Consider the following 110397-nt stretch of genomic DNA (forward strand, 5'->3'; position numbering starts at 1 on the left):
AGGTGCGCAGCAGCTTCATGCCAAGAACCTGCGTGTAGAAGTCGATGGAGCGTTGGAGACTGCCAACGCGCAGCATGGTGTGTAGGAGTCGCATGGTGATGAAGGTGGGAAGTGGCCGGACTGCCCATTGTCGCCAATCTTCGCTTCCTGTGCAGGCCGCTTGCGTAGGGATGCAAAGGCGATGGCGATGCATGCCGCGCAATGACCGATGAGGGACTTCGCGGGGTTGGATTTTCCCCGGGCTACTCTGTTGCCGCCAAAGCCTCCAGCATTTTTCCTTGCAGCAACTTCATGTCGCCATTTTTCAGGATGTAGCCATTCATGCCGGCGTTCAAGGCTGTCCTGACATCAAGCTCATCGGAGTTCCCGGAAAGTGCGAGGATAAAAATACCCTGATGCTCCCAATCACGCGAGCGAATCGCCTGGGTCGTCTGCACGCCGTTCAACCCGGGCATGTTCATGTCCATCAAGATCAAATCGACACGTGGGGTGCTGTCCAGGTGGGCCAGTACCTGGCGTCCCCCTTCGGCCTCCAGCACTGTCAAGCCCCAGCTTTTCAAGCGCTCCCCCACCATGATGCGGTTAAGTTCGTCGTCTTCGGCCAATATGACGGTTCTGCCCTCCAGCACATTGCCGGGGATGATGGGGCGGGCTGCCTGTCGAGGCGTTTCCGCAGCAGCGAGGGCCTTGCCCGTCCCGGTTTGCGGTATTGGGGGGAAGGTCAGCGTGAACTGCGTAAATTCACCGACCACGGAATCACAATGAATATCACCGCCAAAACTTTGCATGGTGCGTTTGCAATACGACAGCCCAAGGCCCGTCCCCTCGGCCTTTCCTGAGGTCATGAAGGACTCGAACAGGTGCGCCAACACCTCCTTGTCGATGCCCGGGCCCGTGTCTCTGACGGTCACCTTGTGATCGTCTACCGTCAGTACGATCGTTGCGCCGGACTTTTGGTCGAGGTAATAGAGCGCGTTCTTGATCAGGTTGAAGAGCACAAAAACATAGGGGGTTTCGTCTCCGTAAAAGGTGAAGTCCTTCACGACACGCACTGTGACACTGTCACGTAAGTTGCCACCATCACCGCGCAGGTGTCGATCGGAAAAACTGTATTCGTCCACCGCCTTCTGAGTTATTTTTGCGGCGGATAAATACTCAAATTTGCTTCGGTCCACCGCGCTGGACTTGAAGGATCCCAGGATCAGGTCAATCACCTGGTTACCCCTGTGTACAGCGATCTCCCCCATGTTGACAAACTGGCGCATGCGGGATGTGTGTTCGGCGGGGACCGCGATGCCGTTCGCGGGCAGCATTTCCCCGATACTCTCCAGGCTCATCTTGGCCTGTGCGAGCGGGTTGCGCATTTCATGGGCGATCGAGCCGGCAAGGGAGTTTGCGATGCGCAATTTTTCGGCATCTATCTGCTTTTCCGAAAGCTTGAATGCGGCGCCGCCGATAAGAATCAGCAGGTAGGCCGGAAGCTGGGCCACCATGTCCATGGGTATTGAGGGGTTGGGCGTGATGGCGACGTACAGCAACGCCGCGCTGCCGCAACCGATCACCAACATGGCAATCGTGTTGCGCCAGTCGGCGATCATGACAAGAAAACTGAGCGCGATAAAACAGTTGGAGATCGCGGGGATACCTCCGTGCCGCTTCAGCGAAAGAAATACATTGAAAAACGGCAGGCAATAGATCAATGCCCAATAGGAGTAGGAAAAGTAGTATTTTTTAAGTTTCTGTGGCCAGTGATTTTTCATGGCCAGCACGGTAAAGAGAATTACGACCAGCACCCGCATTCCCAGGTCATCGTAGGGGCGAGGATTGGGTTTCGTGAACCGTATCAGGTAAAACACCACATAGGTCAGGGCGCCTACGATGCCAATGTATTTGAGCAAGGGCCTGCCATGTGCGTGGTAAGCCTCATAGTGGCCAAAGAGTCTTTTTAACCAGCCCATATATATTTCAATTCTGTTGGCGCGGGAAAACCATCAACAGCAGCCTCTTCCGGTCTCTGGTGGAGGATGCTGCTGCAATATGAAATATTCCCGTGCATGACTTACTGACAGTCAGACGATTTGAGAATGTCCGGTACCTGTCCATGTATCAGGGTAAACGATTCGTCCGCCCCATCCACCCGTATATTGTTTGCGATGGGGGAAAACCCGAAACGCCTGTACAAGCGGCTCAGCACCGGCGTGCAGGAGGCAAAGAGGTCTTGCCCATCGGTATGCCGCGCAAGATACGAAACACCCAAAAATATGCATCGCTTCACAAGATCGGGGCCGCTTCTGTAATCGGGATTGAGCACAAGGCGCCCGATTTCCCAGCTGTTTCGGCAGGTCTCTGGCTCAATCAATTGTTTTTCCGCCAACAGCTTTTCAAGTGAGGTCAGCCCCCTGTGCATGGGAACCAGCCTCAAGGTGCCAATCACCACGCGTTGGAACTCAAATGCAAACACAAAGCCCAATTCGTCTCTTTTTTTTCTTGTTCAAAAAACCGCGCGTCACGGCATCCGGACGGCAGGTTGATGTGGCCGCGCAGGCTCTGGACTTTTTCCATCTTTAACGGAGTATCCAGATGGCAGAGCGTGATTTCCTCGACGAAGTTTCCCCGGGGAGGGGCCGAAATGAAGGGTGTTCCGCCGGTGAGGAAAATGGCGTCTGGAGCATCCATCGGCTGGCGCAGAACCTGGAAGGGGGTTGGCGCATGGTCGTTCAGGGAGGTAATCATTGCGTTGTATTTCCAGGTTGAGTGCTTGTCTTTGCCAAATGCTCTCATTCTTCTTTTGATGTTCGCGCAGTCTATGCGCCGTGCAAGGCTGAATCAAGCCTTACCCTGTCAGATATAACAGGGGCTTCCCCGCATATTCCGCTTGAATAGCGGGTCGAATCGAAAAAAGAACATAAATTGTCCGCATGCGGACAGTCGGCCGGGATCTTTGGTCCTGGTGCGAGCCCTTCTTTAAGGATATCTTTCGGTCAGGTCATCGAACCGGCTTTTTGGAGGGCCATGCCGGCCAAGTGGCGTAGTTGCGTGGGGGCTAGGGCCGCCGTCTTTCGAGCAACTCGAAGATCGCCATGCCGGCCAGCATGGCAAGCACAAACACGGTGGCCTTGGGTTCGCCCATGCCAAGGGCCACCAGGCCCGGGCCGGGGCAAAAACCGGCAAGCCCCCATCCCATCCCGAAGAGGGCGCTACCGGCCAGCAGCCTGCGATCCACAGGGCCCGCGGCCGGCAGTTTCATATCCGCGCCCAACAGGGAGCGGCTCCTTTTTTTAGCCAGCAGGAAAGCGAAGAGGCCCACGGCAATGGCGCCGGCCATGACAAAGGCCAGCGACGGGTCCCAGGGGCCGGCAAGATCCAGGAAGCCGAGGACCTTGGCGGGATTGGCCATGCCCGAGACGATCAGGCCCAGGCCGAACACCAGGCCCGCCAGCAGGGAGGACAGCAGCAGCATGGTCATTCTCCTAAAGTTTGAACAGATGGCGCACCAGAAACACCACGGTAAAACCGGTAGCCATGAAAGTCACCGTGGCCACCAGCGAACGCGGCGACAGCCTTGAAAGCCCGCACACGCCATGGCCGCTGGTGCAGCCCGCGCCATAGCGCGTGCCGACGCCCACCAGCAAGCCGGCGATGACCAGCAGGCCATAGCCGGCATCCACCTGTACGGGAGGCAAGGCCGAGAATGCGGCATAGGCCCATGGGGCGCCGACGAGCCCGGCGATAAAGGCCACGCGCCAGCCCATGTCGCTGCGCGCCGGCTTGAGCAGCCCGCCCAGAATTCCGCTGATGCCGGCGATGCGCCCGTTGAGCAGTACGAACATCGCGGCGGCCAGGCCTATGAGCAGGCCGCCCGCCAGTGCGGACCAGGGTGTGAAGGCGTTCCAGTCCAGGGTCATTGCTTGTTTCCTTCAGGGCAATACAGGCGGTAGAGCAACGCCAGGATTTCCAGCGTCCCGGGTTCGGCCACGCGGTAATAAATGTTCTTGCCGTCCCGGCGCGGGATGATCACGCCTTCATTGCGCAGCACACCGAGCTGCTGCGAGAGCGTGGGTTGGCGTATGCCCAGGTCCTGCTCGAGCTCGCTCACGCAGCGCTCGCCCTGCGAGAGCTGGCAGAGTAGCAGCAACCGGTCTTCATTGGCCAGCGCCTTGAGTGCACCCACGGCTTGTGCGGCCGCGTCGCGAAGCAGCCCGGGGTCCAAAACGGGAGGGGATGATTTCATGGCTGTGTGTTGGGGCTTCTTGATATTATATGAAAATATATAATGTAAAGGCGACCTCTTCGATGAAAGAAACCATCCATGCCAAGCCCGCTGAATCCCCAGGCATTTTTTGATCCCCTGACCGGGACCGTCACCTATGTCGTGGCGGACAGCGGCACAGGGCAGGCGGCCATCATCGACCCGGTGCTGGGGTATGACTTCAAATCGGGGCGCACCAGCACGGAGCTGGCCGACCAGGTGCTGGCCCATGTGGCGCGGCAGGGCCTTCAGGTCGAGTGGATCCTGGAAACCCACGCGCACGCTGACCACCTCTCGGGCGCGCACTACCTGAAGGCGCAGGCCGGCGGCAGGACCGCCATTGGCGAACATATATGCACCGTGCAGGCCACCTTCAAATCGATTTTTAACCTGGAGCATTCATTTGCGCCGGATGGCAACCAGTTCGACCACCTGCTCAGGGACGGCGAGATATTCAGGCTGGGCAATCTGGAGATGAGCGCCCTGCATGTACCCGGCCATACGCCCGCGGACATGGCCTACCTTGCGGGTGATGCCGTGTTTGTGGGCGACACGCTCTTCATGCCCGACGTAGGCACCGCCCGCGCGGATTTCCCGGGCGGCGACGCCCGCCAGTTGTACCGCTCTATCCGCAAGCTGCTATTACTGCCGGCAGAAACCCGGATCTTCGTCTGCCACGACTACCCGCCTGGAGAACGTGCGCCTCAGTGGGAAACCACTGTGGGTGAGCAGCGCCGCGCCAATATCCATGTGCATGACGGCATCTCCGAAGAGGCTTTTGTCGCCATGCGCGCGGCCCGGGATGCGACGCTGGGCATGCCCTCGTTGATTCTTCCTTCAATCCAGGTCAATATCCGCGCGGGTGGTTTGCCGCCGCCTGAATGCAACGGTGTCAGTTACCTCAAGATCCCCGTCAACGCCTTCGGCGCTTAGCTGGTCTTCTGCGCCGGTACCTCAAACACCAGGCAAGTTGTGGTCGCATGCGCATACAGCTTGCCGTCCGGCCCCACGATGCGGCCTTCTGCGGTGGCCAGCTGCCGGCCGCAGTGGATCACGGTGCCTATGGCGCGCAGCGGTCCGGTCTTGTGCGAGGCGGCGCGCACGATGTTGATGCTGAGCTCGGCCGTGGTGTAGGCCCGGCCCACCGGCATCATGGTGTGCACAGCGCAGCCCACGGCGGAGTCGAGCAGCGTGGCGTACCAGCCACCATGCACCGTGCCCAGCGGGTTGTAGTGCTTGAGCTGCGGTGTGCCCTGAAAGGTCGCTTTGCCGGGTTCGATTTCAATCAGCGCAAAGTCCAGTGTCTCGGCAATGTGGGGGTAGGGCAGCTCACCGGCCAACATGGCCTGCATCACTTCCATGCCGGTCTTGCCCATCACGTCTTCGGGCCGGGCCAGGCCCGGCTTGCCGCCGCCGCCGACCATGCGGGCGCGCACCGCGGCGCTTTGTTCCATCCACTGAGTCAATGTGTCTTGTGGGGTCATGGTATTTATAAATGTTGCATATACAATGATTGTAGCTACAATTAAATTATGAGCGAGAAAACCCGCCTGTCAACCCAGGCCGAACTCAAAGTGCAGGGCTGCACCAATGTCAAGCTGCGCCAGCTGATGCGCCGCGTCGCGCACCACTACGACCTTGAAATGACCAAGGCGGGCCTGAAGACAACGCAGTATTCCCTGCTGACTTATGTGCTGAAGCTGGGCCCCATGCGACCGGGCGAGCTGGCGCGTGGCATGAAGATGAGTGCCTCCACCCTCACGCGCAACCTCAAGCCGCTGATCGACGCCGGCTGGATTGAGCTCGCCGCAGGCACCGATGCGCGCAGCCGTACCGTGATGCTGACTGACGCGGGCCGTGCCAAGCGTGAGGAGGCCCGATCGCGGTGGAGGGCTGCGCAGGAGCAGCTTAACGCGCTGCTGGGCGCCGGGCGTGTGCTGGCCCTGCATAACCTGATCAACGAATCTTTAGAGCTTTTGTCCCCCATCGAATCTGGAGCTGATGATGAGTAATACCGAGCCTTCCAATTCCTCTGCGCCTTCCGCTTCTTCCACTGCACTGCCAGCGCGCCGCATCGCGATGTGGCTGGTGCTGCTGGCCGCCGGCGGCACTTTTGCCCTCACCATGGGTGTGCGCCAGACCATGGGCCTCTTCCTGTCGGCGCTGAATACGTCCACCGCGCTGGGCGTAGGCAGCATCAGCCTGGCCTTCGCTTTCGGTCAGCTTTGGTGGGGGCTCACACAGCCCTTTGCTGGCGCGGTGGCTGATCGTATCGGCACAGGCCGCGTGATCTTTTTGGGTGTCGTGCTGGTCGCAGTGGGCACCGTCATCACTCCGCTCATGACCAGCACGGCCGGCCTGATATTTGCCATCGGCATGCTCGCAGCAGGCGGCGCCGGCATGGCGGGCCCGTCGGTGCTCATGGCCGCCAGCACGCGCCTGGTGCCACCGGAAAAGCGGGGTCTCGCCACCGGCATCGTCAATGCGGGCGGCTCCTTTGGCCAGTTCGCGATGGCGCCTATTGCCATTGGCCTGACCGCCGCTGTCGGCTGGGCCAGTGCGATGCAGTGGCTGGGCGCGCTGGTGCTGCTGGCGGTGCCTGCGGTGCTGGTGCTGAAAGGCAATTCGAATGCGCTGGCAGCCCAGGCTGCGGCGGCCTCGGGCACGAAAGCGCTGAGCGCACGTCAAGCCATTAGCCAGGCCATCGCAACGCCTAGCTACCGTTACCTCGCGGCGGGTTTTCTGGTGTGCGGTTTTCACGTGGCGTTTCTGGCGACTCACCTCCCCGGCGTGATAGCGGCCTGCGGCTTGCCGCCCGAAATTGGCGGTTGGTCGCTTGCGATGATTGGCCTCTTCAACATCGTCGGCAGTCTGGCCATGGGTTGGGCCGTCGGCCGCTGGCGCATGAAGTCCTTGCTGGCGCTGCTCTATGCAACGCGTGGCCTCGCCGTACTCATCTTCCTGCTGGCGCCCAAGACCCCGGCCGTGATGCTGATCTTTGCCGCCGTCATGGGCGTGACCTTCCTTTCGACCGTTCCGCCCACCGTGGGCCTGGTCGCCAAGATGTTCGGTACGGCCAACATGGCCATGCTGTTCGGCGTGGTGATGTTGTCGCACCAGGTGGGTGGTTTCCTGGGTGCTTATCTGGGCGGCTATATATTCCAGGCAACCGGCAGCTACGACTGGGTCTGGTACATCGACATCGTGCTGGCCACAGGCGCCGCGTTGGTGAACCTGCCGATCCGCGAAGCGCTGCTGCCTCGGCAAATGGCCGCCAGGGCCGCAACCTGAGTGTCTGCCTAAGCGAAAGAAATGCATGAGCAATATTCCTGAAGCCGACATTCCGGAACCCCGTTATCTCGATGACCTCAAGGTGGGTGACCGCTTCGTCAGCAGCGAGCATGCACTCGACGAGGCTCAAATCACCTCTTTCGCCGCGCAGTTTGATCCGCAGCCATTTCACCTGGACCACGAAGCGGCCAAAGCCACACTCTTTGGCGGCTTGGCCGCGAGCGGCTGGCACACGGCGGCCGTCACCATGCGCCTGCTGGTGGGCGGTGGCCTGCCACTGGCCGGTGGCATCGTAGGCGCGGGCGGCGAAATCAGCTGGCCAAGGCCTACGCGTCCCGGCAATGTGCTGCATGTAAAAACGGAAGTGGTGAGCGTGACGCCCTCAGCCTCGCGGCCCGACCGGGGCCGGGTGGTAGTGCGCAGCCAGACGTTCAACCAGCACGGCGAGGTGCTGCAGCAATCCGTCTACAACCTGGTGGTTCCGCGCCGCCCAACCTGATCTCAGCGTGACGGCATATCAGCGCTGTGCCAGAATTCACGCAGGCAGACAACTTGCGGGAAACAACAGATGCTTATCAATTGCGTGGTCTACCAGAACGGCACCAAGCTTGCCGACATTCCCGTCACCGAGATCAGCGACTACATCTGCCGCCCTGATGCATTCGTCTGGGTGGCGTTGCAAGACGCCACGCCGGAAGAGCTTGAAGAAATGCAGCATGAGTTCGGCCTGCATGAACTGGCGGTCGAAGATGCCCGGCACGGCCACCAACGCCCGAAAATCGAGGAATACGGCGCTTCGCTGTTTTCGGTACTGCACCTGATTGAGCAGTCCAACGACAAGCCGGGCGAACTCCACGTCGGCGAGGTGGATGTGTTCACCGGGAAAAACTATGTACTCTCGGTGCGCAACCGCAGCCAGAAGGGGTTTCTGGGCGTGCGTGAACGCTGCGAGCGCGAACCGGAGTTGCTGCGCAACGGTTCGGGTTTTGTGCTGTACGCCCTGATGGACGCGGTGGTTGACCGCTACTTTCCCATCCTCGACGCACTCGAGACCGAGCTGGAGCTCATCGAGAAGGAAATCTTCACGCCCGGTGCTGCGCGAAAGAACATCGAACGGCTCTACGAACTCAAGGGCAGCGTGATGGTGCTCAAGCACGCAGTGGCGCCGCTGCTCGAAGGGGCCAGCAAACTCTATGGCGGCCGGGTTCCGCAAATTTGCAGCGGTGTGCAGGATTACTTTCGTGACGTGGTCGACCATTTGTCGCGCATCAACGCACTGATCGAAAACATGCGCGACACCATAGGCACTGCTATCCAGGTGAACCTGGCGATGGTGACCATCGAGGAAAGCGAGGTGACCAAGAAGCTCGCGGCCTGGGCCAGTATCTTTGCGGTCTGCACGGCGTTTGCCGGCATATGGGGCATGAACTTCGAAGCCATGCCCGAACTCAAATGGCGTTACGGCTATCTCATGGCCATCAGCATGATTGTGGTGGCGTGCTCGCTGCTGTACTGGCGTTTCAAGCGAGCGCGCTGGTTGTAGAGCCACTCAAAACCCCTCCTGGCGTTGTTGCGTCGCCTTGCCGTGCTTGGGCCTGTTAGTCCTGTGTTTRCAAATGCGAATGGGGTGAAAACGGCGCCAATCAAGGCGYGYGACGAATCCCAGACCGGGAGTCTGGGTGAGGAGYGCAACGCSGAGTGGCGCCGTTTTCACCCCATTCCCTCCGGGTTGCGMTCAAAAAGGCCTTGCGCGGCGTTGCAAAGCCTTGACGGGGCTCGCCCCGCCTGCATTTTGCGCCTTGCTCAAAGCCTTTTTGACTCGCAACGCATCTTGCAAACACAGGGCTCACAGGCCCTAAGCACTGTCTGCGGCGACGCGCCTAGCCGGGACCGCTACGCTGGGTTTTTGAGCGGCTCTAGGTCACGAAAGGCGCGGCGGGGTGAAAGCCTTGCGGGCGGCCAGCGCCGCCTTGCGGCTGGTGCATCCCTCGATGTGGTCGTTGACCAGACCCATAGCCTGCATGAAGGCATACATCGTGGTGGGGCCCACAAAACTCCAGCCGCGCTTTTTGAGGTCTTTGGACAAGGCGACGGAGGCGGGGGAAGTCGGCATGGCTTTGACGGCCTCATGTGTGATGCGCGCGGGCCGGCTCTTGGCCTCGGGCTCCAGCCGCCAGACAAAAGCGCCCAGTGAGCCAAATTCTTTGCGCAGTTCGATGACGCGCTTTGCATTGTTGATGGTCGAAGCAATCTTCCCCGCATGCCGCACGATGCCCGCGTCGTTGACCAGGCGTTTGATGTCGCGCGCGTCAAAGCGGGCCACCTGCTCGGCATCGAAGTTCGCGAACGCGCTGCGAAAGGATTCGCGTTTGTTCAGGATGGTCAGCCAGCTGAGGCCAGCCTGAAAGCCTTCGAGGCAGATTTTTTCAAAAAGCCGGCGTTCATCGTCCACCGGAAAGCCCCACTCGCTGTCGTGGTAGTTGCGGTAAAGGGGCGTTGCCTGGCACCAGGCGCAGCGCGCGGTGTGGGTGTCATCGATAAAAATGCCGGCAGCCGGCGAGGGTGCAACGTTGGGGCGCTTGGGAGGGGTGGCGGAAGGCATGGGCAATTTTAGGCAGATGCGGGCAGGGCGGTGCGCGTGAGGTGACTCATCTTTGGCAGCCCGGCAGTATCATGACGCACGCTCCCTCTCACCGATCCACAACTTCGGAACAACGCACCATGTCCATCCAGCTTTGGCTCGCTTTCGTCGCCGCAACCGTCGTCCTTCTCATCATCCCGGGCCCGACCATCCTGACGGTCATCAGCTACTCGATGGCGCACGGCAAGCGTGCCAACATTCCGTTGGTGGCCGCCGTGGCGTTGGGTGACTCGACGGCGCTGGTGGTCTCGTTGTTCGGCCTGGGCGCTTTGCTCGCGGCCTCGGCCTTCTGGTTCACGGCAGTCAAGTGGGCGGGCGGCCTGTATCTGCTTTATCTGGGCATCAAGCTCCTGCGCGCCGGAATTTCGCCCATGCAGACCGCAGCGCCCGAGGCGCCGGGCTCCTTGTGGAGGCTGTTCGGCAATACCTACCTGGTCACCGCACTCAACCCCAAGGGCATTGTGTTTTTTGTGGCTTTCTTGCCCCAGTTCATTAACCCCGGCGCCGACGTGACGCGACAGCTCTGGGTGCTGGCGGTGACCTTTGTGTTGATGGCCAGCCTGAACGCCACGCTGTACGCGGTGTTTGCCACTTCGGCCCGCACACTGCTGGCCTCGCCGCGCGCGCAGCGGCGTTTTAATTTCGCGGGCGGCTCGCTGCTGTCCACGGCGGGTGTCTGGGCCTTGCTGGCCAAGCGCCCGGCCTGAATTCAAACGGCCGGCCTGCCGAGTGCCTGCTGCATCACCGCCGCGCCCTGGGTCATCATCACGTCGATGTATTCCCCCGGCGCATCGGGCAGCACGTCGGTGATCCAGACAAAGCGGGTGCGGTTTTCGCCCTCGGTAAACAGCTGCGCCGAAGCCATGTGATGGGTGGCCTTGCCGCCGACCACGGTGTAGCTGAGGCGGTGCATCCCTTCATGGATGCCCACCAGCACTTCGTGCGCAACCATGCCGTTGGCAAAGGTTACGGTGCGGCCGCCTTCGCCGGGCTTGCAGTCGACCACGAAGCCCGGCGCAAGGCGCCGGTGCACAGCGTTGAAATCGCGCAGCGCGTCCCAGACGCTGTCTATGCCGGCGTCGACGGTGAATTCCTTGTAGATCGTGGCCATGGTGACCCCAGTCTGGCTGGCGTCGGAGTGACGCCTTGTCATCGCAGCTTAGCAATCAAACCGGGCGAAGTCAGCCCTGATTAAGCACCGGTTAAAAACGCTTTTCGCGCAGCCTCAGCGCATTGCTGATCACCGACACCGAACTCAGGCTCATCGCCAGGGCCGCGATCATGGGCGACAGCAGCCAGCCGGTGAAGGGAAAGAGCAGCCCCGCGGCCAGCGGTACACCGAGGGAGTTGTAGACGAAGGCAAAACCGAGGTTCTGCTTCATGTTGGCGATCGTCGCTTCCGAGATTTTCCGGGCCTGTGCGATGCCGCGCAAATCACCCTTGACCAGCGTGATCTGGGCGCTGTTCATGGCCACGTCGGTGCCTGTGCCCATGGCAATGCCCACGTTGGCCTGCGCCAGGGCCGGGGCGTCATTGATGCCGTCGCCGGCCATGGCAACGATATGGCCTTCATCCTGCAGGCGCTTGACCAGTGCCAGTTTGTCGGCCGGCAGCACGCCGCCGTGCACTTCGTCAATGCCCAGGCGCCCGGCGATGGCTTTGGCGGTGGTCAGGCCGTCGCCTGTGGCCATGATCACGCGCAGGCCGGCGGCTTTGAGCGCTGCCAGCGCTTCGGGCGTGCTGGCTTTCACCGGATCGGCCACGGCGAGCAGGCCCGCAAGCCGGCCGTCGACCGCCAGGTGCATCACGCTGGCGCCCTCGGCCCGCAGGGCCTCCGCCTGGGCCAGCAGCGAATCCACCGAAACACCAACTTGCGCCATCAACGCCGTATTGCCTAGCGCGAGCAGCCGACCAGCCACATGCCCGCTGACGCCGATGCCGCTGGCGGACTCGAAGTTCTCTGGCGTGTCCAGCGTCAGGCCGCGAGCGCGCGCTGCGGCTACTATGGCCTCGGCCAATGGGTGTTCGCTGCCCTGATCCAGGCTGGCGGCCAGCCCCAGCACTTCGTCGGCACTGAAGCCGGTGGCGGGAATCGCGCGGTCGAACGCCGGCTTGCCGGCCGTCAGCGTGCCGGTCTTGTCGACGATCAGTACGTCGACGGTGCGCAGGTGTTCAATCGCCGCCGCATCGCGGAAAAGAATGCCCTGGCCGGCCGCCTTGCCGGTGGCGACCATGATGGACATCGGCGTGGCCAGGCCCAGTGCACAGGGGCAGGCGATGATCAGCACTGCTACCGCGTTGATCAGGCCGTAAACCCAGCTCGGCTGCGGGCCGAAAAATCCCCATCCCAGAAAGGTCAGTACGGCCACGGCCACCACGGCCATGACAAACCATCCGGCCACCTGGTCGGCCATGCGCTGCAGGGGTGCCTTCGAGCGTTGGGCCAGCGCGACCATCTGAACGATTTGCGACAGCATGGTTTGCGCGCCGACGCGCTCGGAGCGCATCACCAGGGCGCCGCTGGTGTTGAGCGTGGCGCCTATCAGCTTGTCGCCCGGACGCTTGCTCACGGGCAGGGGTTCTCCGGTCAGCATGGATTCATCGACGGCGCTGCCGCCCTCGGTAACGATGCCGTCGACGGGCACTTTTTCGCCGGGGCGCACGCGCAGGTTGTCTCCCACGTGCACGTGGGTTAGCGGCACGTCTTCCTCGGTGCCGTCGGCCTTGATGCGCCGCGCGGTTTTGGGCGCCAGTCCCAACAATGACTTGATCGCGGCGGAAGTTTGCGAGCGCGCCTTCAGTTCCATCACCTGGCCGAGCAGCGTCAGTGAAATGATCACGGCCGCCGCCTCAAAGTAAACCGCTACACGGCCCATGGAAATAAACGACTCCGGAAACACACCGGGCGCGAGGGTGGCGACCACGCTGTAGGCAAAGGCCGCGCCTGTTCCCAGGCTGATGAGGGTCCACATGTTCGGGCTGCGGTGGACGACTGATTGCGCGCCACGCACAAAGAAGGGCCAGCCTGCCCACAATACGACCGGCAGGCTCAGCACCAGTTCTATCCAGCTCTGGACAGTCATGTCGAACCAGCCGAGCTGGTGGCCGAACATGGCCAGCACCGTCACCACCATGCTCAACGGCAGCGTCCACCAGAAGCGGCGGGTGAAGGAGACGAGTTCCGGGTTTTCGTCCTCGTCAAGGCTGGGCATGACGGGCTCCAGTGTCATGCCGCAGATTGGGCAGTTGCCCGGATGGTCCTGCCGGATTTCCGGGTGCATGGGGCAGGTGTAAAGAGTTCCGCCGGCCTGGCCCGCATCAGGCCCGCGCGCCGCTTCGGGCGCAGGCTCTGCTTTGAGCGCACCGACATAGGCCGCCGGATCTGCGGAGAATTTGGCCTGGCAGCCGGCGCTGCAGAAGTAATAAGGCCTTCCCTCGTGCTCAAGATGGTGTGCGGATGCCGTGGTGACGTCCATCCCGCAGACCGGGTCTTTCAGTTCGTCCGGGGCGGTGGGCGGCAGGTGAGCGTTTGCCTGTGCGGTTCCCGGTGCGGCGTGGGAGGTGTGGTTCATGGAGGGCTTCCTTTGGTGTTCTGCAGACCTGGACCAGGCCCATGAACAAGGGTAGACCTTCCCCCTGTGGGAAGGTCAAGCCCCTCTGGATTGGAGGAGAGTTTCCCCTGGAAGGCTCTGGTGATCTTCAGCGCCTTCCGCGGTGGATTGCATGATCCACATCAACTGAAAGGGGAAAACCGGCACGCTTTCGCGTGCATGCCAGGCTACACCGGCACGGTGTAGTTCAGCGTCATGCGCCCACCATCGACCACGACGATTTCGCCTGTGATATAGCTGGCGGCGTCGCTGGCGAGGTAGGCTACCGTGTCGGCGATCTCCGAGGGCTCGCCCAGGCGCTTCATGGGGGTGCGGCTCATGATCTTGGCCTTGGCTTCGTCGCTGGTGAGCACGGCCCTGGCGGCCAGTTCGGTGGCGATGGTGCCGGGGGCAACCGCGTTGACGCGCACGCCCTGGCTGGCCAGCGACAGCGCCATCACGCGCGTGAGCTGGTTAATGCCGCCTTTGCTGACGTTGTAGCTGGCAATGGTGGGAATGGCGAGCACGCCGTTGACTGAGCTCATGTTGATGATGCTGCCCTTGCCGGCGGCCGCCATCACGCGCGCCACGGCCTGCCCGACCAGGAAAGATCCCTTGAGGTTGATGCGCAGTACGGCGTCGAAGTCGGCTTCCGTCACGTCCAGAAACTCTGCGGCCTTGAAGATGCCGGCATTGTTGACCAGCACGTCGATGCGGCCGTGCGCGGCCACGGTTTGTTCAACCAGCGCATCGACTTGCACTTTGTCGCCCACGTCGCAATGAACATACAGGCCGCCGAGTTCTGTGGCCAGCGCCGTGCCGCGCGCGTCGTCTATATCGGCGATGACGACCTGCGCTTGCTCACGCGAAAAACGCCGCACGCAGGCCTCGCCGATGCCTTGGGCACCGCCGGTGACGATGCAGACGCGGCCCGCCAGCCCGAACGATACCAGGGACGTTTCTGTAGGTGAAATCATGCTCATGCCCTTATGGTACCAGCGCAAGCAGCTATAAATTCCATAGCAGATTCGGAGACCTGGGCGGCGGAAGAACCTGGTTTGTAGAGTGCCGATCCGATGCCGAAACCGTTGGCACCCGCGGCCAGGTAGGGCGCCATATTGGCAGGCGTGATGCCGCCGACCGGCAGTACTGCGGCTTGCGCGGGCAGCACCGCACGAAGGGCTTTCACGACTGCCGGGGTAATCATTTCGGCCGGGAAAATCTTCAGCCCTGTCGCGCCCGCTTCGAGCGCAGCAAATGCCTCGCTGGCAGTCATGATGCCGGGCAGGCACACCAGGCCGAGGCGGACAGCTTCGCGCACCACCGCCGGGTTGAAATTGGGCGAAACGATGAGCTGGCCACCCGCGGCGTGGACGTCACGTACGGCTTCAGGAGTCAGCACCGTGCCCGCACCGACCAAAGCCTGCGGAAAGGTGCTGGCCATGGCGGCAATGCTGTCCAGCGGCTGGGGTGAGTTGAGCGGAATTTCGATCAACGTCCAGCCCGTGGCAACGAGTGCCTGGCCGACAGGCAGGGCCTCCGCCGGCGTCAGTCCGCGCAGGATGGCCACCAGGGGGAGGGCGCCGAGGGCCTGGGAAAATTTTTGGTGAGCGTTGTTCATGGTGTTCTGCAGGTTGAGGCGCAATACTGCGCCGGTCAGGCCAGGGTATCGGCGATGGCGCGCAGGCCGCGCCAGGTGGCGCCCGCGCCCACGCGCTTCACGGGCACATTGATCTGGACCAGTGCCTGTTCGTAGCGCGCCGTGAGCGCCTCGGCGCCCATCACCACTACAGGCTCGCCGCGTGGCAGTGCCTGGGATTTGAGTTCTTCGCCGATGACCAGGCCCGACAGGTAGCTGGGCAGGGCCTCGGTTGTCATTCGCTGGAACAGCGACAGGGTGCGTGTGCTGAAGGCGGTGTTCAGCAGGCCGGGGCCGGCCAGCGCATGGGCCACGCCCTGATCGAAGGCGGCGGCGTCCAGCGCGGGTTCGTCGTCGGGCAGCATGCGTGCGAGGATGGATTGGCGGCGCAGCAGCGCATAGAACTCGCCGGTCATCCAGGTCGAAAAATCAGTGACTTGCCGGTTTTCGACGGTGACCCATTTGCTGTGTGTGCCGGGTAGCACCAGCCGGGCGTTCGTCAGACCCAGCAGCTGCAAGGCGCCAAAGATCTGCGTTTCCTCGCCGCGCATGACGTCGGGCACACCGCCCTTGTCTATGCTCAGGCCGGGCACGATGGCGATGCGGCCGGGCTCCACCCATTCCAGTGCGGCGGCGATCGCGTCAAAGCCGGCGGGGCAGGCGCAGTAGGGCGCTTCGCGCCAGCCCTGTTTGCTGCCGGCCATGCCGGAGATCAGGCACAGCGTGCCTGACGTCATCCAGTCGGCAAAGCAGCTTGCAAAAACCTCCGGAAAGGTACCGGGAGCGACGGTCAGGATGCCACGTGCGAAGGAACGCTCGTCCAGGGCTGTGCCGGCGCCGTCGATCAACGCGCCGCGCAATGAAGAGCTGCCCCAGTCGACTGCCAGAAGGCGGCTCACAGCAGGGCCCTGACCTGTTCGGGACGCGGCAGCGGAGCGACCGCGCCGTAGCCCTGCACCGTGAGGGCGGCCGCTGCATTGGCATAACGGGCCGCATCAAAGACGTTATCGCCCGCCGCAATGCGCGCCAGCAGGTTGCCGCAAAAGCAGTCGCCTGCGCCGGTGGCATCCACCAGCTTCACGTTGTGCACGGGCACGCGCTCGCGCCGCGTGCCGTCGCTGACCAGCGCGCCGTCGCCGCCGAGCTTGAGCACCACGGTTTTGGCGCCCAGGGCATGGCCCCAGTCCGTCACCGCGTCGGGGTCTGTCATGCCGTTGAGGGTGGTGATGTCTTCCAGGCTTGGCAGGAAAATGTCGCACAGTGAAACGGCGTGGCGGGTGCAGGCAAGCGCCCGGTCCAGCGGCCAGAGCTTGAGCCGCAGGTTGGAGTCAAACGACACGAGGGTACCGGCCTCTTTGGCCAGTTTCATCGCGGCAAACGCTGTGTCGCAGGCACTGGCGGAAATCGCCAGCGAGATGCCTGACACATGCAGGACCTTGGCTTCACGCACGGCCTGTGCGGCGCCGCCTTGGTGCAGCCAGGCAGGGGTCATGCGGCTGGCCGCGGAGCCCGCACGCAGGTAGCTGAACTCATGTCCATTTTTGCCGTGTGTGACGAAGTAAAGGCCGGTGCTGGCTTCCGGATCTTGCTGGACTGCGGTCGTCGAAACGTTTTCTGTGGCCCACAAGGTCATCAGTGATTGGCCGAAAGTGTCACCGCCCAAACGGGTTAAATAAGCTGCGATGGCGCCCGCGCGCGCGGCGGCAATCACGGCATTGCTGGTGTCCCCGCCAAAGCCTTGCAGGTAGTTGGGTTGGCCAGCCTGGGTCTGGTTGAACTCCACCATGGCTTCGCCGAGCGCGACGACATCGAATTTTCTGGCTTGCATAGAACTTTCTGGCATCCTTTGCTGTCCCGAAAAGGTAGCAGCATGCGCGCCTCAAGGCCTTGATTGGCGCGCGGGCGCGGTGGGTCGTAACGCGGAAATTTCCAGAAGAAAATACCCGCGTTTGAAGCCTCCATGTTACCCGCGGCCCGGTCGCGGCGCCGTACCCGCGCTGTACCCCGAAAGGGATGGCCGTACAAGCAGCGTCTGCTGATTCTCAGTGATTGTCGCGCGGCACGAAAGAGCCACGCTTGCCCACCAGAAAATCCAGGTCCACACCTTCGTCGGCCTGTAGCACGTGGTCGATGTACAGCTTCCAGTACCCCGAAGACAGCGGTGGCTCGGGTGCTTTCCAAGTGGTCATGCGCCTGGCAAGCTCTTCGTCGCTGACATGCAGGTGCAGCCTGCGGTTGGGCACATCGAGTTCGATGATGTCGCCGTTTTGCACCAGGGCCAGCGGTCCGCCTGCTGCGGCTTCAGGGGCTGTGTGCAATATCACGGTGCCATACGCTGTTCCGCTCATGCGGGCGTCGCTGATGCGGACCATGTCGGTGATGCCTTTGCGCAGCACCTTGGGCGGCAGCGGCATGTTGCCGACTTCGGCCATGCCGGGGTAGCCCTTGGGCCCGCAGTTTTTCAGCACCATCACGCAGTTCTCGTCGATGTCCAGGTTTTCATCGTCGATGCGTGCGTGGAAATCTTCAATGGTTTCGAACACCACGGCACGGCCCTTGTGCACCATGAGTGCAGGCGTGGCCGCGCTGGGCTTGATGACCGCGCCGCGCGGCGACAGGTTGCCGCGCAGCACGGCGATGCCGGCCTTGTCCTTGAAGGGCGTGGAGAGCGGCATGATGACATCGGTGTTGTAGTTTTCCGCATCAGCAATGTTCTCGCCGATGGTTTTGCCGTTGGCCGTGATGGCGCTGGTGTGCAGGTGCTGCGCGATTTCCTTCATCACGACAGGCAGGCCGCCGGCGTAACAGAAGTCTTCCATCAGGTATTTGCCGGAGGGCTGCAGGTTGACCAGGCAGGGCAGTTCGCTGGCCAGGCGGTCAAAGTCATCGACCGTCAGCTTCACGCCGATTCGCCCGGCGATGGCGATCAGGTGAATGACGGCGTTGGTCGATCCACCGATCGCGGCCAGTGTCTTGATGGCGTTTTCAAATGCTTCGCGCGTGAGGATTTTCGACAGCGTGAGGTCTTCGTGCACCATTTCGACGGCACGGCGCCCGGCCATGCGGGCCAGTACATTGCGCCTGCCATCCACCGCCGGGTATGCGGCGTTGCCGGGCAGGCCTATGCCCAGCGCCTCGACCATGCTGGCCATCGTTGATGCCGTGCCCATGGTCATGCAGTGGCCGTGGCTGCGGTGCATGCAGCTTTCGGCCTCAAAAAACTCGGCAAGTTTGAGCGTGCCGGCCCTTACCTGCTCGCTCATGCTCCAGACGCCGGTGCCGGAGCCCAACTCCTGACCACGCCATTTGCCACTGAGCATGGGCCCACCGCTGACACCCACCGTAGGCAGGTCGACGCTGGATGCTCCCATGACCAGTGAGGGAGTGGTCTTGTCGCAACCCATCAGCAGCACGACGCCGTCGATCGGATTGCCGCGAATGCTTTCTTCCACGTCCATGCTGGCCAGGTTGCGGTAGAGCATGGCGGTGGGGCGCAACAGCGTCTCGCCCAGCGACATCACCGGAAACTCGAGCGGAAAGCCGCCTGCCTCATAGACACCGATCTTGACCTGCTCTGCAATGGTGCGGAAATGCGAGTTGCAGGGAGTCAGTTCGCTGAAGGTGTTGCAGATGCCGATGACCGGACGGCCGTCAAACTGGTCATGTGGCACGCCCTTGCCCTTGACCCAGCTGCGGTAAGCAAAACCGTCGCGGTCTTGCCTGCCGAACCATTGCTGGCTGCGGAGTTCGTGGGGCAATTTTTTCTTGGCTGAATCGCTCATTCGGGAAAGTCCTTAATTTTCAAACATATTATCGTCATACCATTGATTCTAAATCTTAGTGAAAACCATGACCGCAGGAGTTCGCCCCTTGTCTGCCCCGCCATCCGGCCCTTCCGTCCGTCCGCATATCCTTGCTGTTGCCAAGCTCCCGCCCTTTCTGATGGAGCCGCTTCAGGCGTCCTTTGAGGTGCACGACAGGCTGCATGAAAGCGACCCGGCGGCCTTTGCCAAAGTTGCATCCCTCATACGCGGCGTTGCCGGTGGCGGCGAATCCAGGGTGCCGCGCGCATTGATGGACCAGTTGCCCGCACTCGAGATCATTTCCATCATGGGTGTGGGTTATGACGGCGTCGACGTCACCAGCGCACTGGAACGCCGTATCCCGGTGACGCACACCCCTGGGGTACTGAATGACGAGGTCGCCGACCTGGCCCTGGGTCTCATGCTGTCAGTGGCACGGCGCATACCGCTGGCCGACCGTTATGTGCGGGCCGGGCGCTGGGCGAAAGAAGGACCCATGCCGCTTGCACGCAAAGTCTCGGGTGCTCGCCTGGGAATTGTCGGGTTGGGGCGGATAGGTCAGGCTATCGCCAGCCGGGCTGAAGCCTTTGGCATGTCGATTGCCTACACCGGCCGCAGCGCCAAGCCTGAACTTGCTTACAGCTTTTACCCGACGGCACAGGCACTGGCTGCCGCGGTGGACTTCCTGGTGGTCATTACGCCGGGCGGAGTCGGCACCCGCCATCTGATCAATGCAGATGTACTGAAAGCGCTGGGCCCTGCGGGTTATTTGATCAATGTGGCGCGTGGGTCTGTTGTGGATGAGGCCGCTCTCGTGGGTGCATTAAAGAATGGCGTCATCGCCGGCGCGGGCCTCGATGTATTCGAGCAGGAGCCGCATCCCCTGGAGGCGTTGTGGTCCATGGACAATGTTGTGCTGACCCCGCACATGGCCAGTGCCACTGTGCAGACGCGCCACGCGATGGCCAATCTGGCGGTCAGCAATCTGCAGGCGCACTTTGAAGGGCAACCCCTCCTCACCCCTGTACCGGAATGGCATTGAAAGGGGTGCCAACGAGCCTTGGTGCTTCGGGTTTTCCATAGAAAACACTTCGGTTAAACATCATATGATAACAATGCGTCAAGGAACGCAGGCGCCGTTTTGCCAGCTAAACAATTAACCCGCAGAGGAGACAAGCCAAATGAGACTCAAGACAATCCTTGCCACCGCGATGGTCGCGGCAGGCCTGGTGACAGCCGGGCAGGCTGTGGCCCAGGAAAAGCTCACCGTCTGGTGGGTCAAGGGCTTTTACAAGGCCGAAGATGACGCACTTTTCGCTGCCATCAAGAAGTACGAAGACAAGCACAAAGGCGTCAAGATCGAGCTGTCGCAGTACCCGGTGCAGGACATGATCCCGAAAACCGTCGCGGCCCTTGATTCCGGCAGTCCGCCCGATGTGGCTTATGCCGACGTCTATGACTTCCAGGTTGCAGGCAAGTGGGCCTTTGACGGCAAGCTCGAAGACATCAGCAGCGTGATCAACCCCATGCGTGCGCGTTTTGCGCCCAACACGGTTGAAACCGCCTTTCTCTATAACGACGTCGCCAAGAACCGGGCCTATTACGCCTTTCCGATGAAGCAGCAGACCATGCACATCGAGTACTGGGTGGACATGCTCAATGAAGCCGGCTTCAAGGAGTCCGACATTCCTACCGGCTGGAAGGACTACTGGTCATTCTGGTGCGACAAGGTGCAGCCGGCTTATCGCCAGAAGAGCGGCAATCGCACCTTTGGTATCGGCCAACCGCTGGGCGTGGATTCGAGCGATTCCTTTTATTCGTTCCTGACTTTCATGGACGCCTACAACGTGAGTCTGGTCAGCGACAGCGGCAAGTTGCTGGTTGATGACCCGAAAGTCCGTGCCGGCCTGATCAGTGCGTTGACTGACTACACGCAGCCGTACGCCAAGGGCTGCACGCCACCGTCGTCCACCAGCTGGAAAGACCCGGATAACAATGTCGCTTTCCACAACAAGACCACCATCCTGACCCACAACGCCACGATCTCGATCGCCGCGAAATGGCTGGACGACATGAACAACGCGTCGCTCAAGCCCGAAGAGCGCGAGACCGCGAAGAAGAACTACACCGAGCGCATCCGCACGGCTGGCTTCCCAAACAAGCCCGACGGCAGCAAGATGGTTTACCGCGCCGCCGTCAAGGTGGGTGTGGTGTTCAACCAGGCCAAGAACAAGGCCCGCGCCAAGGAGTTCGTGTCCTTCCTGATGCAAGAGGAAAACCTGACGCCTTACGTGGAGGGCTCGCTGGGCCGCTGGTTCCCTGTGACCAAGACTGCGCAGCAGCGTCCGTTCTGGAAGGCCGATGCGCACCGCCAGTCGGTCTACAACCAGTTCATGAACGGCACGGTCAATTTTGAGTTCACCAAGAACTACAAGTTCACCATCCTGAACAATGAGAACGTCTGGGCCAAGGCGGCCAACCGCGTCATCAATGAAAAAGTGCCGGTGGACAAGGCTGTTGATGAAATGATTGCCCGCATCAAAACCGTGGCCAACTGACCTTTCGTTGACTGAAGAAAGCCGCGCTGCCCGGACTGGATCGCCCAGACGGGTGGCGCGCGTACCAAAAGCATGAGCACTGCAATCATCGACCAGGCCGGCCCCTCTTTGCGCGCAGAGCGCGGAGCCATGACTTCATGGGAGAAGTGGGGGCTGGTTCTTGTTATTCCCTATCTGCTGATATTTCTGGTTTTCGTTATTTACCCGGTAGGGTATGGCTTGTGGCTCGCACGCCATCCCGAGAGTTATGTCCGGCTTTTTGCCGACCCGATATTCTTCCGCTCGCTGGTCAATACCGTGGTGTTTATCGTCGTGGCGGTCAACGTCAAGATGGTGGTCGCGTTATTCCTGTCGGGTTTTTTCCTGAACACGCGCTGGTGGGTCAAGGGCTTGTCGGTCGTATTTATCCTGCCTTGGGCGGTGCCGTCGATTCCGACCATTCTGTCCATGCGCTTCATGCTCAACCCTGAGTGGGGTGTCATCAATACGCTCATTTACAAGATGACCGGCGTTGACGGGCCCAACTGGCTTAATGATCCGACGCTGGCGCTGTGTTTTTCGATGCTGGCCCACATCTGGAAGTCGTTGCCGTTCTGGACACTGATTCTGCTTGCCGGCCGTATGGCCATCCCGGCCGAGCAGTATGAAGCAGCGTCGGTAGACGGTGCCACCATCTGGCAGAAGTTCCGGTTCATCACCTGGCCGTCGATGCGCTCGCTCTACCTGACGTCGACCATCCTGTCGATGATCTGGACGCTGGGCGACTTCAACAGCGTTTACCTGCTCACGGGCGGCGGGCCCGCCGATCTGACCCATGTGCTGGCTACGCTCGGCATCCGCTATTTGCGCCTGGACCAGGTGGATCTGTCGCTGGCGTCCATTGTCGTGGCCCTTCCCCTCGTCTTGCCGCTGGTGTATTTCATGATGAAAAGGTTGTCCAAATGAGCCGCATCACACTTCGCAAGGTGAGTCGCGAGGCCAGACTGCTGTTGATCGGTATCCCGGTGCTGCTGTGGACGCTGATTCCGATCTACCACATGGTGCTGTTTGCAATTTCGCCAAGAAACGAAGCCACGACGGGGCGGCTCTGGCCTAAAAATCCCACATTGAGCAATTTCGAGACGGTGTTCTGGCAAAAGCATTTCTACCTCGACCACTTCTGGGTGCAACTGGGCAACTCGCTGGTGATCGCGCTGTCTGTGGGCGTGTTGACGCTGGTGGTTTCCACCACCGCAGCCTTTGCCATCAGCCGCCTCAAAGTGCGCGGAGGCCGCACGGTGATGAACATGGCGCTCTTCACCTACTTCATTCCCGCCGCTTTCCTGGCCGTTCCCATGTACAAGACCATGGGTAACTACGGCATGCTCAACCACCAGTGGTCGCTGATTCTGGCCATGGTGACCATCGCCTCGCCGTATTGCATCTGGGTGCTCAAGCAGGCCTCCGACAAACTGCCTTACGAACTTGACGAAGCGGCCAAGATGGACGGCGCTACGGCGATGCAGTTGTTTCGGCTGGTTTACCTGCCACTCATGGTGCCGTCGCTGGTGGCGGTTGGCACCTATGCGCTGCTGCTGGCCTGGAACGAGTATCTCTACGCCTTCCTGCTGCTGTCCAGGGACACCAGCGTGACGCTGGCGGTGGCGTTGGGCAATTTCCTGGCGGCCGACGATTCGCCCTGGGAACTGCTGATGGCCACCGGCCTGATTTACGCGCTGCCTCCGGCGGCTATCTATTACACATTCAAGCGCTACATGGTGTCCGGCCTGACGGCCGGCGCCGTGAAAAGCTAAACATGACCCCCACGCTTGTCACTTTGTGTACTGCGCGAGGCCTTGCAGGCCGCGGCTCGCGGGACGCTTCGCCTCTGTCGCCCGTCCAAGCCTGCGCAGGCAGGCTTGGAGCCGCGGGCTCCAGCCCCTCGGGGGTCGTAGCCGGCTTGGGGCGGCCCGGCGCTGGCTGGGACTCGGTCTTTATCAGGAAATAACGGGAATCTCATGGCATCTGTATCGTTTCGCAATATCGAGAAGGCCTTCGGCAAGGTCAAGATCATTCACGGCATCAGCTTCGACATCTCCGACGGCGAATTCGTCGTACTGGTGGGTCCGTCGGGCTGCGGCAAGTCCACGCTGCTGCGCATGCTGGCCGGGCTCGAGGAAATCAGCGGCGGTGAAATGTCGATTGACGGCAAGGTCATCAACGAGCTGGATTCCAAGGATCGCGATATCGCCATGGTGTTCCAGAGCTACGCCCTGTACCCGCACATGACGGTGCGCGACAACATGGCTTTCAGTCTGAAGCTGCGCAAGGCTGATGCCGAACTCACCAACAAGCGCGTCGGTGACGCCGCCCGTATCCTGAACCTGGACCCGCTGCTGGATCGCTTCCCGCGCGAACTGTCGGGCGGGCAGCGCCAGCGCGTGGCCATGGGCCGGGCCATCGTGCGCGACCCCAAGGTCTTCCTGTTCGATGAGCCGCTTTCTAACCTGGATGCCAAGCTGCGTGTGGCCATGCGTGCCGAGATCAAGGCCCTGCACCAGCGTCTGAAGACCACTACGGTTTACGTCACGCACGACCAGATCGAGGCCATGACCATGGCCGACCGCATCGTGGTGATGCATGACGGCATCATCGAGCAAATCGGCACGCCGCTCGAGCTGTTCGACCGCCCCGGTAATTTGTTCGTTGCGCAATTTATTGGTTCCCCGTCCATGAATGTGTTCAAGGGCGTTTTGCGCCAATCGGGCGGACAAGCCTGGGTGGAGGCGCAGGGACACCAGTGGCCCATTGGCACGATTTCGCAGGCGCGCGACGGCCAGCCGGTGCACTATGGTGTACGGCCCGGTGACATCTCGTTGTCGACAAGCGGGCAGGGCATTCCTGCAAAGGTGATTGTGGTGGAGCCTACCGGTGCTGAAACTGAACTTTTGCTCAATGTCGGTGGCGCCAACGTCATATTGGTGATGCATGGCCGAACAGCGGTGCGGCCAGACGATATCGTTCATCTCGAAATCGCGAACGGCAAGAGCCATGTCTTTGACGACGCTAGCGGTGCCCGTCTGGATTGAGGCGCAATGGCTGCAGGCATGTTCAGTCTTGATGGTCGACTGGCGCTGGTGACGGGGTCTTCCGGCGGCATTGGTTTTGCGCTGGCACGTGGTTTGGGTCAGGCCGGCGCCGCCGTGGTGCTTAACGGCCGCGACGGCCTCAAGCTGGAGCGAGCTGCAAACACGCTGCGAAGCGAAGGATTGATTATCCACACGCGCGTATTTGACGTGACCCAGGCATCGGCCGCGCAGGCCGCAGTAGATGACATTGAATCGTCAATAGGCCCTGTCCATATTCTGGTGAACAACGCCGGCATGCAGCGACGCATGGCCCTGCAGGATTTTCCGGCTGAAGATTGGCATGAGTTGATGCGCACCAACGTCGACAGTGTTTTTTTTGTCGGGCAGGCTGTAGCCCGAAAAATGATTGAGCGCCGCAGCGGCAAGATCATCAATATCTGTTCGGTGCAGAGCGAGCTCGGGCGGCCCAACATCGCGCCCTATATGGCCAGCAAGGGTGCGGTCAAGATGCTGACCAAAGGCATGGCGATTGACTGGGGGCCCTATGGCATCCAGGTCAATGGCTTGGGCCCCGGCTACTTCAAGACCGAATTGACGGAAAAGCTGGTGGCCGACGAGCAGTTCAGCGCCTGGCTTACCGCGCGAACGCCCAGCAGGCGTTGGGGAGAAGTGGCGGAACTGGCCGGCGCGGCCGTGTTCCTGGCCAGCGATGCCTCCAGCTTTGTCAATGGCCATGTTTTGTATGTCGACGGCGGGGTGACGGCGACGCTGTGAAGCCGCCGCCTGCCCGCCCAACCAGGGAGAAACATCATGCGTGGACTTGTCTGTCATGCACCCCTAGACCTGCGTCTTGACGCGCTGGATACCGAACACCTGGGTCCGAAGCAGTTGCGGGTACGGGTGGCGTTCGGCGGCATCTGCGGCTCCGACCTGCACTACTTCCAGCACGGCGGCTTCGGCACGGTGCGTATCAAGGAGCCCATGGTGCTGGGCCATGAGGTATCGGGCGTGGTCGAGGCCGTGGGCAGCGAGGTCAACGGCCTGCGCGCCGGCCAGCGCATCGCAATTTCACCGTCCCGGCCTTGCGGTGTTTGCCGCTTCTGCCAGCAAGGCCTGCACAACCATTGCATGGACATGCGCTTTTACGGCAGCGCAATGCGCTTTCCGCACATCCAGGGCGCTTTCCGCGAAACCCTGGTCATAGAGGCCGCCCAGGCGCATCCGGTGGCTGATGACCTTCCCTTGTCCGAGGCCGCGCTGGCCGAGCCCCTGTCGGTGGGCTTGCACGCCATTTCGAGGGCCGGCTCGGTGTTCGGCAAGCAGGTGCTGGTCACCGGCTGCGGACCCATAGGCGCCTTGCTGATCGCCGGCCTGCGCCGCGCGGGCGCGGCCCGCATCGTCGCAGCCGACATTGCCGAGCTTCCCCTTGCCTGTGCCAAAAAAATGGGCGCTGACCAGACCATCAACCTGGCCCAGGAACCCGACGCCCTGGCGGCCTTCGCCGCCGGCAAGGGGCAGTTCGATGTGATGTTCGAGGCCTCGGGCAATGAGAAAGCCCTGGTCGCCGGCCTGGATGTGGTGGCGCCGCGCGGCGTCATCGTGACGGTGGGTCTGGGTGGCAATATCTCCCTGCCGCTCAACACCCTTGTCGCCAAGGAGCTGGAGTTGCGCGGCACCTTCCGCTTCCATCCTGAATTCGCCGTGGCGGTGGCCTTCCTGAATCAGCGGCTCATCGACGGGCGGCCCGTCATCACTGACATCGTCGCCTTCGACCAGGCCACGCATGCCTTTACACTCGCCGGCGACAAGCGCCAATCCATGAAAGTGCAAATCGCCTTCGGCGGCGAAACTTCATGAGGCGCCTGCTTTTCACATCCATTCACCGGAGTCCCTTGTGACCGTTTTCCCCAAAGTCATTCTTTACACCGATACCGACGGTCGGGCCAAATTCCGGGATGAGACGATCCCGCTTGGCGAAGGCTCGCCGCAGGCCATGCTGTCCACGTTGTTTGCTTCGGGCGGTTACCAGTTGCGCCACAGCCCGCCGGGGTTTCGCAGCCAGTTCCATTGCACGCCGAACCCGCAGTGGGTGTTCATCCTGGGTGGCGAGATGGAAATCGGCCTGCAGGGCGGCGTTTCCCGCATCTTCAAGCCGGGCCAGCATTTCTACTCGGCCGACGTGTTGCCGACCGGCGCCACCTTTGACCCGGCCCTGCACGGCCACTGGAGTCGCCAGGTCGGGCCGGACCCGCTGGTCACGCTGTTTGTGCGGGGTTAAGGCAACACCATGGCCACCATGAAAAACGTCCACGGCAACACGGTTGACCACATCGGGGAAGCCATTGTCGCGGGGCGTTATGCCGCAGGCATGTCTATGCCACCGGAGCCTATTCTTTGTGAAGAGCTTGGCGTGAGCCGCACGGTGGTGCGCGAAGCGGTCAAGTCGCTGATCGCCAAGGGCCTTGTCACCACCGGGCCCAAAGTGGGTACCCGCGTGCTGACCGAGGAGCACTGGAATTGGTTCGATCCCGACGTCATCGCCTGGAAGGCCAAGGCCGGCATCACACCCGAATTTTTGCGTGACCTGCTTGAGTTGCGGCGCCTGGTGGAGCCTGCTGCCGTACGCATGGCAGCCGAGCGGGCAACAGCCGCAGAAGTCGCTGAAATCGAGGATGCCTATGCAGGCATGAAGCGTGCCATTGAAGGCGGCGGCGACTATGTCACCTATGATCTGCGCTTTCATCAGGGACTACTGCGGGCCGCCCATAACCGCATGCTCGTCCAGATGAGCAAAGCCTTGAGTGCGCTGCTGCGTACCAGCTTTGAGATTTCCACGAGCCGCAAGGACGGGCCCAAGCTTTCACTCCCGCTGCATCGTGCCGTGCTGGACGCCGTGATTGCACGCAACCCGGCAAAAGCTGAAAAAGCGATTCTGGTGTTGATTGACGGTGCGCGCGAGGATATCGAACTGGTGCTCGGCTCGCGGCGCCGTTTGCCCAAGCTGAGCGACCCGGCCAAGCAACTGAAAGCTGCCTGAACAGACCCTAGCGTTGCTGCATCTCGCCCGACAGCACCACGTGTTGGCCCCGGCGAACGGCCACTTCTTCAACCAGCGTACGTGCGACGCTTTCCGCTGAAACGGACTGGTAGTTGGCAGGGATCACCCTGCTTAGGAGCCGGCTCAGGCCGAGTGCGATTTTTTCACCGGCGCGCGGCGCCTGGCCCAAAGACTCGCGCTCACCCGCCAGGAATGAGGGCCGCACCACCACCAGAGTGGAAAAGCCCAGTAGTGCGAGTGCTTCTTCCGCTTCGCCTTTAACGCGCGTGTAGAAGAGGGCGGAGTGCGAATCAGCGCCCATGGCACTGACCACACCCAGCCGTGTAGCGCCGGCAATTCGGCCAGCGCGGGCTACGGCCAGCACGGCGTCGAAATCCACGGCCCTGAAAGCTGCCTGGCTGCCGGCCGTTTTGATCGTGGTGCCCAGTGCAATGAAGACATCATCGACTGGCGGCGCCGTGAAGTCCGCGAATGAATCGGTCAGGTGCACGGCCAGCCGTGCGTCGTGCTGCGCAGGCGCACGGCGGCCTACACAGTGAACCGCCGAATAGCGCTTATCGGCCAGTAAACGAGCCAGGACCGCCTGGCCGACGAGGCCCGTTGCCCCGGCCACCAGCGCCACCCGAACCGCCGCCACCGCCGGAGCGGTTGCCGCCCCGGTAGTTGCCGCGGTTGCCGCCTGTGGGCTGGCCGGAGGATGGGAAGCCGGAGGAGGCGTGGCTGGCAGGTTGCTGGTTGTCGAAGTCATTGCGTGGCTCCCTTGACTCGTTGCGGGGCGCGCGCGGCTGCTGGTCGTCGCGATGGCGCGGCGCCTGGGCCTGCCGTGGCGGCTGACCGTTCTGCGAATAACCGGAAGCCTGGCGCGGCTGGCCGGGGTTGGGGGTGCGCGGGCCGCGGCCGCCGCCATTTCCTCCGCCATTGCCACCGCCGGCGGGGCCGCGTCCACGGGCGCCGCCGTTGCCGCCCCCGTTGCCACCGCCTGCGCCGCGCGCGGGCTGTGCCCCCTTGGTATCGCGGATGCGCTGCATCATTTCAGTACGGGCTGCTTTGGCGGCAGCCTGCATCACGTCGCGGCTAGGCGGCTTGCCCAAGCCGCCCCAAATGGTCTGGCGACCCATGGCCAGCGGCTCGGCGCGTTCACCGGGTTCCGCTTCAAAGCCGGGGACGATGACTTTTTCGATGTTCTGCTTGGTGAAGCGCTCGATGTCCTGCATGAAGCCTTCTTCATCCAGGCAGACCAGGCTGACGGCTTCGCCGCTGTTGCCGGCGCGGCCAGTACGGCCGATGCGGTGCACGTAGTCTTCGCTGACATTCGGGATTTCGTAGTTCACGACGTGCGGCAGCTCGTCGATGTCAATGCCGCGGGCGGCGATGTCAGTGGCCACCAAGGCGCGAATCGTTCCGCTCTTGAAATCGGCCAGGGCCTGGGTGCGGGCGGTCTGGCTCTTGTTGCCGTGCAGCGCCATCGCGGGGATGCCGTTTTTGGTCAAGTGCTCGGCCACGTTGTTGGCGCCAAACTTGGTGCGGGTGAACACCAGCACCTGGCTCCAGTTGTGCTCGTTGATGATGTGGGTAAGCAGCGCTTTTTTCTTGGCTCGCCCGACGGGATGGATGGTCTGCGTGATGCGCTGCACCGTGGTGTTGCGCGGCGTGACCTGGATGGATTCGGGGTTCTTCAGCAGGCCGTTGGCCAGTTCACGGATTTCGTCGCTGAAGGTCGCGCTGAACAACAGCGATTGTTTCTGCTTGGGCACCAGGGCCAACACTTTTTTGATGTCGTGGATAAAGCCCATGTCCAGCATGCGGTCGGCTTCGTCGAGCACCAGGATCTGTACCTGGCTCAGGTCCAGCGTGCCCTGGCTCGCATGGTCCAGCAGGCGGCCGGGAGTGGCGACCAGGATATCGACGCCGCGGCGCAGTTTTTCAATCTGGGCGCCCATGCCGACGCCGCCGAACATCACCATGGAGGTGAGGTCGGTGTATTTTCCGTAGGTGCGGACGCTTTCTTCGACCTGGGCCGCGAGTTCGCGGGTGGGGGTCATGATCAGGGCGCGTACGGCGTTGACGCCGCGGCGGTTGGTCAGGCGCGCTTCGGTGGACAAGCGCTGCAGCAAGGGCAGCGTAAAGGCAGCGGTCTTGCCGGTGCCGGTCTGGGCGCCGCCCAGCAGGTCGACGCCCTTGAGCACGGCGGGGATCGCCTGGGCCTGGATGGGGGTGGGGGTGTCGTAGCCCTGCTCGAGCACGGCCTTCAGAATGGCCGGAGCCAGATTCAATTCTTCAAATGTCATGATGTTGCGCCTGTGTGGCGCTTTAGATCGGCCTGTTGGGCGCCTTGTTGAAAGGCAAACCCGCCAGTCAAAGGCAGATGGGGTCAGAAAGTGGGCCCTAAACATTACGTTTTACATCGTAAGCAGCCACTTGAAGCGGTACCCGGATGTGCCCAAATGTTGAAGGCAACTGGAGCCAGCAACGCCTGTATTGTCGCACAGCAACGATAATGGAGGCATTCACGCATAAAACACGCTTTGCCAAAAGGCGTTTGCGCCCAGGCGCGGCGTGTCGTTCCAGCCCGCAAGAAAGCCTGCTGACAGCCTGTAGAAATAGCATGTACAGGCGGCAAGCAGCCCGTTTTCCTGCATTGTTTTTCATTTTTACCAAAGTTAATCCTGATGGCTCAGTACGTATTTACTATGAACAAGGTCGGCAAAATCGTGCCGCCCAAGCGCCATATCCTTAAAGAGGTGTCGCTCAGTTTCTTCCCGGGCGCCAAGATCGGCGTGCTGGGCACCAACGGTTCCGGCAAGTCCACGCTGCTCAAGATCATGGCCGGCCTGGACACGGAAATCGAGGGCGAAGCCACTCCCATGCCGGGGCTGAACATCGGCTACCTGCCGCAGGAACCCAAGCTGGACCCCGAGCACACGGTGCGCGAAAGCGTGGAAGCCGGTATGGGCGCGGTATTCGCCGCCAAGGCCCAGCTCGAAGCTGTGTACACCGCCTACGGGGAGCCTGATGCCGACTTCGATGCGCTGGCCGCCGAGCAGGCCCGCCTGGAAGCCATCATCGCCACTGCCGGCACCGATTCCGAGCACCAGCTTGAAATCGCCGCCGACGCGCTGCGCCTGCCGCCCTGGGACGCCAAGATCGGCGTGCTCTCGGGCGGCGAAAAACGCCGCGTGGCCCTGTGCAGCCTGCTGCTGTCCCGGCCCGACATGCTGCTGCTTGACGAACCCACCAATCACCTGGACGCCGAATCGGTGGACTGGCTGGAGCAGTTCCTGCAGCGCTTTTCAGGCACTGTGGTGGCCATTACCCACGACCGCTACTTCCTGGACAACGCCGCCGAGTGGATCCTGGAGCTGGACCGCGGCCACGGAATCCCCTGGAAGGGCAACTACAGCAGCTGGCTGGACCAGAAGGGCGAGCGCCTGGCACAGGAGCAAAAGGGTGAGGAAGCCCGGGCCAAGGCCCTGAAGAAGGAACTCGAATGGTCACGCCAGAACCCCAAGGCGCGCCAGGCCAAGAGCAAGTCGCGCCTGGCCCGTTTTGAGGAACTCTCCGACTTCGAATACCAGCAGCGCAACGAAACCCAGGAAATCTTCATCCCTGTGGCCGAGCGCCTGGGCAATGAAGTCATCGAATTCAAGAATGTCAGCAAATCCTTCGGCGACCGCCTGCTGATCGACAACCTCAGCTTCCAGGTGCCCGCAGGCGCCATCGTCGGCATCATCGGCCCCAACGGCGCAGGCAAGTCCACGTTGTTCAAGCTGATCGCCGGCAAGGAAACGCCCGACAGCGGTGAAGTCGCCATCGGCAAGACCGCGCGCATGGCTTTCGTCGACCAGCACCGCGATGATTTGGCCAATGAAAAAACTGTCTGGGAAGACATTTCGGGCGGCCTGGACATGCTGACCGTCGGCAAGTTCACCATGCCCAGTCGCGCCTATGCAGGCCGCTTCAACTTCAACGGTGCCGACCAGCAAAAACGCGTCGGCATGCTGTCGGGCGGAGAGCGCGGGCGCCTGCACCTGGCCAAGACCCTGATCGCGGGCGGCAACGTGCTGATGCTTGATGAACCCTCGAACGATTTGGACGTGGAAACCCTGCGCGCGCTCGAAGACGCGTTGCTGGAATTCGCCGGCTCCGTGCTGGTGATCAGCCATGACCGCTGGTTCCTGGACCGCATCGCCACCCACATCCTGGCCGCCGAAGGCGACAGCCAGTGGACCTTCTTCAACGGCAACTACCAGGAGTACGAAGCCGACAAGAAGAAGCGCTTGGGTGAAGAGGGCGCCAAACCGAAGCGTGTGCGGTTCAAGGCACTGCATTGAGCCCCCACGCTTTTCACTTCGTGTAATGCGCTGCCCCCCGAGGGGGCCGCTGCGCCTGCGGTCTGGCAAAGCCAGTCCCGCGGCCCTGGCTTGATTGAATCGGAGCCCCCACGGCCTTTGCGTGAGGCCCCTTGGAGATAGCGATGACCGACGATGAAGTCCTGACCCAAACCCGGCATTGGCTTGAAAAAGCCGTGATCGGGCTCAACCTGTGCCCGTTCGCCAAGGCGGTCTACGTCAAGAACCAGGTTCGCCTGGTGGTAAGCCATGCGAAACATGCGGACGGCCTGCTCGAGGAATTGGATCGCGAACTGGATCTGCTGGCGGCGACGCCGGCCGAAGAGGTCGACACCACATTGCTGATCCACCCCACGCTGTTTGACGACTTCCTGGACTTCAACGATTTCCTGGAAATCGCCGAAGGCGTGGTGGATGAGCATGGCCTCGAAGGCGTGATCCAGCTGGCCAGCTTTCACCCGCAGTTCCAGTTCGATGGCACCGAGCCCGGCGATATTGGCAACTACACGAACCGCGCGCCCTTTGCCATCCTGCATTTGCTGCGCGAGGAAAGCGTGGCACGGGCCGTGGAGGCGTTTCCCGAGGCTGAGGCCATCTTTGAGCAGAACATCGCGACACTCGAAGAGCTGGGCCACACGGGCTGGAAGGCACTGGGCCTTTAGCGCCACGGGCGCCAGCTCTACCTGGGCAGATGCTGCTTGAGCACCGCGTGCAGTTGCGCGAAGTTAAAGGGCTTGGTCACGTAGCCGCTGGCACCCAGGCGCAAGGCTTCCTCCAGCCGCTCTGACTCCGCACTGGCCGACAAGAACACAAAGGGCACCTGCTTGAGGGCGGGTTCCGATTGCAGCGCGGCCAGAACTTCCATGCCGTTCATCAGCGGCATCATCACGTCGCAAAAAATCAGGTCCGGCTGCTGCTCCCTGGCCACTTGCAGGCCGGCATGGCCGTCTGCCGCTGCCAGGCCTTCGTGGCCCTCCAGCCGGACAAAGCGCAGCAGGTTGTCCCGGATATGGGATTCATCTTCAATCACCAGAATGCGCGCCATTTTTCTTTCGCATTGAAGGCCCCGCATTTCATCGTGGGCGGAGCTGATTTCCCTGAACCACCCGGCAGGCTCTGTCGCAGTGCCGGGCTGGTATCCATCTTATAGCCTTACCCCGGTTTCCCCAATCTGCCCGGTGCGCGGGCTGGTTTGGCCCGGTTCCGCGCCTCAAATCGTGACGGTAAAGCGCGTACCCTGGCCCACGACGCTGGTTACGCTTATGTGGCCGCCGTGCAGGTCGACCGAATTTTTGACGATGGCCAGCCCCAGGCCCGTGCCCTGGATTTCGCCGACGTTGCTGGCCCGGTGGAACCACTCGAAGAGGTGGGGAAGCTCTTCGGCCGGAATGCCTATGCCTTGGTCCGCCACCTCAAAGGCCACACGTCCCTCCGACGGAAACACGCGAAAAGAGACTTTTCCGCCTTGCGGCGAATACTTGATGGCGTTGGACAGAAGGTTGCCGAAGATATGGCGCAGCAGCTTTTCATCAAAAAGCCCGATGTCCGGCCGGGCCCCGAATTCCAGGGCCAGTTCACAGCCCGCCTCTGAATACTGGATGCGCGCATCTTCCACCAGGTTCTGGCAAAGCAGTTGCAGATTGATCTCTGCCGGCTGGAACGCCAGCATTTGGGCCTCCACCTTGCCCAGCAGCAGCACGCGGTCCAGCATCTGGGTCATGCGTTGTACGCCGGTTTCTATGGTGGCGATGACGTCGGCTTTTTCGAGTTCGGGCAGGCGGTCGCCGTAGTGCTTGAGGAGTTCGGCGGACGACAGGATAAAGGCCAGCGGCGTGCGGAATTCATGCGACGCCACCGAGATGAAGCGCGACTTCATGTCATTGAGCTCGGTTTGCCGCTGCAGGGTCTGGCGCTGCGTCAGTTCGGCCTGCAAGCGGGCCGTCGCATCTACCACGAAGATCAGGGTCGCCTCGCGTTTGCCCCATTCGATCTGCACGGCGGAGAGCTCCAGCGAACGAACTTCGCCGGCCTGGGTGATCACGCGAAAACCGTACATCGAGTCGACTTCGTCGCCCCGCAGGCGACGCTCGTGGCGCTCGCGCATCACCGGCAGGTCGTCGGGGTGGACGGTCGCGGTGTAGGGCTGGGACAGCAGGTACTCCCGCGGGTGGCCCACGATGCGCTCCAGGCTGGGGTTGGCAAATACCATGCGGCCGTCCTGCACCACCACCACGCCGACACCGACGTTTTCAATCACCGTGCGGTAGCGCTCTTCCGATTTACGCAATTCATCCAGCGCCTGATAGCGTTCAATCGCACTGCTGACGTGGTTGGCGACAAAGGACAGGATGTCGGCATCGGTGTCGCTGTAGGCCACGCCCGGCTCATATCCCTGCACCGCGAGCACGCCGCCTATGGTGCCGCGTATGTGCATGGGCACGCCCAGCCAGGAACTGAAAGTCATGTCGCCACTGCCTTCCGTCACATCACCGGCGGCTTCCAGTACCTTGAGGCGCATGGCGTCAATAATTTGCGGCTTGCCGGTACTCAGGACGAATTCGGTCAGACCCCTGCGATACGGCACATTGCTCAGTTGCAGCGCATCGCCATCGCGCTCGTCCACGTAGTAGGGAAAATCCTTTCGGTGTTTCTGCGCGTCGTACAGGCACACATAGCAATTTTTGGCATACAGCAGCTCTCCCAGCAAGCCGTGAACCGACTGCAGGAAATCGTAGAAAGAGAGATCTGCTGCTGCACGCTCGGCAATGCGGTAAAAAACCCGTTGCAGGGCTTCGGCTTTTTTTTGCTCCAGTGCTTCGGCCTGAAGTTCGCGGGTTCGCTGTTCCAGCCACAGGTTGGCGGATGTCTCCTGCTTCTGCTTTTCAAGCTGCAGATTCCGGTAGTCGGCCTCTAACGCCTGGTATTGCTGTTGCAGCTGCTTGAGCTGGAGTTGCAGGTCGGCGTCGGACGGCATGGCGCGGCTTTCGTGCTCGGGTTGAAAAGAGGGCTGCTGCAATGGCTGCACCCGAGTCATTATGCTGCCCTGGTTCAGGGGGTGTTCAGTCCGCCCACGGTCTGGAACATGGCCTGGCGCGCCTGAGCCACGATTTGTGAGCGCCATTCGTCCGTGTCGACATAAAACGCGTTCATCATCTGCCGCTTGATCGTCGCCTGTTGCTCCGCGGGCATCTCAGGATGCTTGTGCAGCCAGTGGTCGGCGCGCAGGGCGGCAATGACGTCCAGAATGGGCACCGTACCGTATTCCATGGCCATGCCGGTGTATTCGGCCTGCGGGCATTCGTCGGGAACCGACGCCCACATCAAACCCGTCAGGTGCGCCGAGCTGGAGGAGCCGTCGTAGAACGAGGTGACGGGGGTGGCGCCGCCGCCGTCCCACCAGGCGCGCGCACGTGCCAGGGCTATGGGATCGTTGTCGCAGGCAAAAATGCGCTCACCAATCCCGCTGGGGCCCAGCCCCGTGTGCAGGTCCATCCAGGCGATGCGTTTAGCCCGTTGCCCGAAGGTTTGCAGCACTTCGCGCAAGGTGCGATTGCTCCACGTGGGCTCCGTCCCGCCGAAAAACATGCCATCGGCGTATTCATGCTGGCCTTGCGACACGGCCGCCTGGTAGCGTGCCACGCCACGGGTGTCAATATAGGCCGCAATGGCGGCCTGGTTTTCGCTTGTAGGGGGCCACTGCGCGGGTAGCAGCAAATCGTGGAGCTCGCGGTAAGCCTCATTCACAGGCAAGGGCTGGCCGAAGTCATGGAAGTTGCGGTTCAAGTCCACGTTTTCGTGCGTGGTGCGCCGTGCATGGGAAAAGCCGTGGGGATTGATCGCGTGAATGTAGAGCACCGCCACACCGCCCGCGCGGGCCTTGGCGCGCCATTCGGCGTCCTGTGCGGCGCACACCTGCACACCCGAGCCGCAGTAGCCTTCCACGCCGTGGCAAGCGCTGCTGACGATAAAGAGCTTGTTTGCGTCAGGCGAGCCGTCCAGGGCCACGTCCATCGCGAGGGTTTCGCCGTCGCGGCCCTTCAGCGGGTGTTCATAGGCGCGAAGCGCCATGCCGGCGGCGCGAGCCGCCTCGAGGAATTTGGCGCGCGCAGCCGCATAACTGGCTGAAAAAGCCGCGTGTGTGTTCATGGTGTTGTTGGCGTTGTCAGGGGCGCGCCTCAGGAACCGTACCCAGCCAGCGCGTAGCCAGCTGGACCCAGTAGGTGCCGCCCAGGGGGATCAGGTCGTCGTTGAAGTCGTAGCTCGGGTTGTGCAGCGTGCAGGGCCCTTCGCCGTGGCCCATGTCGCGGTGCGCGCCGTCACCGTTGGAAATGAAACAGTAGGCGCCTGGCTTGGCTTGCAGCATGTAGGCGAAGTCTTCGGCGCCCATGGTGGGCTCCTGCGGCAGCACGTTGGCCGGCCCCACGATGTCGCTCATCACCCGGCGTGCGAAGTCGGCCTCGGCGGCGCTGTTGACCGTAGGCGGGTAGTTGCGCGTGAACTCGAATTCGCAGCGTGCTTCAAACGCGGCACAGGTGTGTTCGGCCACTTCCTTCATGCGCTTTTCAATCATGTCCAGCACCTCAATGCTGAACGTGCGCACTGTGCCCTGCAACTCGCAGAAGTCCGGCACCACGTTGGTCGCTTCTCCGGCGTGAATCATGGTCACCGAGATGACGCCCGCATCAACCGGTTTTTTGTTGCGGCTGATGATGGTCTGGAAGCCCTGCACCATCTGGCAGGCGACAGGCACAGGGTCGATGCCGAAGTGCGGCATCGCGGCGTGGCTGCCCTTGCCGCGTATAGTGATCTTGAACTCGTTGCTTGATGCCATCACTGGACCCGCGCTGACCGCGAAAGTGCCGACAGGCGCGCCCGGCCAGTTGTGCATGCCAAAGACCGCTTCGACGGGGAATTTTTCAAAGAGGCCGTCCTTGATCATCTCGCGTGCGCCGCCGCCGCCTTCCTCGGCCGGCTGGAAGATCAGGTAGACCGTGCCGTCAAAGTCTCGGTTCTGCGAGAGGTGGCGTGCCGCGGCCAGCAGCATCGCGGTGTGGCCATCATGGCCACAGGCGTGCATCTTGCCCTGCCGCGTGCTGGCATGGGGGAATTTGTTGAACTCCTGCATGGGCAGCGCGTCCATGTCGGCGCGCAGCCCCACGGCCCGGCCACAAGCGCCGCCGTCGTGGCCGTGCACGATACCCACCACGCCGGTGGTGCCCATGCCGCGGTGAATCGGGATGCCCCAGGATTCGAGCTTTTGCGCGACCACGTCGGCGGTGCGTACTTCCTGGAAGCACAGTTCGGGATGGGCGTGGATGTCGCGGCGCACGGCAGCGATGTCGGCCGCCCCGGCCAGGATGGATTCAATGATTTTCATGGCAGTGTCCCCTGAGAGTACATATTAACCAAGCCGGTTCCGCTTTGCATGGCCGTGCCTGGGTTCCTGGTATTTGTTCCCTAAATTCGGCCCTCTTCAACCGCATGGCAGGCCACACGAACGCCTTCGAGCTGCAGAAACTCCGGCCGTTCGCTGCGGCAACGCTCGTTGGCATGCGGGCAGCGCGGGTGGAAGGTGCAGCCGGCGGGCGGGTTCAGCGGATTGGGCACTTCGCCCGATACCGGCGTGCGGGCCCGGCCGGTGTCATGCATCTTGGGGATGGCATCCAGCAGCATGCGTGTGTAGGGATGGCGCGGCCTGTCGAACAGGCTGTGCTTGTCGGCCATCTCGACCAGGCGGCCCAGGTACATCACACCGACCTGGTCGCTCACGTGGCGCACCACTGCGAGGTTGTGCGAGATGAAGAGGTAAGTCAGGCCGCGCTTTCGCTGCAGGTCTTTCATGATGTTAAGCACCTGTGCCTGCACGCTCACGTCCAGCGCAGAGGTCGGCTCGTCGCAGACCAGGAACTCGGGCTCCGTGGCCAGCGCGCGCGCGATCGAGATGCGCTGGCGCTGCCCGCCCGAGAATTGATGCGGATACTTGGGCATGTCCAGCGCAGACAGACCCACCGACCTCAGCAGCTCGTCCACCCGTTCCTTGAGTGCTGCACTGTCACTCAGGATGCCGTGCTCGTGCAATGGTTCGGCGATGATGTCTTCCACAGTCCAGCGCGGGTTCAGGCTGGCATAGGGGTCCTGAAAAATCATCTGGATGCGCCTGCGCAATTGCCGGCCCTGGGGTGTCTTGAAAGCGGAATGCGCATCCTGGCCGTCAAAGGTCAATCCACCGCGCGTCGGCTCATAGAGACCCACCAGCAGGCGGGCTACGGTGCTTTTGCCGCAGCCCGATTCGCCGACCAGTGCCAGCGTCTTGCCTCTCTCGATGTCGAAGCTCACGCCGTCGACGGCCTTTAGCAGCAGCCTGGGCTTGCGTTCGAGCACCCGGTTCAGCCAGGGTGGCGACACATCGAAGGTTTTCGCAAGGTCGTGGGCTTGGACTAACGCCCCCACGCTTGTCGCTTCGCGTACTTCGCTGCCCCCCGAGGGGGCCGATTTTCCTTGGGGCGGCCCGGCGGAAAATTCCTCCGCGCTGACTTGGGACGTGCTCAAAATGTCGCTCATGCCGCCACCCCTTCGTGCGTGTCATGCAGCCAGCAGGCCGCCCACGTAGCACCGGCTGGCATCAGGTCGGGCCGTTCCTGACGGCAGCGGTCGAACGCTTTGGGGCAGCGCGGGTTGAAGGCACAGCCCTGGGGAATGGCGTTCAGGCGAGGCATGGCGCCGTCGATCTGGTAGAGGCGTTCGCGTTCCACTGTGATGTCGGGAATGGCGGCCATCAGGCCCGCGGTATAGGGGTGTGATGGATGGTTGATCACCTGATGCACCGGTCCGAGCTCGGCGATCCGCCCGGCATACATCACGGCCACACGGTCGCAGGTTTCGGCGATCACGCCCATGTCGTGGGTGATCAGCATGACGGCGGCACCGCGCTGCCGGCAGATGTTTTTGAGCAGGGTGATGATTTGTGCCTGGATCGATACGTCAAGCGCGGTGGTCGGTTCGTCGGCCACGATGAGCTTGGGCTCGGCCGCCAGCGCCAGGGCGATTACCACGCGCTGGCGCATACCGCCCGAGAACTGATGCGGGTAGTGGTCTATGCGCTGTGCGGCGGCGGGAATGCCGGTGTCGTCCAGCAGTTCGATGGCGCGCGCCCGGGCTTCCTGCGTGCTGACAGGCAAATGAGCCTGGATGGTTTCCACCAATTGCCGGCCTATGGTGTAGAGCGGATTCAGCGAGGTCAGCGGATCCTGGAAGATCGCGCCTATCTTTCTCCCCCGGATGTGGCGCATGCGCTCATGGGGCAGGTTGTCGATGCGTTCGCCCTCGAGCAGGATCTGGCCGCCCGCCACGCGCCCGGGCGGCTCCAGCAGGCCGATGATGGCTGCGCCGGTCAGCGACTTGCCCGCGCCCGATTCACCGACCACGCCAAGGATTTCTCCGGGTGCGATGTCAAATGTGATGTCGTCCAGCGCACGCAGCGTGCCACGCCGGCCGGGAAACTCGACCACAAGATTCTTGATTTGCAGAAGGCTCATTGACGGTTCAGCTCACGAAGTGAGCGATGAGTAAGGTTTTTCCGCCGGGCCGACCCAAGGAAAAATGCGCTCCCTCGGGGGGCAGCGTAGTACACGTAGTGACAAGCGTGGGGGCATTCATTTTTTGGCCTACCTCAGACGGGGATTGAGGGCATCACGCAACCAGTCACCCAGCAGGTTCACGCTCAGCGCAATCAACACCAGCATCAGGCCCGGGAACACGGTGATCCACCACTCGCCTGAGAACAGGTAGTCGTTTCCGACGCGGATCAGCGTACCCAGCGAGGGTGAGGTGGGCGGCGCGCCCACGCCCAGGAAGGACAGCGTGGCTTCGGTGATGATGGCGGTCGCCACCTGGATGGTGGCAAGCACCAGTACAGGCCCCATCACATTGGGCAGCACATGGCGCCGCATGATGCGCAAGGGCGAGACACCGGTGACGCGTGCAGCCTGTACATATTCCTTGCTGCGTTCCACCATGGTGGAGCCACGCACGGTGCGCGCGTATTGCACCCAACCCGACTGCCCCATCGAAATAGACAGAATCAGCACACCCATGGCGAGCAGCTGACTCGCGTCAGGAAACACCGCGCGGCCCACACCGGCGATCAGTAGCGCGACCAGGATGGGCGGAAAAGACGACATCACATCGCATACGCGCATCAGGGCTGCGTCGATCCAGCCGCCGCGAAAGCCCGCGAGCAAGCCCAGCGACACGCCGGCCAGCATGGACAGGATGACAGAGGCCACACCCACTACCAATGAAATGCGCGCGCCATACATCAGCGCCGACAAAATGTCGCGACCCTGGTCATCGGTGCCCAGCAGGTATTTGGCGCTGCCCTGGGCGCTCCAGGCCGGCGGCAGGCGCGCATCGCTGAGCTCCAGCGTGCTCAGGTTAAACGGGTCGTGCGGGGCCACCCAGCCGGCAAACACCGAACAGAAAACGCAGACCAGCGCAATGGCCGCCGCAAGCATCGCAACCGGCGAGGTGCGAAAACTGTGGCCCACATCGCTGTCAAACCAGCGCGCAAGAGTTTTTGTCATCAAAAGAAAGAGCAATCCATATAACCAAAGACGAGCAAAGCGAGACCTGTGCCAGCAACAGCGCGGAACCGGCTTTGCCGGGCCGCAGCTGTTGTCCCCTGCAGGGGAGAGGCCGTTACGCGAAGCGAAAAGGCAACAGGGGGAGGTTACCTTCAGCGCGGAACCGGCTTTGCCGGGCCGCTGCTGTTGTCCCCTGTAGGGGAGAAGCCGTTACGCGAAGCGAAAAGGCAATAGGGGGCTTACTTCTTCACAGTTATCCACTTGAAGAACATGAAGTTGTCGGCCATCTGGACCAGTTCCACCTTCTTGTTCATGCCCCAGGCCAGCGACTGCTGGTGCAGCGGTATGTGGCCGATGTCGGCCCCGTGGATGTCGAACGCTTCCTTGATCATCGCATTGCGTTTGGTCTTGTCGGTTTCGGATTGAACCTTCCTGGTCAGCTCGTCAAACTTCGGATTGCAATATGCGCCCAGATTGAACTGGCCGGCGCCCTTGTCGTCGACACAGGCGACCAGGGCATTCATGGCGTTGTGGGCGTCATAGGTGCCGGGTGTCCAGCCCAGCATGTAAAAGCTGGTGTCGCGACGCAAAATCTTGGGGAAATAGGTGCCTTTGGTTTCAGCCTGGAGGTTGATCTTGACGTTGATGCGTGAAAGATTGGCTGCCACAGCCTGGCAAATCCGGCTGTCGTTCACATAACGGTCGTTCGGGCAGTTCATGGACACTTCAAAGCCGCTCGCATAGCCGGCATCTGCCATCAGCTTTTTGGCGGCTTCAGGGTCGTAGGGCAAGCGCTTGTTCTGGTCGGCCTGGAAGCCGTTGATACCGGGGCCGATCAGCAGCGCTGTCGGGTTGGAGCCGCCGCGCATCACGGTTTTCTTGATGCCTTCGATGTCGATGGCCTGATAGAAGGCCTGGCGCACGCGCTTGTCCTTGAACGGGTTTTTGCCCTTCACGCTGGAATACAGGAGTTCGTCGCGCTTTTGGTCCATGCCCAGGAAAATGGTGCGCAGCTCTGGTCCGGCCAGAACACGGGTTGCGGCGTTGCTGTTGACACGGTCAATATCCTGCACCGGCACGGGCTCCATCACGTCGACTTCACCGGACAGCAAGGCTGCCACGCGCGTGGCGTCGTTGCCGATGGGGGTGAAGACCACCTCCTGAACGTTGCCTTCAATCTTGCCCCAGTAGGTGCCGTTGCGGACAAAGGTGGTGCGCACATTGGGTTGACGCTCCCGTACCCGGTAAGGGCCGGTGCCGTTGGCACGGAAGGACGCGGCGTTTTCAATGCCTTTACGGCGGTCCACCGGCTTGGTCGCCTGGTTGGTTTCGCACCATTTCTTGCTCATGATGTAAACCAGCGTGATCACGTCGGGCAAGATGGGAAAGGGTGTTTTGGTTTCGATCTCGACCACATGGTCGTTGATCTTGCGCACTTCCTTGAAGTCGTTGGTGTAGCTCTTCATGTCCGAGCCGTCGGCCTGGGTCCGGTTAAAGCTGAACACCACGTCATCGGCGGTGAACGGCGTGCCGTCGTGAAACTGCACGCCCTTGCGCAGTTCGAAGCGCCATACGGAAGGTGACGTCTGTTTCCACGAGGTCGCCAGGCCAGGCGCCAGGCTCAGGTCCTTGTTGCGGATGACCAGGCCTTCATACGCGTTGCCCGTCACGCTGAGCTGCAGTGACTCGTTCAGCGAGTGCGGATCCATCGACAATGAATCGCCCTGGTTGGCGACTCGCAGGGTTTGCGCCGAAGCGATAAAACTTGTGGCCGTGAGGCCACACAGCACAGCGGCTGAAAGCAGATTGGACTTGAATTTCATCAGGAACTCCTTGTGAAAGGGATGAGGACTTGCGGGTGTAAAAAATGAAAGAAAGGGGCGCGGCCTGCGCCATCAGTGGCCTGTGGCATTGCCGACGCGAAGCCGGGGGTCCACTGCGAAATACAGCAGGTCGACGACCAGGTTGATGGCCACAAAAATCAGCGCAATCAGGCACAGGTAAGCGGCCATGACTGGGATGTCGGCAAAGGTCACTGCCTGAATGAACAGCAGGCCCATGCCCGGCCACTGAAACACGGTTTCGGTGATGATGGCAAAGGCGATCAGTCCGCCCAGTTGCAGCCCGGTAATGGTCATTACCGGCACCAGCGTGTTGCGCAAGGCATGGCCGAAATGGATGGCCCGGTCGGGCAGGCCGCGGGCCCGTGCGAACTTGATGTAGTCGGTGCGCAATACCTCCAGCATTTCGGCGCGCACCAACCGCATGATCAACGTGAGCTGAAAGACGGCCAGCGTCACGGCCGGCAGGACGATGTGGTGCCAGCCGTCGGCCTTGAAGAGGCCTGTGCTCCACCAGCCGATCTGCACCGTCTCGCCACGGCCAAAGCTCGGGAACCACCCCAGGCCCACGGCGAACACCAGGATCAGCAGGATGCCGATCAGGAAAGTGGGCAGTGAAACACCCAGCAGCGACACCGTCATGAACACCTGGCTCAGGAACGAGCCGCGGCGCAGCGCCGAATACACGCCCATCGGGATACCGATGAGCAAGGCCAAAACGGCCGCCACCAGCGCCAGCTCCAGCGTGGCGGGGAAGCGTTCGGAAATCAGGCGCGACACCTTGGCGCCCTGTCGCAGGCTCAAGCCGAATTCGCCCTGCGCGGCGTTGACCAGGAAATGCCAGAACTGGACGATAAAAGGCCGGTCCAGCCCGAGGTCGGTACGCAGTTGCCTGATCTGCGCCGGTGTGGCGTCCTGTCCCAGAAGGAACACCACCGGGTCACCGACATACTGAAAGAGCATGAAGGCAATCAAGGCGACCACGACCATCACGATCACGGCCTGGATCAGGCGGCGCAGAATAAAAGCAAGCATTGGCCAAAGAAAAGTGTCGGACGATACTAGCAGAGCAATTGCTATGCCGACACAGGGGTTTACTTTAGGGTTAAAGAACCACGTGGCCCCGGCAATTGCCCTGAATCGGGCCTTTCATTGCCCTGTTAAGGTGCCGCGCGCCTCTTTGCGGCGCGACCGGCTTTAAAGCCTTTGCAGCTTTTTTCGGACCAGGTGAATATTCCCGCGCAGCGCATACAACTCGTCGGTATAGGACAGCGGCACCGTGATTTTTTCGGCGCGGCTTTCCAGGTTGTTGAGTTCTTCCAGCAAGGCCGCGTTGCCACTGTTTTCCCCGGAGATTTCCACGCGGTTTTCGATGTCGCGCAGTTGGCCGTACCAGCGGAAGATGCGTGAACGCACACGAAAGGCGTACAGCGGCGGGATGATGCGCGACAGCGGCAGCATGATGGCGATGATGATGCCCATCGCCAGCCACATCCGCTCGACCAGGTTGGCTACCCAGAAGGGCAGGTAGCGCTGCAGCACGGGGGTGCCGTTCTTGATGGCGCGCTCGGCCTCCTTGGCAATGGGCAATTCGCTGTTGTCGCGGTTCGGGTATTCGCGGGCGCTTTTGAACCAGCCGGCCCCGCCGTGGATGTCGTTACCGGCCTGGGCCAGCAGTTGCTGCAGTGCGGGGTGGATGCCGGAGCGCGTGATCAGTGAGGTGGTCGACGCGACCAGCCGTACGTCATCGGGCGGAATATTGCCCGCCAGATCCACCACACCGCGTGGCAGGCGGGTCGGCGTCAAAAATGCAAAGCGCCGCGAATAGGCTTCGCTCTGGGCGAAATTCATGAGCTTGACGCCGGGGGTTTGCAGCAGCATCTGCACCATCAGCGACTCCGGGGCGGACGCGAACACAATCGCGTCCAGTTCGCGGCCCAGAAAGGCCACGGTCGCGGGTGTCTGCTCCAGCCTGGAGACTTTCATCGTAGCGGGGTCGATGCGGTTGCTGTCGAACAGTTTTGCCATCAGGCTGGGGACTCCGCTGCCTGGCGTTCCCAGGTTGACGCGCAGGCCCTGCAATTGCGTGAGCGATGTGAGGCTGGCGTCTTCGCCCGTATCCGCGGAGTCTGCCTTTGCGGCGAGTCGGCTGCCTGGTGCCTTCGCGGCCCGTGCCGCGGCAGCCACCTTGCGCGCCGCATCTTCCCGGTAGAACAACCAGAGCGGCTCGACAAACAGGCTGCCCAGCGACGACAGGTCTTCTTCATCCTGGGCGGTGTAGTCGCTGGTGCCGCCCTGGACAAAACCGACGTCCACCTTGCCTTCGCGCAGCAGCTGCAGGTTGGCGGCTGAGCCTTCCGAGGGTACAAGGACCACCTGGATGCCCTCCTGAGCCAGCGCCTTGGCGTAACGTTTGCCGAATTCTTCATAGGCGCTTTGCGCCGGGCCGGTCGCCAGGGTCACCCGCTTGGGCGGGTTCGGGTCCAGCCACCAATAGGCCAATACCAGCAGCGCCGCCGCCAGCAGGATGAACGGGCCGGCGGAGACCCACAGATCGCGCAGGGACAACAGGGTGTAGCGAATGGTTTTAGGCATGCGCCGAACCATAGCATGGGGCCGCTGCCGGCCTGCAGGCAAAGTTTGTCTATTGGTAAAAATGGCCTGCAGGCCAATCAGGATAAGCGCAATTAGCTATCAAAATGAGAGCGGATTGGCGATCGTGCCGGTGGGCGCTTACTTGCGGGGTTCGATGGAAAGCACGGTATAGGCCCCGTTGATCTTGTCTACGGTGAAACTGACCTGGTCCCCGGCCTTGACCGCTTCCAGCATCGCGGGGTCCTTGACCTGGAACACCATGGTCATGCCGGGCATGTCCAGGTTCTTGATCTCACCGTGCTTGAGGGTGATCTTGCCGGCCTCTTTATCGACTTTGCGGACTTCGCCTTCGGTCTGCGGCAAGGCCGCCTGCGCCAGGGCAAGCGACGTGGCCAGTACGGCAAACAGGGCAGCCCCTATGCGGTTAAAACGTTTCATGGGGAATCCTTTCAGGTGCGGTGATAGCTTTGGTAAATGTGGGTACTGCCATCGCGGTGAACCAGCAGCACGTCATACGGGTCTTTGCGTCCGCCATAAAGCGGCGCATCCATGCCGGGCGAGCCCACCGGCATGCCGGGAACGGCCAGGCCTACGGCCTGCGGGCTCTCTTTGAGCAGGCGGTAGATCTCGCGGGCCGGCACATGGCCTTCCAGTGCGTAGCGCTTGCCGGCCAGGCTGACTTCCGCCGTGTGGCAGGAGCCGAGCTTTTCCGGGATGCCGAGCCGGGTCCGCGCCGCCGTGTTGCCGCTGTCGTGAATGCGAACCTGGAACCCGTTGGCCTGCAGGTGCGTCACCCAGTCCTTGCAGCAGCCGCAGTCAGGGTCTTTCCAGACTTCGACGGGTACTTGGGTCTGGGCCCACAGTGCCGGGGTGAGGGCTGAAGCGCTTGCAATCGCGGCCGTCACCTGGATGAGTTGTCGTCTTTGCATCATGTGTACTCCTTGTGTGAACGGATCAGCGGGCCGCAACAGTGATCTTGCCCACCATGCCTGCCTGGTAGTGGCCGGCGATCAGGCAGGCGAAGTCGAATTCGCCGGCGCGGTTGAAGGTCCAGACCAACCCGCCCGACTTGCCCGCCGGCACGTGCGCCATGTAGGGTTCGTCGTGCTCCATGCCCGGAAACTTCACCATCATCGCCGCGTGTTCGTCGAGATTCTTTTGGGTCCCGATCACCAGTTCATGCAAAAGTTTGCCGCGATTGCGGATTTCAAAACGCACGGTTTCGCCTTGCTTGAACGAGAGCTTGTCGGGTGTGAACCGCATGTTGTCGTCCATGGACAGCGTGACGGTGCGTGTGGCTGCACTGGCATCTCCCGCGATGCCCCAGGGCTTTTGCTCCTTCGGGGCTGGGGCCGCACTGGGGCTGTGGGCAGCATCGCCGTGGGCGAAAGCTGGCGCGGCCGAGGCTGCAAAAACGGCGGTAGCAAGAATGGCGATAAGTGGGTTCATGGTGTGGTCCTTGTATAGGAAGTTAAAGAGTCAAAAGTTCAAAGTCAAATCAATGTTGGTGCCCGGGATGCCCGGCCGCTGTGCCCGGCGCATCGCTGTAGCCGCGCAAATCCGCGTAAAGGTTTATCTGCTGCGGTGTCAATAAACCGGCCTGTTGCAAGTGCGTATGCAAGTGCGAGGCACGCAACTGGGCTTGAAGCAGGCCAATCTGCCGGGTCAGGGCATCAACCTGTGCCGCGTTCACCTGCCTGCCGGCAAAGGCGCTGTCCAGGTCACGCTCGGCCTCTACCAGCCTGGCGCCCAGCGCGCGGGCCTCGGCCTTGTGCTGGTTCATCAGTGCTTCGCTGGCCTGCTTTTGCGCGGCGCTCAGCGCCAGCGGGCCGGCCAGTTCCAGCACGTGCATGGGCCCCGGGTAACCGTTCAATTCGGCCGCTTTGGCTTGTTCCATGCCTTTGCCGGCCAGAAGGTCAGCGGTTTGTGCCGCCGACAGGGCTTTGATGCCGCGCGCTTGCTGGCCCGCGTAGGGACTTGCTGCGGGGTTTTCACCCCTCGTCAGGCCATGTTGGGCAAACAGGGCTGTAGCGCCCGACAGTAAAGCGCAAGCAGCTATCAATTTAAGAGCGTTTTGGGTTTTCATGGTGTTCCTCAAGGTTCTGGGTCAGTGGCCGGTATGGCCCTGGGGTTTGCGGATATTGATTTCAGTGCCGCCCGCAGGTACGGCCGCATTGCCAGCCAGGGGGCGGGCCGGGTCGGGCAGGGCGCCCTTCCACTCATAAGCCTGCGTGCCGGCCGGCTGCCGGTACCAGCCCGGGTCCTTGTAGTCGCCGGGCTTCTGGTCCCCGCGCACCTTGAGCACGCTGAACATGCCGCCCATTTCCACGCCGCCGTAGGGGCCCTTGCCCGTCATCATGGGCGCGGTGTTGTCGGGGATCGGCATCTCCATCTCCCCCATATCGGCCATGCCGCGTTCGCCCATCACCATGTAGTCGGGCACAGCCTTCTGGATTTTCCTGATGAGACCGCGGTGGTCCACGCCAATCATGGTGGGCACGTCGTGACCCATGGCGTTCATGGTGTGGTGGCTTTTGTGGCAATGAAAAGCCCAGTCGCCTTCCTCGTCCGCCAGAAATTCAAACTGGCGCATCTGGCCCACGGCAACATCCGTCGTCACTTCCGGCCAGCGGGCCGGCCGCGGCGTGGGGCCGCCGTCGGTGCCGGTCACCGTGAACTCGTGCCCGTGCAGGTGCATCGGGTGGTTGGTCATGGTGAGGTTGCCCACGCGTATGCGCACCTTGTCGTTCCTGCGCACCACCAGTGGGTCAATGCCGGGGAAGATGCGGCTGTTCCAGCTCCACAGGTTGAAGTCCAGCATGGTCATGATCTTCGGCGTCATGCTGCCGGGCTCGATGTCGTAGGCGTTGAGCAGGAACACGAAGTCGCGGTCGACGACGTCGATGAGCGGATGTTTTTCCCTGGGGTGTGTAACCCAGAAACCCATCATGCCCATGGCCATCTGTGTCATTTCGTCGGCATGCGGGTGATACATGAATGTGCCGGGGCGCCGCGCCGCGAACTCATACACAAACGTCTTGCCCACCGGGATCGCCGGCTGGTTCAGCCCGGCCACACCGTCCATGCCGTTGGGCAGGCGCTGGCCGTGCCAGTGGATGCTGGTGTGTTCGGGCAACTTGTTGGTGACGAATATGCGAACGCGGTCGCCTTCGACGACCTCAATCGTGGGGCCCGGGCTCTGGCCGTTGTAGCCCCACATGTGGGCCTTGAAGCCCGGGGCCATTTCGCGCACCACCGGCTCTGCCACCAGGTGGAATTCTTTCACGCCGTTGTTCATGCGCCAGGGCAGCGTCCATCCATTCAGGGTGACGACCGGGTTGTAGGGCCGGCCGTTCGGCGGCGCAAGCGGCGGCGCGGTGTCGGCCTTGTTCATCGTCACGGGTTCCGGCAGCGCGGCCATCGCCACCTTGCTGACGGACGCGGCGGCAACCGCCGTCAGCGCCGTGCGGTTAAAGAAATTTCGTCGATTCATGGGATTCCTTGTGTTGGGGGGCGCTCAGTGCGCTGCGGCTGTGGCGGCGCCGGTTTTGCCGGAAGACCTGGACGAGGCCGTGCCGGGCGATGCGCCGGCAAGCACCGTCTGAAGGTCGGCTTCGGCAAGCCAGAAGTCGCGTTGCGCCTCGATGGTTTCGGCAGCGGCCAGGGCCTGCGCGCGTGCGCCGGCCAGCAGGTCAAAGACGCTGGTGAGCATGCCGTTGTAGCGCAGCACCGTTTCATCCTGGATGAAGCGGTAAAGCGGCATCACCTCCGTCTGGTAGTGGCGTGCCAGGTCGTGAGCCGTGCGGTAGCCGTGGTAAGTCTCGCGTGCTTCGCTGCGCGCCCTGACTGCCAGTTCGCGCACGCGGGCTGAATCACCCAGGGTGTCCCACAGGCCGTCGGCACCGGGCTGGGGCCGGATGGCGCGTTGCCCTGCCCATTGCGCAGTCGCCAGGCGCAGGTCCAGCCGCCGCTGCAGCACGCGGCTTTCGATATCCGGCATGTCTTGCGCTTTTGGCGGCAGGTCGGGCAGCCGTTCGGGCAAGGTGAAGCCGGCTTGCGCGCCCCACAGGCCCATCACCACCACGAGTTTTTCGCGCTCGCTGAACGCGGCCTGCCGGGCGCGCGCCAATTGCGCCGTGGCCTCGGCCAGCAGCAGTTGTTCGCGGGCCTGCTGCAGCTTGCTCCAGTTGCCTGCGCGTGCCATGCGGCGCGCCAGTTCGCCAGCGGCCTCCGCGTTCTCCCTGGCTTCCTCCATAAAGCGTGCTGTCTGCGCAGCGGCCACCGCAGTGATCCAGGCTTTGCGGGTTTCGCTGGACAGCAGGGTGATGTCTTGCGCGGCCTTGAGTTTTGCCGGACTGGCCGACACGGCGTCCGTGATGTTGACGCCTTCGCCGGCCAGCGACAGCTGCAAGCCGGGGTTATTGAGCAGCGCAATGCGCACCGCGCTTTCTGGGCTGAGCGGGCCTTTCAGCAGGTCGGCAACAGCGGCGCTGGTGTCTTTGCCCGGACGCGCGATGAGCACAGGAGGCGCCGTGCCGGAGCCGCCCGGTTGCGGGGTGGCCAATGCCTGCAAGCCACTCACGCCGCCATCCGGCACGGCCGTTGTGCAGCCCGTGAGGACCAGCATGAGCAGCGCCAATGAACCCAGCCCTGGAGCGATGCGGCGTTGGCCGGCAGAGGAGGTCATGCCGGGCCTCATGGTTTCGGGGCGGCGGGCACCGCAGGTTTGGTTCGTGGTGCCTGGGCCTCTTCCCATTTCAGCAGGTCGGCATGCCCCTTTTTGAATTGGCCCGCAGTGGCGTTGGATTTTTTCCAGTCATCGCTGGCCGGCTCCACGCCCTGCGGACGGTTCACAAATACGGACCGGTACGCGGTGGATGGCACCAGCGTGCCCGGGTTGGCAGCCTGTTCCGTGGGTCGGGGGTTCACCCGGGGGTAGGGACCTGCCTGTGCATGGGCCCCGGCGGAACCGATAAAAAACAGTGCGAGGGCCAGCGCTGCGCGCGGGCCGGGAATGAAACGAATAGTCACAAGAATCTCCTGAATACAAGCGGGGCGATTTGCGGAAAATCGCGGGTATCCGGTGTCAAGAGCCCGAAAGGCCCTGCCGGACGGCAAGTACAGGCCCAGTACGGGCCTGGAGATCAGGAAATGGGTGGTTTTTGGCCCAGCGCGGCGTCGGCACTGGCAAACTGGTCTGGCGCCGGGCGCAGCAGGCTGCGTCCTTTGAAAACGGGGCTCTGGTCTGACGTTGCCAGCGACAGCGCCACCGTATGACAGGCCTGGCAGGCCGCGCAGGACTCACAGCCGGCGTCATTCGTCGGGGTGCTGCTGTCGGAGGTGTTCCCGGCACAGTCGTGCATGGCCATGGTTGCTTCGGGCGACGTCTCTTCGTGGCCTGAATGGCCTTCAGCCCCCATGTGGTGAGCGGAAGCTGCTATCGTTTTGGTAGCGGACTGTTCCGCGGAAGCAAGCTGCCCGTGTTGCACATGGGCCGCGGCCATCTGCGTCGCCATTGCATCGCCTACCCAGCCGCGCAAGGGCAGCAGGGCGATCATCAGGGCGAGGAGCAGGTGGCGCATGGGTGAATGATAGGCGATGCGTTTAAAAAGTTCCCGCGCAAACCCATCAAGCTTGCCATCGCAAGGCCGGCAGTGGAAACTGTCAAGATCACTCATGACAAGTAGATCCGTCCTTTGAACCTTCATTCCATGCTTTTGAAGCCCGGCGTCGCAGCCGCCCTGGCTTCGGCTTTCCTGTTCGGCGCGGGCACGCCGCTGGCCAAGTCACTGCTCGGCCAGGTCAACCCCTGGATACTCGCCGGGCTTTTGTACCTGGGCTCCGGTCTGGGGCTGGCGATTTATCGGCGCCTGCGCGGTGCTGCCCAGCCACGCCTGAACCGCGGCGAGGGTCGCTGGCTGGCCGCGGCCGTGCTGTGTGGCGGCGGGCTGGCGCCGGTGCTGCTGATGTACGGCCTGTCGGCGATGCCTTCCAGCCATGCGGCCCTGCTGCTCAATGCTGAGGCGGTATTGACCGCCGTGCTCGCATGGATGGTGTTCAGGGAAAACTTTGACCGCCGTATTGCGACGGGCATGGCCGCTATCGTGGCGGGTGCCGTGCTGTTGAGCTGGCCGCAGCAGGCTGCGGCCACGGCGGGGTCAACATTCAGCGCGCTGTGGCCCGCGCTCGCCGTGACCCTGGCGTGTTTTTTCTGGGCCCTGGACAACAACTTCACGCGCAAGGTGTCGTTGGTGGATGCGTCATGGATTGCCTGCGTGAAAGGGCTGGCAGCTGGCGTGACCAATCTGCTGCTGGCTTTTTTGGCAGGCGCGGCGTTGCCGGGTGCGGTACAAATCTCCGCCGCGATGGCGGTCGGCCTGCTGGCCTACGGCGTGAGCCTGGCGCTTTTTGTGGTGGCCTTGCGGCACCTCGGGGCTTCGCGCGCAGGCGCCTACTTTTCGACAGCGCCTTTTGTGGGCGCATTGTTTTCCGTGGTGTTTCTTGCCGAGCCCGTCACCTGGCAACTGGTGGGCGCCGCCTTGCTGATGGCGGTCGGCATCTGGCTGCACCTGACCGAGCATCATGCGCACATGCATCGGCACGAAGCGCTGGAACACGAACACCTGCATGCGCATGACGCACATCACCCGCATGAGCATGCACAGGCGGTTCCAGGGATGCATTCACATCGCCACCGCCATGAGCCCCTGGCCCACAGCCATGCGCATTACCCTGACGCCCATCACCGCCATGGGCATTCCGGCGGTTGAAGAAGGCGGCCCCGCAGCCTGCCTTGCACCATCAGGTTTTCTGAAGTTGCAGCTGCGCCTTGTCGATCCATAGCTGCAGGCTGTCCAGCAATTCCTTCTGGCTGAATGAACAGCTTTCTTCGGTGAAGAGTGCGGCGGACTCCAGCCGGTTGAGCAACTGCGACAGCACATCATTGAAGCGGGCCGGCAGGGCAGCCGCAAGGCTTTGCTGCTGCGCGGCCAGTTGTGCAAAGGTGCCCACGCGAATGTCGTCACTGCGCAGTTGCTGCAGCGCAGCTTGCAGTGCTTCGAGTTGCTGTTGGGGTGTCATGGTCTGGGTGTGGAGTTTGAAGAGACGTTCAGGCGGCGGCGGACACCTGCACCCGGGCCGGCATGCGGTCGAACACCAGCGTCAGCATGGCCAGCAAACCAAAAGGCACGCCGACCCAGCCCAGCTGCGCAAAACCCACCTGATCGAGCACCGCACCGCTGACCACAGCGCCCAGCGCCGTGCCCACGTATAGCATGGAGCCATTGAGGCTGAGCAGCAGCGGTGCCTGTGCGGGCGACAAGGTGGCCAGCCGGCTTTGCTGCGGTGCCATCAGCCCGAAACCTGCAATGCCCCACAGAACCAGCACGGCCATGGTGGCCGGCACATGGCCGCGCGTCAGCGGCAGCAGGCACATCATCGCCACCAGCACAGCCAGCTGCACGCGCATGCTGCGCAGTGCGCCAAAGCGGTCGGTGGCCCAGCCGCCCATCAGCGTGCCGGCCACGCCCGCCAGGCCGAAGACGGCCAGCGTGGCGGAAAGCTGCGCTGAACTCATGGGGTTGAGTGCCTGGAGCACCGGGCCGACATAGGCAAAAACACTGAAGATGGCGATGAAGTACAGCAGCGTTCGGCCCCATACGCGCAGCACGGCGGGCTGGCGCGCTGCGGCGCGGAAACCCGCAAAGCTGGTGCCTGCGCTGGCCATGTCGGCCGGGATCAGCCAGCTCGCCGCGACCAGCGCCGCCAGGCTGGCCCCGGCCGACAGCCAGACCGGCACGCGCCAGCCAAACTCAAAGCCCAGCCAGGCGCCGACCGGCAGGCCCACGGCGTAGCTGATGCTCATGCCCAGGAAGGTGATGGACAGCGCCCGGCCGCGCAGGGCCGGCACCACCATGCTGACCGCCAGCGCCGATGCCGCTGCGGTGAACATGGCACCTGCTCCCATCAGCACACGGCCCAGCAGCAGCAGGGGAAAGTTGGGCGCGACGGCGCAAACCAGGCAACCGGCGGTAAACAGGCTGAGTGCCAGCTGGACGGCGCGCTTGCGTGGCCACCTGGCGGTAAGGATGATGAGCAGGGGCGCCAGCACCGCGGTGGCAATGGCGTATGCCGTCATGGCCTGGCCGGCGGCGGCCACACTGATGCCCAGCGAGGCACTCATGGGCTGCAGGATGCCGCCGAGCACAAAAGCCCCGCTGCCGATCACGAGGTTGCACAGGGCGAAGAAATAGAGAATGGGCGGCATGGCAGTCATGGGCAGCAGGAATCCGGTGGGCAGATCAGGGTGAAGGCATGGTTGGGGGCGGGCGAGCGGTTAGGCAACAAATCGGCCTTCGGACCAACCGGAATCAGCGCAAGCAGCTATCAAATTGAGAGCAACAAAAAGACGTCACCGCTATTGTGCGGGAACTCACCCAACCCTGCAGGAGCGGGGGAAAGGCGGTTTGGCGCGGCCCCGTCAGGTTTGCGGGATCCAGGGGTCGCTGGCGGGCAGGGTTGATGTGCTTTGCAGCACTTCCAGGTCTACCGGCTGCGGGGTGTTGTCGCCCGCACCCTGGATTTTCACGATGTCCTGCGGGCAGGCGGAAAACGCGACAAAGCAGTCCATCTCGGCGCGCAGCGTGATTGAGTCGCCGGCCTTCGTCACGGTGGGCAGGGTTTTGAGTGTGATGCCGTCGGGCTGCACCCGGATGTTCATGAAGATGTTGAACGAAGCGAGAATGGCGCGCGGCGGCGTCAGGCCCAGCTCGAACATGCCTTCAAACATGTTGTCGCAACAGTTGCGGTGATAGCCCTTCACGCCCAGCAACTCATAACGGCGGCGGTCGCAGGCAGCCATGAAGGTGTCGTGCACGCCGGGCGTGCTGTCTTCCACCACGGTGAGGATGGGGTGACGCTGGTTCGTGACGAAGGAGTCGCCGACGACGGGATTCAGGCGCTGGTTCCACACGCGGGTGGTTTCCATGCACATGAATTCGTTCAGGTCGTAGGCATTGAACGCCCAGCAATCGACCACCTGCGTGCCGTGGGTGTTGATGACCTTCACGGCTTGCCCGGCCTGCAGGCGCAGCGCCTTGCCGTGGCCGGCGGGGACGTGCAGCGTGCCGGGCGTCGCGGAAGGTGTCATGGATTTCCCGGATTACTGGATCATCCCGAGGAACTGCTTCAGCTCGGCGGTTTGTGGATTCGAAAACACTTCGTCGGGCGGCCCAATCTCGTGCACGCGGCCCTGGTGCATGAAGACCACGCGGTCGCACACCTTGCGCGCGAAGTTCATTTCGTGGGTCACCATCAGCAGCGTCATGCCTTCGGCGGCCAGGCTCTCCACGACCTGCAGCACTTCGCCCACCAATTCCGGATCCAGTGCCGAGGTGATCTCGTCGCACAGCAGCACCGAAGGCTGCATGGCCAGTGCGCGCGCGATCGCCACGCGCTGCTGTTGCCCGCCCGAAAGCTGGTCGGGCCAGGCCTCGAATTTTTCGGCCAGGCCCACACGTTGCAGCAGCGCACGCGCATGTTCTTCGGCGGGAGCGCCAGCCGTCTTCTTGACCAGCGTGGGCGCCAGCATGATGTTTTTGCCGACCGTCAGGTGCGGGAAGAGGTTAAAGCTCTGGAAGATCATGCCGACATGCTGGCGCAGCTCGCGCATGACCTGCGGACTGTCGTGCAACAGGTGCTTGCCGTCCACGCGCAGCGTACCGCTCTGAAAGACTTCCAGCCCGTTGATGCAGCGCAGCAGCGTGCTTTTTCCCGAGCCGCTTTTGCCGATGATGGCAATCACCTCGCCGGCCTTGACCTCCAGATCAATGCCTTTTAAAACTTCGTTGGCGCCGAAGCTTTTGCGAAGTTGATTGATCTCGACAAGAGTCCTGTCGGACGAAGTTGTTGCGGCGGCTGCAGGGGGTGGTGCGACGTTAGCGTCCATTTCGGGCTTTCCTCTCAAGCTTGCGGGCATACAGGGACACGGGGAAACACAGCGCGAAGTACATCAGCGCGACGCAGCTGTACACCACAAAGGGTTTGAAGGTGGCGTTGGTGATCATGGTGCCGGCCTTGGTCAGTTCGATAAAACCAATCACCGAGGCCAGCGCCGTGCCCTTGATGACCTGCACCAGGAAACCCACGGTGGGCGGCACGGCAATGCGCACGGCTTGCGGCAGCACGATGTACTTGAGCTGCTCGCCGAAGTTGAGCGCCAGGCTTTGCGCGGCTTCCCACTGGCCTTTGGGGATGGCGTCGACGCAGCCGCGCCAGATTTCGGCCAGGTAGGCGCTGGTGTAAAGCGTCAGCGCCACCGCGGCGGCCACCCAGGCGGGCACATTGATGCCGAAGAGCGCCAGGCCGAAGTAAGCCAGGAAGAGTTGCATCAGCAGCGGCGTGCCCTGGAACAGCAGCACATAGCCGTCCAGCGCGCGCCGCGTAATGAGCGCGGCCTTTTGTGCGCCCGGCACCGCGCGGGTGGCGGACAGCCGGCCGACCAGCAACAGCATGCCGACGATGCCGCCGCCTATGAAGGCGACGAGTGAGAGTACAACGGTCCAGCGCGCTGCAAGCAGCAGGTTGCGGAAGATGTCCCAGACTGAGAATTCAATCACGGCGATTCCTTTTGAGCGCTGGATTCTTGACGCCAGCAGGGGCCGCGGAACCGGCTTTGCCGGGCCGCAGGCGCAGCGCCCCCTCGGGGGGCAGAGAGCTACACGAAGTGAGCGAACGTGGGGGCATAGTCAGCGACCAAAAAGGAACTTCGGACCCATCCAGTTGAGGAGCTTGCGCACCGCAACGGAGAGCACCAAATAGATCAGTGTGGCGATGATGAAGGCCTCAAACGCCCGGAAGTTGCGGCCCTGGATCAGGTTGGCGGCGTAAGAGAGTTCCTGCGTCGAGATTTGCCCGCACACTGCGGAGCCCAGCATCACGATGATGATCTGGCTCACCATGGCGGGCCAGACCTTCTTGAGTGCCGGCGGCAGCACCACACGGGTATAAATCTGCACCCGGTTGAGCGCCAGGCTTTCGGCCGCTTCAATCTGCCCGCGCGGTGTGGCTTCAACGCCCGCGCGAATGATCTCGGTGGCGTAGGCAGACAGGTTGATCACCATCGCCAGCACCGAGGCCGTCTCAGGCGACAGCCTGAAGCCCGCAGCCGGCAGGCCGAAGAAGATGAAGAACAGCTGAACGATGAAGGGCGTGTTGCGGATCAATTCCACATACGTACCCACCACCCAGCGCAGCCACGTGGGCCCGCTGGCACGCGCCCAGGCAAACGCCATGCCCATGAACATGCCGAGCACCGACGAAATCGCCGTCAGGCCCAGCGTCCACGCAACCCCAATGGCCAGCAGCGGCCATTGCGACAACACGGCCATGAAATCGAGTTCGACACGCATCTGAATCACTTTCTGTTGAAAGAATCGCTGCTTGCTTCTGTCATGCCAGCAGCCGCAGTGGAACCGGCTTTGCCGGGCCACCAGCGGCGCCCCCTGAAAGGGGGGAGGAGGCTACACGAAGTGAGCCTCAACGGGGGTCAGGGAAGATTGCCGGCAGGGCGACCCAGCCACTTCATCGCGATCTTGTCCAGGTCGCCATTTTTCTTGGCTTCGGCAATCACTTCATTGACCTTCAGGCGCAGCTTGTCTTCACCCTTGGCGACGCCGATGAAGTTGGGGCTGTCGGCGAGCAGCAATTTGTACTCGGTGTTCAGTTGCGGGTTCTTGGCCATCATGTTGCCGGCTACTGACGCGCCGGTGGCGATCAGTTGCACCTGGCCTGYGGTGTAGGCCGACACGGTGGTGTTGTTGTCTTCAAAGCGCTTGATGTCCGCGCCGGCGGGTGCAACCTTGCTCAGCTCCTGGTCTTCCAGGGCGGCGCGCGTGACACTGATGCTCTTGCCGGAAAGATCGGCAAACGACTTGACGCTGACGCTCTTGGGGCCGAACACCGCCTGGAAGAAGGGCGAGTAGGCCACCGTGAAGTCGATGACTTTTTCGCGGTCGGGGTTTTTGCCCAGTGTGGAGATGACCAGGTCGGCCTTTTTGGTTTGCAGATAAGCGATGCGGTTGGCGCTGGTGACGGGCACGAGCTCGATTTTCACACCGAGTTTTTGCGCGATGTAGCCGGCCATTTCCACGTCCAGGCCCTGGGGTTTCAGGTCAGTGCCGACCATGCCGTACGGCGGGAAGTCGGTCGGGATGGCGATCTTGATTTCCTTGGCCTTCATGATGTCGTCCAGCGCAGTCTGTGCATGGACACCGGTTGCGCCCAGCACGGCGGCTGCGGCAAGGGCAAGAGAAAAAACGCGTTTGCTGGAATTCATAGCAGGGCTCCAAGGTAAGTTGAGGAATCGTCAGTGGGTTTGGCCGAAGCACGGCCGGGCTTGCGAACACGGGAGGGCAGCGAGGGCGCGGCCTTGTTGCTGGGGCTTTGCGCATCCAGTGGACTTAATGCACTGCGCAGATGCGACAGCGGGTCGCCGGCGCTGGTTTGCAGTTTGAGCGCGGCCTGCACGCTGCCGATATGGGCCTGCATGAGTTTTTCGGCCTTGGCCAGGTCACCCTTTTCAAGCGCCTGCACGATCTGCACATGCTCTTCGCAGGACTGAGCCGCATCGTGCGACGACTGGTAGAGCATGGCAATGAGTGTGGTGCGCGCGGTGAAATCGCGCAGGGTATCGGCCAACAGGCTGTTGCCCAGGCATTCGGCCAGGCACACATGAAAGTCACCCAGCAAAAAGCTGCGCAGGCCCACGTCGTCGCCTTTGACTGCGGCTTTCTCGCGGGTCAGGTGGCTTTTGAGCTGCTTGATGGCGGCCTTGCTGACGTCGCCCGTGCAGCGGATCAGGCCCATCTCGATCACGCGGCGCGCCTCGAAGGCTTCGCGAGCCTCTTCCTGCGAAGGCTCAATCACATACCAGCCGCGCCGGCTGCTGACAGTGACAATGCCGCGCACCGCCAGGCGGGTGAGGGCTTCGCGCACGATGGTGCGGCTGCAGTCAAACAGCATCGCCAGTTGTTGCTCACCCAGGCGCGCGCCGGGCGCGAGCTTTTGCGCCATCACGGCTTCAATGATGCGGTTGGAGATGTCGGAGGCTGTGGCCATGCACCCTGTAGTGCATATCCCGTGCCAGCTGCCAAACTGGTTCAATTAACTGGTATACAAGTTATGTGCACCTGTCTGGCGTGCCTGGGAGTCAAAATTGCGGGGTTTTGGGGCCGTCTGCACCAGAAAGGGGAATGGCGTGGGCGCGTGGCTCTGGCTGCCGGCGCCTCTACCGCGCCGGATCCTGTCAGTCCAGCCTGGCGCCCGAAGCCTTGACCGCCTGGGCCCAGCGCGGCATTTCAGCGGCAAGGAACTGGGCGAACTCGTCACTGCCCATGAAGGCAGGGTCGGCCCCTTGCGTGACCATGCGGTTGCGGATGTCCGGGCTGGTCATCACTTGCCTGAAAGCATCGCTGAGTTTGGCGGCCACGTCTTTGGGCAGGCCGGCGGGTGCGAGGAAGCCGTAAAAGCCCACCACTTCAAACCCCTTGATACCCGATTCAATGACCGTCGGGATGTCGGGCAGGGCGGGGTTGCGCTCCTTGCTGGTCACGGCCAGCGCGCGCACCTTGCCCTGCTTGTGGTAGTTGGCTGCCTGCGGAATCGATTCGGCCATGAACTGCACCTGGCCTGCCATCAGGTCGGTGAAGGCTGGCGCGCTGCCGCGGTAGGGGATGTGCACCATGAAGAGCCCGGTGGCATTCTTGAACATCTCGGGCACCAGATGGCTGATGCCGCCGTTGCCGGCCGATCCGTAGTTGACCTGGCCGGGCCTGGCCTTGGTGTAGGCGATGAATTCCTTGAGGTTGTTGATCGGCAGCTTGGGGTTGACCAGCAGCGCCAGCGGTTGCATGGCGGTGCGCGCAATCGGGGTGAAGTCTTTCAGCGTGTTGTAGGGCAGCTTGCTGTAGAGCGCGGGGTTGATCACCATCACGCCGGTGTTGGCCAGCATCAGGGTGTAGCCGTCGGGCGCGGCCTTCATCACGTCTTGTGCGCCCACGGTGCCGCCGGCGCCGGATTTGTAGTCGATCACGATGGGTTGCCCCAGCACGGCCTGCAGGCGCTCGGTCAAGAGGCGCGCATGCTGGTCCAGCGGGCCGCCGGCCGGAAAGCCGATCACCACGCGGATGGGCTTTTCGGGAAAAGCCGCGAACGCTGCGCCAGAGGCCAGTGCTGTGAAAGCCAGCGCGCACGCCGACATCAGGGTTTTGCGTCGAAGGGTGAGAAGTCGGGTCATGGTGTCTCCTGGATGTTTCTGCTTTTATTTCCGCGTGCAAGCGGTAAGGCCGGAAGGACTTCCTTCGTGAAAGGGGGAAGCATGTGCTCTCGCACGGGGTGCAATCCATCATAGTGAGCGCGGGTCGCTCAAGTGACAGTGTTTTATCAGGAGCTTCCCGGATGTGGGCAGCGTGGACTCGGGGTAGGCTTGGGTCCCAAGTCAGCACTTGCCTGGAGCCTTTTTTTGACCCTTGATTCCAACACCGGCCAGGCCGTCCCTGCAGCAACTCCGCACAACCTGCACCACCAGGTCTGGCCCAAGCGCCTGCCGCACAGCATCACGCCGCCGGCAACTTCGTTGTGGCACAACCTGGCGGTCAGCGCGCTGCGCTTTCCGGACAAGCCCGCGCTGGTTTTCTTCAACCGCGTGCTCAGCTATGCCGAGGTGATGCGGCAGGCCGAGCGCCTGGCAGCCACGCTTTACCGCATGGGCGTGCGCAAGGGCGACCGCGTGGTGCTCAACATGCAGAACTGCCCGCAGTGGGTGATCGCGCACTTTGCAATCCTGCGGGCCAACGCCGTGGTGGTGCCGGTCAACCCGATGAACCGGGCCGAAGAACTCAAGCACTACATCATCGATCCCGACGCCAGGATTGCCATCACCACAGCCGACCTGGCGCCCGAGCTGGCCAGGGCCAATGCACAGTTGGCACCCACCGACCGGCTCATGCACCTGGTGGTCACGCATTACAGCGATGCTTTTGACATGGAGCAATCCGGCGGCGACGATGCAGCGATGCCCGACGCCTGGCGCGACTGGCTGGGCACGCGCCACTCGCTGCCCGCACTGGATGGCGGCACGGTGATGAGCTGGGCTGATGCGATGACCGCCGGAGAAACCGCAGAGCTGCCCCCACACACCGCCACGCCGCAAGACCTGGCCGTGCTGCCCTATACCAGCGGCACCACCGGCCTGCCCAAGGGCTGCATGCACACGCACGCCAGCATCATGCACAACGCAGTGGCCAGTTGCCTGTGGGGCGGCAGCACGTTCGAAAACGTCACGCTGTCTGTGGTGCCGATGTTTCACATCACAGGCATGGTGTCGGTCATGCACGCTTCCATTTACGGCAGTGCGACGCTGGTCATCATGCCGCGATGGGACCGCGAGCTGGCCGGGCGCCTGATTTCGCGATGGGGAGTGACGCACTGGACGAATATCCCCACGATGGTGATCGACCTGCTGGGTAGTCCCAACTTTGCTTCTTTCGATTTGAGTAGCCTCGTCTACATCGGCGGTGGCGGTGCTGCCATGCCGCAGGCCGTGGCCCAGCGCCTGTGGGAGCAATACGGTCTGCGCTTTGCCGAAGGTTACGGCCTGACGGAAACCGCGGCGCCCTCGCACAGCAATCCCTATGACGCCACCAAACAGCAATGCCTGGGCGTTCCCTTCATGAGCTGCGACTCGCGCATCATCGATCCGGTCACGCTGAAGGAAGTGCCACAGGGCGAGCAGGGCGAAATCATCATGAGCGGGCCGCAGATATTCCAGGGCTACTGGAAGCGTCCCGATGCAACCGCCGACGCCTTTATCGAGATCGACGGCAAGCGTTTCTTTCGCTCGGGCGATCTCGGGCGCATGGACGAGCAAGGCTACTTTTTCATCACCGACCGGCTCAAGCGCATGATCAATGCGTCAGGCTTCAAGGTGTGGCCGGCTGAAGTGGAGGCGCTGATGTTCAAGCACCCGGCCATCCAGGAGGCCTGCATCATCAGTACCAAAGACGCCTACCGCGGCGAAACCGTCAAGGCGGTGGTGGTGCTGCGTGCCGCGGCCAAAGGCCAGACGACGGAAGACGACATCATCAACTGGTGCAAGGAGAACATGGCGGCGTACAAATATCCGCGTGTGGTGCAGTTTGTCGATGCGCTGCCCAAGAGCGGCTCGGGCAAGGTCATGTGGCGAGCCTTGCAGGAAGCGGAGCAGGGCGCAAAGTGACTGACTCTGGCACGATGCGGGTTAGGAGCCTTCTGAGTGCCACCCGGAGACAAAATTGAAAATCACATCGGTCAAGCCTTTCATCCTGCATGTGCCCGTTACGGGCTCGCAGATTGCTGACAGCACCCACACCATTTCGCATTGGGGCGTGGTCGGTGCGCAGATAGACACAGACAACGGCCTTACCGGCTACGGCTTCACCGGCACCCATGCCCATTTGCCGAGCGACCAGCTGATCACGCGCTGCATCGAGACCTGCCATGCACCGCTTCTGATCGGTGAAGACGCGGCAGACATCCAGCGTTTATGGCTCAAGCTGGCACGCAACCCGGCCCTGCAATGGGTGGGGCGCGCCGGCATCATCACGCTGTCTCAGGCCGCCATCGACATCGCGCTGTGGGACTTGAAAGCCAAGGCCGCAGGCGTGCCACTGTGGAAGCTGCTGGGCGGTCAGGTGCGCGAGAAAGTACGCGCTTACAACACCGACATCGGCTGGCTCAGCATTCCCGACGAACAACTGGTGGCAGGGGCGAAGCGCGCAGTCGACGAAGGCTTCACCGGTATCAAGGTCAAGATTGGCTCCAGCGTCGACCGCGACCTGAAACGGCTGGAAGCGGTACGTCGTGCCATCGGCCCCGCCATCACCATGGCGACCGACGGCAACGGCAAATGGGATTTGCCCACCTGCCAGCGCTTTTGCCGCGCAGCCGAGGCGTTTGATCTGTACTGGATTGAAGAGCCGCTTTGGTACGACGACGTGAAAGGCCATGCGCAACTGGCGCGCAGCACCAGCATTCCCGTCGCGCTGGGCGAGCAGCTCTACACGCACGATGCATTTGCCGAATTCTTCCACCAGGAAGCCATTCATTGGGTGCAGCCCGATGTGACGCGTATGGGCGGCATCACCGAAGTGCTGCGGGTGTGCGACACGGCGCATTCCTTCCGGTTGCCGGTGGCGCCACACGCGGGCGACATGAGCCAGGTGCATGTGCACCTGAATCACGCGCACCCGGCCTGCGCGGTGCTTGAATACATTCCCTGGATCAAGGACTGCTTTCTTGAGCCCGCGCAGGTGGTAGACGGCCACTTCAGCCTGCCGCAGCAGCCGGGTGCCAGCACCACGCCCACGGAAGCAGCCTGGGCCAGATACCGCCAGCCGGCATCCTGATGTCGTTCGGATGATTTTTAGTAAAAAGTGGCTGAGAGCCATAATGGACGGGCGCAAGCAGCTATAAAAATAGCAGCAAATCCCTGTGCGTCCGTGAAGGCTTTCCCGGTCAGGTATCGTGCTGCCCTGTCAACCCAATGAACACGCGGCGCTTGCTGCGCCTTTCCTGCATGGCCAAACCCGCTCCGCCTCTTCCTCCTTCCGACCTGGATGACAAGCCCCTCGATGGCTGGCGGCTGCGCCTGTACACCATCATCTTTGAGGCTGACACCCGTGCCGGGCGGCTTTTTGACAAGACCCTGATCGCCCTTATCCTGGTCAGCATCGCTGTGGTGATGGCCGACAGCGTGCAGGCGATCCATGCTTCGCACGGCCGGGCGTTCGCGGTGGTCGAATGGATTTTCACGCTGCTCTTCACCGCTGAATACATCGCGCGCCTGGTGTGTGTGCGTAAGCCTCTGCAGTACGCGACAAGCTTTTTCGGCATCATCGATCTGGTCGCCGTGTTGCCAACTTACCTGGCGCTGTTTTTTCCGGAACTCCATGCGCTCATCGATGTGCGCGTGCTGCGGCTGCTGCGTGTGTTCCGCATCTTCAAGCTGGCTGCCTATGTGGCCGAATACCAGTCGCTGGGCCGTGCGCTGGCAGCAAGTGGCCGCAAAATTCTGGTGTTCCTGTCGGCCGTGGTGATGATGGTGCTGGTGATGGGCACTGTGATGTACGTGGTCGAAGGGCCTTCCAACGGCTTTACCAGCATCCCGACTTCTGTGTATTGGGCCATCAGCACCGTCACCACCGTGGGCTTTGGCGACATCACGCCCAAGACCGACCTGGGCCGGCTGATCTCGTCATTCATGATGTTGCTGGGCTGGGGCATTCTGGCTGTGCCCACCGGCATTGTCACGGCCGAAATGGCGGCGGAGCGGCGCCTGCAGCATCTGGCCCTGCCAACCACGCGCACCTGCCATGAATGCCTGACCGAAGGCCACTTGCCCGAGGCAGACTTTTGCTTTCATTGCGGTGCGAAGCTGCCGCTTTATCAGCATCAAGGCCAGCACCAGGATTCCAGGGACGCGAAGGATGCGTCCTCTCGGCGTCCTGGTGTTTAAGACTCTCCGGCCGTCAACCGGCGCGGTGTGATCTCTACCGACCCGAGCGCTGTACTCATCCACACCGTGCCGTCTTGCACCGTCACCTGCAGCTGCATGCTGCGCTCGGCCAGCTTGGCCAGCGCCTGGCTTTCAGCCGCGTCGATCTGCCAGACCACCAGGTTGGGGGCGCGGGTGAGCTTGGTTTCAATGTTCTTCCACCAGACCGGTGTGCTGCTGGCAAAGCTGTAGACACTCACGCGTTCGGCGCGGCCGGCGGCCTTCATCAGGCGCTTGTCGTCGGGCTGGCCTACGTCGATCCAGTGCAGGATCTGCTCGGTGTAGTCCTTGTGCCAGAGCGCCGCTTCGTCCACGTCCCACAGGTCCTTGGCAAATTCCAGGTTGCCCTTTTTGTCGTCGGCCGGCACGTTGAGCGCGAAGGCCAGCAGGCGGATCATCATGCGTTCGTCGGCCTCCGACGGGTGGCGCGCAATGGTCACACTGTGGTCGGCGTAGATGCTGCGGTCCATGTCGGACAGGGCTAGCTGGGCTTTGTAGATAGTGGCTTTGAGTGCCATAGGATTTACTTCTTTATCTCGGGTCTGGACGGGAACGAACCCTCTATTGGAACAGAGTGGGAACAAAGTCGTCCCGGGGTAACCCCGCCCGAGCGGGATTTAAGGGGTCTGGCTATAGTTTGCCGATGCCGGGCGCGATGTTGCATGCCATCTGGAACATAAAAACGCGTCTTTTGCGCCAGGCCTGCGTTGCAAATCCGCGCGATACCTTCGTATCGCTGTGGTTTGCGCCTTGTCCTGACCCAAAATCCATCGTTTTTATTTGTCCCAGCTAGCATGCAACATCGCACCAGCCTCTCCGTTCTCGACCAGTCCGTCGCCGTCACCGGCCGTACGGAAGACGCCTCCATCCGTGAAACCCTGCAGCTGGCCCGCCATTGCGAAGCGCTGGGCTACAAGCGCTTTTGGGTCAGCGAACACCACAGTCACCCCAGCATCGTCGGCTCGGCCCCCGAAGTCTTGATGGCGGCCATCGCGGCCACCACCAGCCGCATCCGTGTGGGCAGTGCCGGTGTCATGCTGCCGCACTATGCGGCACTCAAGGTGGCCGAGCAGTTTCGGGTGCTGGAAGCTATCGCCCCCGGCCGCATCGATCTGGGTGTGGGCCGCGCGCCGGGCTCGGACATGCGCACGGCGCGCCTGCTCAGCAGCGACCCGCGCCAGTCGGCCGAGAACTTTCCCATTCAGGTGCGCGAGCTGCAGGCCTGGCTGGCGGGCGTTGACCTGCCCAAAGGCCACCCGGGCCGTGGTGTGACGGCCAACCCCATGGGCCCGACCACGCCGGAGATGTGGATGCTGGGCAGCTCCGACTACGGCGCGCAGCTGGCCGCACACTACGGCTTGCCGTATGCGTTTGCTTACTTCATCACTGACGGGCAGGGTGTGGAGCAGGCGCTGGAGATTTACCGCTCGACCTACCGGCCCAGTCCGCGCCACCCCACGCCGCAGGCGGTGCTCTGCGTGTGGGCGCTGGCGGCTGACACCGAGGCCGAGGCCTGGCACCACTTCTCGGGCCGCGAGCGCTGGAAGATAGACCGTAACCGAGGTGCACTGGCGGCTCTGCCCTCGCCCGAAGAGGTGGCGCAGCGGCCATATACGCCGGTCGAGCAGATGGAGGCCGACAGGCTCAGGGCCAATGCGCTGGTCGGCAGCGGCCCGCAAGTAGCCGCTAAATTAAGGGCGCTGGCCCATACACTGGGGGTTGACGAGCTGGTCGTGATCACCTGGACGCATGACCCCGCCGCCCGCAGGCGCTCCTATGAACTGCTGGCGCGGGAGTTTTTCTGAGTTTGAAACCGGCCACCAAAAAAAAGCATTGAACAAATATTGAGACAAGGACCACCCCATGCAAACGCCTCCTGCCACTCCGCTCTTTAGCGCCGCCATCGCCGGCAGCCTGCCCAAACCCGGCTGGCTGTCGGAAACCCAAAAACTCTGGCCTCAGTGGAAAAGTGAAGGCGAAGAACTCAAGCAGGCCAAGGCCGACGCCACGCTGCTGTGGATCAAGGTGCAGGAAGACGCGGGCCTGGACGTGATTGGTGACGGCGAGCAGTCGCGCCAGCACTTTGTGCACGGTTTTCTGGAGCAGGTTGAAGGTATCGACTTCGAGCACAAGGTCAAGATGGGCATACGCGACAACCGCTATGACGCGATGGTGCCGCAGGTGGTGTCCCAGCTCAAGCTCAAGGGCCGGGTGCATGCTGCTGAAGCACGGCTGCTGCGCGCACACACCACCAAAAAAATCAAATTCACCTTGCCTGGCCCGATGACGATTGTCGACACCGTGGCCGACCAGTTCTACGGCGACAAGGTCAAGATGGCGATGGCGTTTGCCGAACTGCTGAACCAGGAAGCGCTGGCGCTGCAGGCCGACGGAGTGGACATCATTCAGTTCGACGAACCCGCCTTCAATGTCTACATGAAGGAAGCCGCCGACTGGGGCGTGAGGGCGCTGGAGCGCGCGGCGCAGGATCTGACCTGCACGACCGCCGTGCACATTTGCTACGGCTACGGCATCAAGGCCAACACCGACTGGAAGGAAACCCTGGGCGAGGAATGGCGGCAGTACGAAACCGTGTTTCCGGCGCTCGCCAAAAGCACCATCCGCCAGGTCAGCCTGGAGTGCTACCACTCCCACGTGCCGCCGTACCTGATGGCGCTGCTTGAGGGCAAGGACGTGATGGTCGGCGTGATCGACGTCGCCAGCGAGGAGATTGAAACACCCGAGCAGGTGGCCGACACCATCGGCCAGGCGCTCAAATATGTGCCCAGGAACCGATTGATTCCCTGCACCAATTGCGGCCTGGCGCCCATGGACCGCGAAGTGGCGCTGAAGAAGTTGCAGGCGCTGGGCGCAGGTGCGGCGCTGGCGCGGGAACGCTACAAGTAAGGTTGCTCAGCGGACGCGGCATCGCTGCGCAGTGCGGGAGGCCGTTGTGCTGGACTGAATGCACGGCGCTGGTGTACGCTGACAGCATGAGCAATGACCCCACGCTTCCGCATCATCCTCACGACCACGATCATTCCCACGGTCCCGGACACAAGCATCCCCATGCGCATGGAGAAGCCGACCCGCCGTGGAAGCACGACGGCGTGCGCGTGATCGCCGGCAATCAGCTGGACAGCAACACGGCACAGACACCGGGCATGGACAGGCGGGCCGCCATCAACTTTGCCCGCGTGGGCGCACAAAAGCTGTGGGCCGGCACAGTGACCATCCACGCTGACGCCAAGACCGGCGCGCATCACCACGGCCACCTGGAGAGCGTGATCTATGTCATTCGGGGTAGAGCCCGCATGCGCTGGGGCGACCACCTGGAGTTCACCGCCGAGGCCGGTCCGGGCGACTTCATCTATGTGCCGCCTTACGTGCCGCACCAGGAAATCAACGCCAGCCCGACCGAGGTGCTGGAGTGCGTGCTGTGCCGCAGTGATGGCGAAGCGGTTGCTATCAACCTCGATATCGATCCGGTGGAAAAGCCGGACACAGTGCTGTGGGTGGACCCGACCCATCCCCATGGGGGCGTCTAAAAAGACGTGTAAAGCTTGGGTGAAGGCTGTATGAGGGCAGTGTGAACGCGTGCTGAAGTGCGGAAAAGCGCACACTTTCACCTGAACGCGGAAAGCTTTCCTTACGAATGTCACTTCGTCCTACAGGATGTATCCGTCGGTGTTGTTACAACCGGGGCTCACACACAGGAGTTCCATCATGGACACCAACAACCAAGTTAACCAACCCGCCGTTCAACCTCAGCCTGCCCACCAGCCGGGCTTCTCGCAGCGCCTGCAGCACAGCAAGGCGCTTGTCGCCATCGTTGCCGTGCTCGGCGTGACCGTGATGGCGCTGGCCGCCGCGCTGGTCGTCAACCGGTCCGACGCGCAGCCGGGTGGATCGGCCGCGGTCAATGAACCCGCCCAGACTTCCAAGCTGGCGGCGGATACGTCCAAACACACGCAGCCCGCCAAGCCGCACACCAGCCCGGTCGTGGTCGCGCAAGCCTCGCCGCGCGCCAATGTCTGCGCAACCTGCGGCACCGTCGAAGCTGTGACCCCCGTCCAACGCCAGGGCAAGGTGAATGGCGTGGATGTGGGCAACACCACCATCGGACTTGGCACAGTGGCCGGCGGCGTTGTCGGCGGCCTTGTCGGTAACCAGATGGGTGGCGGCAATGGCAAAACCGCCATGACCGTGCTGGGTGTTGCAGGCGGCGCATTTGCCGGCAACCAGATCGAGAAAAACATGAAGAAGGTCACCGTGTACGAAGTGCGCGTGCGCATGGACGATGGCACCGTGCGCAACATGGAGCTTTCCAGCGCTGTGGCAGTGGGTTCGAAGGTGATTGTTGAAGGCAAGAATCTCCGTCTGGCCTAAAAAATGGCCCCCACGGTCGCTCACTTCGTGTAGCTTCCTGCCCCCCGAGGGGGCCGCCCGCCCTACGGCCCGGCAAAGCCGGTTCCGGGGCTCATGCTGGCATGAAGAGGGGGCACAACAAAAAGCGCTGGTGTTTGTCACTGGCGCTTTTTTTTGGCCGCTTCATAAATCCCCCGGGCCGGGCAAGGGCTGTGCGGAGGGTTAGCATGGAGCCCTGTTTCTTCCAAATTCCCGATCAGCCGATCGACCTCCACCCCGCCTCAACATCCACATCGAACAGAAAGAAAGACCCATGAAAGCCATCTGGAACGGCGCAGTGATTGCGCAAAGCGACGACACCGTGGTGGTGGAAGGCAACCACTATTTCCCCGAAAGCGCGCTCAACCGCGACTACGTGACCTTCAGCAACCACCACACCATGTGCTCATGGAAAGGGCAGGCCAGTTACTACTCGTTGCTGGTCAACGGTGAAATGAATACCGATGCCGCCTGGTATTACCCCGATCCCAAGCCCGAAGCCGACAACATCAAGGGCCATATTGCGTTCTGGAAAGGCGTGAAGATCGAGCCCTGACGCGCCAGCCTGAGGTGGCGGCTGCCGGAGGGGCCGATGAATGCCCGAAGAGGGCGGGTTTACCCTGAATCTTCAGCGTTTGCCTGGAAAATTTGCCATGTAATATGCATGCTTATTAAAAATGACCCTTCCGGGCCGTTGCCAATAAGGAGACTTCATGACGCTTTCCGCGCCCGATCCAGCGCTGGTCGAAAAACTCGTGATGGCCAACCGCATCCTGTACGACCAGGGGGTGGTAGATGGCTTTGGCCATGTGAGCGTGCGCCACGACAAGTCACCTGAACATTTTCTGCTGTCCTGCAACCGTGCGCCCGGGCTGGTCAAAAAAGCTGACATCCTGACTTACGACCTCAATGGCGACCTGGTGGGTGAGTCCACGCTGCGGTCCTACCTTGAACGTTTCATTCACGGCGAAATCTTTCGCGCGCGGCCCGACGTGATGGCGGTGGTGCACAGCCATTCCCCCAGCGTGATTCCTTTCGGCGTGACCGGCCAGCGCCTGCGCCCCATATTCCACATGAGCGGTTTTTTGGGCAGCGGCTCGTCGCTGTATGAAATCCGCGAGTCCAACGGCAACACCGACCTGCTGATCCGCGACATGGGGCTGGGCAAAGACCTCGCCAGGGCACTGGGCCAGCACACCTGCGTGCTGATGCGTGGCCACGGTTCGACCGTAGTGGCGCCTTCGCTGGAGCGCGCGGTTTACCGGGCGGTCTATGCCGAAGAAAATGCCAAGCTGCAGCTAACCGCATCGGCCCTGGGCCCGATCGAATTCCTGACGTCCGAAGAAGCGGACCTGGCCATGGCGACGAATGAGGGCCAAGTCATGCGGCCGTGGGAATTGTGGAGCCGCCGTATCGGCGCTATTGAATAAACAGCCCGGACAAACGAAAAAGGCGAATCATGAAATTTCCAAAGCTCCTGGCCCTGGTCACCTTGATGTCACTGACCTCCATGACAGCAACGCAGGCGCTGGCGCAAGCCTATCCATCACGCCCCGTGCGCATCATTGTTCCTTATGGCACCGGCGGCGGCTCCGACATCCTGGCGCGCCAGATCGGCGCACGCCTGCAGACCCTGTGGGGGCAGGGCATTGCGGTAGACAACCGTGCGGGTGCCTCCGGCAATATCGGCACGGAAGCCGTGGTCAAGGCGCCGGCAGACGGCTACACGCTGCTGCTGCAAAACAGCACCATGGTGGTCAACCCGGCCGTGAACGGCAAGCTCAACTACGACCCCGAGAAGGACCTGACGCCCATCATGCTGCTGGGCCTCACACCGATCGCGCTGGTGTCGCACCAGAGCACCAACATCAAGACGATTCAGGAACTGGTCGCCTATTCCAAAGCCAATCCGGCGGCGCTGAGCTACGGCTCTTGCGGCGTCGGCACACCGCAGCATTTCGTGATGGAACTGGTCAAGCAAAAGTCTGGTGTCAGTGCTACCCATGTCGGCTACAAGGGCTGTGCCCCTGCGCTGACCGACGTGGTGGGCGGGCAGGTGCAACTGGCCATCCTCAGCGCCAACCTTGCTGCGCCGCACATCAAGACCGGCAAGCTCAACGGCATTGGCGTGTCAACCGCCACGCGCTACGACCTGATGCCCCAGGTGCCGACCTTTGAAGAGCAGGGCCTGAAGCCTCTGGACTTTTCCATCTGGTATGCGCTGATGGGCCCGGCCAAAATGCCGCCCGAGGTGGTTGCCAAAATTTACGCGGACGTTCAAAAAGTACTGGCCGAAGCCGCTGTGAGGGAAAACCTTTCAGGGGCAGGCGTGGAGCCCCTGAGCGGCGACGGCGCCGCGCTTGCCAGGCTGATCAAGGTGGACCTGGCGCGTTATGCGCAACTGGCCAAATCGGCCAATATCAAACCTGAATGAATGCCGCGGGGCAGTGACGTCCGTGCAGCGCAGTGCTGCGGTTTCGGCGCCTTGTCTGACGGCGGCCTGTCGCCCAATACCCTATAACTGATGCATGGCGGGCCGTAGCGGCCCTGCGCTGGCCGGCATTGACCCGCGAAGGGCGCCGGCCGCAGAATCCATTCCTGGCTCAAGGAGATTCCATCATGTACAAGCACATTCTGGTTCCTGTAGACGGCTCTTCCACCGCGCGCAAGGCGATCGGCAATGCATTGGCAGTGGCCCAGGCTTTCAAGAGCGAGGTGACCGTCGTTTACGTCATAGACCCTTATGCTTTTACCGGGGTGGGCGCCGACTTTGCCTATGGGCAGGCCGAATACCTGAGCGCTGCCACGGCCGAAGCCAATGAGGCCATCACTGCAGCCAAACAGGCCTTCCAGGAGGCGGGTATCACCGCTACCGGCTCGGTGGTGGAAGGCCATGCCATCTATCGCGGCATCCTCGACACCGCCGAAGCAGTCGATGCCGACCTGATCGTCATGGGTTCCCACGGCCGCCGCGGGCTTGAAAAACTGGTGCTGGGCAGTGTCACCGCCCAGGTGCTTTCCCACGCGCACCTGCCTGTGCTGGTGGTGCGCGACTGAACAGCTGTTCGTTTCCCGACGGCGTGACGCTACACAAAAGGAGTTTTTATGGACCTTCTGAATCACGACATTGCACATGAATTTCCGGAATACCTGCAGAAGATGCGCAGCCTCAAGGTGTCTGACCCACACTTTGCTGAGCTCTTTGCGCGCTACGACGAGGATAACCACGCGATTGCAAAGTATGAGCAGGGCGTGGGTGTCATCACGGACGAGGCGCTGGAAGACCTGAAAAAGCGGCGGCTCAAGGTCAAGGACGAGATTTACCAGATCCTCAAGAAAAGCTGATCACGTCATGGGAGTTCCTGATTTTTAAGGAAAACTGCCTTGAAACCCAATAGGGACGTGCGCAAGCAGCTATCAAAATGGAAGCGAAAAACGGGGTTGATATCGTTCCTGCCCTGCAGGGCGGCTTGAAAGTCCGGTGATATGGCCAACGGTTTTCGGCTGTTTCATCAAACTGCCATGTGCCGCGGGTACGCTGGGGTGTTGACCGATTTCCGGTTGTGCAGGAGAGAACCTTGAGTTCAAGCGACGAAGAATTAATGCGGCGGATCCGCAATGACCTGATCGACAGCTACGACGAAGAGCTGGAGATGGAGATTGAAGACCGCACCGTGGCCGAGCTTATCGGGGAAGAGCAACCTGCCCGCAGCCCCAGGGACGCGGCACAGGAAAAAGAAGACCGCCGCCAGTACTTCCGTGAGCTGTTCCGCCTGCAGGCCGAACTCGTGAAGCTGCAGGACTGGGTGGTCAGCACCGGCCACAAGGTGGTGATTTTGTTTGAAGGACGCGATGCCGCCGGCAAGGGCGGCGTGATCAAACGCATCACCCAGCGGCTTAATCCGCGCGTCTGCCGTGTGGCGGCATTGCCGGCCCCGAACGACCGCGAGCGTACGCAGTGGTACTTCCAGCGTTATGTGTCCCATTTGCCGGCAGCCGGAGAGATCGTGCTGTTTGACCGCAGCTGGTACAACCGCGCCGGCGTGGAACGCGTCATGGGCTTTTGCACTGACGACCAGTACGAGGAATTTTTCCGTACTGTGCCGGAGTTTGAAAAGATGCTGGTGCGTTCGGGCATACAGCTCATCAAGTACTGGTTCTCCATCTCCGACGAAGAGCAGCACCTGCGCTTTCTCGGTCGCATCCACGACCCGCTCAAGCAATGGAAGCTCAGCCCCATGGACCTGGAGTCACGCCGCCGCTGGGAGGAGTACACCAAGGCCAAGGAAATCATGCTGGACCGCACCCACATCCCCGAGGCCCCATGGTGGGTGGTGCAGGCGGACGACAAGAAAAAAGCCCGCCTGAACTGCATCCACCACCTGCTGCAGCAGATGCCCTACCAGGAAACCCCGCACCCGCCCATCGTGCTGCCCGAACGGGTGCGCCATGAGGACTATGTGCGTACTCCGGTCCCACAAAACATTGTGGTGCCGGAGGTCTATTAACACCCCCGTTCAGGCTCACTTCGTGTAGCCTGCTCCCCCCTTGCAGGGGGCGAAGCCAGCGGCCCGGCAAAGCCGGTTCCGCGGCTCCTGCTTGGTTGAAGAGTTCTTTGGTAACCAGTGGGAGTGGTCAGTCCCTCGCGTCAGCTACTGGATTGGCGCCGAAATCTGGCCGTGCCAGGAAAGCGAGGATTCGCGCAGCGGCATCTTCGGGCGATGTCAACACGCCGCCGGTTTTCAAACCCACAAACGACTCACGATCCGGAAAGGCCTTGGGGTCGGCTGTGCGCAGCTGCTCCTGCATGCCGGTGTCGATCACGCCCGGCGCGAGTGAGCAGACTTTGGCGCCATGGGGCTTCAGGGCTTCTTCCAGTGCCAGGCAGCGGGTGAAATGGTCCATGCCGGCTTTGGCGGCACAGTAGGCCGCTTGCGAAGCCATGGCGCGGCGCCCCAGGCCTGACGAAATATTGAGCACCTTGCGCGGCGCCTGCCAGCTGTCGGTGGCGCGCAGGAACGCGGCGGTGATTTGCATCGGTGCTTCCAGCCCCACACGCAGCGCCCTTGCCAGGTCGGCTTCGCCAATCTGGTCCAGCGAGCCGATCTGCGGAATCACACCCGCGTTGTTGATCAGCGTGACGCTGGTCCAGGGTTTCTTGGCATGTGAATCCTTGAGCCAGCTTTCCAGCTTCTCATTCAGTGAGCCGCTGTCCGCCAGGTCATGCGTCCATTGCAGCACCGTAGCGCCGACATGCTGCGCATGTTCTTCCAGCTCGGGCACCGCCGTGCGCGAAATGCCAAGCACCGTGTGGCCGGCGGTGAGCAGCTGGCGTGCCATGGAAAAGCCCATGCCGCGCGAGGCGCCTGTGATGAGGGTGAGGTGAGTGGTTTGTGTCATGGCTGCATGGTAGCGCCGGTACCATGGAACTGCTCGCGGTCTAAAAGTCGGGCTTGCTTTCAAATGCCATCGCCTGCCCACTGGCCGGGTGCATGAACTGCAGCGCTGCGGCGTGCAGCAACAGCCGGGGCGCGGCCGCCTGTACCGTTTCAGAGGCGTACAGCGCGTCGCCCAAAATCGGATGGCCCAGCGCTTTTAGATGCACGCGCAATTGATGCGACCGGCCGGTGACAGGTTCGAGTTCTACGCGCGTGGTGTTAGCCGCCGTGTCATGCGCCAGCACGCGCCAGCGGGTCTGGCTGGGTTTGCCGCGTTCACCGTCGATGATGCGCAGCGGCCGGCGTGGCCAGTCCACGATGATGGGCAGGTCGATCAGGCCCCAGCTGTCTGGGGCATTCGGCTCACTCGGTGCGGGCAAGCGGCCGCTAACCACCGCCACGTAACGCTTGCCAACCTCACGCGTTTCAAACGATCGGCTCAGCGCCCGCTGCATGGCCGCGCCGCGCGCCATCAGCATCAGGCCGGAGGTGGCCTGGTCCAGCCGGTGCACGATCAGGGCGTCTGGAAAGGCGGTCTGCACGCGGGCGCTCAGGCAGTCCTGCTTGTCTTCGCCGCGTCCCGGCACTGAGAGCAGTCCTGAAGGCTTGTCCAGCACCAGCAGGAACTCATCGGCGTGTAGCAGCCTCACACCTGGAATGTCGATGACATTACCTGCGGGGTAATTGTTCTGCGGCGACTCGGCCTTCATGATTCAGTCAACGAAAAGTTTTTAACCAAGGAGAAGACATCATGACTGACGCAGGTGCCATTGCCATTGCATGTGGATTGATCATCGGCCTGGGCGCCATTGGCGCCTGCCTGGGCATAGGGGCGATGGGCGGGCGATTTCTGGAAGGTGCCGTGCGCCAGCCCGAAATGATGGAGCCGCTGCAGGTCAAGATGTTTCTGCTGGCCGGCCTGATCGATGCCAACTTCCTGATCGGTGTGGGCATCGCCATGATGCTCCTGTTCGCCAATCCCCTCTAGGGCTGGTGCTTGGCTTTAGGCGGCGGGAAGTTGTGAACCGGCGGGCTGCTGCGCTTGACTTCCCGCAGCATGAATAGGTAAAGGCTTTCAACCTTCTCGCGCGCCCAGGGCGTCTTGCGCAAAAATTTCAGGCTGGACGCCACGCTGGGATCGCTGGTGAAGCAGCGGATGTTGATGCGCTGGCCGAGCTCTTGCCAGCCGTAGTGATCAGACAGCGCAGTGACGATCGTTTCCAGTTTGACGCCGTGCAGCGGATTGCCCGGCTGTGCGGTAGCAGCAGCCGGGACTTCTTCCCGCAAATTTTCAGGCGAATCGCCAGAGCCGGCCATCAAGGCTTTATTTGTTCTTCAGCTTGCCGCGCAGTGGTACCTGCGTCACGATGGTCGGGCGCACCGCGTCGGGAGACACCGTCTTGGGTGGTGAGGTGTCCTTCTTCGGCTTCTTGACCATCTTGTTGTTGTTTTGCTGTCCTTTTGCCATGGTTTTCTCCGTTGGGTTGAGTGAAGTTGATAAAAATTGCGAGGGTGATGCCCCGATTATCAATGCAACTTGATGCGCGGGCGATAGGTCCGGTCCAGCATTTCAGACAGGGTGATCAGCGCGGTTTTCTTGAAGCCGCCCAGCGCCAGCTGGTGCTGCTTGTGCAGGCCCCAGTACATGAACTTGGCCAGCTGGCCTTCAATAAAGAAGCTGCCCTTGGTGAGGCTGCCCATCAGGCTGCCGACGGAGGAGTATTCCGACAGTGACACCAGCGAACCCTGGTCTTTGAAGACGAAGGGCGCCACCGGCTTGCCGGCGATCAGGTCGGAGAGCGAGCGCGTCAGGTACATGGCCTGCTGGTAGGCGGCCTGGGCTCGCGGCGGTACCCAGGTGCCGTCGGGTTGCTGGCATGCCGCGCAGTCGCCAAAGGCATAGATGTTTGCGTCGCCCGTGCTTTGCAGGTTTCCGTTCACCACCAGCTGGTTGAGCCTGTTGGTTTCCAGCGGGTTGCCATCGCCCAGGGTCCGCAGAAAGTCGGAGGCTTTTACGCCGGCGGCCCACACCGTGATGCTCGATGAAATGACCTTGCCGCTGGCCATCTTCAGGCTGTCGGCCGTGACTTCCACCACCTTTTCATTGGTGTGCACTTCGATGGCCAGCTTGCGCAGCTCGCGCATGGCCGATTCGCTCAGTCGCTCGGGCAACTGGGCCAGCAGGCGCGGTGCGGCTTCGACGAGCACGATCTGCAGGTCTTTTTCGGGGTGGATGTGATCAAAGCCGTAGTTGGCCAGCACCCGTGCTGCGGCATGCAGCTCGGCGGCCAGCTCCACCCCGGTGGCGCCGCCGCCCACGATCGCCACCGTCAGACGGCCGCTACCCGCCACGCGCGGCACGGTTTGCGCGCGAATGCAGGCGTTGATCAGGCGGTCGTTAAAGCGCTTGGCAGCTTGCGGGCTGTCCAGCTTGATGGTGTGTTCGGCCGCACCGGGTGTGCCGAAGTCGTTGGTCTGGCTGCCCACGGCAATCACCAGTGTGTCGTAGGCCAGTTGCTGGGCCGGTGTGATCTCGCGGCCGGCTTCGTCATGGCTGGCGGCCAGCTGCAGGGTTTTGTTCTGGCGGTCCACGCCGGTCAGGCTCCCCAGGCGGAACTTGAAATGGTTCCAGCGGGCCTGTGCGAGGTATTCAATTTCTTCGGCGTGGGTGTCAAAACTGCCTGCGGCCAGCTGGTGCAGCAGCGGTTTCCAGACATGGGTGCGGGCGGCGTCGACCAGGGTGACCTCGGCCAGGCCCTTTTTGCCCAGGCGTTTGCCCAGTTGCGTGGCCAGCGCCAGCCCTCCGGCGCCTCCGCCCACTATGACGATTCGGTGCATAACTTCTTCCTCCTGGTGCCAGGGTGGCCCTGTTATGTCGCCATGTTAACTGCCTGTTTCGCCTAAAACGGCCACCCACTTAAAGCCAATGGCCTAATTTTCAGGCCAGCAGGCGGGCTTATCGGGCTTCTCCCCCGGTTCGGGCGAAATCGGTTCAGTTCCGGGCACGGCCGTCGTGCCTGCGAATGAGACGATGCGGGAATACTGGTTTAGCCAGGCAGGACGTGCGCAAGCAGCTATTAAATCAATAGCATTACAGCCACTGAAGGCGTTCCCTCAAGAGTAGCCCCGTGCCACACCTTGCGGGTACGGCACTGTTAAGCTTCGGGCCGCATGCCGACACACTCATTCAAGGAACTCACCCACCAGCGTGCCTACATGCGCATGTGGTTCGCCCGGATTTTTGCCACCACAGGCAACCAGATGCTGATGGTCGCCGTGGGCTGGCAGATGTACGAATTGACCGGCAGCGCCTGGGACCTTGGCCTGGTGGGGCTGTACCAGTTTGTGCCGGCCTTGTTGCTGACGCTGGTGGCCGGGCATGTCGCCGACCGGGCTCACCGCGGGCGCATCATCGCGGCCTGCCTGGTGACGCAGGCCACGGTGGCGATGATCCTGGTGGCGGCCACGCAAGGCTGGCAAGTTGGGGGAATGCACCACAGCTGGGTTTCGCGCGAGCTGTTGCTGGCGGTATCGGTCATGCTGGGCGTGGCCCGCGCCTTCCAGATGCCCGCGCAGCAATCGCTCACCCCGGTGCTGGTGCCGCCTGCCATGCTGCCGCGCGCCATGGCTTTCAGCTCGGCCGGCATGCAGGCGGCGGTCATAGGCGGGCCGGCGCTAGGTGGCGTGATTTTTGTGGCCGGCGCCACGGCGGTGTATGCCACCTGCGCCTTCCTCTTTGCCACCGGCTGCGTGCTGATCGCGGTGCTGCGCTATGACCACGCGCCGCCGCCGCGCGAGCCGGTGACGCTGCGCACGCTGCTGGCCGGCGTGGAGTTTGTATGGCAGCGCAATGCCCTGCTGGGCGCTGCGTCGCTGGATCTTTTTGCCGTGCTGCTGGGCGGCGCCACGGCCTTGCTGCCCATGTTCGCCAAAGACATCCTGCACGTCGGGCCCTGGGGCCTGGGCCTGCTGCGCGGCGCCCCTGCGGTCGGCGCCCTGTTGACGTCCGCGGTGCTGACACGCTGGCCGCTGGAGCGACGCGTCGGGCCGACCATGCTGTCAGCAGTCGCCCTGTACGGCGTGTGCATGGTGGTGTTTGGCCTGTCGACCAGTTTTGTGCTGTCGCTGCTGGTGCTGGCCGTCTCGGGCGGTGCCGACATGGTCAGCGTGGTGGTGCGCCAGACACTGGTGCAGATCGAAACCCCCAACGAAATGCGCGGCCGCGTCAGCGCCGTCAACTCGGTATTCATCGGTGCGTCCAACCAGCTTGGTGAGTTTGAATCAGGCGCCACTGCTGCGCTGCTGGGGCCGGTGGGCTCGGTGGTGGCGGGTGGGGTGGGTACGCTGCTGGTGGCTGCGGCGTGGTTCAGGCTGTTTCCGTCGTTGTCGCGGCGGGACAAGATGGTCAATCACTAGCTTTCACGCTGGCTCGAACCGCCCGCCGGCTCTTTCGACTGCCCAGCACTTCACCCAATGGGTCGTCCGCAGATTTGCGCCAGTGGCGTGGCTTGGTAGAGCGCACCTGGTTCTCAAGCGCGTCGAGTTGTTCTGGGTCAACAGTCCGCACTACTTGCGCCAGTTTGTGGTCTTGCGCGTGTCGCTCAGACCGGATGCCTCTCGCCTTGGAAAGCGGTATTCCTTTGCGCGAAGCCTTGCTATTTTCGCCGTAGGTATTTCGACGGTCTTTCAGGTAGCTGAGACGTTTTTTCTGTTGAGGAGTCATATTGAGGCCAACGTAATTCGGGTGTGGTGTGGATCCATGGCGTAAGAACTAAGCAGATGTGCCAAGCGGAAAATCTTCATATGATTTTGGGTAATAGCCCCAGATTCTGGCCACACCGTCTCTGTATTCAAAATCGAAGCCGATCTCTTTCAACCTTCCGAGAAACACAGGCGAATAGTCAATGATCTTTGGCGCAAGAAGGCGGCCCGTGCGGAGTTCGCCATGCAAGCCGATGTCAAACCACTCCACGCCCACAAACGGGTAGGGCAGGTGATAAAACCATTCGACATCCCAGCCCGAAATGTGGCCGTTGACCCACTTCGAGCGATACGAAGGTCTCCATTCAAGGCCGCGCACGTATGTGATCAGCTCGTTCCATTGAGTGTCGTTCGCCAGCGAGCCTGAGAACTTCTGGCGCGCCTGCTGCGCAATTTTCTCCTTGTCTTCGTTCTCAGGGACGGCATTGGCAAGTGGTAGTGAATGCATGATCAAGGCCTGATTTAAAAATGAACGGACGCATTGACTGTGATGCTGCACGATGCCTGCTGTTGTTGCGACGCATGAACAATTTATTGGGAATGCGCAAGGTCGGTTTCCAGAATGTAGAGGCTGTTGGGTGTGGGGTTGTGGCATGTCAGGCCCACTTCACTCACCGGGATATCGAACGTGACCAGCACGCGGCCGTTTGCGTTTACCGGACCTGCGATGGTTCCCCGGGTCCCTATCAGGAGCCAATAGTTCTCGGCAGGGTGACAATCTTCAGGCGCGCACCGGGCACCGTTGAAGGATATGAGTACGACTTTCGATCCGGCTGGATGCATCTAGCCACCTACGCTTTCACATGAGAGGCTCAGACGACAGGTTCCCGCTATAGGAGAGCACTGTACCGAGCAATGGGAGGCCGACTTCCACGTTGAACTGATACTGACCGTTGTCGATGCACTTCGATGCGGCCGTGCGAGGCAGGAGCCAAAGGGGGAATGGAACGCCCGCTAGCCGGCCTCCGATGGGACGCCAGACCCAGCCGCCATTGACAATGGAAACACCCAGGTTGAGGCGAAGCAGGCCCGATGACTCGACCCAGTAACCCGATGGATAACGACCTGTCGGCGTGAAGGTTGAGGCAAACGTGGAGGTTCCATTGAAGGTACGGTTCCAGTGAAGCTCGGTGTCAGTGCTGAAGATGGAAACGCTCATCGATGCAGTTCCGTCGCAAGGCGGGACACCAAGTTTTTGCGCAAGCCGCCGGCCCGCCCAACCGGCAAGGCCGGTGCCCAGGCGAACCTCGACTGTGCCTGAGAGCGTGCCTCCAGACCGATGGAGTTCCTGCAGCAACGGGTGCAGTTGTGCGAAGGCCTCACCAAACCAGGTTTCAACGACTGCCGACATGCGCTCTTTCGGTTGCGGTGCAGTTCCGCCATGAACCAGATCAACAGAAGCGGGGGCTGCACACTGCAGGTGATTTTAGGTGTGTAGCTGGCAGGCCGCTGTCCTGCAGATGAAAGGCGCTGGCGGCCCGGGTCCTGTTGTATTCAAAGGACGACCATTGCGCCCCGCTTCGCAACGAAGCGCAGTGATCTGTCTACCGCCCCGTATTCGCCCGTATCCGGTTCACTTCCACCGGCGTGATTTCACTCGCCCTATTGCCCCATGACTGGCGGACATGCGTCAGCACCAGCGCCATATCGGCGTCGTTCAGCACCAATACGAAGGGCGGCATGCCAAAGGGGCGCGGGTTGCCCGTGGTGGCTGGTGCGTAGCCGCCATTGAGCACGATCTGCACCAGGTTCACGGCCTGGCTCATGGTGACGGCGCGATTGCCTGCCAGCGCCGGGTAGGCATTGGCGATTCCTTCGCCCCTGGCACCGTGGCACTGGGCGCAGTGCTGTTCGTACAGCTTGGCGGCGCGTTCCACAGACTCGCCCTGAGTCTTGATGGTGGCCGGCTCCGGGGACGTGGTGTGTGTGGGCGGCAGCTCTTTCAGGAACTGCGCCATCGCGCCGAGATCGGCATCGCTCAAATACTGCGTGCTGCGCTGAACGACTTCCGCCATGGGGCCGGTGACCGAGGCGCGTGGTGAGACGCCGTTTTTCAGAAGGCTCACGATGTGCTGCCTGTCCCAGTCGCTCACGCCCGCTTCATACGGCGAGGTCAATGAGGGCGCATACCAGTTCTGCATGGGGATCAGCCCGCCGGCCAGGTCCAGCCCCGCGTCGCTGGCGCCCAGCGCATTGCGTGTGGTGTGGCAGGCCGCACAATGACCCAGGCCCTTGACCAGGTAGGCCCCGCGGTTCCAGTCGGCACTGCGTGCGGCGTCCGGTTGGTATGCACCGGGGCTGAAATACAGGGCGCGCCACACTGCAAGCGCTGCCTGCGACTGGTAAGGAAAGCGCAGCGCATGGGACTGGTTGGGCTGCACCGCAGCGGGCAGGCTGCGCAGGTAGGCAAACAGCGCATCGGAGTCTTCGCGCGTGACCTGTGTGTAGCTGGTGTAGGGGAAGGCCGGGTAGAGCAGGCGGCCGTTTTTGGAGCGGCCGTTGTGCATGGCGCGCCAGAAATGGGCGGATGACCAGCTGCCGATGCCGGTTTTGTCGTCAGGCGTGAGGTTGGAGGTGAACACTGTTCCAAACGGTGTGGCGATGCCGCGCCCGCCCGCATAGGCCTGGCCGCCCTGCACGGTGTGGCAGGTCTGGCAGTTGCCGGCGCGCGCCAGGTAGGCGCCCCGGGCAATCAGGCTGTCGCTGGGGGCCGCGGTAGCCACAGGCGCCTTCACGTCGACTTCGTCGCGCACATTCAGCGCCCATACCAGTAAAACCGCGGCGGCTGCCAGGGTGGAAAGGCCCACCGCCCATCTGAGGAGGGTCTTCATTTTTGCATTTTCCTGGTGGGCGAAGCCGGCACAGTGGGCAGGTCTGCTGCGCTACCGCAGGTAATGACCACGGCGCCGGGTGCGAGCGCGGGCAGCGTGGTGGCTGGTTTGGTGCTCGCCGGCAGGGGCTGCGCCGCCACCCAGCTGGCGACGGCATTGATGTCTTCCACGGTGAGTTTTTCCACCACATTTTTCATGCAGTCCGGCGCGTGCGCGTGGCGCTGGCCGGCCTTCCAGGCACCCAGCTGTGCATTGAGGTAGTCACGTGGCAGCCCCAGCAGGCCCGGAATGGCAGGCGCCACGCCGGTCATGGCCTGGCCGTGGCATTGCACGCAGGCCGGTAGCCGGCGCGCAGCGTCGCCCTGCATGACCAGCTGCTGTCCATGGCGCATGGCCTCGGGTGATGCGGCAGCGGGCAGGGGTGCGGGATAGGGGACTTCGAGCTGGGAGAAGTACTGCGCGATCTCCATCAGGTAGGTGTCGCTGAGCGGTTCGATCAGCTGCGTCATGAGACCGTAGTGGCGGCGCCCGTCGCGAAAGTTCAGCAGCTGGTTGTACAGGTAGCCCGCCGGTTTTCCCGCCAGGCGCGGGTAGTAGCCGTCGGGAGCTGCCCGGCCCTGGGGCCCGTGGCAAGCCGTGCAGGCCATGGTGCGCTGCGCGATGGTGTCTTCAAACGGCGGCGGAGCTGCCTGGGCGGCAACGGCCATGGCAAATGCCGGGCCGGCCCACAACAGCCGCGCGGCCAGCACACGCTTGCAAAAGCGTGGGAAAAATCTTGGGTTCATGGGGCCATCATGCCGCACATGGGCGGCCGGTGTCAGCATCAGTTGCGCTCCCAAAAAACACATCAGATGAAAAACAGGTGAAATTGACGGGACGCTGGGCGCGGTGGACCCGCTGCAAAAGTCCCTGGAGTGAGTCGCACGGCTGACGGCAGCCGGGCTTGCGGCCCTACTTGCGGGGGTCTTGCAGCGCGCGGACACAGGCCAAAAAATGGTCCCAGCTGGTCTGCACTTCCTTCACACGCACGCCTTTGTCCAGCACTGCACCGCAGGCTGCTTCCGCGCGCCGCACAACCTTGGTCAATGCGCTGCCCGGCAAGGGGGGAATCTGCGCGCGCAGCGCGTCCGCTTTCGCCCGCATCTGCATGATGGCGTCCCTGGCCAGCGTCTTGTTGCCGGCACAGGCAATCATGCCGATCATTTCCGCCATTTCAGTCAGGGCGGGGTCCAGTTGCCAGATGGCGGCGGTGGTGCCCAGCGCCAATGCCCAGATGCGCCGGTTGCGGCGGGTGGTGGCACCTGCAAGTGGCTCGGCCGCCGCAGTGTCGTGTAGCGCTGTGCTGGCAGCAGGTGGGTTGGGCTTGTTCATGGTGTCGACGGGAGACAGCCGATTTTGCACCAGGGCCGTCACGAAGGCATCCGGTGGCGCCTAAAAGCCCCAGTCTTGTCAAACCTCAGTTGCTGGTTACCTTGGCGCTACAAGAAGTGCAGGACCCGGAGGACGTGGTGCCGCCCTAGTGCCTGTCAATCGGTGTCAGCGCGGCCGTCCGGGTCCCGGTCGCCACGCGCTGGGTATTGACGTTGTCGGTGGTCACAATTTTGGTGAAAGGCCGCATATTTGCATGCATTGCAGGTGCGACACCAAGGGACGCTATCGGGGGCATCGGCAAGTTTGCTTTCAGCCTGGTCGCCACCGCCACTTCACGCAGGGGTTGCTTGATGGGTTCAAGTGCTTCATGCAAGGGCCCGAGCTTGGCTGTCTGCCGTTCCATGGCATCGACAAAGTGGTGCAGGTTGTTGGGGTTTTCGGGTTTTTCCTTGATCTTCGTGACGAAACCATCGTCGGCGCCCTGCCGGCTGGGCAATGTGGAGTTGCTGTCGCCCTGGAACCCGCTGACGCGTACACGCGGATCGGCGTGCTGGGCATCCAGCGTGGCAGAAACCTGCCCGGCAAAGGTCTGGGCCAAATTGCGCGGGCCGATGGCCACGTGGTCGCGCGACACCGTACCGGCGCTGCCACAGGATGTCAGCCGGACGTCCAGGCCCGGGCTGTTCACGGAATTGGCAATATTGTGCACCGCAGTCCCAATGTCCTGCGCCGTGTGCGTCATCTTGTAGCCGCGCTTGATGTTGACCTTTGTTGCCTGCTCGAACAGGCCCGGCGGGTGGTGTTCGTCTTGGTCCACGGGCGTTGCCACGGTGGTGATGGAGTTGGGATTGCGCGGGCTGCCATGGCCCTTGACGAACAGAACATCGGCGGGGCCGTTTTCCCGGTTGTTGTACGGCGCCATGCCGGGCTGCACGACCCTGACGTTGCGGATCGCTGAGCTCAAACCGCGGTATTCGCGCTGCAGTTGCTGCTTTTGCGGAATCGTCAGGTTGCCGGCAAGCAGCTTGTCCATCACGCTGGCATGGCGTTCCTCGTAGTGCGCACGCACCGCGCGCTGGGCTTCGATGTTGTCGACAAAAACCGTGCCTGGTTTGAACTCGTTGTTGGCACCGGTGTGTCCCATTTCCATCACCGCTGCCTTGCGGTGGCCGGTGTCGAAGGCCGCCAGGCCGGGAAGATAAACGTGCCGTTTGATCCTTTGGTCTGCCATGGTGTGGGCTGCGCTCCTTTTGCCGCAAAGGTTCGCAAACCCTGTGCCAGGTGAGCAGCGCGTGCAAGTGCATGAATCCAAAAGGTATTTGGCGCAGAAAACAGGAGCTGCGGGACCAATTTGTCCCTTGGGTTCGAAGAGGAATATCACCCCAACCCAGTCGCTGCGTTGCCTGATGGGGTGGGATGTTTTTGTCCCGTGCCGGGTCTTATTTGTCCCGCCCCGCTGGCACCCAGCCCGCAGGGCTGGAACCATTCATGCGCAGGCGTTGTCCCATGGCGCCACGTGCTGGCACACCCAGCGCGGGTCGTCGTGCGGCAGGTCATGCCCTGCCCAGGGGTGCTCCCGGTGCGATGTTTGCCAGGCATGGGCAAGCTGCGCGGAACAGGCCGGGCTGACAAGGGCATCGCCGGCTGAAGACAGGACCAGCACCGGGCAACGCGGCGCAAGAGGTGCGCAGGTGAACCGGGTGGCTGCCCATAATTGCCGCGCTGCGTTGGCTGCGCTCACAGGTGCGCTTTGGCGGATGAAGCGCCACTGCGTGAGATCCTGCTGCCTTTGCTCCTGGCGCTTGCAGGTGAGTTCATGGACTTTTTGTTCCACGGCATCAATGTTCCGCCAGTGCGAAGCCATCGCCAGCAGTGTCAGCCAACTGCGGGGCCGCAGGCGCTGCGCAAAATGTGCGTGGGGCCGCATGCTGGTGTTGACAAGCACCAGCCGCGAAATTTCGTCCGGGTAGCGTTGTGCCCAACTGGCCGCCGCCATGCCGCCCAGGGACATCGCCAGCACTGCGTAGGGCGGCCGTACGCCCTGCGCCGCCAGTTGCCGGCGCACCGCCTCGACCATTTCCTCCACGGAAAGTGGGGAGCGCTGCCCGCACCATTTGCCATTGCCGGGCAGGTCCGGCGTGATGATCTGGCCGGGGCTGCGGCCTGTGGCTTCCTGCAACTGCAGCGGGAAATCTCCCCAGTGCCGCGCTTCGCGGGTCAGGCCCCTGAGCAACACCCAGGTCATGTCACACCACCCTGCGCGGGCGCCAGTGCGCCGCGGCAAGCCGTGCGAGCTGCACACGCTGTTCGCCCGAAGGCAGCCAGCGCGGTGCGGAGAATGCAGCGCGTGTCAGGAAATCCAGCAGGTCCGCATGGCGGCGCAGTACGCGCCGCGTGCGGTGCGCCTTGATAGGGTTGAAAATGCCGTGGCGCGAAAACAGCTGGCGCGGGTTCTTGCGTATCCATAACCACGAGCCCAGCTCCAGCGTCATCGGCAAAAAGATGTTCTCCGCCGGTGCGCGATCATAGGCATGGTCCCAAAGGTCGCCGTGCAGCAGGTACTGGTTGCTTTGCGGCTCGAAGCTGTAGGCGTGGTGCGGGTGCGATTGCTCCAGCATGGTCCGCAGTGCAAACATCTCCGGCAGATGCGGCATCAGCCGGCGCGTCCTGGCGTACGGAAACCACAGGCTGTCCTCAAAGCCGTAGCCCGAATGGCAGTCCAGTGCCAGGCTGAAGGGCCGGCTGGCCAGTTGTTCCCGCACCACTTGCAGTACGGCCGCGCTTTCCACTTCCATCGGCATGCCGGGCCTTCCGCAGTACCAGGGAAGCCGGGGGCTCACGGTTTGCCCGCCGGCCAGGAAGGGCACACGGGCGTCGGCCTTGTGGGGGGCATTGCGCATCAGGTCCACGCCCTGGGGGTTGGCGCGCTTGTGCGCCCACATGCCGCCGGGGTTCACGATGGGCATGAACACCAGCCGGATCTTTTCGAGTTGCCGGTGCAGCAACTCGTCCCACTCCAGGCGAAACAGCAACGCCCGCATGTAATGCAAAACCAGCTGCGTGCCGATGCGTTCCAGTCCATGGATGCCGCCGAAGAAACCGACCGCGGGCGCCGCAGGGTCGCGGGAGCCGATGCCCGCCACATACAGCGGAAAAGACGGGCCGGCAGTATGCGCTTCGGCCACAACGGCCACGTCAAAGTGCGCGCTGCCTGCCAGCAAAATTGTCTTGAGCTCTTCCATCTCCGAAAAGCTGGCCGCCGCATCCCGCGCCGGCGTGAGGCTGTAGGGGCTGTGAAAGCTGCGTGGGCTGTCGGCTGCGCTATTCAGTGGCGGAGGCAGTGGCGGAGGGAGCATCCGCCCATCCTTGCACAGTTGTTTGACAGGCGTGCTACAGCTTGTTGTTTTGCGGGGAAGGCCGGGAGCCCGGCTGGCGCGGCTCGGCGCCCGCCCGCTGTGAAATGGCGGCAATCACCTGGTGCAGGGCCTTGTTCACCGGTTTGTCGTTGCGCATGATCAAGGCCAGCGTCCTTTGCAGCCGTGGGTACAACGGGTGGACCACGAGTTCGGCATGCTGTCCCGGGCCGGTGACCGCCATTGCGGGCAGGATGCTGCAGCCCAGGCCGGCCGCCACCATTTCCTTGATGGCTTCGACGCTGCCCAGTTCCATGATGGGTTTGGGGGCGTGGCCCGCATCCTGAAACCACTGGTCGATGATCACGCGGGTATTGGCCGCCGGCTCGAACAGCACCAGCTCGCGCTTTGCCAGTACGGCCGGCGTGATCCTGGCGGGCATGGCGGCATCACGCTTGGGTGCGATGGCCACAAACTCGTCGTTGAACAACGGTGTCACCGCCAGCGCGCGCCGTTTGACGGGCAGCGTGACCAGCGCCAGGTCCAGCATGTTGCCTTCCACCGCCTTGACGAAGTCGGCCGTGTTGCCCGTGCTGACCACCACGCTCAGATTGGGAAACCGCAGCCTCAATGAGCGCAGGATTTGCGGCAGGAAATAAAGGCAGGCCGTGGCGCCAATGCCCAGCGTGATGCGGCCGGCCACATTCGAGGAGTGGGAAGCCATGGCGGCCATGACGCCGTCTACGGCGGTGTTGACATGCTGGATTTCTTCCATCAGGTCAAGCCCTGCGGGTGTGGGCGTTGCGCGGCGCGCCACGCGTTCGATCAGGCGCACGCCCAGCTTCTGCTCCAGCTGCCTGATTTGCAGGCTGACGGCGGGCTGTGAAAGGCCCAGCCTTTCGGCTGCACCGGAAAAGCTTCCGGTTTCAACAATGAGGGCGTAGGTGCGCAGGTGGTCCAGGTTGAGCATGCAAAGAAATTCTAATCAATTCGATAAGTTTTGACATATTTACTTATGCATGCCGTTGCGCAACCATAGCGGCATGTACCTCACACCCATACCCCAGGCCACCCGCCCCGATCCTTCCTCTGAAACTCGGGATTCCCTGGTGATCGGTCCCTGTGCCGAAAGCCATATGGAGGCAATCCAGGCGATATACGCGCACTACGTGGCCACCAACCTGGCGACGTTTGAGCTGGAGCCGCCCAGCGTCGCGCAGATGCTCTCGCGCCGCGCTGACATCCTGCAGGGCGGCTACCCCTACCTGGTGGCGCATCGCAACGCAGAGGTGGTGGGGTATGCCTATGGCAGTGCCTACCGTTCGCGGCCGGCCTATCGCCATACGGTGGAAGACTCGATTTACGTCGCGCCCGGCATGCGCCAGTCCGGCATTGGCAGCGCCCTGCTGCGTGAGCTGATCCGCCAGTGCGAGCAGCGCGGTTTCCGGCAAATGGTGGGCGTGGTCGGCAACAGCGCCAACACGGGCTCGCTCAGGGTGCACGAGGCTTTGGGCTTTGCCCGTGTCGGCACGCTGGACAGTGTCGGCTACAAGTTCGGCCAGTGGGTGGACACGGTGCTGATGCAGCGCGCGCTCGGCGACGGCGCCGCATCGCCCGGGGCTTTGCCCGTGGGTCTACGGCAGATCCCGCCAGTTCAATCCCCTGGCCCGATCACCACATCCGACAGTGGGTACGCGACACAGGGCAGGATGTAGCCCGTCTGCTTTTCCTCGGCGCTCAGGCCCGGCCATTCGATGCGGTAAGCCACCTGCCCGTTGGCCAGCCGGCGGATGCAGGTGCGGCAGGTGCCGTTTCTGCACGAACTGTCCATCGCCACGCCGGCCTGGAGCGCCGATTGCAGGATCGGCAGGGACGGCGAGGCGCTGAAATGCACCCCTTCCGGGTTCAGCTGGACGCTGAACAGAACCGCATTCGCCGGATCGCCAGGGTGGGCCGGGTCGTCCATCGCTGCTTCGGGTACGGGTAGCTGCCTGCGCCGGCGTCTGCGTTAACCGCGCAGGCGTTCCAGCAGCAGCACGGTCATCAGGGACAGCAACAACTGCTGCTCTTCGCGTTCATTGACGGGGGCCATCCGCTCGGCGGTGAACCGGCCCTCAAACAGGGCGGGCTGCTTGGTGAGCTCGGCCACCAGGGTGCCGTCGGGTCTCGTCACCTGGTAGGCGGGATGGAACAGGTAGCCCGAAAACATGCCGATCACCGGAATCTGGCTGAATAGGCCGTCAAGAAAACGCGTCATCACGCTTTTCTCGTTGATGCTGAAGTGGGTGACGCCGTTGTCCTGCACGTCAAAACCGGCTCTCCACATGGAGCGCATGCCGCGACGCTTGATGCCGCCCAGCGCCGCGCCCTGGGTATCGGTGAAGTGATAAAGCGCTGAAAAATCGATAATCCGGTCCGCCTTGATCTGGTAGAGCTGCCGGTCCTGTTTTTCATCGGTGAAAACCGTGATGGCTTCCTTGAGCTTGAAGAGTTTTTGTTTGACATACGCCACCGGCTGGCTATGCGCGTCCTTGACCAGAAATTGTGGTGCAAAGGCGATGAGTTTGAAGGACATTTGCAGGGGAAACTGAATACCTTGGGCCATGATGTGCAAGCGCTTGTAAGTGTTAGGGTGCGACGAATGTACCCGACGCCCAAGTCACTTGCCGGGCATTCGTCCTGCCGCCGGACCGCCGTGAAGCGAATGTATTGCCGGGTGGGAGGCGATTTGGGCGACAATTCTGCTCCCCCGATCATTTCCCGCACCGATTCACAAGCGATTTTTTTCATGTCCAGCTATTCCGTCCGTCCCGCTACGCCCCGTGATGCCAAAACCATTGCCGAAATTCATGTCGCCACCTGGCAGGCCGCTTATAAAGACCTCATGCCCGAGGACTACCTCGGCAAGATCACGGTAGAAAAACGCCTGCCTTACTGGCGCGAAGCCATCGAATTCAGCGAGCCGCAACTGCTGGTGGCCACGGACGGAGATGAGATCGTGGGCTTCGTCGGCTTTGACCGTTCCCGCGATGCCGGCACCAAATCAACAGTGGGTGAGATCTGGGCGCTGTATGTGCTGCCCGAACATTGGGGCAAGGGCGCAGGCCTGGCCCTGTGGGACGGCGCGCGTGAGGGCCTGAAAGAAGAGGGTTGCACGCAGGTCACATTGTGGGTGCTGTTGCGCAATGAGCGTGCGCTGCGATTTTATGAACACGCGGCGGGGTTCAAGCGCGAGATGCCATCGCTCAAGACTGTGGCTTTTGGCAGTGCCAAGCTGGAAGAGATCCGGCTCAAGCGATTGGTTGATTGAGCGTCTGACATTCGTCTGAGCTAGGCCGGCTCTTGCTCCGGCGGTGCGCTCTTTGCTGAGGGTTGCTGGCCGGGGGTAGCCCGGCAGCTACTCACTTTTCTTTTGCTTCGCCAAAAGAAAAGTAAGCAAAAGAAAAGGCGACCCTGCTGTCTGCGTCCCTACGCTTCGCTGCGGGCAACCTGCGGTGCTCGGTCCAGGCGGGGTCTCGCTCGAACTCGCTACGTTGCACTTCGCTCAGACAATCGCGATCCCTGATCCGCCTGAACCTGCGCTCCTCGGCGCATACAGAAGGGCTAATCGGGAGCGGGGACTGAAGACAAATACCAACTCCAATACCAACAAGGACACGCCATGGCGTGTCCTTGTTTCTTCAGGCGTTCGGGTGTTCGGTATCCTTCTCCTACCCCCTTGTGGATGCGCCGAGGAGCGCAGGGCCAGACGGATCAGGGCAAAAACTTGTTTGAGCGAAGCGAGTTGTTTTTGACCCCGGCTGGACCGAGCACCGCAGGTTGCCCGCAGCGAAGCGGAGGGACGCAGGAACCAGGGTCGCCTTTTCTTTGCTTACTTTCTTTTGGCGAAGCAAAAGAAAGTGAGTTGCATGCCGGGCAACCCCCGGCCAGCCACCCTCAGCAAAAAGCCCAACGACAGAACAAACCAGGCCTCAACAGCGCGATCTCACGACGGCACATTCACCACCCGCTCATCGTCATCAGGAATCAGCGGCATCCCTTCATCGGGCTCCACCGGCAGCTCCAGTGCGTCGTCTTCATCCAGACCTTCCTCGGGTGGGCCGTTACGCGGCTGGCCGTTGTCGGTTGCGCCGGTTCTGAGGGCGGGTCGTCCAATTCTGGGCATTGTGCTTCTCCTTGGAGTTTCAAAAACGTTGGAAGGGCGTTTATCAACGGTGCCTGGCCTGGATGCCTTTGGCTTGTGAGTTCAGGACGATGATGCGGGCAACTGCGACAGGGGCTGCCAAGCCAAGCGGCCTTTTTCCTGTCAGTGTGGGCCGACAACCGCGCGGCGCGCACAACACTCTCTTGTCCTACATGCAGCGTATCCGGCTGCGCACAGTCCGCATGCCTGCCGCCGCTTAATGTCGGCAGACACCTCTGGACGACCATGAGCCCGTCATCACCGAGGCTCAGATAGATCCCAGAGGTATTTTGCGGAATTTTTTTGAAAGAAGCATCATGGACAAAACCACAGCCTCCACCGGTACGGCTTCCGGTACTGACAACCCTCTGCAGCGAGGCGTCGAGTCTGCCGGAGCAGCGCTCCACAGCGGCATTGACAAGGTGGCTGAGCCGGCCCGCAGTGCGGTAGACCGCGCGTCTTCCGCCGCGCACGAAGGCGTCGACAAGCTGGCCAGCGGTGCCAGCACTGTGGCTGACCGCTTTGCCGACCAGACCCGCCGGGTGACTGAAGCGCCAGGCCGGGCCATTGACGCCTCGAAATCGTGGGTTCAGGAAAGGCCCCTGGAGGCTGTCGGTGCCGCCCTGGCGCTGGGTTTTATCCTGGGACGGCTCACGGCGCGCTGAGCATCTAGCGCTCTGACGCCCATCCAAAGCCGCCTGCGGGGCGGCTTTTTGTTGCGCTGGATTTGGGTACAGTAGGCCTTCGCCTTCGGTGCCACCACAACGCATAACAGCAGCACCGGACTCCTGCCGGCCGGGCTCATCACGGCCGGGCCTTGCAAGTTTTGCTCACCCCTTCGGCCTTGCGCCGGCACACGGAACCTACATATGGCCAGCAGCCTTCTCGCATTGATCGACGACATCGCCACCATCCTTGATGACGTAGCGCTGCTTTCCAAGGTGGCCGCCAAGAAAACCGCCGGCGTGCTGGGTGATGACCTGGCGCTCAACGCCCAGCAGGTCTCAGGGGTCAAGGCAGACCGGGAGTTGCCGGTGGTCTGGGCTGTGGCCAAAGGTTCCTTCGTCAACAAGGCCATCCTGGTACCGGCCGCGCTGGCTATCAGCGCGTTCATACCGTGGGCCGTCACGCCGCTGCTGATGGTGGGCGGTGCATTTCTCTGTTACGAGGGGTTTGAAAAACTCGCGCATAAATTCATGCACAGCGCAGACGAACAGGCGGCCGAGCATGAGGCGCTGACTGCCGCACTGACCAACCCGGACGTAGACGTGCTGGCGCTTGAAAAAGACAAGATCAAGGGCGCGGTCCGCACCGACTTCATCCTGTCCGCTGAAATCATCGCGATCACGCTGGGCACCGTGCAGGCCAGTCCCTTCGTGACGCAGGTGGCTGTTCTGGGCGGTATCGCCCTCCTGATGACGGTGGGGGTTTATGGCCTGGTGGCAGGCATCGTGAAGCTGGACGATGGCGGGCTTTACCTCAGCCAGCGTGAAGGAGGCGGCGCCCTGGGCCGCTTGCAGCGCGGCGCAGGCCGCGCCATCCTGCTGACCGCTCCCTGGCTCATGAAAGGCCTTTCTGTGGCAGGCACCATCGCGATGTTCCTGGTGGGCGGCGGCATTCTGACGCACGGCTTTGCGCCGCTGCATCACGCGATCGAGCTGCTCGCACAAAAAGCGTCGGCCATAGGCGGAGCAGGTGCTTTGCTGGCCGCGCTCACGCCGCTGTTGATGGACGCACTCACAGGCTTGATCGCCGGTGCGCTGGTGCTGTTTGTTGCCGTGCTGGTCAAGCGCGTCCTGGCGCGCCGCTGACACAGAAGAGAAGAGAGCGAATGGAGAATCCGGCAGTTAGTCGCCGGACTTTCCTGGCTTGGCCGCCTTTTCCGGTTCCTCGTGGCGGCCTTCAGTTTTGCCGGCGGGCTGGTCGTCCGGCACCGGAAATGGCCAGCGGCCTTTTTCACGGGGTGGTGCGGGCATGGCTGCTTCCCGCGCGCGCTGCTCCAGTGCCTTTCGGCTCTCGGTATCGGGCGCGGCAACTTTGGGTCTTGGCATGGGTGGTCTTTCGCAGGGAAGGAAGGCGGTGTATGAACGCAGGCGTGCAAACGCGGGACAGCCACTGACCTTACTCCCGCGGGTTGTCCTGCGGTGTAGTCTGCGGATGACGCCAGCTGTAGGAAGCTGGGGACGCCGGAAAATGCCGATGCATTCGGTGTAGCGGCTGTCGCGTCGTCTGCCGCGTTTATTGCGGCAAGCTGCTCTTGCGCTGTATCAGGTCGTGTTTGGCGAACAGGTCGGCGATCCAGTCGACAAAAACACGCACCTTGTTGCTCAGGTGGCGGTTGGGTGGGTACACCACATGAATGGGCTTGGCCTCGGAGCACCAGCCGTTGAACAGGGGTTCCAGCGCACCGCTGCTGATATGGTGCTGAACCAGGAAGGTGAGCGTCTGCAGGATACCCAGGCCCGCCAGCGCCGCCGCCACACCTGCGTTCGAGTCATTGACCGACAGCTGGTGGTGCCCGCCGATCTCCACCACCTCGCCGTCTTTTTGCAGGTTGACGGTGTAAAGCTTGCCGTCGCGCGGCGAAAAATAGCGGATCAGCTTGTGCGCCTGCAGCTCGCGCGGGTGCTGCGGCACGCCGTGGCGTTTGAGGTAGGCGGGTGAAGCGCAGGACATCAAATAAAACTCGCCGATGCGGCGCGCCACCAGTGATTGGTCTGTGATCTGCCCGCCGCGGATCACGCAGTCGACATTTTCTGCAAGGATGTCGATCGGCCGGTCGCTTACGCCAAGCTCCAGCTGGATGTCCGGGTAACGCGCATAAAAGTCGGGCAGGGCCGGAATCACCACCGCAAGGCCCAGTGAAGAGGGAATGTCCACCTTGAGCCGGCCACGCGGGCTGGCCTTGGCGCGCGACATGCTCGACTCAAGCTCTTCCATTTCGCCCAGAAGGCGGCCCGCGCGCTCGTAGTAAGCCGCACCGTCGGCCGTCACCGTGACTTTGCGCGTGGTGCGGTTGAGCAGCTTGGTGTCCAGTGACTGCTCCAGTGTCTGGATCAGGCGCGTCACCGTGGGCTTGGGCATACCCATGGAATCTGCCGCTTTGGTAAACGTGCCGGCCTCCACAACCCGTACAAAGGCCTGCATTGCGGAAAATTTATCCATGAAAGAGTCCTGTTCTGGTGAGGGCCGTCAGCGCGTGCCTTGCCTGGCGGGCGCCGCAAGAGGGATACGGGGCGGTAATTAAAAATGGCTGCCGGGGAAGAGGTGCATCTGCCAACAGGGGCTCATCGGCAAAACGGCGAGGGGCGATTGTGACCAGCCCAGCCGGTTCAGGTGCGGGGCGCGAAATAGCCCTGAGAACTTTCCGGGATTGCCCACTCCCAATTGACCTTGCCCCACAGGGAAGGATGAAACTCCGCGCTCGGATGTTCATGGGAGCTTTCATGGGGGGCCGTGATTTTCAGAGGAGAAGCCTGCTTGCTACCCCTCATTGTTGCACTGGTGAAATAAAGTATAAACAAAACGGCTATTTATTAAGCGACCTGCCGCGCGTATCTTCTGCTGCATTGCAACAAAGAGGAGCCGCGTGCGGCTCGCCAAGATGAACAGCCCACAGCCCGTCCCCGCAGGCGCCGACAAAAGCCCCCCTCCCTGGGTGGAAAAACAGATCCAGCTGGCACTGAAAAAGCCGCTGGACGTGCGTTTTTACGGCCGCCGCAGCGGCACGGGCGTTTCACCCCTGGTGGTGCATTTCCATGCCGGCGCGTTTGTGGGCGGATCCCTGGAAGGCGGTTCCTGCGTAGCCGGGCTGCTGGCCCAAGCCGGCGCAGTGGTGATGTCGCTGGACTATCCGCTGGCGCCAGAGCACCCTTTCCCCAATGCAGTCGAAATAGGTTATGCCGCGCTGGTTTGGGCCGCCAAGGCCCGCCACAAGCTGGTCGGCGTCGGTGCGCCGGTTTTTGTGGCCGGCGAAGAGGCCGGTGGCAATATCGCTGCAGCCGTGGCGCTGATGGCGCGTGACCAGCATGAGCCGGCTCTGGCGGGGCAGATCCTGATGTCGCCGATGCTGGACCCATGCCTTGCGACCGCTTCGCTGCGCGACGCCGAAGCCGGGCCAGTGGGCTGCACCTGGGCCGACGGCTGGCACAAATACCTGCCCCGGGCCGAAGACGCAAGCCACCCTTACGCTGCACCCGGCGCCGCATTCCGCCTGGCCGGCCTGGCACCGACGCTGCTCATCACGGCGCAGGACGACCCGCTGCGCGACGAAACGCTGGCCTACGCCGCACGGCTGCGCGCCGCAGGCCTGGTTGCGCACGAGACCGTGTTGCCGGTGCCGACCGGCTGGCCCTGCAGCTATCTGCAGCCTTGCGACCACAAGGCTGCTTGGGGCCCTGTCCTGCATGAGCAGTACACCCGTTTTTTCGCTGATGCGCTGGCCGCGCATGCGACCCATTCCTGAGTTTCACAGTTCCTTTTTTTACTTTTCTTTTGAGGGGTTTCACCATGACATCGATTCATCTGCACAACAACAAGCGCCGTTTGCTGGCAACCGTCGTGGCCGTACTGGCATTGACGGGCGTGACGGCCGTCATCTTCGGCGTTTCGGGCACGCGTGCCCAGTCGGGTGCGCCTGCCGAGCCGCAGGCCACGCCGGTATCGGTGGCCACCGTCGTGCAAAGCGACGTCTCCGCCTGGGATGAGTTTTCGGGCCGGCTGGAAGCGGTCGAGCGCGTGGACATCCGCTCGCGTGTGGCCGGTACCATCCAGGCCGTGCACTTCCGCGAAGGCGCATTGGTCAAAAAGGGGGACCTGCTGCTGACGATTGACCCGGCACCCTACGCCGCCGAAGTGGCGCGCGCCGAAGCCCAGGTGGCCGCGGCGCAGGCCCGTGTGGCCCAGGCCAAGGGCGAACACGAGCGCTCACAGCGCCTGTGGGGCGAGCAGGCCATTTCAAAACGCGAGTTTGACGAGCGCACCAACGGCAAGGGTGAAGCCGACGCCAACCTGCGCGCCGCGCAGGCAGCCCTTCAAACGGCGCAGTTGAGCCTGGGGTATTCGCAGGTCCGCGCCCCGGTGGCCGGCCGCGTCGGCAAGCTCGAAGTGACGGTGGGCAACCTGGTCGCAGCAGGACCGGGCGCACCCGTGCTGACCACACTGGTGTCCGTGAGCCCGATTTATGCGAGCTTCGACGCCGACGAGCAGGTCGTGGTCAAGGCGCTCAAGGATGTGCAGGGCACCAACGCCGGTATCGCGGGCGGCCGCAACCTGGACCGCATTCCGGTACAGATGGGCACCGCCGCCAGCGCCGACACGCCGTTTGAAGGCAAGCTGCAGCTGGTCGACAACCAGGTGGACGCCCGAAGCGGCACCGTGCGCGCACGCGCCGTGTTCGACAACAAGGACGGCCAGTTGATTCCCGGCCAGTTCGCGCGCATCCGCATGGGCCAGGCCACCAAAGGCAAGGCATTGCTGATCAACGAGCGCGCCGTCGGCACCGACCAGAACAAGAAGTTTGTGCTCGTGGTCGGCGCCGACAACAAGGCGATGTACCGCGAAGTCACGCTGGGCGCTTCCGTCGATGGCCTGCGTGTCGTCAAAAGCGGCCTGGCCGCCAACGACCGCATTGTGGTCAACGGCCTGCAGCGCATCCGCCCAGGAGCGCTGATCACGCCGCAGCCGGTCGAGATGACCGCCAAGTCGGAACTCACCGAAAAAGCCGTGAAGGTCGCGGCCAAGTCCTGAGCCGCTCCTTCACCTGAACCAGAAGAATTGCCATGAATCTTTCCAAATTTTTTATTGACCGGCCGATCTTTGCCGGCGTGCTGTCGCTGCTGATGTTCATTGCCGGACTGATCGCGCTGCGCTCGCTGCCGATCGCCGAATACCCGGACGTTGTGCCGCCCACGGTAGTGGTGCGCGCCAACTACCCCGGCGCCAACCCCAAGGTGATCGCCGAGACCGTCGCCACGCCGCTGGAAGAAGCCATCAACGGCGTCGACGGCATGCTCTACATGAGCAGCCAGGCCACGACCGACGGCCTGATGACACTCAACGTCACCTTCAAGCTCGGCACCGACCCCGACAAGGCGCAGCAGCTCGTGCAAAACCGTGTCTCGCAAGCCGAGCCGCGCCTGCCCGAAGAAGTGCGCCGCCTGGGCATCACGACTATCAAGAGCTCTCCCGACCTCACGATGGTGGTGCACTTGCTCTCGCCCAACGACCGCTACGACATGACCTACCTGCGCAACTACGCGGTGCTCAATGTCAAGGACCGCCTGGCGCGCATCAACGGCGTGGGCCAGGTGCAGCTGTTCGGCTCGGGCGACTATTCGATGCGCGTCTGGCTGGACCCGCAAAAAGTGGCTGAGCGCGGTTTGTCCGCCGGCGACGTGGTGCGCGCCATTCGCGAGCAGAACATCCAGGCTGCCGCCGGTGTCGTGGGCGCTTCGCCCGGCCTGCCCGGTGTGGACATGCAACTGTCTATCAATGCCCAGGGCCGCCTGCAAAGCGAAGAAGAGTTCGGTGACATCATCGTCAAGACCGACAAGGGCGGCGCCGTGACGCGCCTGCGCGATATTTCTCGTCTGGAGCTCGGTGCTTCCGACTACGCCTTGCGTTCGCTGCTGGACAACAAGCAGGCCGTCGCCGTGCCGGTGTTTGCCGCGCCGGGCTCCAACGCCATCCAGATCTCGGACGACGTGCAGGCCGTGATGAAGGACCTGAAAAAGAGCATGCCTGAAGGCGTGGACTACGAAATCGTTTACGACACCACGCAGTTTGTGCGCTCTTCCATCGAGGCCGTGGTCCACACGCTGCTCGAAGCCGTGGCCCTGGTGGTGCTGGTCGTGATCATCTTCCTGCAGACATGGCGCGCTTCCATCATTCCGCTGCTGGCCGTGCCTATTTCTGTCATCGGCACGTTTGCGGTGATGCACCTGTTCGGTTTTTCGATCAACGCGCTCAGCCTCTTCGGGCTGGTGCTGGCCATCGGCATTGTGGTGGACGACGCCATCGTGGTGGTGGAGAACGTCGAACGCAACATCGAGGCGGGCCTGAGTCCGCGCGACGCCACCTACCGCGCCATGCGCGAGGTGTCGGGGCCCATCATCGCGATTGCGCTGGTGCTGATCGCCGTGTTTGTGCCGCTGGCTTTCATCACCGGCCTCTCGGGACAGTTCTACAAGCAGTTCGCGCTGACCATCGCGATCTCTACAGTGATCTCGGCCGTCAATTCGCTGACCCTGTCGCCGGCACTTGCCGCCTTGCTGCTCAAGAGCCATGACGCACCGAAAGACGCGCTGACCCGCGGCATGGACAAGGTGTTCGGCCGCTTCTTCGCAGGCTTTAACCGCCTGTTCAGCCGCGGTTCCGAAAACTACAGCCGCGGTGTCAAGGGTGCGATTTCGCGCAAGGCCATCATGCTGGGTGTCTACCTGGTGCTGGTGCTCGCCACGGCGGGCCTCTTCAAGGCAGTGCCCAGCGGTTTTGTGCCCGGGCAGGACAAGCAGTACCTGATCGGTTTTGCCCAGTTGCCCGACGGCGCCACGCTGGACCGCACCGAAGACGTGATCCGCAAGATCAGCGACATCGCCATGAAACAACCCGGCGTGGAACACGCGATTGCTTTCCCTGGCCTGTCGATCAACGGCTTCACCAACAGCTCCAACTCTGGCATCGTGTTTCTCTCGCTCAAGCCGTTTGACCAGCGCACCACCGCCGACCTGAGTGCAGGCGCCATCGCCGGCCAGCTCAATGGAAAATTCGGCGGTATCCAGGAGGCGTTCATTGCGATGTTCCCGCCGCCGCCCGTGCAGGGACTGGGCACCACCGGCGGCTTCAAGCTGCAGCTGGAAGACCGCGGCTCGCTCGGTTATGCCGCGCTGGACGCCGCCACCAAGGCCTTCATGGCCAAGGCGTACCAGACACCTGAGCTGGCGGGCATGTTCTCAAGCTTCCAGGTCAATGTGCCGCAGCTGTATGCCGACATCGACCGCACCAAGGCGCGCCAGCTCGGCGTGCCGGTGACTGACGTGTTCGACACCATGCAGATTTACCTGGGCAGCCTGTACGCCAATGACTTCAACAAGTTCGGCCGCACATATTCCGTGCGGGTGCAGGCTGATGCACCTTACCGCGCCCGCGCTGAAGACATCGGCCTCTTGAAGGTGCGATCGGCCACCGGCGAAATGGTGCCGCTGTCGGCGCTGATGAAAGTCACGCCGAGCTTTGGCCCTGAACGCGCCATGCGCTACAACGGCTTCCTGTCGGCCGACATCAACGGCGGCGCCGCGCCCGGTTATTCGTCGGGCCAGGCGCAGGATGCGGTCGCCCGCATTGCGGCCGAGACGCTGCCGCCCGGCATCAGCTACGAGTGGACGGACCTCACGTACCAGGAAATCATCGCCGGCAACTCGGCCATGTGGGTGTTCCCGCTGGCGCTGCTGCTGGTCTTCCTGGTGCTGGCCGCGCAGTATGAAAGCCTGACCCTGCCGATCGCCATCGTGCTGATCGTGCCCATGGGCCTGCTGGCCGCCATGCTGGGCGTGAAGCTGACCGGCGGCGACAACAACATCTTCACGCAGATCGGCTTGATCGTGCTGGTGGGGTTGTCGGCGAAGAACGCGATTTTGATCGTGGAGTTTGCGCGCGAGCTGGAGTTTGCCGGGCGCACGCCGCTGCAGGCCGCGATTGAAGCGAGCCGCCTGCGTCTGCGTCCCATCCTGATGACTTCACTGGCTTTCATCATGGGCGTGCTGCCCCTGGTGTTGTCCTCCGGTGCCGGTGCCGAAATGCGCCATGCCATGGGTGTGGCGGTGTTCTCGGGAATGATTGGTGTGACGGCTTTCGGTCTCTTCCTCACGCCGGTGTTCTACGTCACGCTGCGCCGCCTCACGGGCAACCGTCCGCTCAAGCTGCATGGCGAAGTGCCGCACGTTGAGGCCTTCGCGGGCAGTGGTGGTGCAGGTGCGCACGCGCAGCCGGCAGCGCCCCTCAAGCTTCATGAATAACAACAAGCATCAAAGGTACAGGAGTTCATCATGAACCACACAACGTCCAAACTGCGCACCGCGCTGCTGCCTTTGCTGGCCGCCCTGGTGCTGGCCGGCTGCGCCACCAGCGCGTCGGTTGACCCGGCGAGCATTCCGGCTGCGCCTTCCGCCTACAAGGAAAACGCTGCCGCCGTCGCGGCGGCGCCTGCAGCAACCGCTCCGCAATCACAAGGCACCTGGTGGAAGGCGTTTGCCGACCCGGTACTCGACCAGCTGGTCGAGCAGGCCGGCGCCAACAACAACAGTGTCAAGGTGGCCGCGGGCCGGCTGGCCCAGGCGCGCGCCATCCTGCGCAACACCGATGCCGACCGCCTGCCGCAAGTGGGTTTGAGCGGCGGTGCCGTGCGCCAGAGCAACATCACGACCAACCGCGTCGCGCAGACCACGGTCACAGCCGCCGCCAACTTTTCGTATGAAGTCGATTTGATCGGCAAGCTGTCGCTCAACTCGGACGCCGCATCGCTGGACGCGAAATCGCGCGAGGCCTTGCTGCGCAGCACCCAGCTGCTGGTGCAGGCCGATGTGGCGCAGACCTACCTCAACCTGCGCGCGCTCGACACCGAACGCACGCTGGTGCGTGACACACTGCAGGCTTACCGCAACACGCTGCGCCTGACGGAAGTCCGCTTCAAGGAAGGCGATGTGGCCGAGCTCGACGTGGCCCGCGTGCGCACCGAAGTCGCCTCGACCGAGTCCGATGCACTGGCACTCGACCAGCGCCGCGCCGTGCTGGAGCATGCCCTGGCTGTGCTGGTCGGTGAGGTAGCGTCGAACTTTGCCGTCGCGCCTGCTGAATGGTCGACGGCCTTGCCGGTGATACCGGCCGGCGTGCCCAGCACCGTGCTGGAGCGCAGGCCCGATGTGTCTGCCGCGCAAAGCACCATGCAGGCCGCGCAGGCTCGCGTTGGTGTCGCCCAGGCTGCGTGGTTCCCGACCTTTTCGCTGACAGGCAACGCCGGTTATGCCGCGCCCGAGATCAAGGACCTGTTCAAGGTCTCGACCCAGGCATGGGGCGTGGGCGCGTTGCTCTCGCTGCCGATCTTTGACGGCGGACGCCGCAAGGCCGGCGTGCAGAACGCGAATGCCGAACTTGACATCGCCCTGGCCAACTACCGTGAACAGATCCTCGTCGCCTTCAAGGACGTGGAAGACCAGCTCTCGGCCCTGCGCCTTTTGGCCGAGCAGTCGGAAGCGCAATCGCGTTCCGTCGCTTCGGCCACACGCGCCACGGTGCTGTCGGATTCACGCTACCGCAATGGCTTTGTCAGCCAGCTCGAACTGCTGGACGCGCAGCGCAGCGAACTGCGCAACCGCCGCCAGGCGCTGCAGGTCAAGACCGCGCAGTACCTGGCAACGGTGGGGCTGATTCGGGCGCTGGGTGGCGGTTGGACAGTTTGAACACCCCTGCTGAGGCTCACTTCGTGTAGCCTCCTCTCCCCTTGCAGGGGACAGGCGCCTTGGGGCCGGCAAAGCCGGACCCCGGCCCCTGCTGGTGAAGATTGGTACACCCCCTTTTGAGGCTCTTCCCTTGCAGGGGACGGCGCCTGCGGCCTGGCGAAGCCAGTTCCGCGGCTCTTGCTGGTGAGGAGGGGAGCGCCCTCTGTCTGTCGTTGCTATCTAATTCATAGCTGCTGGCGCCCGTCCCTATTTGGCTTGAGGCCTAAATCGTTCTTGAAAATGGCCTGAAAAGTGCTCTGGAAGCCTTTTTTGGAGCCTGTTGAGCGCCCAAAACAGCCTGGAGACCCTCAAAAAGCCGTTTTTTCAGGATCGAAAGTGCCTGAGAGGCAATCAGGATGTGCGCGAGCAGCTATTAAATTGATAGTGATTAGGTAGCGCTTGCAGCCGCTGGGGGCGGCCATCTGTTAAAACACTTGGCTTTCCTCTTTGTTCTTCTTTGTGTCTGACCCTGATGCCCCTGATGCCCCTGATACCCGTTTCACCTGCCGCTCCCGTTGCTTCTTCTGCTGAGCCCGCCACCATCCACTGGACGGAGGGCGGCGAAGCGCGTTCTGCGCGCTGGCGTTCCGAGCGCGGTGCGCCGCCGCCCAAGCGCGTGGTGATCGCTGACGACACCCTCGCGGCTGACGCGGCTTACCGCCTGGCCTGTGAAGGCACGGGCCTGCTCTGGCGCGGCGACTTCCAGAATGCCCGGCTGCTGTTGCAGGCGCTGGCGCGCCGCGTCGACAAACCGGCCAAACCCAAGCGAGAGAAACGCGTGAAAGACCAGAAGGCCGGGGAAGCCAGCACCCAGGCTTCAGCAGCCGCACCGGTTTTTCCGGAAGCCTTTCACCTGCACCGTCAGTCCCAGGCGCAGCGCGCCCGTGTGCTGGGCATGGTGCTGATTCCGTTTGACGCGGACTACAGCATCCCCTTGCGCCGCGCACCGGATGCAAAAAAAGCCTGCGCCGAAGCCTGGGGACCATCCAGGGATGGCGCAGTGCCCTCCGTCGCATCGCTGCGCGAGCTGATGGGTTTCATCAGCTCGCACGAATGGCGCCGCAAGGGCGTGCCCATTCCCGCGCTGGGTGAAGACGGGCCGCACAACCGCATCCATCCGCACTACGGCGTTTTCTCGCCGGTGCGCGGTGAATACATCGACCTGGTGGCCCAGGCACCCGTGCCTGAAGGCACCGATGACCTGACCGGTTTTGACATCGGCACCGGCACCGGCGTGCTGGCCGCCGTGCTGGCGCTGCGCAGCGGCATCCAGCGCGTGGTGGCCACCGACCAGGACCCGCGTGCGCTGGCTTGCGCGCGCGACAACCTCAAGCGCCTGGGCTTTCCGCAAGTCGAGGTACGCGAGGCCAACCTGTTCCCCGAAGGCAAGGCGCACATCATCGTCTGCAATCCACCGTGGTTGCCGGCGCGCCCCGGCTCGCCGCTGGAGCATGCGGTGTATGACGAAGACAGCCGCATGCTGCTGGGTTTCCTCAACGGCCTGGCGGCGCACCTGGAGCCCAAAGGCGAGGGCTGGCTGATCCTGTCGGATATTGCCGAGCACCTGGGCCTGCGCACGCGCGCCTGGCTGCTGGCGGCGATCGATGCAGCGGGCCTCAAGGTGGTGGACCGCCTGGACGCGCAGCCGCATCACCCCAAGGCCTCCGACGCCAGCGATGCGCTGCATGCGGCGCGCGCGGCAGAAGTCACGTCCTTGTGGCGATTGGCCGCCAAATAGAAACCAGAAGCTGGCTGGGATGAGTACTGAACCACGCGCTACCGTCCTGCTGGCCCCGATGGAAGGGCTGCTGGATTTTGTACTGCGTGACATCCTCACGCGGGTCGGCGGCATTGACCGCTGCGTCTCTGAATTCATCCGCATCACCGACCAGCTGTTGCCCGAGCATGTGTTCTATCGCATCGTGCCCGAGCTGCACCACGGCGGCCGCACGCTGGCCGGTGTGCCGGTGCGTGCGCAGCTGCTGGGCTCCGACCCGGGCTGCATGGCCGAGAATGCCGCGCGGCTCGCAAGCCTTGGTCCGGCAGGCATTGACCTGAACTTTGGCTGCCCGGCCGCGGTGGTCAATCGCCACGGCGGAGGTGCATCGCTGCTGCGTGAGCCCGAAACCCTGACGGCCGTTGTCGGCGCGGTTCGCCGGGCGGTGCCGGCCGGCATGCCCGTCTCGGCCAAGATGCGGCTGGGCTACGAAGACGATGCGCGTGCCGTGGAATGCGCGCTCGCCATCGAAGCCGGCGGCGCCGGCGAACTGGTGGTACACGCCCGCACCAAAGCCCAGGCCTACAAGCCGCCCGCCTACTGGGAACGCATCGCCGACATCCGTGCCGCAGTCAGGATTCCGGTAGTGGCCAATGGCGAGATATGGACAGTGGAAGATGCGCGGCGCTGCCGTGAAGCTTCGGGTTGCGGCGTGCTGATGATCGGCCGCGGCGCGGTGCGCGACCCGGGCCTGGGGCTGGCGATCAAGGCGGATATGGCCGGTGAGCACCACCATGCCACCGTGAGCTGGCCCACGCTGCTGCCGCTGATCGCCGAGTTCTGGCACATCGTCTGCTCACGGCTTGAGACACGCGCGAGGGCAGGGCGCCTCAAGCAGTGGCTGAATTTTTTGCGGCGGCGTTTTCCTGAAGCGGAAGTGGCTTACCAGGCGATCAAGACGGTGAATGATCCGATGCTGGTTGATGAATGGCTGGCTCAGCTGCTGCAACTTGGCGAGAGTGACAAGCCTTCCGCGCGCTTGCCTTTGCCCGTACTGGCTTGAAAGGCCAAGACCTGAGTTCGGCACAGATTGCAACCAGGCTTTACACAAACACTCCCGCGGCTTTGCTGCGCCGACACTTCGCCGGAACACCATGAGGGCTCTTCCATCCAAAGGAGTCGATCATGAAATCAAAAGCCATTGTGTGTGCCATCGCCGCAGCGTCGCTGGGCTTTGCCTCGCTCTCGTTTGCGCAAGGCTACGAAGGGCGCGGCCAGCGCGGTGAGTCGCCTCGTGTTGAGCAGCGCGGGTCTGTCGGTCCCGGTTACAGTCGCGACGATGGTCCCGGCTATGGTCCCGGTCATGGTCGTGCAGACGCCCGTGCAGACGATCGTGGCGGGCGCGGTTTTGACCATCGTGACGATCGCCGTTACGCCCGCAATGACCGCCACTTCGATGGGCACGGCCCGCAGTTCTACCGTGGTGGCCGCATCCCGAATGAGTACCGCGGCCGTCAGTATGTGGTGAATGACTGGCGCGGGCATCGCCTCCATGCGCCGCCGCGTGGCCAGCAGTGGGTGCAGGTGGGTGCGGACTATGCACTCATCGCCATCGCCACCGGTGTCATCGCGCAACTGGTGCTGAACTGAACTTTCGGTACGGCGCCGGGAAATACATACCCGGCGCCGTCCTGGAGTTCGCGGCGAAAAGAAACCCCCTTGTGTGGTGCTGCCGTCAGGCTGCCATCGCAGCGGGGGCTTTGTGCATCAGGCGGCTGCGAATGTCAGTGAGCGCCAGAACCTGCGCACCCTGCGCATCAAAATTACCCGGCGAAAGCCAGCTGTCGAAGGCTTTCTTCAAGAGCGGCCATTCACCGTCAATGATGGAAAACCAGGCGGTGTCGCGCGTCCTGTTCTTGTAGACGAGGAGCTGCCGGAAAACGCCTTCGAAGCTGAAACCGAGCCTGGCGGCCGCGCTGCGCGACGGCGCGTTGAGGCTGTCGCATTTCCACTCGTAGCGGCGGTAACCGAGCGTTTCGAAGACCAGCTTCATCAGCAGGTACTGGGCTTCGGTGGAGGCGCGGCTGCGCTGCAGCAGCGGCGAGAAGATCACGTGCCCGACCTCAATGACGCCGTTGGCGGTGTCCATGCGCATCAGTGACAGCGTCCCGACCGCGCGCTGGGTGCCGGCGTCCACGACCGTGTAATGCAAAGGGTCGGCGCTGGCTGCGTTGCGTTCGAGGTAGGCATCGAAATCGCTGCGCGCGGTAAATGGCTCGGGGGCCAAGTAGGTCCAGGCCCGGCCGTCGGGTGCGGCGGCGTAGGCGGTGAACAGGTCGTCGCCATGGCGCCTGGCGTCCAGCGGCTCGAGGCGGCAATACCGGCCTTCGAGTGTGATGCGTGGCGGCCTTTGCCTTGCTGTCCAGCCCTGCATGGCTTCGCCAATGGGTTGCCCGTAGGCGTTTGTGCGTGTGGTCATCGATGCTCCTGTGAGTTTGATCGCCTAGGTTAAGATCTTTGTGGCTCTTCATAAAGTGCCATAAAGTGGTTATTTCGTGGTGCCACGATCTGCGACCAAATTCTTTGCCGTTCAACAACCCTTGCGCGATGCCCTCCACCCAGTCCGCTAACAAGTCCGCTCCAAAGCATTCCGCCCCGCAGGGTTTCCTGGAAGCCCCGCTGGACAGGTCCGACGCCGAGCCTTTGCAGCGCCAGCTTTACCGCAGGCTCAAGGAGGCCATCCTCAAGGGCCAGCTGGCTGCGGGCAGCCGCCTGCCCGGTTCGCGCGCATTGGCGCAAACCCTGTCGGTCTCGCGCAATACCGTGGCGATTGCCTACGAACACCTGGTTTCCGAAGGCTATGTCCGCGCCGACCGGCAGGGAAGCACCGTGGCGGCTGTGTTGCGCCCGGCCACGCAGCAGGCGCAGCCCGAGGCCACCGCGCCATCCCGTGTGGCACTGCGCCTGTCCCGCATTCGCTCGGGCCCCGCACGGCTCGACACCAGCACCGCCCTGCGACCCGGCGTGCCGGCCCTTTCCCACTTTCCGCTGGCCGTCTGGCGCAGCACGCTGGACCGCGCGGTGCGTGAGGCCTTGCCGGCGGCGCTGCATTACGGCGACCCTTTCGGTCAGGCTGAACTGCGCACCGCCATTGCGCGCCACCTGGCAATCACGCGCGGCGTGCATTGCGAGCCGGCGCAGGTCATCGTGACGGAAGGGGCGCAGGAGGCGCTCATGCTGTGTGTGCGCTTGCTGACCAACCCGGGCGACACGGCCTGGGTGGAAGACCCGGGCTACCGGGGCGCCAAGGCAGCGATGCATGCGGGTGACCTGCGCATCGTGCCGAAACGCATGGACGACGAAGGCCTGCACATCGGCGCGGCGGATTGGCGCTCACGCACGCCACGGCTGATTTACACGACGCCTTCGCACCAGTATCCGATTGGCGTGGTGATGTCGGTGGCACGCCGCCTGGCCTTGATGTCTGCCGCGCGCAGGCACGGCGCCTGGATCATTGAAGACGACTACGACAGCGAATTCCGGCATGCCGGCGAACCCATAGGCGCGATGCAGGGCCTGGTGGCCGATGCGCCTGTGCTCTACGTTGGCACGTTTTCCAAAACCATGTTCCCCTCGTTGCGCCTGGGTTTCGTGGTCATGCCAAAGCCACTGCTGGCTTCAGCGCAGGACGCCTTGCGTGAGATGCTTCGCGGCGGCCACAGCCATGAGCAGCTTGCCATGGCCGGCTTTATCGAATCCGGGCAGTTTGTGCGGCACCTGGGCCGGATGCGAAGGCTGTACCGTGAGCGCCAGCATGCCCTGCGGGAAGCACTGACACGGCACCTGCGCGTTCCGCACGTCATTGAAGGCGGGCAGGGCGGCCTTCACCTGGCTGTCCGCCTGCCGCGGGATTTTGCGGACGCTCGCATTGCGGAAGCTGCCCGGCGGTACGGGATGGCGCCCATGCCGCTTTCCTCGTTTGCCATGGCGCCGGCGCCTGAAGACAACGGCCTTGTGCTGGGCTACGGGAACACCGCGACGGAGCTGCTGGACCCTCTCGTCAAACGCCTGTCGCAGCTGGTGCTGGCGGCAGGAGGATGAGCCCGGCGCACAATGGCACCATGAAAACACCCAAGAGGCTGCAGTCGCTGCTCGAAGAAGGCCTGATCGATACCGTGGTACGGCAACTGATGAGCGGCAAGGAAGCCATGGTTTACGTGGTGCGCTGCGGCGACGAAACCCGCTGCGCCAAGGTCTACAAAGACGCTACCGAGCGCAGCTTTCGCCAGGCGGTGGACTACACCGAGAACCGCAAGGTCAAAAACACGCGGCAGGCGCGCGCCATGGCCAAGGGCACGCGTTTCGGCCGGCAGGCCACCGAAGCGGCCTGGCAAAGCGCCGAGGTCGATGCGTTGTACCGGCTGGCTGCAGCCGGCGTTCGTGTACCCAAGCCGCACAACTTTTGCGATGGCGTGCTGCTGATGGAGCTGGTGACCGACGAGCGCGGTGATGCCGCACCGCGCCTGAACGACGTGGAGTTCACGCCCGAAGATGCCCGCCAGCACCACGCCACGCTGCTCACGGAAGTGGTGCGCATGCTGTGCGCCGGTGTTGTGCACGGCGATTTGTCGGAATTCAACATCTTGCTCGGTGTGACGGACGGCCAGCCCGGCCCGGTCATCATCGACCTGCCGCAGGCGGTGGACGCTGCCGGCARCAACCACGCGGGCCGCATGCTGCTGCGCGACGTGGCGAACCTGCGCGGCTTCTTCGGCCGCTTTGCGCCGGAGCTGCTGCAAACCGACTACGGCAGCGAGATCTGGGACCTGTACCAGCGCGGCGTGCTGCAGCCCGAGACGGTGCTGACGGGCCGCTTTGCCCACAAGACCGGGCCGGTCAACCTCGGCGCCGTGATGGGTGAGATCGACGATGCGCGTGCTGAAGAGTCAGCGCGGCGGCTGCGCATGCAACAAGCCCGTTAGGTGCGTCTTTTCGCGAGGCGCTAGTGCGCCGGCGCAGTGGCAGCGCGCTTGCCGCCCAGCGTCACGCGTGCCGTGACATACGCCAGCAAGGCGCATCCGGCGATGCCGGCCACCATGGGGCGGGCGCTGCCGTCTACAAACACGCCCACCACCGCCATCACCACCGCGCCGGTGACAAACTGCAAGGTGCCCATGAGGGCCGAGGCCGTGCCGGCTATGGCGCCGTGTTCTTCCAGTGCCAGTACGGCGGTGGTTGGAACCACCAAGCCCAGAAATCCATAGCCCACCAGCATCAGCGCGATCATCACGTCCAGCCTTTCGATGCCCACCAGGTTCAGCACCAGCAGCAGGGCCATCACGGCGGCATAACCCGTCACGGCCACTTTCACGATGGGCACAAGCCCGAAACGCGCAGCCAGCTTGCCGGTGAACTGCGAAACCCCGATGAAGGAGGCTGCGTTGACCGCGAAGGCGATGCTGTACTGGCGCGGTGTCAGTCCGTAGTGGTTGATCAGCACAAAGGACGAGTTGGCAAGGTAGGCAAAAAAACTCGAGATGCCGAACGCGCCGATGAACACCAGGCCCAGGAAGTGGCGGTCGCGCAGCAGCACGCCGTAGGCGGTCAATGCGCTGCCAAAGCTGCTGTCCACGCGCTGCTCGGCAGGCCGTGTTTCCGGCAAGGTCATGGCCACCAGCACCAGCCCTGCGGCGGCGGCCACGGTGACGGCCCAGAACACGCTGCGCCAGCCGAAGGCCTCAATGAGGAAGCTGCCGGCCAGCGGCGCCAGGATGGGCGAGACGCTGAAGACCAACATCAGCAGGGACATGAGGCGCGCGGCGTCGTGGCCGGTATGCAGGTCCCGCACCACCGCGCGCGGCACCACCATGCCGGCGCAGGCGCCCAGGCCCTGGATGAAGCGCAGCACCACCAGCGTCTGGATGTCAGGCGCCAGCGCGCAGCCGATGCTGCCGGCGGCAAACAGCAGCAGGCCGAAGTACAGCGGCGGCTTGCGGCCCACCATGTCGGAGACCGGGCCGTAGATGATTTGCCCAATGCCGAGGGAGATGAAAAACGCCATCAGGCTGGCTTGCACCGCGCCCATGGAGGCGCCCAGGCTGTGCCCGATGGAAGGCAGCGCGGGAAGGTACATGTCGATGGCGAAAGGGCCGATGGCGGACAGCAAACCCAGCACCAGGGCTGCCCGGAAGAAACTTTTTGTCATGAATGAAATGAAGTCAAGCCGCTTTGTGTATCAGTAACAAGGTGGAAGGCCTTGCACCCAAACGGCACTGTTAAAACCGCCATTGAAAACGCACCAGGGCGGGGCGCAATGACGGTAAGAAATTATCTGCGGCTATTGTCGCTGACCTCGCTGTCTCTTGCTTGCACTGCGCCGGTAACCTGTCAGGCCTGACAGGGGCCCAAATGTAAGCGGGACGCTGTGTTGATTCAAACTGTAATGAAGCCGCAATACGGGGTTTAACCTGAGGTCTTTGGACGAACAGGAGCGCACCCCGATGCATAGACGTGAATTTTCACAGGCCGCCGTGGCGGCTGGCGCGGTGGCCGCCTTTGGGCCTTTCATGACGGCCCGGCTTGCCCAGGCCGCAGCGCCTCTTGCTGCGGCCGGCTCGCCAGCGATGGGGACCAATCTCTCCGGCATGGAATGGGCAAAAACCGGCTTGCGGCGCAACACGAGTTCTGCAACCAACATCCATTTCACCGTGCCGCGCAAGGCCGACGTGGATTATCTCGCCGCCTGCGGCTTCACCAAAAACAGGCTGCCCATTCAATGGGAGCTGCTGCAGCCCATGCTGCATGACACAGTGGCCAACGCTGCGGCCAAAGCGGCGATCGGCAATCCGGGTGTTTTCCATGCCGCGTATGAAGCCTATATCACCGGTGTGCTGGATGCCCATGCGGCGGCGGGTATGAAGTGCATCATCGACAACCATAACTACGGGCGCTACCAGGATTTCAAATTTCAGGCCGACGGATCCGTACTTGGCCTGACGGTGCCGTCCGACCCGCTGCTGCGGCCCTACACCACCGATGCAAGCCAGGTGCAGGTAAGGATTTTTTCGTTGACCGCAGGCGCCACACTCAAGCAGTCCCAGTTTGCGGATTTCTGGGCGCGTGCCGCCACGAAGTGGAAGAGCCACCCGGGCTTCGGCGGCTATGGCCTCATGAACGAACCGCACGACCTGCCCAAGCCGGGTGGCCTTATCGCCTCGGATGAAGAAACCGTGAAGGGCGGTGAAGACCTGGCGATCATGGCGGCGTATTCGCAGGCTGCCATCAATGCGATCCGGACCATAGATCCCGTAAACCCCATTTATGTGGGCGGCAACCAGTACAGCGCGGCCATATCGCTGGGCACCAAGAACCCGGGCTTCCCGGTCACAGGCGCCAACCTCGTGTATGAAGTCCACGTCTACCTTGATGCCTTCGGCAACGGTGCCTCTTTCGATTACGACACGGAAGTCGCCAAGAACTACAGCGCGGGTTTTGGTGTCGGCCCTATCAAGGCTTCCACGGGCATGGACCGCCTGAAGATTGCGGCCGACTGGGTACAGGCCCGGGGCGCGAAGCTGGCGCTCACCGAGATCGGCATGCCGATTGACGACACGCGGTGGCAAACCATGTTTGCCCAGGCCGTCAACTATGCGCGCCAGGTCAACTGCGAGGTCTATAGCTGGATGGGGGGCAACCACTGGCCCATCCACAACTACGCCATCAATCATGTGCCGGGCTGGCACCAGAACCGCACGCTCGAGCCGCTGGTCTCGGGGCCGATGAAGGCTGCGGTGGGTATTGTGCAGGCCACCGTGTACGACGACGGTCCGGGCTATTCACCTGCCGGTGCACCGCTGACGTTTACGGTGTATGCCCGCGGCAATCTGGCGCAACCCGTGACGCTGACGGTGGCCTCCAACAACGGAGGCGCGTTGAGCAAGTCCAGCCTTGTCATTCCTGCGGGCGCCAACGGCCAGGACACCTTTACCTT

General features: G+C 62.6%; 114 protein-coding genes and 1 pseudogene (2 of these 115 only partly in view). 47 read left to right on the forward strand and 68 right to left on the reverse strand.

Annotation, left to right across the window (positions count from 1 at the left end; translation table 11 throughout):
* The 7 genes from gloA to AC1DY9_RS08570 all read right to left on the reverse strand — a co-directional run.
* On the reverse strand, positions 1 to 94 hold the 5' end (the start) of the coding sequence (gene gloA, locus AC1DY9_RS08540) for a lactoylglutathione lyase (RefSeq protein ID WP_457279283.1). It extends 317 nt beyond the left edge of the window; the window shows 94 of its 411 coding nt (coding positions 1-94); the start codon lies at positions 92 to 94; the stop codon falls past the left edge of the window.
* Positions 95 to 242: 148 nt separating this feature from the next.
* Positions 243 to 1958 (reverse strand): ATP-binding response regulator, encoded by a 1716-nt coding sequence (locus tag AC1DY9_RS08545; protein ID WP_477666289.1) that lies wholly within the window; start codon positions 1956 to 1958, stop codon positions 243 to 245.
* Positions 1959 to 2059: 101 nt separating this feature from the next.
* Positions 2060 to 2407, reverse strand: a complete 348-nt coding sequence (locus AC1DY9_RS08550) for an N-acyl amino acid synthase FeeM domain-containing protein (protein ID WP_457279792.1) — start codon at positions 2405 to 2407, stop codon at positions 2060 to 2062.
* 23 nt (positions 2408 to 2430) lie between these two features.
* Positions 2431 to 2733: a hypothetical protein gene (locus AC1DY9_RS08555; RefSeq protein WP_457279281.1), complete on the reverse strand. Its 303-nt coding sequence runs from the start codon at positions 2731 to 2733 to the stop codon at positions 2431 to 2433.
* A 310-nt stretch (positions 2734 to 3043) separates the two neighbouring features.
* Entirely contained in the window at positions 3044 to 3460 is a 417-nt protein-coding gene (locus AC1DY9_RS08560) for a DUF6691 family protein (RefSeq protein WP_477666290.1), read from the reverse strand.
* A 10-nt stretch (positions 3461 to 3470) separates the two neighbouring features.
* Positions 3471 to 3905: a YeeE/YedE family protein gene (locus AC1DY9_RS08565; protein ID WP_457279279.1), complete on the reverse strand. Its 435-nt coding sequence runs from the start codon at positions 3903 to 3905 to the stop codon at positions 3471 to 3473.
* Complete coding sequence (locus tag AC1DY9_RS08570) at positions 3902 to 4231, reverse strand: ArsR/SmtB family transcription factor (RefSeq protein WP_457279278.1); 330 nt, start codon at positions 4229 to 4231, stop codon at positions 3902 to 3904. Before AC1DY9_RS08570 ends, AC1DY9_RS08565 begins: the two co-directional genes overlap by 4 nt.
* Before the next feature lie 78 nt (positions 4232 to 4309).
* Between AC1DY9_RS08570 and AC1DY9_RS08575 the strand changes: the two genes are divergently transcribed.
* Entirely contained in the window at positions 4310 to 5182 is an 873-nt protein-coding gene (locus tag AC1DY9_RS08575) for an MBL fold metallo-hydrolase (RefSeq protein WP_457279277.1), read from the forward strand.
* Here the strand turns inward: AC1DY9_RS08575 and AC1DY9_RS08580 are convergent.
* Entirely contained in the window at positions 5179 to 5733 is a 555-nt protein-coding gene (locus AC1DY9_RS08580; RefSeq protein WP_457279276.1) for a PaaI family thioesterase, read from the reverse strand. The two genes, AC1DY9_RS08575 and AC1DY9_RS08580, sit on opposite strands and share 4 nt — an antisense overlap.
* A gap of 48 nt (positions 5734 to 5781) precedes the next feature.
* Between AC1DY9_RS08580 and AC1DY9_RS08585 the strand changes: the two genes are divergently transcribed.
* The 4 genes from AC1DY9_RS08585 (at position 5782) to AC1DY9_RS08600 (ending at position 9083) form a co-directional block, all read left to right on the forward strand.
* Positions 5782 to 6261 (forward strand): MarR family winged helix-turn-helix transcriptional regulator, encoded by a 480-nt coding sequence (locus AC1DY9_RS08585; RefSeq protein ID WP_457279275.1) that lies wholly within the window; start codon positions 5782 to 5784, stop codon positions 6259 to 6261.
* Between the two features lie 67 nt (positions 6262 to 6328).
* Entirely contained in the window at positions 6329 to 7540 is a 1212-nt protein-coding gene (locus AC1DY9_RS08590) for an MFS transporter (RefSeq protein WP_477666395.1), read from the forward strand.
* A gap of 25 nt (positions 7541 to 7565) precedes the next feature.
* Positions 7566 to 8039, forward strand: a complete 474-nt coding sequence (locus AC1DY9_RS08595) for a MaoC family dehydratase (protein WP_457279274.1) — start codon at positions 7566 to 7568, stop codon at positions 8037 to 8039.
* Between the two features lie 69 nt (positions 8040 to 8108).
* Entirely contained in the window at positions 8109 to 9083 is a 975-nt protein-coding gene (locus tag AC1DY9_RS08600; protein ID WP_457279273.1) for a magnesium and cobalt transport protein CorA, read from the forward strand.
* A gap of 378 nt (positions 9084 to 9461) precedes the next feature.
* Here AC1DY9_RS08600 and AC1DY9_RS08605 read toward each other — a convergent pair whose 3' ends face one another.
* Positions 9462 to 10142: a DNA-3-methyladenine glycosylase I gene (locus AC1DY9_RS08605; protein ID WP_477666291.1), complete on the reverse strand. Its 681-nt coding sequence runs from the start codon at positions 10140 to 10142 to the stop codon at positions 9462 to 9464.
* A gap of 119 nt (positions 10143 to 10261) precedes the next feature.
* Between AC1DY9_RS08605 and AC1DY9_RS08610 the strand changes: the two genes are divergently transcribed.
* A complete protein-coding gene (locus AC1DY9_RS08610) occupies positions 10262 to 10888 on the forward strand; it encodes a LysE family translocator (RefSeq protein WP_477666292.1) in 627 nt (208 codons plus the stop codon).
* Between the two features lie 2 nt (positions 10889 to 10890).
* Here the strand turns inward: AC1DY9_RS08610 and AC1DY9_RS08615 are convergent, their stop codons facing one another.
* The 7 genes from AC1DY9_RS08615 to AC1DY9_RS08645 all read right to left on the reverse strand — a co-directional run bounded on the left by AC1DY9_RS08615 (position 10891) and on the right by AC1DY9_RS08645 (position 19192).
* A complete protein-coding gene (locus tag AC1DY9_RS08615; protein ID WP_477666293.1) occupies positions 10891 to 11292 on the reverse strand; it encodes an SRPBCC family protein in 402 nt (133 codons plus the stop codon).
* A gap of 91 nt (positions 11293 to 11383) precedes the next feature.
* The gene (locus AC1DY9_RS08620; RefSeq protein ID WP_477666294.1) at positions 11384 to 13753 is read right to left on the reverse strand and encodes a heavy metal translocating P-type ATPase; all 2370 of its coding nucleotides are present in this window, start codon (positions 13751 to 13753) and stop codon (positions 11384 to 11386) included.
* A gap of 206 nt (positions 13754 to 13959) precedes the next feature.
* Positions 13960 to 14748 carry an SDR family NAD(P)-dependent oxidoreductase gene (locus AC1DY9_RS08625; RefSeq protein WP_457279269.1) on the reverse strand — a complete coding sequence of 263 codons (789 nt, stop codon included), beginning with the start codon at positions 14746 to 14748 and terminating at the stop codon, positions 13960 to 13962.
* Between the two features lie 2 nt (positions 14749 to 14750).
* Positions 14751 to 15392 (reverse strand): 2-dehydro-3-deoxy-6-phosphogalactonate aldolase, encoded by a 642-nt coding sequence (locus AC1DY9_RS08630; RefSeq protein ID WP_477666295.1) that lies wholly within the window; start codon positions 15390 to 15392, stop codon positions 14751 to 14753.
* A gap of 35 nt (positions 15393 to 15427) precedes the next feature.
* Complete coding sequence (locus AC1DY9_RS08635; RefSeq protein ID WP_457279267.1) at positions 15428 to 16309, reverse strand: 2-dehydro-3-deoxygalactonokinase; 882 nt, start codon at positions 16307 to 16309, stop codon at positions 15428 to 15430.
* Positions 16306 to 17238 (reverse strand): sugar kinase, encoded by a 933-nt coding sequence (locus AC1DY9_RS08640; protein WP_477666296.1) that lies wholly within the window; start codon positions 17236 to 17238, stop codon positions 16306 to 16308. Before AC1DY9_RS08640 ends, AC1DY9_RS08635 begins: the two co-directional genes overlap by 4 nt.
* A 214-nt stretch (positions 17239 to 17452) precedes the next feature.
* Entirely contained in the window at positions 17453 to 19192 is a 1740-nt protein-coding gene (locus AC1DY9_RS08645; protein WP_457279265.1) for an IlvD/Edd family dehydratase, read from the reverse strand.
* A gap of 67 nt (positions 19193 to 19259) precedes the next feature.
* Here AC1DY9_RS08645 and AC1DY9_RS08650 point away from each other — a divergent pair, with 67 nt between their 5' ends.
* The 9 genes from AC1DY9_RS08650 (at position 19260) to AC1DY9_RS08690 (ending at position 27876) form a co-directional block, all read left to right on the forward strand.
* Positions 19260 to 20255 carry a 2-hydroxyacid dehydrogenase gene (locus AC1DY9_RS08650; RefSeq protein ID WP_457279264.1) on the forward strand — a complete coding sequence of 332 codons (996 nt, stop codon included), beginning with the start codon at positions 19260 to 19262 and terminating at the stop codon, positions 20253 to 20255.
* Between the two features lie 139 nt (positions 20256 to 20394).
* Positions 20395 to 21771, forward strand: a complete 1377-nt coding sequence (locus tag AC1DY9_RS08655; protein WP_457279263.1) for an ABC transporter substrate-binding protein — start codon at positions 20395 to 20397, stop codon at positions 21769 to 21771.
* A 72-nt stretch (positions 21772 to 21843) separates the two neighbouring features.
* Complete coding sequence (locus tag AC1DY9_RS08660; protein WP_457279262.1) at positions 21844 to 22716, forward strand: carbohydrate ABC transporter permease; 873 nt, start codon at positions 21844 to 21846, stop codon at positions 22714 to 22716.
* Positions 22713 to 23564, forward strand: coding sequence for a carbohydrate ABC transporter permease (locus tag AC1DY9_RS08665; protein WP_457279261.1), 852 nt, complete (start codon positions 22713 to 22715; stop codon positions 23562 to 23564). Before AC1DY9_RS08660 ends, AC1DY9_RS08665 begins: the two co-directional genes overlap by 4 nt.
* A gap of 204 nt (positions 23565 to 23768) precedes the next feature.
* A complete protein-coding gene (locus tag AC1DY9_RS08670) occupies positions 23769 to 24839 on the forward strand; it encodes an ABC transporter ATP-binding protein (RefSeq protein WP_457279260.1) in 1071 nt (356 codons plus the stop codon).
* 18 nt (positions 24840 to 24857) lie between these two features.
* Positions 24858 to 25613 (forward strand): SDR family oxidoreductase, encoded by a 756-nt coding sequence (locus AC1DY9_RS08675; RefSeq protein ID WP_457279259.1) that lies wholly within the window; start codon positions 24858 to 24860, stop codon positions 25611 to 25613.
* A 36-nt stretch (positions 25614 to 25649) separates the two neighbouring features.
* A complete protein-coding gene (locus AC1DY9_RS08680) occupies positions 25650 to 26696 on the forward strand; it encodes an L-idonate 5-dehydrogenase (RefSeq protein ID WP_457279258.1) in 1047 nt (348 codons plus the stop codon).
* A 37-nt stretch (positions 26697 to 26733) separates the two neighbouring features.
* Positions 26734 to 27117, forward strand: a complete 384-nt coding sequence (locus tag AC1DY9_RS08685; RefSeq protein ID WP_457279257.1) for a cupin domain-containing protein — start codon at positions 26734 to 26736, stop codon at positions 27115 to 27117.
* A gap of 9 nt (positions 27118 to 27126) precedes the next feature.
* Positions 27127 to 27876 (forward strand): FadR/GntR family transcriptional regulator, encoded by a 750-nt coding sequence (locus AC1DY9_RS08690; RefSeq protein WP_457279256.1) that lies wholly within the window; start codon positions 27127 to 27129, stop codon positions 27874 to 27876.
* 7 nt (positions 27877 to 27883) lie between these two features.
* Here the strand turns inward: AC1DY9_RS08690 and AC1DY9_RS08695 are convergent, their stop codons facing one another.
* Both AC1DY9_RS08695 and AC1DY9_RS08700 read right to left on the reverse strand, forming a co-directional pair.
* Entirely contained in the window at positions 27884 to 28510 is a 627-nt protein-coding gene (locus AC1DY9_RS08695) for a Rossmann-fold NAD(P)-binding domain-containing protein (RefSeq protein WP_457279255.1), read from the reverse strand.
* Positions 28452 to 30185, reverse strand: coding sequence for a DEAD/DEAH box helicase (locus tag AC1DY9_RS08700; protein WP_457279254.1), 1734 nt, complete (start codon positions 30183 to 30185; stop codon positions 28452 to 28454). Before AC1DY9_RS08700 ends, AC1DY9_RS08695 begins: the two co-directional genes overlap by 59 nt.
* A gap of 381 nt (positions 30186 to 30566) precedes the next feature.
* Here AC1DY9_RS08700 and ettA point away from each other — a divergent pair, with 381 nt between their 5' ends.
* Both ettA and AC1DY9_RS08710 read left to right on the forward strand, forming a co-directional pair.
* On the forward strand, positions 30567 to 32228 hold the full coding sequence (ettA, locus tag AC1DY9_RS08705; protein WP_457279253.1) for an energy-dependent translational throttle protein EttA: 1662 nt from the start codon (positions 30567 to 30569) through the stop codon (positions 32226 to 32228).
* Positions 32229 to 32371: 143 nt separating this feature from the next.
* A complete protein-coding gene (locus tag AC1DY9_RS08710; protein ID WP_457279252.1) occupies positions 32372 to 32908 on the forward strand; it encodes a DUF1415 domain-containing protein in 537 nt (178 codons plus the stop codon).
* A gap of 17 nt (positions 32909 to 32925) precedes the next feature.
* On the opposite strand, the gene AC1DY9_RS08715 is transcribed toward AC1DY9_RS08710, so the two are convergent.
* From AC1DY9_RS08715 to AC1DY9_RS08800, 18 genes are all read right to left on the reverse strand, one after another.
* The gene (locus AC1DY9_RS08715; protein ID WP_457279251.1) at positions 32926 to 33291 is read right to left on the reverse strand and encodes a response regulator transcription factor; all 366 of its coding nucleotides are present in this window, start codon (positions 33289 to 33291) and stop codon (positions 32926 to 32928) included.
* A gap of 165 nt (positions 33292 to 33456) precedes the next feature.
* A complete protein-coding gene (locus tag AC1DY9_RS08720; RefSeq protein WP_477666297.1) occupies positions 33457 to 35220 on the reverse strand; it encodes a sensor histidine kinase in 1764 nt (587 codons plus the stop codon).
* Positions 35221 to 35294: 74 nt separating this feature from the next.
* Positions 35295 to 36392: a M14 family metallopeptidase gene (locus AC1DY9_RS08725; protein WP_457279249.1), complete on the reverse strand. Its 1098-nt coding sequence runs from the start codon at positions 36390 to 36392 to the stop codon at positions 35295 to 35297.
* A 16-nt stretch (positions 36393 to 36408) separates the two neighbouring features.
* Positions 36409 to 37623 (reverse strand): M20 aminoacylase family protein, encoded by a 1215-nt coding sequence (locus AC1DY9_RS08730; protein ID WP_477666298.1) that lies wholly within the window; start codon positions 37621 to 37623, stop codon positions 36409 to 36411.
* Between the two features lie 80 nt (positions 37624 to 37703).
* Entirely contained in the window at positions 37704 to 38807 is a 1104-nt protein-coding gene (locus AC1DY9_RS08735) for an ABC transporter ATP-binding protein (protein WP_477666299.1), read from the reverse strand.
* Positions 38804 to 39781, reverse strand: a complete 978-nt coding sequence (locus tag AC1DY9_RS08740) for an ABC transporter ATP-binding protein (protein WP_457279246.1) — start codon at positions 39779 to 39781, stop codon at positions 38804 to 38806. The genes AC1DY9_RS08735 and AC1DY9_RS08740 overlap by 4 nt, the downstream gene beginning before the upstream one ends.
* Before the next feature lie 129 nt (positions 39782 to 39910).
* On the reverse strand, positions 39911 to 40828 hold the full coding sequence (locus AC1DY9_RS08745; RefSeq protein WP_457279245.1) for an ABC transporter permease: 918 nt from the start codon (positions 40826 to 40828) through the stop codon (positions 39911 to 39913).
* A 239-nt stretch (positions 40829 to 41067) separates the two neighbouring features.
* Positions 41068 to 42651: an ABC transporter substrate-binding protein gene (locus AC1DY9_RS08750; RefSeq protein WP_457279244.1), complete on the reverse strand. Its 1584-nt coding sequence runs from the start codon at positions 42649 to 42651 to the stop codon at positions 41068 to 41070.
* A 72-nt stretch (positions 42652 to 42723) separates the two neighbouring features.
* Positions 42724 to 43704 carry an ABC transporter permease gene (locus tag AC1DY9_RS08755; protein WP_457279243.1) on the reverse strand — a complete coding sequence of 327 codons (981 nt, stop codon included), beginning with the start codon at positions 43702 to 43704 and terminating at the stop codon, positions 42724 to 42726.
* 162 nt (positions 43705 to 43866) lie between these two features.
* Complete coding sequence (locus AC1DY9_RS08760; RefSeq protein ID WP_477666300.1) at positions 43867 to 45264, reverse strand: TAXI family TRAP transporter solute-binding subunit; 1398 nt, start codon at positions 45262 to 45264, stop codon at positions 43867 to 43869.
* Positions 45265 to 45402: 138 nt separating this feature from the next.
* Positions 45403 to 45702 (reverse strand): copper-binding protein, encoded by a 300-nt coding sequence (locus tag AC1DY9_RS08765; protein WP_477666301.1) that lies wholly within the window; start codon positions 45700 to 45702, stop codon positions 45403 to 45405.
* A gap of 11 nt (positions 45703 to 45713) precedes the next feature.
* Complete coding sequence (locus AC1DY9_RS08770; protein WP_477666302.1) at positions 45714 to 46196, reverse strand: DUF411 domain-containing protein; 483 nt, start codon at positions 46194 to 46196, stop codon at positions 45714 to 45716.
* 22 nt (positions 46197 to 46218) lie between these two features.
* The gene (locus AC1DY9_RS08775) at positions 46219 to 46713 is read right to left on the reverse strand and encodes a cupredoxin domain-containing protein (RefSeq protein ID WP_457279239.1); all 495 of its coding nucleotides are present in this window, start codon (positions 46711 to 46713) and stop codon (positions 46219 to 46221) included.
* A 49-nt stretch (positions 46714 to 46762) separates the two neighbouring features.
* On the reverse strand, positions 46763 to 47350 hold the full coding sequence (locus AC1DY9_RS08780) for a Spy/CpxP family protein refolding chaperone (RefSeq protein WP_477666303.1): 588 nt from the start codon (positions 47348 to 47350) through the stop codon (positions 46763 to 46765).
* Between the two features lie 21 nt (positions 47351 to 47371).
* Positions 47372 to 48757, reverse strand: coding sequence for a multicopper oxidase family protein (locus tag AC1DY9_RS08785; protein ID WP_477666304.1), 1386 nt, complete (start codon positions 48755 to 48757; stop codon positions 47372 to 47374).
* Between the two features lie 24 nt (positions 48758 to 48781).
* Positions 48782 to 49951, reverse strand: coding sequence for a TolC family protein (locus AC1DY9_RS08790; protein ID WP_477666305.1), 1170 nt, complete (start codon positions 49949 to 49951; stop codon positions 48782 to 48784).
* An 8-nt stretch (positions 49952 to 49959) separates the two neighbouring features.
* Positions 49960 to 50295 (reverse strand): hypothetical protein, encoded by a 336-nt coding sequence (locus AC1DY9_RS08795; RefSeq protein WP_477666306.1) that lies wholly within the window; start codon positions 50293 to 50295, stop codon positions 49960 to 49962.
* 113 nt (positions 50296 to 50408) lie between these two features.
* Positions 50409 to 50846 (reverse strand): hypothetical protein, encoded by a 438-nt coding sequence (locus tag AC1DY9_RS08800; protein WP_477666307.1) that lies wholly within the window; start codon positions 50844 to 50846, stop codon positions 50409 to 50411.
* Between the two features lie 129 nt (positions 50847 to 50975).
* Here AC1DY9_RS08800 and AC1DY9_RS08805 point away from each other — a divergent pair, with 129 nt between their 5' ends.
* Positions 50976 to 52034: a DMT family transporter gene (locus AC1DY9_RS08805; RefSeq protein WP_477666308.1), complete on the forward strand. Its 1059-nt coding sequence runs from the start codon at positions 50976 to 50978 to the stop codon at positions 52032 to 52034.
* Positions 52035 to 52065: 31 nt separating this feature from the next.
* Here the strand turns inward: AC1DY9_RS08805 and AC1DY9_RS08810 are convergent, their stop codons facing one another.
* The 9 genes from AC1DY9_RS08810 to AC1DY9_RS08850 form a co-directional block, all read right to left on the reverse strand.
* The gene (locus tag AC1DY9_RS08810; RefSeq protein WP_457279232.1) at positions 52066 to 52344 is read right to left on the reverse strand and encodes a hypothetical protein; all 279 of its coding nucleotides are present in this window, start codon (positions 52342 to 52344) and stop codon (positions 52066 to 52068) included.
* Between the two features lie 28 nt (positions 52345 to 52372).
* A complete protein-coding gene (locus tag AC1DY9_RS08815) occupies positions 52373 to 53539 on the reverse strand; it encodes an MFS transporter (protein ID WP_477666309.1) in 1167 nt (388 codons plus the stop codon).
* Between the two features lie 204 nt (positions 53540 to 53743).
* A complete protein-coding gene (locus AC1DY9_RS08820) occupies positions 53744 to 54412 on the reverse strand; it encodes a DUF1989 domain-containing protein (RefSeq protein ID WP_457279231.1) in 669 nt (222 codons plus the stop codon).
* 12 nt (positions 54413 to 54424) lie between these two features.
* On the reverse strand, positions 54425 to 55210 hold the full coding sequence (locus AC1DY9_RS08825) for an amino acid ABC transporter ATP-binding protein (protein WP_457279230.1): 786 nt from the start codon (positions 55208 to 55210) through the stop codon (positions 54425 to 54427).
* Positions 55200 to 55880 carry an amino acid ABC transporter permease gene (locus AC1DY9_RS08830; protein ID WP_457279229.1) on the reverse strand — a complete coding sequence of 227 codons (681 nt, stop codon included), beginning with the start codon at positions 55878 to 55880 and terminating at the stop codon, positions 55200 to 55202. The genes AC1DY9_RS08825 and AC1DY9_RS08830 overlap by 11 nt, the downstream gene beginning before the upstream one ends.
* Positions 55881 to 56009: 129 nt before the next feature.
* Entirely contained in the window at positions 56010 to 56672 is a 663-nt protein-coding gene (locus tag AC1DY9_RS08835; protein ID WP_457279228.1) for an amino acid ABC transporter permease, read from the reverse strand.
* Between the two features lie 137 nt (positions 56673 to 56809).
* The gene (locus AC1DY9_RS08840) at positions 56810 to 57598 is read right to left on the reverse strand and encodes a transporter substrate-binding domain-containing protein (protein WP_477666310.1); all 789 of its coding nucleotides are present in this window, start codon (positions 57596 to 57598) and stop codon (positions 56810 to 56812) included.
* On the reverse strand, positions 57595 to 58380 hold the full coding sequence (locus tag AC1DY9_RS08845; protein WP_477647424.1) for a GntR family transcriptional regulator: 786 nt from the start codon (positions 58378 to 58380) through the stop codon (positions 57595 to 57597). The genes AC1DY9_RS08840 and AC1DY9_RS08845 overlap by 4 nt, the downstream gene beginning before the upstream one ends.
* A 187-nt stretch (positions 58381 to 58567) precedes the next feature.
* Positions 58568 to 59521, reverse strand: coding sequence for a Bug family tripartite tricarboxylate transporter substrate binding protein (locus AC1DY9_RS08850; protein WP_477666396.1), 954 nt, complete (start codon positions 59519 to 59521; stop codon positions 58568 to 58570).
* Positions 59522 to 59782: 261 nt separating this feature from the next.
* Between AC1DY9_RS08850 and AC1DY9_RS08855 the strand changes: the two genes are divergently transcribed.
* From AC1DY9_RS08855 to AC1DY9_RS08865, 3 genes are all read left to right on the forward strand, one after another.
* A complete protein-coding gene (locus AC1DY9_RS08855) occupies positions 59783 to 61537 on the forward strand; it encodes a long-chain fatty acid--CoA ligase (RefSeq protein WP_477666311.1) in 1755 nt (584 codons plus the stop codon).
* A 55-nt stretch (positions 61538 to 61592) separates the two neighbouring features.
* A complete protein-coding gene (locus tag AC1DY9_RS08860; RefSeq protein ID WP_477666312.1) occupies positions 61593 to 62705 on the forward strand; it encodes a mandelate racemase/muconate lactonizing enzyme family protein in 1113 nt (370 codons plus the stop codon).
* Between the two features lie 170 nt (positions 62706 to 62875).
* On the forward strand, positions 62876 to 63814 hold the full coding sequence (locus tag AC1DY9_RS08865; RefSeq protein ID WP_477666397.1) for an ion transporter: 939 nt from the start codon (positions 62876 to 62878) through the stop codon (positions 63812 to 63814).
* Here AC1DY9_RS08865 and AC1DY9_RS08870 read toward each other — a convergent pair.
* Positions 63811 to 64371, reverse strand: coding sequence for a YaeQ family protein (locus AC1DY9_RS08870; protein ID WP_477666313.1), 561 nt, complete (start codon positions 64369 to 64371; stop codon positions 63811 to 63813). The genes AC1DY9_RS08865 and AC1DY9_RS08870 overlap by 4 nt on opposite strands.
* A gap of 276 nt (positions 64372 to 64647) precedes the next feature.
* On the opposite strand from AC1DY9_RS08870, the gene AC1DY9_RS08875 reads away from it, so the two are divergent.
* The 10 genes from AC1DY9_RS08875 (at position 64648) to ppk2 (ending at position 72768) form a co-directional block, all read left to right on the forward strand.
* Positions 64648 to 65658 carry an LLM class flavin-dependent oxidoreductase gene (locus tag AC1DY9_RS08875; protein WP_477666314.1) on the forward strand — a complete coding sequence of 337 codons (1011 nt, stop codon included), beginning with the start codon at positions 64648 to 64650 and terminating at the stop codon, positions 65656 to 65658.
* A gap of 58 nt (positions 65659 to 65716) precedes the next feature.
* Positions 65717 to 66760 (forward strand): methionine synthase, encoded by a 1044-nt coding sequence (locus AC1DY9_RS08880; protein ID WP_477666315.1) that lies wholly within the window; start codon positions 65717 to 65719, stop codon positions 66758 to 66760.
* A gap of 86 nt (positions 66761 to 66846) precedes the next feature.
* The gene (locus tag AC1DY9_RS08885; RefSeq protein ID WP_457279219.1) at positions 66847 to 67401 is read left to right on the forward strand and encodes a cupin domain-containing protein; all 555 of its coding nucleotides are present in this window, start codon (positions 66847 to 66849) and stop codon (positions 67399 to 67401) included.
* Positions 67402 to 67579: 178 nt separating this feature from the next.
* Positions 67580 to 68242 carry a glycine zipper 2TM domain-containing protein gene (locus AC1DY9_RS08890; RefSeq protein WP_457279218.1) on the forward strand — a complete coding sequence of 221 codons (663 nt, stop codon included), beginning with the start codon at positions 67580 to 67582 and terminating at the stop codon, positions 68240 to 68242.
* A gap of 292 nt (positions 68243 to 68534) precedes the next feature.
* On the forward strand, positions 68535 to 68816 hold the full coding sequence (locus AC1DY9_RS08895; protein ID WP_348047097.1) for a DUF427 domain-containing protein: 282 nt from the start codon (positions 68535 to 68537) through the stop codon (positions 68814 to 68816).
* A 157-nt stretch (positions 68817 to 68973) separates the two neighbouring features.
* Positions 68974 to 69690: a class II aldolase/adducin family protein gene (locus tag AC1DY9_RS08900; protein WP_457279217.1), complete on the forward strand. Its 717-nt coding sequence runs from the start codon at positions 68974 to 68976 to the stop codon at positions 69688 to 69690.
* A 29-nt stretch (positions 69691 to 69719) separates the two neighbouring features.
* Positions 69720 to 70694: a Bug family tripartite tricarboxylate transporter substrate binding protein gene (locus AC1DY9_RS08905; protein WP_477666316.1), complete on the forward strand. Its 975-nt coding sequence runs from the start codon at positions 69720 to 69722 to the stop codon at positions 70692 to 70694.
* A gap of 185 nt (positions 70695 to 70879) precedes the next feature.
* A complete protein-coding gene (locus AC1DY9_RS08910) occupies positions 70880 to 71317 on the forward strand; it encodes a universal stress protein (protein ID WP_457279215.1) in 438 nt (145 codons plus the stop codon).
* Between the two features lie 48 nt (positions 71318 to 71365).
* On the forward strand, positions 71366 to 71605 hold the full coding sequence (locus AC1DY9_RS08915) for an HP1242/YdcH family protein (protein ID WP_457279214.1): 240 nt from the start codon (positions 71366 to 71368) through the stop codon (positions 71603 to 71605).
* Between the two features lie 257 nt (positions 71606 to 71862).
* Positions 71863 to 72768: a polyphosphate kinase 2 gene (gene ppk2, locus AC1DY9_RS08920; RefSeq protein WP_477666398.1), complete on the forward strand. Its 906-nt coding sequence runs from the start codon at positions 71863 to 71865 to the stop codon at positions 72766 to 72768.
* 127 nt (positions 72769 to 72895) lie between these two features.
* Here the strand turns inward: ppk2 and AC1DY9_RS08925 are convergent, their stop codons facing one another.
* Entirely contained in the window at positions 72896 to 73660 is a 765-nt protein-coding gene (locus AC1DY9_RS08925; protein ID WP_477666317.1) for an SDR family NAD(P)-dependent oxidoreductase, read from the reverse strand.
* 40 nt (positions 73661 to 73700) lie between these two features.
* Positions 73701 to 74408: a pseudouridine synthase gene (locus AC1DY9_RS08930; protein WP_457279212.1), complete on the reverse strand. Its 708-nt coding sequence runs from the start codon at positions 74406 to 74408 to the stop codon at positions 73701 to 73703.
* Positions 74409 to 74449: 41 nt separating this feature from the next.
* On the opposite strand from AC1DY9_RS08930, the gene atpE reads away from it, so the two are divergent.
* Entirely contained in the window at positions 74450 to 74686 is a 237-nt protein-coding gene (atpE, locus tag AC1DY9_RS08935) for a F0F1 ATP synthase subunit C (RefSeq protein ID WP_007868318.1), read from the forward strand.
* On the opposite strand, the gene AC1DY9_RS08940 is transcribed toward atpE, so the two are convergent.
* From AC1DY9_RS08940 to AC1DY9_RS08950, 3 genes are read right to left on the reverse strand one after another with little or no spacing between them, the layout of a single operon-like run.
* Positions 74683 to 75015 carry a VF530 family protein gene (locus AC1DY9_RS08940; protein WP_477666399.1) on the reverse strand — a complete coding sequence of 111 codons (333 nt, stop codon included), beginning with the start codon at positions 75013 to 75015 and terminating at the stop codon, positions 74683 to 74685. The two genes, atpE and AC1DY9_RS08940, sit on opposite strands and share 4 nt — an antisense overlap.
* 7 nt (positions 75016 to 75022) lie before the next feature.
* Positions 75023 to 75166, reverse strand: coding sequence for a hypothetical protein (locus AC1DY9_RS08945; protein ID WP_164483755.1), 144 nt, complete (start codon positions 75164 to 75166; stop codon positions 75023 to 75025).
* A gap of 59 nt (positions 75167 to 75225) precedes the next feature.
* On the reverse strand, positions 75226 to 76536 hold the full coding sequence (locus tag AC1DY9_RS08950; RefSeq protein ID WP_477666318.1) for an NAD(P)/FAD-dependent oxidoreductase: 1311 nt from the start codon (positions 76534 to 76536) through the stop codon (positions 75226 to 75228).
* 333 nt (positions 76537 to 76869) lie between these two features.
* On the opposite strand from AC1DY9_RS08950, the gene AC1DY9_RS08955 reads away from it, so the two are divergent.
* Complete coding sequence (locus AC1DY9_RS08955; RefSeq protein WP_477666319.1) at positions 76870 to 78114, forward strand: MFS transporter; 1245 nt, start codon at positions 76870 to 76872, stop codon at positions 78112 to 78114.
* Here AC1DY9_RS08955 and AC1DY9_RS08960 read toward each other — a convergent pair.
* From AC1DY9_RS08960 to AC1DY9_RS09005, 10 genes are all read right to left on the reverse strand, one after another.
* The gene (locus tag AC1DY9_RS08960) at positions 78104 to 78421 is read right to left on the reverse strand and encodes a hypothetical protein (RefSeq protein ID WP_477666320.1); all 318 of its coding nucleotides are present in this window, start codon (positions 78419 to 78421) and stop codon (positions 78104 to 78106) included. The two genes, AC1DY9_RS08955 and AC1DY9_RS08960, sit on opposite strands and share 11 nt — an antisense overlap.
* Before the next feature lie 48 nt (positions 78422 to 78469).
* A complete protein-coding gene (locus tag AC1DY9_RS08965; RefSeq protein ID WP_457279208.1) occupies positions 78470 to 78907 on the reverse strand; it encodes a DUF6678 family protein in 438 nt (145 codons plus the stop codon).
* 351 nt (positions 78908 to 79258) lie between these two features.
* Positions 79259 to 79810, reverse strand: a complete 552-nt coding sequence (locus tag AC1DY9_RS08970) for a DUF4166 domain-containing protein (RefSeq protein WP_457279207.1) — start codon at positions 79808 to 79810, stop codon at positions 79259 to 79261.
* Between the two features lie 193 nt (positions 79811 to 80003).
* The gene (locus AC1DY9_RS08975) at positions 80004 to 81290 is read right to left on the reverse strand and encodes a c-type cytochrome (protein WP_477666321.1); all 1287 of its coding nucleotides are present in this window, start codon (positions 81288 to 81290) and stop codon (positions 80004 to 80006) included.
* Complete coding sequence (locus AC1DY9_RS08980) at positions 81287 to 82075, reverse strand: c-type cytochrome (protein ID WP_477666322.1); 789 nt, start codon at positions 82073 to 82075, stop codon at positions 81287 to 81289. The genes AC1DY9_RS08975 and AC1DY9_RS08980 overlap by 4 nt, the downstream gene beginning before the upstream one ends.
* Positions 82076 to 82241: 166 nt before the next feature.
* A complete protein-coding gene (locus AC1DY9_RS08985; RefSeq protein ID WP_457279204.1) occupies positions 82242 to 82661 on the reverse strand; it encodes a hypothetical protein in 420 nt (139 codons plus the stop codon).
* Between the two features lie 145 nt (positions 82662 to 82806).
* The gene (locus AC1DY9_RS08990; protein ID WP_477666323.1) at positions 82807 to 83892 is read right to left on the reverse strand and encodes a hypothetical protein; all 1086 of its coding nucleotides are present in this window, start codon (positions 83890 to 83892) and stop codon (positions 82807 to 82809) included.
* A 255-nt stretch (positions 83893 to 84147) separates the two neighbouring features.
* Positions 84148 to 84906 carry an alpha/beta fold hydrolase gene (locus tag AC1DY9_RS08995; RefSeq protein ID WP_477666324.1) on the reverse strand — a complete coding sequence of 253 codons (759 nt, stop codon included), beginning with the start codon at positions 84904 to 84906 and terminating at the stop codon, positions 84148 to 84150.
* A 1-nt stretch (position 84907) separates the two neighbouring features.
* Positions 84908 to 85903 carry a M14 family zinc carboxypeptidase gene (locus tag AC1DY9_RS09000; RefSeq protein ID WP_457279786.1) on the reverse strand — a complete coding sequence of 332 codons (996 nt, stop codon included), beginning with the start codon at positions 85901 to 85903 and terminating at the stop codon, positions 84908 to 84910.
* Between the two features lie 148 nt (positions 85904 to 86051).
* Positions 86052 to 86984, reverse strand: a complete 933-nt coding sequence (locus AC1DY9_RS09005; protein ID WP_477666325.1) for a LysR family transcriptional regulator — start codon at positions 86982 to 86984, stop codon at positions 86052 to 86054.
* A gap of 49 nt (positions 86985 to 87033) precedes the next feature.
* On the opposite strand from AC1DY9_RS09005, the gene AC1DY9_RS09010 reads away from it, so the two are divergent.
* A complete protein-coding gene (locus tag AC1DY9_RS09010) occupies positions 87034 to 87729 on the forward strand; it encodes an N-acetyltransferase family protein (RefSeq protein WP_477666326.1) in 696 nt (231 codons plus the stop codon).
* On the opposite strand, the gene AC1DY9_RS09015 is transcribed toward AC1DY9_RS09010, so the two are convergent.
* Together AC1DY9_RS09015 and AC1DY9_RS09020 are read right to left on the reverse strand one after the other, a co-directional pair.
* Positions 87669 to 87980 (reverse strand): 2Fe-2S iron-sulfur cluster-binding protein, encoded by a 312-nt coding sequence (locus AC1DY9_RS09015; RefSeq protein WP_457279199.1) that lies wholly within the window; start codon positions 87978 to 87980, stop codon positions 87669 to 87671. The two genes, AC1DY9_RS09010 and AC1DY9_RS09015, sit on opposite strands and share 61 nt — an antisense overlap.
* A 42-nt stretch (positions 87981 to 88022) precedes the next feature.
* Positions 88023 to 88619, reverse strand: a complete 597-nt coding sequence (locus AC1DY9_RS09020; protein ID WP_457279198.1) for an LURP-one-related family protein — start codon at positions 88617 to 88619, stop codon at positions 88023 to 88025.
* A 183-nt stretch (positions 88620 to 88802) separates the two neighbouring features.
* Between AC1DY9_RS09020 and AC1DY9_RS09025 the strand changes: the two genes are divergently transcribed.
* On the forward strand, positions 88803 to 89324 hold the full coding sequence (locus tag AC1DY9_RS09025; protein ID WP_457279197.1) for a GNAT family N-acetyltransferase: 522 nt from the start codon (positions 88803 to 88805) through the stop codon (positions 89322 to 89324).
* A gap of 675 nt (positions 89325 to 89999) precedes the next feature.
* Here the strand turns inward: AC1DY9_RS09025 and AC1DY9_RS09030 are convergent.
* Positions 90000 to 90179, reverse strand: coding sequence for a hypothetical protein (locus AC1DY9_RS09030; RefSeq protein ID WP_457279196.1), 180 nt, complete (start codon positions 90177 to 90179; stop codon positions 90000 to 90002).
* Between the two features lie 335 nt (positions 90180 to 90514).
* On the opposite strand from AC1DY9_RS09030, the gene AC1DY9_RS09035 reads away from it, so the two are divergent.
* The gene (locus tag AC1DY9_RS09035; RefSeq protein WP_457279195.1) at positions 90515 to 90862 is read left to right on the forward strand and encodes an ElaB/YgaM/YqjD family protein; all 348 of its coding nucleotides are present in this window, start codon (positions 90515 to 90517) and stop codon (positions 90860 to 90862) included.
* Positions 90863 to 91066: 204 nt separating this feature from the next.
* Entirely contained in the window at positions 91067 to 92008 is a 942-nt protein-coding gene (locus tag AC1DY9_RS09040) for a DUF808 domain-containing protein (RefSeq protein ID WP_457279194.1), read from the forward strand.
* 36 nt (positions 92009 to 92044) lie between these two features.
* Here the strand turns inward: AC1DY9_RS09040 and AC1DY9_RS09045 are convergent, their stop codons facing one another.
* Both AC1DY9_RS09045 and AC1DY9_RS09050 read right to left on the reverse strand, forming a co-directional pair.
* Complete coding sequence (locus tag AC1DY9_RS09045) at positions 92045 to 92248, reverse strand: hypothetical protein (RefSeq protein WP_477666327.1); 204 nt, start codon at positions 92246 to 92248, stop codon at positions 92045 to 92047.
* A 187-nt stretch (positions 92249 to 92435) separates the two neighbouring features.
* The gene (locus tag AC1DY9_RS09050) at positions 92436 to 93362 is read right to left on the reverse strand and encodes a LysR family transcriptional regulator (protein WP_457279192.1); all 927 of its coding nucleotides are present in this window, start codon (positions 93360 to 93362) and stop codon (positions 92436 to 92438) included.
* Positions 93363 to 93786: 424 nt separating this feature from the next.
* On the opposite strand from AC1DY9_RS09050, the gene AC1DY9_RS09055 reads away from it, so the two are divergent.
* The 7 genes from AC1DY9_RS09055 to AC1DY9_RS09085 all read left to right on the forward strand — a co-directional run bounded on the left by AC1DY9_RS09055 (position 93787) and on the right by AC1DY9_RS09085 (position 104057).
* On the forward strand, positions 93787 to 94662 hold the full coding sequence (locus AC1DY9_RS09055) for an alpha/beta hydrolase (protein ID WP_457279191.1): 876 nt from the start codon (positions 93787 to 93789) through the stop codon (positions 94660 to 94662).
* 44 nt (positions 94663 to 94706) lie between these two features.
* Positions 94707 to 95945 carry an efflux RND transporter periplasmic adaptor subunit gene (locus tag AC1DY9_RS09060; protein WP_477666328.1) on the forward strand — a complete coding sequence of 413 codons (1239 nt, stop codon included), beginning with the start codon at positions 94707 to 94709 and terminating at the stop codon, positions 95943 to 95945.
* A 32-nt stretch (positions 95946 to 95977) separates the two neighbouring features.
* Positions 95978 to 99211, forward strand: a complete 3234-nt coding sequence (locus AC1DY9_RS09065) for an efflux RND transporter permease subunit (protein ID WP_477666329.1) — start codon at positions 95978 to 95980, stop codon at positions 99209 to 99211.
* A gap of 30 nt (positions 99212 to 99241) precedes the next feature.
* On the forward strand, positions 99242 to 100651 hold the full coding sequence (locus AC1DY9_RS09070; protein ID WP_477666330.1) for an efflux transporter outer membrane subunit: 1410 nt from the start codon (positions 99242 to 99244) through the stop codon (positions 100649 to 100651).
* Positions 100652 to 101171: 520 nt separating this feature from the next.
* On the forward strand, positions 101172 to 102428 hold the full coding sequence (locus AC1DY9_RS09075) for a methyltransferase (protein WP_457279187.1): 1257 nt from the start codon (positions 101172 to 101174) through the stop codon (positions 102426 to 102428).
* Between the two features lie 19 nt (positions 102429 to 102447).
* On the forward strand, positions 102448 to 103470 hold the full coding sequence (locus AC1DY9_RS09080) for a tRNA dihydrouridine synthase (protein ID WP_477666331.1): 1023 nt from the start codon (positions 102448 to 102450) through the stop codon (positions 103468 to 103470).
* Positions 103471 to 103592: 122 nt separating this feature from the next.
* Complete coding sequence (locus AC1DY9_RS09085) at positions 103593 to 104057, forward strand: RcnB family protein (RefSeq protein WP_477666332.1); 465 nt, start codon at positions 103593 to 103595, stop codon at positions 104055 to 104057.
* A gap of 97 nt (positions 104058 to 104154) precedes the next feature.
* Here AC1DY9_RS09085 and AC1DY9_RS09090 read toward each other — a convergent pair.
* Positions 104155 to 104886, reverse strand: a pseudogene (locus AC1DY9_RS09090) (GNAT family N-acetyltransferase); the annotation flags it as partial.
* A gap of 128 nt (positions 104887 to 105014) precedes the next feature.
* Here AC1DY9_RS09090 and pdxR point away from each other — a divergent pair.
* Positions 105015 to 106508 carry a MocR-like pyridoxine biosynthesis transcription factor PdxR gene (pdxR, locus tag AC1DY9_RS09095; RefSeq protein WP_477666333.1) on the forward strand — a complete coding sequence of 498 codons (1494 nt, stop codon included), beginning with the start codon at positions 105015 to 105017 and terminating at the stop codon, positions 106506 to 106508.
* A 20-nt stretch (positions 106509 to 106528) separates the two neighbouring features.
* Entirely contained in the window at positions 106529 to 107389 is an 861-nt protein-coding gene (locus tag AC1DY9_RS09100) for a PA4780 family RIO1-like protein kinase (protein ID WP_477666334.1), read from the forward strand.
* Between the two features lie 20 nt (positions 107390 to 107409).
* Here the strand turns inward: AC1DY9_RS09100 and AC1DY9_RS09105 are convergent, their stop codons facing one another.
* Positions 107410 to 108612 carry a multidrug effflux MFS transporter gene (locus tag AC1DY9_RS09105; RefSeq protein WP_477666335.1) on the reverse strand — a complete coding sequence of 401 codons (1203 nt, stop codon included), beginning with the start codon at positions 108610 to 108612 and terminating at the stop codon, positions 107410 to 107412.
* Positions 108613 to 108907: 295 nt separating this feature from the next.
* Here AC1DY9_RS09105 and AC1DY9_RS09110 point away from each other — a divergent pair, with 295 nt between their 5' ends.
* Positions 108908 to 110397, forward strand: the 5' portion of a protein-coding gene (locus AC1DY9_RS09110; protein ID WP_477666336.1) for a cellulase family glycosylhydrolase. It continues 940 nt past the right edge of the window; 1490 of the gene's 2430 nt are visible here — the first part of the coding sequence; the start codon lies at positions 108908 to 108910; its stop codon lies beyond the right edge, outside the window.

The organism is Polaromonas sp. P1_F6, from assembly GCF_056405695.1.

What these genes read in the sequence shown, in the direction of transcription:
- AC1DY9_RS08755 (WP_457279243.1), bottom strand. Translation starts at nt 43,704, where the DNA reads ATGCTTGCTTTTATTCTGCGCCGCCTGATCCAGGCCGTGATCGTGATG.
- AC1DY9_RS08965 (WP_457279208.1), bottom strand. Translation starts at nt 78,907, where the DNA reads ATGCATTCACTACCACTTGCCAATGCCGTCCCTGAGAACGAAGACAAG.
- AC1DY9_RS09035 (WP_457279195.1), top strand. Translation starts at nt 90,515, where the DNA reads ATGGACAAAACCACAGCCTCCACCGGTACGGCTTCCGGTACTGACAAC.
- AC1DY9_RS08640 (WP_477666296.1), bottom strand. Translation starts at nt 17,238, where the DNA reads ATGCAAGCCAGAAAATTCGATGTCGTCGCGCTCGGCGAAGCCATGGTG.
- AC1DY9_RS08835 (WP_457279228.1), bottom strand. Translation starts at nt 56,672, where the DNA reads ATGCGTGTCGAACTCGATTTCATGGCCGTGTTGTCGCAATGGCCGCTG.
- AC1DY9_RS09045 (WP_477666327.1), bottom strand. Translation starts at nt 92,248, where the DNA reads ATGCCAAGACCCAAAGTTGCCGCGCCCGATACCGAGAGCCGAAAGGCA.
- AC1DY9_RS08940 (WP_477666399.1), bottom strand. Translation starts at nt 75,015, where the DNA reads ATGGCCGGCTCTGGCGATTCGCCTGAAAATTTGCGGGAAGAAGTCCCG.
- AC1DY9_RS08900 (WP_457279217.1), top strand. Translation starts at nt 68,974, where the DNA reads ATGACGCTTTCCGCGCCCGATCCAGCGCTGGTCGAAAAACTCGTGATG.
- atpE (WP_007868318.1), top strand. Translation starts at nt 74,450, where the DNA reads ATGACTGACGCAGGTGCCATTGCCATTGCATGTGGATTGATCATCGGC.
- AC1DY9_RS08790 (WP_477666305.1), bottom strand. Translation starts at nt 49,951, where the DNA reads ATGACCTCCTCTGCCGGCCAACGCCGCATCGCTCCAGGGCTGGGTTCA.
- AC1DY9_RS08895 (WP_348047097.1), top strand. Translation starts at nt 68,535, where the DNA reads ATGAAAGCCATCTGGAACGGCGCAGTGATTGCGCAAAGCGACGACACC.
- AC1DY9_RS08660 (WP_457279262.1), top strand. Translation starts at nt 21,844, where the DNA reads ATGAGCACTGCAATCATCGACCAGGCCGGCCCCTCTTTGCGCGCAGAG.
- AC1DY9_RS08570 (WP_457279278.1), bottom strand. Translation starts at nt 4,231, where the DNA reads ATGAAATCATCCCCTCCCGTTTTGGACCCCGGGCTGCTTCGCGACGCG.
- AC1DY9_RS08590 (WP_477666395.1), top strand. Translation starts at nt 6,329, where the DNA reads ATGTGGCTGGTGCTGCTGGCCGCCGGCGGCACTTTTGCCCTCACCATG.
- pdxR (WP_477666333.1), top strand. Translation starts at nt 105,015, where the DNA reads ATGCCCTCCACCCAGTCCGCTAACAAGTCCGCTCCAAAGCATTCCGCC.
- AC1DY9_RS08875 (WP_477666314.1), top strand. Translation starts at nt 64,648, where the DNA reads ATGCAACATCGCACCAGCCTCTCCGTTCTCGACCAGTCCGTCGCCGTC.
- AC1DY9_RS08610 (WP_477666292.1), top strand. Translation starts at nt 10,262, where the DNA reads ATGTCCATCCAGCTTTGGCTCGCTTTCGTCGCCGCAACCGTCGTCCTT.
- AC1DY9_RS08665 (WP_457279261.1), top strand. Translation starts at nt 22,713, where the DNA reads ATGAGCCGCATCACACTTCGCAAGGTGAGTCGCGAGGCCAGACTGCTG.
- AC1DY9_RS08885 (WP_457279219.1), top strand. Translation starts at nt 66,847, where the DNA reads ATGAGCAATGACCCCACGCTTCCGCATCATCCTCACGACCACGATCAT.
- AC1DY9_RS08995 (WP_477666324.1), bottom strand. Translation starts at nt 84,906, where the DNA reads ATGACCTGGGTGTTGCTCAGGGGCCTGACCCGCGAAGCGCGGCACTGG.
- AC1DY9_RS08600 (WP_457279273.1), top strand. Translation starts at nt 8,109, where the DNA reads ATGCTTATCAATTGCGTGGTCTACCAGAACGGCACCAAGCTTGCCGAC.
- AC1DY9_RS09080 (WP_477666331.1), top strand. Translation starts at nt 102,448, where the DNA reads ATGAGTACTGAACCACGCGCTACCGTCCTGCTGGCCCCGATGGAAGGG.
- AC1DY9_RS08930 (WP_457279212.1), bottom strand. Translation starts at nt 74,408, where the DNA reads ATGAAGGCCGAGTCGCCGCAGAACAATTACCCCGCAGGTAATGTCATC.
- AC1DY9_RS08820 (WP_457279231.1), bottom strand. Translation starts at nt 54,412, where the DNA reads ATGACACCTTCCGCGACGCCCGGCACGCTGCACGTCCCCGCCGGCCAC.
- AC1DY9_RS09030 (WP_457279196.1), bottom strand. Translation starts at nt 90,179, where the DNA reads ATGCCCAGAATTGGACGACCCGCCCTCAGAACCGGCGCAACCGACAAC.
- AC1DY9_RS09025 (WP_457279197.1), top strand. Translation starts at nt 88,803, where the DNA reads ATGTCCAGCTATTCCGTCCGTCCCGCTACGCCCCGTGATGCCAAAACC.
- AC1DY9_RS09070 (WP_477666330.1), top strand. Translation starts at nt 99,242, where the DNA reads ATGAACCACACAACGTCCAAACTGCGCACCGCGCTGCTGCCTTTGCTG.
- AC1DY9_RS08960 (WP_477666320.1), bottom strand. Translation starts at nt 78,421, where the DNA reads ATGACTCCTCAACAGAAAAAACGTCTCAGCTACCTGAAAGACCGTCGA.
- AC1DY9_RS08990 (WP_477666323.1), bottom strand. Translation starts at nt 83,892, where the DNA reads ATGGCAGACCAAAGGATCAAACGGCACGTTTATCTTCCCGGCCTGGCG.
- AC1DY9_RS08765 (WP_477666301.1), bottom strand. Translation starts at nt 45,702, where the DNA reads ATGAAACGTTTTAACCGCATAGGGGCTGCCCTGTTTGCCGTACTGGCC.
- AC1DY9_RS08865 (WP_477666397.1), top strand. Translation starts at nt 62,876, where the DNA reads ATGGCCAAACCCGCTCCGCCTCTTCCTCCTTCCGACCTGGATGACAAG.
- AC1DY9_RS09015 (WP_457279199.1), bottom strand. Translation starts at nt 87,980, where the DNA reads ATGGACGACCCGGCCCACCCTGGCGATCCGGCGAATGCGGTTCTGTTC.
- AC1DY9_RS09065 (WP_477666329.1), top strand. Translation starts at nt 95,978, where the DNA reads ATGAATCTTTCCAAATTTTTTATTGACCGGCCGATCTTTGCCGGCGTG.
- AC1DY9_RS08775 (WP_457279239.1), bottom strand. Translation starts at nt 46,713, where the DNA reads ATGAACCCACTTATCGCCATTCTTGCTACCGCCGTTTTTGCAGCCTCG.
- AC1DY9_RS08595 (WP_457279274.1), top strand. Translation starts at nt 7,566, where the DNA reads ATGAGCAATATTCCTGAAGCCGACATTCCGGAACCCCGTTATCTCGAT.
- AC1DY9_RS09085 (WP_477666332.1), top strand. Translation starts at nt 103,593, where the DNA reads ATGAAATCAAAAGCCATTGTGTGTGCCATCGCCGCAGCGTCGCTGGGC.
- AC1DY9_RS08550 (WP_457279792.1), bottom strand. Translation starts at nt 2,407, where the DNA reads ATGCACAGGGGGCTGACCTCACTTGAAAAGCTGTTGGCGGAAAAACAA.
- AC1DY9_RS08670 (WP_457279260.1), top strand. Translation starts at nt 23,769, where the DNA reads ATGGCATCTGTATCGTTTCGCAATATCGAGAAGGCCTTCGGCAAGGTC.
- AC1DY9_RS08945 (WP_164483755.1), bottom strand. Translation starts at nt 75,166, where the DNA reads ATGGCAAAAGGACAGCAAAACAACAACAAGATGGTCAAGAAGCCGAAG.
- AC1DY9_RS08675 (WP_457279259.1), top strand. Translation starts at nt 24,858, where the DNA reads ATGTTCAGTCTTGATGGTCGACTGGCGCTGGTGACGGGGTCTTCCGGC.
- AC1DY9_RS08745 (WP_457279245.1), bottom strand. Translation starts at nt 40,828, where the DNA reads ATGACAAAAACTCTTGCGCGCTGGTTTGACAGCGATGTGGGCCACAGT.
- AC1DY9_RS08845 (WP_477647424.1), bottom strand. Translation starts at nt 58,380, where the DNA reads ATGGCCACAGCCTCCGACATCTCCAACCGCATCATTGAAGCCGTGATG.
- AC1DY9_RS08690 (WP_457279256.1), top strand. Translation starts at nt 27,127, where the DNA reads ATGGCCACCATGAAAAACGTCCACGGCAACACGGTTGACCACATCGGG.
- AC1DY9_RS08715 (WP_457279251.1), bottom strand. Translation starts at nt 33,291, where the DNA reads ATGGCGCGCATTCTGGTGATTGAAGATGAATCCCATATCCGGGACAAC.
- AC1DY9_RS08710 (WP_457279252.1), top strand. Translation starts at nt 32,372, where the DNA reads ATGACCGACGATGAAGTCCTGACCCAAACCCGGCATTGGCTTGAAAAA.
- AC1DY9_RS09010 (WP_477666326.1), top strand. Translation starts at nt 87,034, where the DNA reads ATGCCGTTGCGCAACCATAGCGGCATGTACCTCACACCCATACCCCAG.
- AC1DY9_RS08620 (WP_477666294.1), bottom strand. Translation starts at nt 13,753, where the DNA reads ATGAACCACACCTCCCACGCCGCACCGGGAACCGCACAGGCAAACGCT.
- AC1DY9_RS08955 (WP_477666319.1), top strand. Translation starts at nt 76,870, where the DNA reads ATGCCGACACACTCATTCAAGGAACTCACCCACCAGCGTGCCTACATG.
- AC1DY9_RS08980 (WP_477666322.1), bottom strand. Translation starts at nt 82,075, where the DNA reads ATGAACCCAAGATTTTTCCCACGCTTTTGCAAGCGTGTGCTGGCCGCG.
- AC1DY9_RS08645 (WP_457279265.1), bottom strand. Translation starts at nt 19,192, where the DNA reads ATGAGCGATTCAGCCAAGAAAAAATTGCCCCACGAACTCCGCAGCCAG.
- AC1DY9_RS09020 (WP_457279198.1), bottom strand. Translation starts at nt 88,619, where the DNA reads ATGGCCCAAGGTATTCAGTTTCCCCTGCAAATGTCCTTCAAACTCATC.
- AC1DY9_RS08800 (WP_477666307.1), bottom strand. Translation starts at nt 50,846, where the DNA reads ATGCGCCACCTGCTCCTCGCCCTGATGATCGCCCTGCTGCCCTTGCGC.
- AC1DY9_RS08805 (WP_477666308.1), top strand. Translation starts at nt 50,976, where the DNA reads ATGCTTTTGAAGCCCGGCGTCGCAGCCGCCCTGGCTTCGGCTTTCCTG.
- AC1DY9_RS08890 (WP_457279218.1), top strand. Translation starts at nt 67,580, where the DNA reads ATGGACACCAACAACCAAGTTAACCAACCCGCCGTTCAACCTCAGCCT.
- AC1DY9_RS08740 (WP_457279246.1), bottom strand. Translation starts at nt 39,781, where the DNA reads ATGAGCCTTCTGCAAATCAAGAATCTTGTGGTCGAGTTTCCCGGCCGG.
- AC1DY9_RS08650 (WP_457279264.1), top strand. Translation starts at nt 19,260, where the DNA reads ATGACCGCAGGAGTTCGCCCCTTGTCTGCCCCGCCATCCGGCCCTTCC.
- ettA (WP_457279253.1), top strand. Translation starts at nt 30,567, where the DNA reads ATGGCTCAGTACGTATTTACTATGAACAAGGTCGGCAAAATCGTGCCG.
- AC1DY9_RS08975 (WP_477666321.1), bottom strand. Translation starts at nt 81,290, where the DNA reads ATGAAGACCCTCCTCAGATGGGCGGTGGGCCTTTCCACCCTGGCAGCC.
- AC1DY9_RS08750 (WP_457279244.1), bottom strand. Translation starts at nt 42,651, where the DNA reads ATGAAATTCAAGTCCAATCTGCTTTCAGCCGCTGTGCTGTGTGGCCTC.
- AC1DY9_RS09050 (WP_457279192.1), bottom strand. Translation starts at nt 93,362, where the DNA reads ATGGATAAATTTTCCGCAATGCAGGCCTTTGTACGGGTTGTGGAGGCC.
- AC1DY9_RS08780 (WP_477666303.1), bottom strand. Translation starts at nt 47,350, where the DNA reads ATGAAAACCCAAAACGCTCTTAAATTGATAGCTGCTTGCGCTTTACTG.
- AC1DY9_RS09005 (WP_477666325.1), bottom strand. Translation starts at nt 86,984, where the DNA reads ATGCTCAACCTGGACCACCTGCGCACCTACGCCCTCATTGTTGAAACC.
- AC1DY9_RS08910 (WP_457279215.1), top strand. Translation starts at nt 70,880, where the DNA reads ATGTACAAGCACATTCTGGTTCCTGTAGACGGCTCTTCCACCGCGCGC.
- AC1DY9_RS08575 (WP_457279277.1), top strand. Translation starts at nt 4,310, where the DNA reads ATGCCAAGCCCGCTGAATCCCCAGGCATTTTTTGATCCCCTGACCGGG.
- AC1DY9_RS08580 (WP_457279276.1), bottom strand. Translation starts at nt 5,733, where the DNA reads ATGACCCCACAAGACACATTGACTCAGTGGATGGAACAAAGCGCCGCG.
- AC1DY9_RS08555 (WP_457279281.1), bottom strand. Translation starts at nt 2,733, where the DNA reads ATGATTACCTCCCTGAACGACCATGCGCCAACCCCCTTCCAGGTTCTG.
- AC1DY9_RS08730 (WP_477666298.1), bottom strand. Translation starts at nt 37,623, where the DNA reads ATGAAAATCATTGAATCCATCCTGGCCGGGGCGGCCGACATCGCTGCC.
- AC1DY9_RS08560 (WP_477666290.1), bottom strand. Translation starts at nt 3,460, where the DNA reads ATGCTGCTGCTGTCCTCCCTGCTGGCGGGCCTGGTGTTCGGCCTGGGC.
- AC1DY9_RS08915 (WP_457279214.1), top strand. Translation starts at nt 71,366, where the DNA reads ATGGACCTTCTGAATCACGACATTGCACATGAATTTCCGGAATACCTG.
- AC1DY9_RS08870 (WP_477666313.1), bottom strand. Translation starts at nt 64,371, where the DNA reads ATGGCACTCAAAGCCACTATCTACAAAGCCCAGCTAGCCCTGTCCGAC.
- AC1DY9_RS08985 (WP_457279204.1), bottom strand. Translation starts at nt 82,661, where the DNA reads ATGAACAAGCCCAACCCACCTGCTGCCAGCACAGCGCTACACGACACT.
- AC1DY9_RS08850 (WP_477666396.1), bottom strand. Translation starts at nt 59,521, where the DNA reads ATGTCGGCGTGCGCGCTGGCTTTCACAGCACTGGCCTCTGGCGCAGCG.
- AC1DY9_RS08825 (WP_457279230.1), bottom strand. Translation starts at nt 55,210, where the DNA reads ATGGACGCTAACGTCGCACCACCCCCTGCAGCCGCCGCAACAACTTCG.
- AC1DY9_RS08545 (WP_477666289.1), bottom strand. Translation starts at nt 1,958, where the DNA reads ATGGGCTGGTTAAAAAGACTCTTTGGCCACTATGAGGCTTACCACGCA.
- AC1DY9_RS08735 (WP_477666299.1), bottom strand. Translation starts at nt 38,807, where the DNA reads ATGAGCGACATTTTGAGCACGTCCCAAGTCAGCGCGGAGGAATTTTCC.
- AC1DY9_RS08905 (WP_477666316.1), top strand. Translation starts at nt 69,720, where the DNA reads ATGAAATTTCCAAAGCTCCTGGCCCTGGTCACCTTGATGTCACTGACC.
- AC1DY9_RS09105 (WP_477666335.1), bottom strand. Translation starts at nt 108,612, where the DNA reads ATGACAAAAAGTTTCTTCCGGGCAGCCCTGGTGCTGGGTTTGCTGTCC.
- AC1DY9_RS08585 (WP_457279275.1), top strand. Translation starts at nt 5,782, where the DNA reads ATGAGCGAGAAAACCCGCCTGTCAACCCAGGCCGAACTCAAAGTGCAG.
- AC1DY9_RS08565 (WP_457279279.1), bottom strand. Translation starts at nt 3,905, where the DNA reads ATGACCCTGGACTGGAACGCCTTCACACCCTGGTCCGCACTGGCGGGC.
- AC1DY9_RS08925 (WP_477666317.1), bottom strand. Translation starts at nt 73,660, where the DNA reads ATGACACAAACCACTCACCTCACCCTCATCACAGGCGCCTCGCGCGGC.
- AC1DY9_RS08815 (WP_477666309.1), bottom strand. Translation starts at nt 53,539, where the DNA reads ATGACTGCCATGCCGCCCATTCTCTATTTCTTCGCCCTGTGCAACCTC.
- AC1DY9_RS08630 (WP_477666295.1), bottom strand. Translation starts at nt 15,392, where the DNA reads ATGAACAACGCTCACCAAAAATTTTCCCAGGCCCTCGGCGCCCTCCCC.
- AC1DY9_RS08725 (WP_457279249.1), bottom strand. Translation starts at nt 36,392, where the DNA reads ATGAACACACACGCGGCTTTTTCAGCCAGTTATGCGGCTGCGCGCGCC.
- AC1DY9_RS08970 (WP_457279207.1), bottom strand. Translation starts at nt 79,810, where the DNA reads ATGTCGGCAGTCGTTGAAACCTGGTTTGGTGAGGCCTTCGCACAACTG.
- AC1DY9_RS08615 (WP_477666293.1), bottom strand. Translation starts at nt 11,292, where the DNA reads ATGGCCACGATCTACAAGGAATTCACCGTCGACGCCGGCATAGACAGC.
- AC1DY9_RS08770 (WP_477666302.1), bottom strand. Translation starts at nt 46,196, where the DNA reads ATGATGCAAAGACGACAACTCATCCAGGTGACGGCCGCGATTGCAAGC.
- AC1DY9_RS09040 (WP_457279194.1), top strand. Translation starts at nt 91,067, where the DNA reads ATGGCCAGCAGCCTTCTCGCATTGATCGACGACATCGCCACCATCCTT.
- AC1DY9_RS09000 (WP_457279786.1), bottom strand. Translation starts at nt 85,903, where the DNA reads ATGGAAGAGCTCAAGACAATTTTGCTGGCAGGCAGCGCGCACTTTGAC.
- AC1DY9_RS08655 (WP_457279263.1), top strand. Translation starts at nt 20,395, where the DNA reads ATGAGACTCAAGACAATCCTTGCCACCGCGATGGTCGCGGCAGGCCTG.
- AC1DY9_RS08720 (WP_477666297.1), bottom strand. Translation starts at nt 35,220, where the DNA reads ATGCCGTCCGACGCCGACCTGCAACTCCAGCTCAAGCAGCTGCAACAG.
- ppk2 (WP_477666398.1), top strand. Translation starts at nt 71,863, where the DNA reads ATGCGGCGGATCCGCAATGACCTGATCGACAGCTACGACGAAGAGCTG.
- AC1DY9_RS08605 (WP_477666291.1), bottom strand. Translation starts at nt 10,142, where the DNA reads ATGCCTTCCGCCACCCCTCCCAAGCGCCCCAACGTTGCACCCTCGCCG.
- AC1DY9_RS09075 (WP_457279187.1), top strand. Translation starts at nt 101,172, where the DNA reads ATGCCCCTGATACCCGTTTCACCTGCCGCTCCCGTTGCTTCTTCTGCT.
- AC1DY9_RS08880 (WP_477666315.1), top strand. Translation starts at nt 65,717, where the DNA reads ATGCAAACGCCTCCTGCCACTCCGCTCTTTAGCGCCGCCATCGCCGGC.
- AC1DY9_RS08785 (WP_477666304.1), bottom strand. Translation starts at nt 48,757, where the DNA reads ATGAATCGACGAAATTTCTTTAACCGCACGGCGCTGACGGCGGTTGCC.
- AC1DY9_RS08760 (WP_477666300.1), bottom strand. Translation starts at nt 45,264, where the DNA reads ATGCCTAAAACCATTCGCTACACCCTGTTGTCCCTGCGCGATCTGTGG.
- AC1DY9_RS08950 (WP_477666318.1), bottom strand. Translation starts at nt 76,536, where the DNA reads ATGCACCGAATCGTCATAGTGGGCGGAGGCGCCGGAGGGCTGGCGCTG.
- AC1DY9_RS08625 (WP_457279269.1), bottom strand. Translation starts at nt 14,748, where the DNA reads ATGATTTCACCTACAGAAACGTCCCTGGTATCGTTCGGGCTGGCGGGC.
- AC1DY9_RS08700 (WP_457279254.1), bottom strand. Translation starts at nt 30,185, where the DNA reads ATGACATTTGAAGAATTGAATCTGGCTCCGGCCATTCTGAAGGCCGTG.
- AC1DY9_RS08810 (WP_457279232.1), bottom strand. Translation starts at nt 52,344, where the DNA reads ATGACACCCCAACAGCAACTCGAAGCACTGCAAGCTGCGCTGCAGCAA.
- AC1DY9_RS09060 (WP_477666328.1), top strand. Translation starts at nt 94,707, where the DNA reads ATGACATCGATTCATCTGCACAACAACAAGCGCCGTTTGCTGGCAACC.
- AC1DY9_RS08680 (WP_457279258.1), top strand. Translation starts at nt 25,650, where the DNA reads ATGCGTGGACTTGTCTGTCATGCACCCCTAGACCTGCGTCTTGACGCG.